104 protein-coding genes and 2 pseudogenes (2 of these 106 running past the window's edge) are annotated in these 113,480 nt (G+C 69.8%); 52 read left to right on the top strand and 54 right to left on the bottom strand.

All coding sequences use genetic code 11. The annotated features are described in order from the left end of the window. Together V1457_RS28300 and V1457_RS28295 are read right to left on the bottom strand one after the other, a co-directional pair. Positions 1–574, bottom strand: the 5' portion of a protein-coding gene (locus tag V1457_RS28300) for a GNAT family N-acetyltransferase (RefSeq protein WP_338598095.1). 146 nt of this gene lie to the left of the window's left edge; only the first 574 of its 720 coding nucleotides appear in the window; the start codon lies at positions 572–574; the stop codon falls past the left edge of the window. Positions 575–869: 295 nt separating this feature from the next. After that, entirely contained in the window at positions 870–3,059 is a 2,190-nt protein-coding gene (locus V1457_RS28295; RefSeq protein ID WP_338598093.1) for a tetratricopeptide repeat protein, read from the bottom strand. 691 nt (positions 3,060–3,750) lie between these two features. On the opposite strand from V1457_RS28295, the gene V1457_RS28290 reads away from it, so the two are divergent. Together V1457_RS28290 and V1457_RS28285 are read left to right on the top strand one after the other, a co-directional pair. After that, on the top strand, positions 3,751–5,871 hold the full coding sequence (locus V1457_RS28290; RefSeq protein WP_338598092.1) for an AAA family ATPase: 2,121 nt from the start codon (positions 3,751–3,753) through the stop codon (positions 5,869–5,871). Positions 5,872–5,884: 13 nt separating this feature from the next. After that, on the top strand, positions 5,885–7,105 hold the full coding sequence (locus V1457_RS28285; protein ID WP_338598091.1) for a 5-methylcytosine restriction system specificity protein McrC: 1,221 nt from the start codon (positions 5,885–5,887) through the stop codon (positions 7,103–7,105). A gap of 588 nt (positions 7,106–7,693) precedes the next feature. Here the strand turns inward: V1457_RS28285 and V1457_RS28280 are convergent. From V1457_RS28280 to V1457_RS28240, 9 genes are all read right to left on the bottom strand, one after another. Beyond that, positions 7,694–8,476 (bottom strand): sulfite exporter TauE/SafE family protein, encoded by a 783-nt coding sequence (locus V1457_RS28280; protein WP_338598089.1) that lies wholly within the window; start codon positions 8,474–8,476, stop codon positions 7,694–7,696. Positions 8,477–8,547: 71 nt separating this feature from the next. After that, complete coding sequence (locus V1457_RS28275; RefSeq protein ID WP_338598088.1) at positions 8,548–9,147, bottom strand: rhodanese-like domain-containing protein; 600 nt, start codon at positions 9,145–9,147, stop codon at positions 8,548–8,550. A gap of 30 nt (positions 9,148–9,177) precedes the next feature. Beyond that, positions 9,178–10,596 carry an MBL fold metallo-hydrolase gene (locus V1457_RS28270; RefSeq protein ID WP_338598086.1) on the bottom strand — a complete coding sequence of 473 codons (1,419 nt, stop codon included), beginning with the start codon at positions 10,594–10,596 and terminating at the stop codon, positions 9,178–9,180. A 129-nt stretch (positions 10,597–10,725) separates the two neighbouring features. Next, positions 10,726–11,004: a metal-sensitive transcriptional regulator gene (locus V1457_RS28265; RefSeq protein WP_407074731.1), complete on the bottom strand. Its 279-nt coding sequence runs from the start codon at positions 11,002–11,004 to the stop codon at positions 10,726–10,728. 122 nt (positions 11,005–11,126) lie between these two features. Beyond that, on the bottom strand, positions 11,127–12,011 hold the full coding sequence (locus V1457_RS28260) for a cytochrome c biogenesis CcdA family protein (RefSeq protein WP_338598085.1): 885 nt from the start codon (positions 12,009–12,011) through the stop codon (positions 11,127–11,129). Then, entirely contained in the window at positions 12,008–12,715 is a 708-nt protein-coding gene (locus V1457_RS28255) for a thioredoxin domain-containing protein (protein ID WP_338598084.1), read from the bottom strand. Before V1457_RS28255 ends, V1457_RS28260 begins: the two co-directional genes overlap by 4 nt. A 234-nt stretch (positions 12,716–12,949) precedes the next feature. Next, positions 12,950–13,888 (bottom strand): M56 family metallopeptidase, encoded by a 939-nt coding sequence (locus V1457_RS28250; protein ID WP_338598082.1) that lies wholly within the window; start codon positions 13,886–13,888, stop codon positions 12,950–12,952. Beyond that, positions 13,885–14,247, bottom strand: a complete 363-nt coding sequence (locus V1457_RS28245) for a BlaI/MecI/CopY family transcriptional regulator (protein ID WP_295139549.1) — start codon at positions 14,245–14,247, stop codon at positions 13,885–13,887. The genes V1457_RS28250 and V1457_RS28245 overlap by 4 nt, the downstream gene beginning before the upstream one ends. Before the next feature lie 211 nt (positions 14,248–14,458). Continuing rightward, positions 14,459–15,397 (bottom strand): LysR family transcriptional regulator, encoded by a 939-nt coding sequence (locus tag V1457_RS28240; protein ID WP_338598080.1) that lies wholly within the window; start codon positions 15,395–15,397, stop codon positions 14,459–14,461. A 149-nt stretch (positions 15,398–15,546) separates the two neighbouring features. Here V1457_RS28240 and V1457_RS28235 point away from each other — a divergent pair, with 149 nt between their 5' ends. Next, positions 15,547–16,290 (top strand): SDR family oxidoreductase, encoded by a 744-nt coding sequence (locus V1457_RS28235; protein WP_338598078.1) that lies wholly within the window; start codon positions 15,547–15,549, stop codon positions 16,288–16,290. A gap of 92 nt (positions 16,291–16,382) precedes the next feature. On the opposite strand, the gene V1457_RS28230 is transcribed toward V1457_RS28235, so the two are convergent. The 3 genes from V1457_RS28230 to V1457_RS28220 are packed head-to-tail and all read right to left on the bottom strand — an operon-like array spanning position 16,383 to position 19,569. Beyond that, a complete protein-coding gene (locus V1457_RS28230) occupies positions 16,383–17,531 on the bottom strand; it encodes a M20 family metallopeptidase (RefSeq protein WP_338598076.1) in 1,149 nt (382 codons plus the stop codon). Then, positions 17,528–18,427 carry a polysaccharide deacetylase gene (locus V1457_RS28225; protein WP_338598074.1) on the bottom strand — a complete coding sequence of 300 codons (900 nt, stop codon included), beginning with the start codon at positions 18,425–18,427 and terminating at the stop codon, positions 17,528–17,530. The genes V1457_RS28230 and V1457_RS28225 overlap by 4 nt, the downstream gene beginning before the upstream one ends. After that, positions 18,424–19,569 (bottom strand): CapA family protein, encoded by a 1,146-nt coding sequence (locus V1457_RS28220; RefSeq protein WP_338598073.1) that lies wholly within the window; start codon positions 19,567–19,569, stop codon positions 18,424–18,426. The genes V1457_RS28225 and V1457_RS28220 overlap by 4 nt, the downstream gene beginning before the upstream one ends. Positions 19,570–19,730: 161 nt before the next feature. Here V1457_RS28220 and V1457_RS28215 point away from each other — a divergent pair, with 161 nt between their 5' ends. Beyond that, entirely contained in the window at positions 19,731–20,480 is a 750-nt protein-coding gene (locus V1457_RS28215) for an IclR family transcriptional regulator (protein ID WP_338598071.1), read from the top strand. A gap of 8 nt (positions 20,481–20,488) precedes the next feature. On the opposite strand, the gene V1457_RS28210 is transcribed toward V1457_RS28215, so the two are convergent. After that, positions 20,489–21,244: an alpha/beta hydrolase gene (locus V1457_RS28210; protein WP_338598069.1), complete on the bottom strand. Its 756-nt coding sequence runs from the start codon at positions 21,242–21,244 to the stop codon at positions 20,489–20,491. 75 nt (positions 21,245–21,319) lie between these two features. Here V1457_RS28210 and V1457_RS28205 point away from each other — a divergent pair. Next, positions 21,320–21,505, top strand: a pseudogene (locus V1457_RS28205) (hypothetical protein); the annotation flags it as partial. Positions 21,506–22,330: 825 nt separating this feature from the next. Here V1457_RS28205 and V1457_RS28200 read toward each other — a convergent pair. From V1457_RS28200 to V1457_RS30710, 5 genes and pseudogenes are all read right to left on the bottom strand, one after another. Further along, positions 22,331–26,302 (bottom strand): HAD-IC family P-type ATPase, encoded by a 3,972-nt coding sequence (locus V1457_RS28200; protein ID WP_338598067.1) that lies wholly within the window; start codon positions 26,300–26,302, stop codon positions 22,331–22,333. After that, positions 26,293–26,682, bottom strand: coding sequence for a hypothetical protein (locus V1457_RS28195; protein ID WP_338598066.1), 390 nt, complete (start codon positions 26,680–26,682; stop codon positions 26,293–26,295). The genes V1457_RS28200 and V1457_RS28195 overlap by 10 nt, the downstream gene beginning before the upstream one ends. Before the next feature lie 193 nt (positions 26,683–26,875). Then, positions 26,876–27,073, bottom strand: coding sequence for a hypothetical protein (locus V1457_RS28190; RefSeq protein WP_338598065.1), 198 nt, complete (start codon positions 27,071–27,073; stop codon positions 26,876–26,878). A gap of 413 nt (positions 27,074–27,486) precedes the next feature. After that, positions 27,487–27,615: a hypothetical protein gene (locus tag V1457_RS30715; RefSeq protein ID WP_407074801.1), complete on the bottom strand. Its 129-nt coding sequence runs from the start codon at positions 27,613–27,615 to the stop codon at positions 27,487–27,489. Further along, positions 27,616–27,753: pseudogene (locus V1457_RS30710) on the bottom strand (hypothetical protein); the annotation flags it as partial. A 99-nt stretch (positions 27,754–27,852) separates the two neighbouring features. Between V1457_RS30710 and pqqA (V1457_RS30705) the strand changes: the two are divergent. The 6 genes from pqqA (V1457_RS30705) (at position 27,853) to V1457_RS28160 (ending at position 31,931) form a co-directional block, all read left to right on the top strand. After that, positions 27,853–27,927 carry a pyrroloquinoline quinone precursor peptide PqqA gene (gene pqqA / locus V1457_RS30705; protein ID WP_367269045.1) on the top strand — a complete coding sequence of 25 codons (75 nt, stop codon included), beginning with the start codon at positions 27,853–27,855 and terminating at the stop codon, positions 27,925–27,927. A gap of 3 nt (positions 27,928–27,930) precedes the next feature. Beyond that, a complete protein-coding gene (pqqB, locus tag V1457_RS28180) occupies positions 27,931–28,818 on the top strand; it encodes a pyrroloquinoline quinone biosynthesis protein PqqB (protein WP_295146550.1) in 888 nt (295 codons plus the stop codon). After that, the gene (gene pqqC, locus V1457_RS28175) at positions 28,815–29,510 is read left to right on the top strand and encodes a pyrroloquinoline-quinone synthase PqqC (protein WP_200071834.1); all 696 of its coding nucleotides are present in this window, start codon (positions 28,815–28,817) and stop codon (positions 29,508–29,510) included. Before pqqB ends, pqqC begins: the two co-directional genes overlap by 4 nt. Beyond that, positions 29,510–29,773, top strand: coding sequence for a pyrroloquinoline quinone biosynthesis peptide chaperone PqqD (gene pqqD, locus V1457_RS28170; RefSeq protein ID WP_200071833.1), 264 nt, complete (start codon positions 29,510–29,512; stop codon positions 29,771–29,773). The genes pqqC and pqqD overlap by 1 nt, the downstream gene beginning before the upstream one ends. Further along, positions 29,770–30,843: a pyrroloquinoline quinone biosynthesis protein PqqE gene (pqqE, locus tag V1457_RS28165; protein WP_338598062.1), complete on the top strand. Its 1,074-nt coding sequence runs from the start codon at positions 29,770–29,772 to the stop codon at positions 30,841–30,843. Before pqqD ends, pqqE begins: the two co-directional genes overlap by 4 nt. A gap of 437 nt (positions 30,844–31,280) precedes the next feature. Continuing rightward, on the top strand, positions 31,281–31,931 hold the full coding sequence (locus V1457_RS28160) for a GPR1/FUN34/YaaH family transporter (protein WP_295146540.1): 651 nt from the start codon (positions 31,281–31,283) through the stop codon (positions 31,929–31,931). 93 nt (positions 31,932–32,024) lie between these two features. Here the strand turns inward: V1457_RS28160 and V1457_RS28155 are convergent, their stop codons facing one another. The 5 genes from V1457_RS28155 to hxlA all read right to left on the bottom strand — a co-directional run bounded on the left by V1457_RS28155 (position 32,025) and on the right by hxlA (position 36,660). After that, positions 32,025–32,513 carry a ribose-5-phosphate isomerase gene (locus V1457_RS28155; RefSeq protein ID WP_200071831.1) on the bottom strand — a complete coding sequence of 163 codons (489 nt, stop codon included), beginning with the start codon at positions 32,511–32,513 and terminating at the stop codon, positions 32,025–32,027. A gap of 61 nt (positions 32,514–32,574) precedes the next feature. Further along, positions 32,575–34,692, bottom strand: a complete 2,118-nt coding sequence (tkt, locus tag V1457_RS28150; RefSeq protein ID WP_338598061.1) for a transketolase — start codon at positions 34,690–34,692, stop codon at positions 32,575–32,577. A gap of 75 nt (positions 34,693–34,767) precedes the next feature. After that, entirely contained in the window at positions 34,768–35,016 is a 249-nt protein-coding gene (locus V1457_RS28145; RefSeq protein WP_295149854.1) for a hypothetical protein, read from the bottom strand. Positions 35,017–35,081: 65 nt separating this feature from the next. Then, entirely contained in the window at positions 35,082–35,813 is a 732-nt protein-coding gene (gene rpe / locus V1457_RS28140) for a ribulose-phosphate 3-epimerase (protein WP_295149855.1), read from the bottom strand. A gap of 220 nt (positions 35,814–36,033) precedes the next feature. Then, positions 36,034–36,660 carry a 3-hexulose-6-phosphate synthase gene (hxlA, locus tag V1457_RS28135; protein WP_200071827.1) on the bottom strand — a complete coding sequence of 209 codons (627 nt, stop codon included), beginning with the start codon at positions 36,658–36,660 and terminating at the stop codon, positions 36,034–36,036. A 690-nt stretch (positions 36,661–37,350) separates the two neighbouring features. On the opposite strand from hxlA, the gene pqqA (V1457_RS28130) reads away from it, so the two are divergent. The 10 genes from pqqA (V1457_RS28130) to V1457_RS28085 all read left to right on the top strand — a co-directional run bounded on the left by pqqA (V1457_RS28130) (position 37,351) and on the right by V1457_RS28085 (position 49,780). Then, positions 37,351–37,446, top strand: a complete 96-nt coding sequence (gene pqqA / locus V1457_RS28130; RefSeq protein WP_200071826.1) for a pyrroloquinoline quinone precursor peptide PqqA — start codon at positions 37,351–37,353, stop codon at positions 37,444–37,446. Between the two features lie 395 nt (positions 37,447–37,841). After that, positions 37,842–38,375, top strand: coding sequence for a 6-phospho-3-hexuloisomerase (gene hxlB / locus V1457_RS28125; RefSeq protein ID WP_338598057.1), 534 nt, complete (start codon positions 37,842–37,844; stop codon positions 38,373–38,375). A 124-nt stretch (positions 38,376–38,499) separates the two neighbouring features. Then, entirely contained in the window at positions 38,500–39,483 is a 984-nt protein-coding gene (gene glpX, locus V1457_RS28120; protein WP_338598056.1) for a class II fructose-bisphosphatase, read from the top strand. 69 nt (positions 39,484–39,552) lie between these two features. After that, a complete protein-coding gene (locus V1457_RS28115; protein ID WP_200071823.1) occupies positions 39,553–41,028 on the top strand; it encodes an ATP-dependent 6-phosphofructokinase in 1,476 nt (491 codons plus the stop codon). After that, positions 41,025–42,134: a sodium:calcium antiporter gene (locus tag V1457_RS28110; protein WP_200071822.1), complete on the top strand. Its 1,110-nt coding sequence runs from the start codon at positions 41,025–41,027 to the stop codon at positions 42,132–42,134. The genes V1457_RS28115 and V1457_RS28110 overlap by 4 nt, the downstream gene beginning before the upstream one ends. Before the next feature lie 404 nt (positions 42,135–42,538). Continuing rightward, a complete protein-coding gene (locus tag V1457_RS28105) occupies positions 42,539–43,948 on the top strand; it encodes a LytTR family transcriptional regulator DNA-binding domain-containing protein (protein ID WP_338598055.1) in 1,410 nt (469 codons plus the stop codon). Between the two features lie 30 nt (positions 43,949–43,978). Next, positions 43,979–46,207 carry a catalase/peroxidase HPI gene (gene katG, locus V1457_RS28100; RefSeq protein ID WP_338598053.1) on the top strand — a complete coding sequence of 743 codons (2,229 nt, stop codon included), beginning with the start codon at positions 43,979–43,981 and terminating at the stop codon, positions 46,205–46,207. A 738-nt stretch (positions 46,208–46,945) separates the two neighbouring features. Beyond that, on the top strand, positions 46,946–47,407 hold the full coding sequence (locus V1457_RS28095) for an MSMEG_3727 family PQQ-associated protein (protein ID WP_295149864.1): 462 nt from the start codon (positions 46,946–46,948) through the stop codon (positions 47,405–47,407). 14 nt (positions 47,408–47,421) lie between these two features. Next, the gene (locus V1457_RS28090) at positions 47,422–49,107 is read left to right on the top strand and encodes a PQQ-dependent dehydrogenase, methanol/ethanol family (protein WP_295149866.1); all 1,686 of its coding nucleotides are present in this window, start codon (positions 47,422–47,424) and stop codon (positions 49,105–49,107) included. A gap of 331 nt (positions 49,108–49,438) precedes the next feature. Then, positions 49,439–49,780 carry a LytTR family DNA-binding domain-containing protein gene (locus tag V1457_RS28085; protein ID WP_200071817.1) on the top strand — a complete coding sequence of 114 codons (342 nt, stop codon included), beginning with the start codon at positions 49,439–49,441 and terminating at the stop codon, positions 49,778–49,780. A gap of 22 nt (positions 49,781–49,802) precedes the next feature. Here the strand turns inward: V1457_RS28085 and V1457_RS28080 are convergent, their stop codons facing one another. Beyond that, positions 49,803–50,387 (bottom strand): TetR/AcrR family transcriptional regulator, encoded by a 585-nt coding sequence (locus V1457_RS28080; protein ID WP_200071816.1) that lies wholly within the window; start codon positions 50,385–50,387, stop codon positions 49,803–49,805. Between the two features lie 517 nt (positions 50,388–50,904). Here V1457_RS28080 and V1457_RS28075 point away from each other — a divergent pair. Both V1457_RS28075 and V1457_RS28070 read left to right on the top strand, forming a co-directional pair. After that, the gene (locus V1457_RS28075) at positions 50,905–51,882 is read left to right on the top strand and encodes a class I fructose-bisphosphate aldolase (RefSeq protein WP_338598050.1); all 978 of its coding nucleotides are present in this window, start codon (positions 50,905–50,907) and stop codon (positions 51,880–51,882) included. 378 nt (positions 51,883–52,260) lie between these two features. Continuing rightward, positions 52,261–54,906: a cation-transporting P-type ATPase gene (locus tag V1457_RS28070; RefSeq protein ID WP_200071814.1), complete on the top strand. Its 2,646-nt coding sequence runs from the start codon at positions 52,261–52,263 to the stop codon at positions 54,904–54,906. A 113-nt stretch (positions 54,907–55,019) separates the two neighbouring features. Here the strand turns inward: V1457_RS28070 and V1457_RS28065 are convergent, their stop codons facing one another. After that, positions 55,020–56,411, bottom strand: coding sequence for a LytTR family transcriptional regulator DNA-binding domain-containing protein (locus V1457_RS28065; RefSeq protein ID WP_338598049.1), 1,392 nt, complete (start codon positions 56,409–56,411; stop codon positions 55,020–55,022). Positions 56,412–57,134: 723 nt separating this feature from the next. Between V1457_RS28065 and V1457_RS28060 the strand changes: the two genes are divergently transcribed. From V1457_RS28060 to V1457_RS28045, 4 genes are all read left to right on the top strand, one after another. Further along, positions 57,135–58,571, top strand: a complete 1,437-nt coding sequence (locus tag V1457_RS28060) for a DNA-binding protein (protein WP_295149013.1) — start codon at positions 57,135–57,137, stop codon at positions 58,569–58,571. Positions 58,572–59,067: 496 nt separating this feature from the next. Beyond that, the gene (locus tag V1457_RS28055) at positions 59,068–60,150 is read left to right on the top strand and encodes an S-(hydroxymethyl)mycothiol dehydrogenase (RefSeq protein ID WP_338598047.1); all 1,083 of its coding nucleotides are present in this window, start codon (positions 59,068–59,070) and stop codon (positions 60,148–60,150) included. Further along, complete coding sequence (locus V1457_RS28050; protein ID WP_338598045.1) at positions 60,150–60,779, top strand: MBL fold metallo-hydrolase; 630 nt, start codon at positions 60,150–60,152, stop codon at positions 60,777–60,779. Before V1457_RS28055 ends, V1457_RS28050 begins: the two co-directional genes overlap by 1 nt. 46 nt (positions 60,780–60,825) lie before the next feature. After that, positions 60,826–61,170, top strand: a complete 345-nt coding sequence (locus V1457_RS28045) for a non-heme iron oxygenase ferredoxin subunit (RefSeq protein WP_338598043.1) — start codon at positions 60,826–60,828, stop codon at positions 61,168–61,170. Between the two features lie 118 nt (positions 61,171–61,288). On the opposite strand, the gene V1457_RS28040 is transcribed toward V1457_RS28045, so the two are convergent. The 4 genes from V1457_RS28040 to V1457_RS28025 all read right to left on the bottom strand — a co-directional run bounded on the left by V1457_RS28040 (position 61,289) and on the right by V1457_RS28025 (position 67,020). Then, on the bottom strand, positions 61,289–62,692 hold the full coding sequence (locus V1457_RS28040; RefSeq protein ID WP_338598041.1) for an MFS transporter: 1,404 nt from the start codon (positions 62,690–62,692) through the stop codon (positions 61,289–61,291). 36 nt (positions 62,693–62,728) lie between these two features. After that, on the bottom strand, positions 62,729–63,949 hold the full coding sequence (locus V1457_RS28035) for an acyl-CoA dehydrogenase family protein (protein ID WP_338598039.1): 1,221 nt from the start codon (positions 63,947–63,949) through the stop codon (positions 62,729–62,731). 30 nt (positions 63,950–63,979) lie between these two features. Next, complete coding sequence (locus V1457_RS28030; RefSeq protein ID WP_338598037.1) at positions 63,980–65,491, bottom strand: type I 3-dehydroquinate dehydratase; 1,512 nt, start codon at positions 65,489–65,491, stop codon at positions 63,980–63,982. A 128-nt stretch (positions 65,492–65,619) separates the two neighbouring features. Beyond that, positions 65,620–67,020, bottom strand: coding sequence for a PepSY domain-containing protein (locus V1457_RS28025; protein WP_338598035.1), 1,401 nt, complete (start codon positions 67,018–67,020; stop codon positions 65,620–65,622). A 434-nt stretch (positions 67,021–67,454) separates the two neighbouring features. On the opposite strand from V1457_RS28025, the gene V1457_RS28020 reads away from it, so the two are divergent. Further along, a complete protein-coding gene (locus tag V1457_RS28020) occupies positions 67,455–68,012 on the top strand; it encodes a Chromate resistance protein ChrB (RefSeq protein ID WP_200071804.1) in 558 nt (185 codons plus the stop codon). A gap of 213 nt (positions 68,013–68,225) precedes the next feature. On the opposite strand, the gene V1457_RS28015 is transcribed toward V1457_RS28020, so the two are convergent. From V1457_RS28015 to V1457_RS28000, 4 genes are all read right to left on the bottom strand, one after another. Next, the gene (locus tag V1457_RS28015) at positions 68,226–68,636 is read right to left on the bottom strand and encodes a hypothetical protein (RefSeq protein WP_338598032.1); all 411 of its coding nucleotides are present in this window, start codon (positions 68,634–68,636) and stop codon (positions 68,226–68,228) included. 165 nt (positions 68,637–68,801) lie between these two features. Beyond that, positions 68,802–70,082, bottom strand: coding sequence for an MFS transporter (locus V1457_RS28010; RefSeq protein WP_338598030.1), 1,281 nt, complete (start codon positions 70,080–70,082; stop codon positions 68,802–68,804). Positions 70,083–70,625: 543 nt separating this feature from the next. After that, on the bottom strand, positions 70,626–70,862 hold the full coding sequence (locus tag V1457_RS28005; RefSeq protein ID WP_338598028.1) for a hypothetical protein: 237 nt from the start codon (positions 70,860–70,862) through the stop codon (positions 70,626–70,628). A 162-nt stretch (positions 70,863–71,024) separates the two neighbouring features. After that, positions 71,025–71,168, bottom strand: coding sequence for a hypothetical protein (locus V1457_RS28000; protein ID WP_233627903.1), 144 nt, complete (start codon positions 71,166–71,168; stop codon positions 71,025–71,027). Positions 71,169–71,447: 279 nt separating this feature from the next. Between V1457_RS28000 and V1457_RS27995 the strand changes: the two genes are divergently transcribed. Next, positions 71,448–72,146, top strand: a complete 699-nt coding sequence (locus tag V1457_RS27995; protein ID WP_338598026.1) for a penicillin acylase family protein — start codon at positions 71,448–71,450, stop codon at positions 72,144–72,146. Positions 72,147–72,149: 3 nt separating this feature from the next. On the opposite strand, the gene V1457_RS27990 is transcribed toward V1457_RS27995, so the two are convergent. The 3 genes from V1457_RS27990 to V1457_RS27980 form a co-directional block, all read right to left on the bottom strand. Beyond that, on the bottom strand, positions 72,150–72,890 hold the full coding sequence (locus V1457_RS27990) for a 1-acyl-sn-glycerol-3-phosphate acyltransferase (RefSeq protein ID WP_200071801.1): 741 nt from the start codon (positions 72,888–72,890) through the stop codon (positions 72,150–72,152). A 135-nt stretch (positions 72,891–73,025) separates the two neighbouring features. Further along, positions 73,026–76,193 (bottom strand): arabinosyltransferase domain-containing protein, encoded by a 3,168-nt coding sequence (locus V1457_RS27985; RefSeq protein WP_338598025.1) that lies wholly within the window; start codon positions 76,191–76,193, stop codon positions 73,026–73,028. Positions 76,194–76,415: 222 nt separating this feature from the next. Continuing rightward, on the bottom strand, positions 76,416–77,627 hold the full coding sequence (locus V1457_RS27980; RefSeq protein WP_338598024.1) for an MFS transporter: 1,212 nt from the start codon (positions 77,625–77,627) through the stop codon (positions 76,416–76,418). Positions 77,628–77,806: 179 nt separating this feature from the next. Here V1457_RS27980 and V1457_RS27975 point away from each other — a divergent pair, with 179 nt between their 5' ends. Further along, positions 77,807–78,367, top strand: a complete 561-nt coding sequence (locus tag V1457_RS27975) for a TetR family transcriptional regulator (protein WP_338598022.1) — start codon at positions 77,807–77,809, stop codon at positions 78,365–78,367. Positions 78,368–78,504: 137 nt separating this feature from the next. Next, entirely contained in the window at positions 78,505–80,583 is a 2,079-nt protein-coding gene (locus tag V1457_RS27970) for a tetratricopeptide repeat protein (RefSeq protein WP_338598020.1), read from the top strand. Positions 80,584–80,606: 23 nt separating this feature from the next. On the opposite strand, the gene V1457_RS27965 is transcribed toward V1457_RS27970, so the two are convergent. After that, positions 80,607–82,292, bottom strand: coding sequence for a hypothetical protein (locus V1457_RS27965; RefSeq protein WP_338598019.1), 1,686 nt, complete (start codon positions 82,290–82,292; stop codon positions 80,607–80,609). Between the two features lie 398 nt (positions 82,293–82,690). Between V1457_RS27965 and V1457_RS27960 the strand changes: the two genes are divergently transcribed. After that, positions 82,691–83,791, top strand: a complete 1,101-nt coding sequence (locus tag V1457_RS27960) for an alanine--glyoxylate aminotransferase family protein (protein ID WP_200071795.1) — start codon at positions 82,691–82,693, stop codon at positions 83,789–83,791. A 120-nt stretch (positions 83,792–83,911) separates the two neighbouring features. Beyond that, positions 83,912–84,700, top strand: a complete 789-nt coding sequence (locus V1457_RS27955) for an SDR family NAD(P)-dependent oxidoreductase (protein ID WP_338598018.1) — start codon at positions 83,912–83,914, stop codon at positions 84,698–84,700. A gap of 149 nt (positions 84,701–84,849) precedes the next feature. Here the strand turns inward: V1457_RS27955 and V1457_RS27950 are convergent, their stop codons facing one another. After that, positions 84,850–86,070 (bottom strand): MFS transporter, encoded by a 1,221-nt coding sequence (locus tag V1457_RS27950; RefSeq protein WP_338598017.1) that lies wholly within the window; start codon positions 86,068–86,070, stop codon positions 84,850–84,852. A gap of 311 nt (positions 86,071–86,381) precedes the next feature. Between V1457_RS27950 and V1457_RS27945 the strand changes: the two genes are divergently transcribed. Genes V1457_RS27945 through V1457_RS27935 form a run of 3 tightly spaced genes read left to right on the top strand, consistent with a single transcriptional unit; the run spans position 86,382 to position 89,693 of the window. Continuing rightward, complete coding sequence (locus tag V1457_RS27945; protein ID WP_338605138.1) at positions 86,382–87,713, top strand: potassium transporter TrkG; 1,332 nt, start codon at positions 86,382–86,384, stop codon at positions 87,711–87,713. Then, positions 87,703–88,377 carry a TrkA family potassium uptake protein gene (locus V1457_RS27940; RefSeq protein ID WP_233627900.1) on the top strand — a complete coding sequence of 225 codons (675 nt, stop codon included), beginning with the start codon at positions 87,703–87,705 and terminating at the stop codon, positions 88,375–88,377. The genes V1457_RS27945 and V1457_RS27940 overlap by 11 nt, the downstream gene beginning before the upstream one ends. 32 nt (positions 88,378–88,409) lie before the next feature. Further along, positions 88,410–89,693, top strand: a complete 1,284-nt coding sequence (locus tag V1457_RS27935) for an APC family permease (protein ID WP_338598014.1) — start codon at positions 88,410–88,412, stop codon at positions 89,691–89,693. A gap of 72 nt (positions 89,694–89,765) precedes the next feature. On the opposite strand, the gene V1457_RS27930 is transcribed toward V1457_RS27935, so the two are convergent. Both V1457_RS27930 and V1457_RS27925 read right to left on the bottom strand, forming a co-directional pair. Continuing rightward, complete coding sequence (locus tag V1457_RS27930) at positions 89,766–90,221, bottom strand: VOC family protein (RefSeq protein WP_295146707.1); 456 nt, start codon at positions 90,219–90,221, stop codon at positions 89,766–89,768. Positions 90,222–90,316: 95 nt separating this feature from the next. Beyond that, positions 90,317–90,811 (bottom strand): pyridoxamine 5'-phosphate oxidase family protein, encoded by a 495-nt coding sequence (locus tag V1457_RS27925; RefSeq protein WP_338598012.1) that lies wholly within the window; start codon positions 90,809–90,811, stop codon positions 90,317–90,319. Positions 90,812–91,125: 314 nt separating this feature from the next. Between V1457_RS27925 and V1457_RS27920 the strand changes: the two genes are divergently transcribed. Further along, on the top strand, positions 91,126–91,566 hold the full coding sequence (locus V1457_RS27920) for a hypothetical protein (RefSeq protein ID WP_338598010.1): 441 nt from the start codon (positions 91,126–91,128) through the stop codon (positions 91,564–91,566). After that, positions 91,563–91,874, top strand: a complete 312-nt coding sequence (locus V1457_RS27915; protein ID WP_338598008.1) for a transcriptional regulator — start codon at positions 91,563–91,565, stop codon at positions 91,872–91,874. The genes V1457_RS27920 and V1457_RS27915 overlap by 4 nt, the downstream gene beginning before the upstream one ends. 6 nt (positions 91,875–91,880) lie before the next feature. Here V1457_RS27915 and ureG read toward each other — a convergent pair whose 3' ends face one another. From ureG to V1457_RS27885, 6 genes are all read right to left on the bottom strand, one after another. Further along, positions 91,881–92,576 (bottom strand): urease accessory protein UreG, encoded by a 696-nt coding sequence (gene ureG / locus V1457_RS27910; protein ID WP_338598006.1) that lies wholly within the window; start codon positions 92,574–92,576, stop codon positions 91,881–91,883. 44 nt (positions 92,577–92,620) lie between these two features. Further along, positions 92,621–93,310, bottom strand: coding sequence for an urease accessory UreF family protein (locus tag V1457_RS27905; protein ID WP_338598004.1), 690 nt, complete (start codon positions 93,308–93,310; stop codon positions 92,621–92,623). 124 nt (positions 93,311–93,434) lie between these two features. Then, the gene (locus V1457_RS27900; protein WP_338598002.1) at positions 93,435–94,217 is read right to left on the bottom strand and encodes an urease accessory protein UreD; all 783 of its coding nucleotides are present in this window, start codon (positions 94,215–94,217) and stop codon (positions 93,435–93,437) included. Positions 94,218–94,297: 80 nt separating this feature from the next. After that, on the bottom strand, positions 94,298–96,007 hold the full coding sequence (locus V1457_RS27895) for an urease subunit alpha (RefSeq protein ID WP_338598000.1): 1,710 nt from the start codon (positions 96,005–96,007) through the stop codon (positions 94,298–94,300). After that, positions 96,000–96,344 carry an urease subunit beta gene (locus V1457_RS27890; protein ID WP_407074799.1) on the bottom strand — a complete coding sequence of 115 codons (345 nt, stop codon included), beginning with the start codon at positions 96,342–96,344 and terminating at the stop codon, positions 96,000–96,002. The genes V1457_RS27895 and V1457_RS27890 overlap by 8 nt, the downstream gene beginning before the upstream one ends. Before the next feature lie 74 nt (positions 96,345–96,418). Next, positions 96,419–96,721: an urease subunit gamma gene (locus V1457_RS27885; RefSeq protein ID WP_200071785.1), complete on the bottom strand. Its 303-nt coding sequence runs from the start codon at positions 96,719–96,721 to the stop codon at positions 96,419–96,421. Between the two features lie 298 nt (positions 96,722–97,019). Between V1457_RS27885 and V1457_RS27880 the strand changes: the two genes are divergently transcribed. The 9 genes from V1457_RS27880 to V1457_RS27840 all read left to right on the top strand — a co-directional run bounded on the left by V1457_RS27880 (position 97,020) and on the right by V1457_RS27840 (position 103,947). Then, entirely contained in the window at positions 97,020–98,222 is a 1,203-nt protein-coding gene (locus tag V1457_RS27880; protein WP_338597995.1) for a sialidase family protein, read from the top strand. Between the two features lie 155 nt (positions 98,223–98,377). Then, complete coding sequence (locus V1457_RS27875) at positions 98,378–98,935, top strand: snapalysin family zinc-dependent metalloprotease (RefSeq protein ID WP_338597993.1); 558 nt, start codon at positions 98,378–98,380, stop codon at positions 98,933–98,935. Positions 98,936–99,122: 187 nt separating this feature from the next. Further along, a complete protein-coding gene (locus tag V1457_RS27870; RefSeq protein ID WP_200071782.1) occupies positions 99,123–100,013 on the top strand; it encodes a class I SAM-dependent methyltransferase in 891 nt (296 codons plus the stop codon). Positions 100,014–100,143: 130 nt separating this feature from the next. Beyond that, positions 100,144–100,623: a MarR family winged helix-turn-helix transcriptional regulator gene (locus V1457_RS27865; protein ID WP_295143303.1), complete on the top strand. Its 480-nt coding sequence runs from the start codon at positions 100,144–100,146 to the stop codon at positions 100,621–100,623. A gap of 106 nt (positions 100,624–100,729) precedes the next feature. Then, positions 100,730–101,827 (top strand): LLM class flavin-dependent oxidoreductase, encoded by a 1,098-nt coding sequence (locus V1457_RS27860; protein ID WP_295143337.1) that lies wholly within the window; start codon positions 100,730–100,732, stop codon positions 101,825–101,827. Continuing rightward, entirely contained in the window at positions 101,824–102,423 is a 600-nt protein-coding gene (locus V1457_RS27855) for an FMN reductase (protein ID WP_295143305.1), read from the top strand. Before V1457_RS27860 ends, V1457_RS27855 begins: the two co-directional genes overlap by 4 nt. Before the next feature lie 10 nt (positions 102,424–102,433). Further along, positions 102,434–102,772 carry a GNAT family N-acetyltransferase gene (locus V1457_RS27850; protein WP_338597991.1) on the top strand — a complete coding sequence of 113 codons (339 nt, stop codon included), beginning with the start codon at positions 102,434–102,436 and terminating at the stop codon, positions 102,770–102,772. A 4-nt stretch (positions 102,773–102,776) separates the two neighbouring features. Further along, the gene (locus V1457_RS27845; protein WP_338597989.1) at positions 102,777–103,247 is read left to right on the top strand and encodes a carboxymuconolactone decarboxylase family protein; all 471 of its coding nucleotides are present in this window, start codon (positions 102,777–102,779) and stop codon (positions 103,245–103,247) included. Between the two features lie 73 nt (positions 103,248–103,320). Continuing rightward, positions 103,321–103,947, top strand: coding sequence for a hydrolase (locus tag V1457_RS27840; protein WP_200071777.1), 627 nt, complete (start codon positions 103,321–103,323; stop codon positions 103,945–103,947). Positions 103,948–103,977: 30 nt separating this feature from the next. On the opposite strand, the gene V1457_RS27835 is transcribed toward V1457_RS27840, so the two are convergent. Genes V1457_RS27835 through V1457_RS27825 form a run of 3 tightly spaced genes read right to left on the bottom strand, consistent with a single transcriptional unit; the run spans position 103,978 to position 107,466 of the window. Next, on the bottom strand, positions 103,978–105,522 hold the full coding sequence (locus V1457_RS27835; protein ID WP_338597986.1) for an AbgT family transporter: 1,545 nt from the start codon (positions 105,520–105,522) through the stop codon (positions 103,978–103,980). A gap of 30 nt (positions 105,523–105,552) precedes the next feature. Then, positions 105,553–106,719 carry an FAD-binding oxidoreductase gene (locus V1457_RS27830; RefSeq protein WP_338597985.1) on the bottom strand — a complete coding sequence of 389 codons (1,167 nt, stop codon included), beginning with the start codon at positions 106,717–106,719 and terminating at the stop codon, positions 105,553–105,555. A 33-nt stretch (positions 106,720–106,752) separates the two neighbouring features. Then, a complete protein-coding gene (locus V1457_RS27825; RefSeq protein ID WP_338597983.1) occupies positions 106,753–107,466 on the bottom strand; it encodes a GntR family transcriptional regulator in 714 nt (237 codons plus the stop codon). Positions 107,467–107,835: 369 nt separating this feature from the next. Between V1457_RS27825 and V1457_RS27820 the strand changes: the two genes are divergently transcribed. Together V1457_RS27820 and V1457_RS27815 are read left to right on the top strand one after the other, a co-directional pair. Further along, positions 107,836–108,222, top strand: a complete 387-nt coding sequence (locus V1457_RS27820) for a hypothetical protein (RefSeq protein ID WP_295143325.1) — start codon at positions 107,836–107,838, stop codon at positions 108,220–108,222. A gap of 145 nt (positions 108,223–108,367) precedes the next feature. Further along, positions 108,368–109,201, top strand: coding sequence for an SDR family oxidoreductase (locus V1457_RS27815; protein WP_338597980.1), 834 nt, complete (start codon positions 108,368–108,370; stop codon positions 109,199–109,201). 253 nt (positions 109,202–109,454) lie between these two features. Here V1457_RS27815 and V1457_RS27810 read toward each other — a convergent pair whose 3' ends face one another. Together V1457_RS27810 and V1457_RS27805 are read right to left on the bottom strand one after the other, a co-directional pair. Next, on the bottom strand, positions 109,455–109,775 hold the full coding sequence (locus tag V1457_RS27810; RefSeq protein WP_200071771.1) for a hypothetical protein: 321 nt from the start codon (positions 109,773–109,775) through the stop codon (positions 109,455–109,457). A 98-nt stretch (positions 109,776–109,873) separates the two neighbouring features. Next, on the bottom strand, positions 109,874–110,308 hold the full coding sequence (locus V1457_RS27805; protein ID WP_338597977.1) for a winged helix DNA-binding protein: 435 nt from the start codon (positions 110,306–110,308) through the stop codon (positions 109,874–109,876). Between the two features lie 176 nt (positions 110,309–110,484). Here V1457_RS27805 and V1457_RS27800 point away from each other — a divergent pair, with 176 nt between their 5' ends. Beyond that, entirely contained in the window at positions 110,485–111,468 is a 984-nt protein-coding gene (locus tag V1457_RS27800) for an NAD(P)/FAD-dependent oxidoreductase (RefSeq protein ID WP_338597976.1), read from the top strand. Positions 111,469–111,508: 40 nt separating this feature from the next. On the opposite strand, the gene V1457_RS27795 is transcribed toward V1457_RS27800, so the two are convergent. Next, positions 111,509–112,405 (bottom strand): alpha/beta hydrolase, encoded by an 897-nt coding sequence (locus V1457_RS27795; RefSeq protein WP_338597974.1) that lies wholly within the window; start codon positions 112,403–112,405, stop codon positions 111,509–111,511. 106 nt (positions 112,406–112,511) lie between these two features. Here V1457_RS27795 and V1457_RS27790 point away from each other — a divergent pair, with 106 nt between their 5' ends. Both V1457_RS27790 and V1457_RS27785 read left to right on the top strand, forming a co-directional pair. Then, positions 112,512–113,018: a CGNR zinc finger domain-containing protein gene (locus tag V1457_RS27790; protein WP_338597972.1), complete on the top strand. Its 507-nt coding sequence runs from the start codon at positions 112,512–112,514 to the stop codon at positions 113,016–113,018. 118 nt (positions 113,019–113,136) lie between these two features. Beyond that, on the top strand, positions 113,137–113,480 hold the beginning of the coding sequence (locus V1457_RS27785) for a TetR/AcrR family transcriptional regulator (protein ID WP_338597970.1). It continues 391 nt past the right edge of the window; the window shows 344 of its 735 coding nt (coding positions 1–344); it begins with the start codon at positions 113,137–113,139; the stop codon falls past the right edge of the window.

Raw genomic sequence — 113,480 nt, 5'->3', positions numbered from 1 at the left:
TCAAGCCCTGGCGCCGATGATCGGGATGAGTGACCACCCACTGCACCGAGGTGTCGACACCCACGTCGAGGGCTACTGCGGCGCTGATGAGTCGGCCGGAGTGGTCGCGGATGCCGTACCCATGCCCCATGCCCGCTGGAAATGCGGCCAACAACGGCCCCAGGGCCTGCTGCTGGTAGGCGAGGTCGTTGAGCACGCCGATCTCGCCGAACTCGGCTACCCCCACGCTGCCGGTTTCGTTGTGGCCGGAATCGTTCCCCAGTGCTCTCAGGTCCAGGGTCATCGCCGGCATCGCCACGTCCGGCTCCTCACGACGAGCAGGCGGCACGTCCCCGGTTGTCCAGAGACAGTGCGGAAGCTGCTCATTGGCATGCGGCGGTGTGGCGCCGACGGGCACGGCCGCCGCGTCGATCCAATGATGGTTACTTGCCCAGGGCACAACAGCCCCGACCGCGCCCGCGCGGCGGATTTCCGCGTTGCCTGGCCCGTAACGACCGAAGGCCGCGAGGGCTTCGCCTAAACCGGCCACCGACCGTTGCAGCAAGACAGTTTCCTCGGATTCTGCACTCGACACGACACCCAGGATAAGCAACCGCACCAGCGGTGATCACTGGCACGAAGCGGAACGAGCGCGGCCCGCACAGCGACGCGGTCGCGGCGTTGCTCCGGCACCTGGAGCGTCGCGAATATCCCTATTCGCCGCGGTACCCCGGCATCGACGACCAAGGGCGCGATGTGCTGACCCGGGTGCCCGGTGTCCCGGTACCGACGTTGCGAGGCGATTCCCAACTCATCGAGGTCGGACAAGCCATTGCCAGCCTCGCCGAGGCCGTCATGGTTGCCGGCGAAGGTTCAGCACGGTTGCCGGACTATTCGTTCAGCTGTTCGTCGCGTCGTTGTCGTGTTTGGTGTGCGTGCGGGCTGTTGAGCCGGTCGAGGATGCTGACGGCATGGGTCCAGGCGTCGCGCGCTTCTGCGTGTCTGCTGGCTTGGCACAATGCTGTGGCGATCTTGTCGAGTGTGCGGGCTTCGGCGTAGTGGTCGACGACGTCGCGGGAGAGGGTGAGTGCTCGTTGGTAGCCGGCGATGGCCCGTTCGACGTTGCCGTCCTGCAGGTCGGCGGTGCCTAGTTCGTGCAGCGTCCAGATGGCGGCTTTGTGGTCGCCGGACGCGTCAGCCAGCTCAAGCGCGTGTTCGCATTGTTTCCGCGCGTCGGTGTATCGCTTCGACAAGCGGGCGCTCCTGGCTAAGAAGATCGAGGACCAGGCCGCGCCGGACGGGTCGTCGGCGCTCAGAAACCCCGTGAGTGCGTTCTCGAACCGTTGGCTCGACGATTCCTCGCGGCCCGTGGCTTGTTCTGCCAGTCCGATGATCGTCTGTGCCCACGCCAGGCCGTGGTGGTCGTCGGCGGATGCGAACAGCTCGGATGCCTCCCGGCACAGCGGGTCCGCGATGTGCAGGCGTCCGGTGTCGCGGTGCGCCAACCCGAGAATCACCAGGCTCCACGCTCGTCCAGGAACATCCCCCGCATGCTGGGCCATCGCGTGCGCGCGGAGGCAGTGGCCGATCGCGTGGTCTGGTCGTCCTTGGTCCCTGGCTGCTATGCCCAGCATCACCCGGAGCCATACCGCCCAGGTCGGTTCTGTGTCGGCACGGGCGTGTGCCAATCCGAGGTGACACGGTTCGAGCCACGTGGTCCAAGGCTTCCGGAGGAAGCAGTATCGGGATAGCACTACCGGGAGCCGTTGGACGAACTCGTGTACTCCGTGAGCCGCCGCTCGGTGCATGGCCGCGATGAGGGTTTCTTCCTCGTGCTCGATCCATTCGAGCGCGCCCCGATGATCGGTGAAGGTGAGTGGTCGGCATTCCGATGGGCAGTCACCGGCGGGCACCCGGTGCATGCGGGGTGAGAGATGGCTGGCGGCGGCGTCCGCAGTGTGGAGGTACCAGTCGAGGCTTCGGCGCAAGGCGGCGTCGCGTGCGGACTCGTCATCATCGAGCACGCTGCGCTCTCGCGCGTAGAGAAGCAGCAGGTCGTGAAACCGATATCGCTCCGGACGTATCTCTTGTAGCAGGTTGCGCTCGACCAGTCTCGAGAGCGCGTGTTTGGCTTGTCGAGGGCGTACAGCGAGCAGTGCGGCCGCGGCGGGCAGGCCGAATTCGTTACTGGGGTGCTGCGCCAAGGTTCGGAAGCAGCGCGCCTCGTTGCCAGAGATGCCTCGATAGGACAGCGAGAACACTGCGCGGACGTTCAAACTCGCATCGCCGTCCATTTCAAGACCGTCCAGCGGGTCGTCCTCTTCGAGTTCCTGGAGACAGTCGCGGATCGTCGAGCCGGTGCGCGACCGTATGCGGGCTGCGACTACGCGCAGTGCCAGGGGAAGTCCGCCACATAATCGGACGAGTCGCCGAGCGGCATCGGGATGCCGTGTGACCTCCGCATACCCGAGAAGCCGGGCCAGCGTCGCCGTGCCGTCGTCGACGCTCATCGGATGCAGTGAGACGGGCAGGGCGTCCTCGCGTCCGATCAGGCCGGGAAGTCGGTTCCGCCCTGTGACCAGCGCAAGACAACTGGGAGTTCCCGGCAATAGCGGGCGAACCTGGTCTGGGGTGCTCGCGTTGTCGAGCACGATGAGCGCCTTCTTGTCGGCGAGGAGGCTGCGGTACAGACCCGCCTGCTCGTCGACGTCGTGCGGGATCCCACCCGCATCGACCCCGAGCGAGCGCAAGAACCCGCTCAAAGCGCTCCCAGCTGAGCGCGGTGCGCCGTGCAGGTCGAATCCGCGGAGGTCAACGAACAGCTGAGCGTCCGGGAACCGATCTGCGACCTCGCGCGCGAATCCGATGGCCAGCGCGGTTTTCCCGATGCCTGCGGGACCGTCGATGACGGCGAGCGGACCTTGCGCACCCGCATCGTGCGTCAGCAGCGATCGCAACGCCGCCATCTCCTCTTCCCGGCGGCAGAGCATTCCCGTGCGCGGCAGCTGCGCGGGTCGCGGTGGTTTGGTGGCAGGACCAGAGAAGAAGTTGATGTTGCCGGTCAGCGCGTCTGCCTGCACAACCGACGCAGGACCCTCGACGTAAGCGCGGTTGTGTGCTCGCGGAGTAGGTTCCGGTGTGCTGGCAGACTCGCGCGGCTGTGAGACAGGGGCTTGATCATCGCCGTCTGTGATCATAGCGCCACAGCATGTCAACTCACCCGAGGTGCCTCTACCGTGACTCGTGATGCCGCCGGGTCGCGCTGGCTGGACTCATGATGGATGGGTCGGACGGCCTTCACTTCCGTGGTCGGTCCTAATCGGCGGCCGTATTGAAGTCGTTGACGCCGGTGGGGCCTTCGATGATTTCCGTTGTGGTCGGTCATGTGCTGTGACGCACTGATCGTTGTGGCGGAGTAGGACAGGACTCGCAACGATAAGGAGACGATGACGGTGGGGTGCACGGTGGCGGAGCGGCTGAGGCGACAGTGAGGGCGGCGGTACGGTCCGCGGATGGTCGGGACCACGCGGCGAAATCCAGCGTGGGGGTTGGCGCGCGCTCGCGTTCAGCCCAGTTCGTCGGCGAGGGGACTTCCCTGCTCGAGCGCGGGTGAGAGTCATCGTGTCTCCGCAGAGCGCAGCGACCACGAGGCGCAGTGTCCTCGAAAAGCCTGCCGTACGCCGGAAACCGAACCGGATCGCCCTGAATCCTGCGGGTAGCGGTACCCATGCGTTGCTCGTGCGAGAGCATATGGGGCCATGGGGAATGCGGTTGATTTCACGGACGCTGCGGGTTTTTTTCGACCGGGGCGATTTGGCACCACTGCTCAAGGAGGCCGAAGCCGAGCGTCAGCGCGTGCGGGAGGAGTTTCCGCTGGAGGAGTGGCCGGATCTGCCGTTGGAGCGTTATGCCCTTGGCGCGGGCGGGCGGTCTCCTACGTACTGCCAACTGCTGGAACGTGAGACGGACGTCCTCGGCAGCATCAAAGGTGGGAGTGCGGCTAAGCTCATCCTTTTTCGGCACAGCAGCGGTGAGTGGCGTCTTCCCCCTCCGCTGCGGGGTATGGAACCTCAGACGGCCTGGGAACAGGTCCGCCGCGAGTTCCACGCCGCGTTGGAGGCGGTGGCACAGGAGCGTTTCGACACTCTGGACGACCTCGAAACGCTCGTCTACGGACAGGCGCTGGTGACCAAGACGCTGGCGACGTACTTCCCGCAGCAGTTTCTGCCGATCTATTCCGCAAACCATGTACGCCACTTCATTGAGCTGCTCGGCGGGGAACGGTACAGGACGTACGGCGGGGTCCGTACCTGGCGGGCCAACCGACAGCTCCGAAGGATTGTCAGCGAACGCACGGAATTCGCGGGCTGGGATCCGATGGAGGTCATGCACTTCCTCTACGAGCACTTCGACCCCCGTCAGCACGACCGCACCATCTGGAAGATCGCGCCTGACAGGCAAGCGAAACGGTGGGGCGAGTGCGTGGAGGGGTCGTTCATCTGTGTGGGCTGGGACGAGGTCGGTGACCTCACCCAGTACGAGAGCGATGCCGATCTGCGCAAGGAACTCACCGCACACTGGCCCGAGAGCGAGGGCAACCACGTGCGGCTGGCCCGGCAACTTCTCCGGTACCGGGATCTGGATGAAGGCGACCTGATCGTCGCCAACCGTGGCAAGTCGGAGGTGCTGGCGCTCGGCACCGTGTCCGGCGGCTATCGCTATGAGCCGGAACGCCCCGAATTTCGTCATCTTGTTCCGGTCGACTGGGACGAGTCCTACGCCCAAACCCTGGACGAGCCGGAGAACACCTGGCAGCCCACCTTCGCCAAAGTCCGCCCCAGTCTCCTGCAGCGTCTCACCGCCCACCGCTCCCTGGCGGCGAAGGTGCCGGCACCCGAGCCGGAACTGCCCGCCGACGTGCACCGTTTGCTGGATGCGCTGGATCTGAAAGGGCAGGTGATTCTGCACGGTCCGCCGGGTACGGGGAAGACACGTCTGGCGTTGAGCGCGGCTCTGGCTCTAGCAGGCGAACCTGGCGCCATCGAGGCCGACCCTGGGGTACGCGATGAGGCGGTGCGGCAGCTCTTGCCGCATCCGGGAACCATGGACCCCGCGTCCTGCCGGGTGCGTCTGGTGACTTTCCACCCCTCCTACGGCTATGAGGACTTTGTCGAAGGATTCAAGCCAGACCTCGCCGCGGGCGGAAACGGCTTGACGCTGCGTCTGGCCAACGGGCTGTTCTACGACCTGTGCACCAGCGCCGCCCAGCACCCCGACCAGACTTTCCTGCTCATCATCGATGAGATCAACCGAGGCGACCTGCCACGGATCTTCGGTGAACTGATCACCTTGCTGGAGCCCGACAAGCGAGGTCTACCGGTCTCATTACCGGTCAGCTCGCGCAGCTTCGCAATTCCCCCCAACATCAAGCTCATCGGCACAATGAACACGGTCGACCGCAGCGTTGGTCACCTGGACGCGGCGCTGAGTCGACGATTCGCGTTCCTGGAGGTCGCCCCGGACCCCGAGGTTGTCGATGGCTCGGTCGGTCCGCTTGATCTAGCGGACTTCCTGCAAGCTATCAACAGCCGCATCACCAAGGAGCTGGACACCGAGCACCAGATCGGCCATGCCTACCTCCTGCGCGAGCACCGCTCGTTGGTAAGCGAAGAGGAAGTCGCGGCCGCCTTCTACCACAACATCGTCCCGCTACTCACCGACTACAGCCTCGGCCGCACCGACCTGCTCCACCAACTGCTCGGAGATCTCGTCGATGAAACAACCGGCACCGCTGTCAGCATGGCACCACTGGACCTGGTAGCCGCGCTCGCTGCGGAGTTCACCGCCCCCAGCCAGCCCGATAGCGGCCCGGATGGCGGGTTCGATGCATGAACTCGCTCCTCTGGTGACCCTGCACGAGTACGGTACGACCGACTTGACCGCCAGTCAGCTCACCGAGTCCGACCTAGCGCGGCTGAAGATGTTGACAGCTCAGGGAAAGATGACAGTGACTCCGAGTGGGTCGGGCTGGCGGGTGACCGTCGGCGCCACGGTCGGAATCCTTCCCCTGGATCGGATTCGGCTGGTCATTAGACCCAAGTTCGCCATTAGCGGCACCAGGTTGATCGACTGGCTCTGCTATGCGTTGGCTGTCCCGGTCCAGCATCACACTTCACTGCGCAACTGGACCACCAGCCCTACCGGATTCACCGATCTCGTCGCCGCAGCGTTGCTGCGCGAGTGTCAGACACTTTTGCGCACAGGGCTGCGCCAAGACTACGTGCGCCGGCGCAGTATTGAGCCGATGTTGCGCGGTCGCCTGGACATCCAGCGCCAGGCGACCCACCGCTACGGGCTCGTTGACCGGCTGCACGTTGAGACCTTCGACCGAGAGAACGACATCTGGGAAAACCAGGTCTGCGGTGCCGCGCTGGCGGCTGCTGTTGCGTTAGCAGGTGACCACACACTCGCCCGTGCCCTCGCGGAGACCGCTTCTGAATTTCCGCAAGTCTCCCCACCCACGGCCGTACGCGCACTCGCCCGAGCGCAGTACACCCGCCTCAACTCCCGCTACCGCAACGCCCACACCTGGGCACGACTTCTCCTCACTAGCGGCGGTGTCGACGACCTTCTCGCCGAACAAGGAAAGCAGCGTGCGGGCACCCTTCTCCTGGACATGCCGGCTCTCTGGGAAAAAGTCGTCCGCCGTCTTTTTGAAGAGGCGGCGGCTTCGCTAGACGGTTACGTCGTCCGCTCCTCCGGCGCACGAGCCATCAGCACAACTGGAGACCTTCAAGGTCGCCGCACTTTCCGGCCGGATGTACTTCTCCGTTTTCCCAAGTCCGGTCTGATGCCGGTCGACGCCAAGTACAAGAAATATGGGTCAAAGAATATCGGCGCTGACGATGTCCATCAGCTTCTGACCTACATGACGGGATATTCCTCCTCAGTGGTTCTGGCCCATCCAAGTCCAGATGGCGCAAGTTTCCGGACGCTTCGAACTTGTGGACCATACGGTGCACTGGGCAACATCGAGGTTGTCGGGGTAGATACCACAACGACTCCGGAAAAGTCCCTCCCTCATTTGCAGAAAGTTTGCGCCAATGCAACCACAAGGCCCGGATGATAGCAGGAGCTGCAGAATAACGGAGATTCATTTGGGTTCAGCTTCGTGAAGCACGGTTCCTACCGGTCCTGCAGAAAAATATTTTGCGTATTACAACAGTGGGTTAGTGCGCTGTGCATCGGCGCGGGTCGGTTTTGACACCGGCGCGTGGGAGGGAATTGGGGGAGGAACGTGGGGGATTAAACGTTGCTGGGCCGGTGTCAACAGTAGCGAACGGTACCGCCGCACCAGCAGTTTCTCTGTCTTCGCAGGTCACGTGAGTTTACGGGCCCCACTGGGGGTCAGGGGGTCGTGGGTTCGAATCCCGCCGTCCCGACCATCGGGTTGTTATTACAACCCTGACCTGAGTTGAGGTTCTCGAGCAGGACCGCAACTCCTGTCGTGGAGGGGCCATCCGCTTTGCGGGTGGCCCTTTTGCTGTTCCGGGTGCACCAGATGGTGCTGCACGCCACGAAGCTCATCCTTTGGCGACGATGTCGGCGTCTCCGCAGCCGCGCGGCTGGTCACCCGTCGCAGCTGCGGGTGCCGGAGCGGCTGAGAAAGTTGCTCGGCCCGCTGCGGGAGTCGCTTCCGGGACGGGCTGCGGCCTCACCCCAAGGTCGAAGGGTCGACGATCGCGGCCACGGCGACGAAGGCGGCCACGGCGAGCACGACGACGGCGAACCAGCGGCGCACCGTGGACGGGTCCAGCTTCGCCGACCACCGCGCCGCCGACGCCGAGATCACCAGCGCCGAACCGGCGAACAGCAGCAGCACCCGGTAATCGACGCTGTCGGCCGCGCCCGCGTGGGCGGCGAGACCGGCCGCAGAGTTGATCAGGACCACCACCAGCGAGGTGGCGACCGCTTCCTGCGCCCCGAGGCCCAGCAGCAGCGTCAGGGCGGGGACGACGACGAAACCGCCACCGACGCCGAACAGCCCGGTGAGCACCCCCACGGCCGCACCGGCGAGCACGGATTTGGGCAGGCAGGCGCGCCAGTCGATCCCGCCCTGCCCGGTGCGGCAGGCGCCGGTGTTGTTTTCCCCGCCTCGCAGCATCCGCACCGCGATGACGACCATCAACGCGGCGAAGGCCAGCAGCAGCCAGCGTTGCGGGAACAGCTTCCCGAGCGCGGTCCCGCCGAAAGCGGCGGGGGTGCCGGCCGCGCCGAAGACCAGCGCGACCGGCCACCGCACCGCGGTGCGCCGCTCGCGGGGGAGCAGGCCGCCGAGGGAGGACAGCGCTACGACGGCCAGCGAGCTGGGGATCGCCGTTTGCAGGGGCTGCCCGACGCCGTAGACCAGAGCCGGTACGGCGAGCACCGATCCGCCCGCGCCGAGCAGACCCAGCGCCAGCCCGATCGCGGCACCGAACACCACTGCCAAGAACAACGAAACCACCTGTCCCGGCGGCGGACTCGCCGCGCGCCACCGTCATCGACGCCGTGCACCTGCTCGCGGTGTCAGCCCGCGGTCCGGCTCCCGTCTCTTCCGCCGGTGAGTGCGTCGAGAAGGGCCCGGCCATCGGTGGCGGCGGTGCGGTTGTGCGGCAGCAGCCCGAGCGCGCGGGACATGGCGCAGGTGTTGCTCAGCGCCGCGAAGGTCAGGCCCGCCCCGACGAAACCGGAGATCCACTTCAGCGGTTCGTAAGCGGTGCTGGCGACCACGCCGGTGAGCACCAGCAGGCCGGCGACCAGCCGCACTTGCCGCTCCATGGCCCAGGTGCCGCGGCCGCGGTCGAGGTCGCCGCCTTCGCCCTCCCAGCCGGTGATGCCGCCGCGGAGCACGCTGATCCGGTCCAGCCCGGCGGTTTCCAGCAGGGCGCGGGCTTGTTCGGCGCGAGCGCCCGAGGCGCACACCAGCACCACCGGATCGCCGTGCTGGGCGGTCAGCTCGGCGCGGTGTTCGCGCAGCAGGTCCAGCGGGACGTTGTACGAGCCGGGGATGTGCGTGGCGGTGAACTCGCCGGGAGTGCGCACGTCGATCAACCGGACCTGCGGGTCGGCTTCGCGGAACTCGCGGACCTGGGCGGGTTCGACGGTCGTGGGCGGGGTATGGGGCATTTCTTCGCGTTCCTCCGCGATCGTTCGGATTCAGCTCGCGTCGGCCATCGGCACACCGGCCTCGGCGGCGGCGCCGAAGTGGTCGTCGATGAGCACGACCGGGCGGTCGGCGGCCTCCAGCAGCGAGGCCGCGGCGGTGGCGCGGTAGCCGCTGCCGCAGTGCACCCACACCACACCGGCCGGGATCTCGCCGGTGCGGTCCTTGAGCTCGTACAGCGGGACGTGCACCGCGCCGCGGACGTGGGATGCGGCGAACTCGTTGTGGGTGCGCACGTCCAGCACCACCTCGGGCGCCGGCGATCCGCCGTCCATCGCCTCGGCCAGGTCCGCGAACGTGGCGGTTCGAGTGCTGCGCAGCTGACCGCGATCCGCCGCCAACTGCTCCGGGGCGCCGACCGCGGTACCGGCGAACTTGTCGATGCCGATCCGCGCCAGCTCGCGCTGCGCCTCGCCGACCTGCTCGCGGGACTCGCCCAGCAGCGTGATCGGGGCGCCCCAGTCGATCATCCAGCCGAGCCAGGTCACCATCGGACCGTCCAAGCCGAGGCCGACCGTGCCCGCCAGGTGCGAGACCACGTAGGCCTTGCGGGAGCGCAGGTCCACCACCCACTCGCCGTGCTCCAGGCGACGCCGCAACTCCTCCGGCTCCGCGCGCACCGGCTCGCGCAGGTCGAGCGGTTCCGGCCCCGTCGTGTTCTGCACGCCCATGTGCGCGTAGTACGCCGGGTACGCATCCAGCCCCGCCAGGGTCTGCTCGACGAAGTCGCGTTCGGCCAGCGTCAACGCGGGGTTGAGCCGCTTCTGCTCGCCGAGCGTCGCCGAATCGCCCGAAGCCTGCGTGGCCGAGCAGAAGCTGCCGAACCCGTGCGTCGGCCAGATCTGCGCCCCGTCCGGCAAGATCGCCGCGAGCTTCTGCGCCGAGGCGTGCTGGTGGCGCGCCAGGTCCTCGCTGTGCTGCTCGCCCAGCAGGTCGGTGCGCCCGGTGGTTCCGAACAGCAGCGACCCACCGGTGAACACGCCCACCGGGCCGTCCTGACCTTCCAGCGCGTAGGACAGGTGGTGGTAGGTGTGCCCCGGGGTGGCCAGCGCCCGCACCTGCATCCGCGGGGACAGCTCCACCGCGTCGCCGTCCGACAGCGGCCGCCGATCGAACGGCACCTCGTCCGCGGCCGCCAATCCGTACTCGGCGCCGGTCAGCCGGGCCAGCTCCAGCCCTCCGGAGACGTAGTCGTTGTGCACGTGCGTGTCGAGCACCAGCGCGATCCGCACGCCCAGCCGTCCGGCGGCAGCGATCACCCGGTCCACGTCCCGCTGCGGATCGACCACCACGGCCACTTCGCCATCGCTGGCGAGGTAGCTGCGGTCCCCGAGCGAGGACGTCTCGATCACCTCGACCACCAGGTCACCGGCCGAGCGGTCTTGCTGCTTCGCCGCATTCGTCTCCGTCACCGTTGCGCACTCCTTTCCGCCTCCGTGGCCGGTCGCGCCGGACACCGAGATCACTGCTCTAACCCCATGAACCCCCGGGGGTATTACGGTGGCCTCATCCGGCGAGGACGAGGCCGGGAAGCTCACCGCTCAGGCGAGCGCGAGGAACAGCCGCTCCAGCTCCTGCTCGGTCATCGGCGGCTCGTCGCCGTCCTCGCGAGCCTGCTGGCAGTGCTTCATGCCGCTGGCCACGATCTTGAAACCGGCGCGGTCCAGCGCACGCGAAACGGCTGCCAGCTGGGTCAGCACCTCGGCGCAGTCGTGCCCTTCCTCGATGGCTTCGATCACGCCGCTTAGCTGGCCCCGCGCCCGGCGCAGCCGCGTCAGGGCGTCCCCCACCTTCTCCGGCTTCATCTCCACAACGACCATCTCCCTTCGCCTGGATCCAACGTAACAAACCCCCGGGGGTATTCCTCCAAGATGTGCTTGTGACGTCGGCTATGTGCGCAACCGTTCGGTGTGCTTCCCGGGGGCGTCTTCCGCCGGGGCGATCAGTCCTTGCGCCGGCCTGCGGCGACGGTGGTCTCGCCGGAGGGGTCGGGGGAGTCGTCGCGTTCGGCGTGGCGGATGCGCGCGAGCTTCCACAGCACCGCGGCGAGCGCGAGCACCGCGAGCACCAGCAGCACGGCGGTGTTCGGGACTCCTGCGATGGTCTGCTGCAACCACGCCTGCACCGCGAACTGGCCGTCCACGTCGGTCAATCCGCCGAGGTTCGCGGTGCCCTCGGTGAGCACGAACAGCACACCGATGCTGATGAACACGAGGCCGGAGATGATGTTGGTGGTGTGCAGGCGCACCGGCCCGATGGTGATTTCGCGGCCGCGCAGCCAGGCCCGCTCGCCGAGCTGGAACCGTTCCCAGAGCAGCGCCAGCAGGAACAGCGGGAAGGCCATGCCGAGCGCGAACACCGCGAGCAGGATCGCGCCGTAGAGGGGGCGGCCACCGGCCGCGGAGACGGTGAGCACGCTGCCCAGCAGCGGCCCGGCGCAGAATCCGGCCAGCCCGTAGACGGCGCCGAGCGCGTACACCGAGATCCCGGAGGAGATCCGGATGCGCCCGGTCATCCGCTGCGCCGCGGCGAGTCCGAAGCCCCTGCCGGAGATCTGCAGCAGTCCCAGGGCGATCAGCACCACTCCGCTGGCCACGGTCAGCGTCGTGCGGTGCCGGGTCAGCAGCGCGCCGAAGAACCCCGCCGCCGCACCGAGCGGGACCAAGGTGGTCGCCAGCCCGAGGTAGAAGACCCCGGTCCTGGCGACCAGCTTGCCCAGCCCGTCGAAGGCGTAGGCGAAGAACGACGGCAGCAGCATCGCCGAGCACGGGCTGATCAGCGTCAGCAACCCGCCGAGGAACGCGCCGAGCAGTCCGATCTCGTTCATTCCGCGGCCGCCTTCGCCTGCTCGATGGCGCCGGCGAACTGCTCCAGCGGCTGGGCGCCGAGGATCGGATCGCCGTTGACCAGGAACGTCGGCGTGCTCGACACCCCGATCCGCGATCCTTCCGTCGCGTCGGCCTGGATCGCGGCCATCGTGGCGGGGTCGTTCATGTCGGTCTCGAACCTCGGGATGTCGGCGATTCCGACCTGCTCGGCGTAGTCGACGAGCTTGTCGTGCGGCAGCGCCGGGTGCCCTCGTTCCGGGGCGGCCCGGTAGATCGCGCCCAGGTACTCCCAGAACTTGCCCTGGGCCGCCGCGGCGCGCCCGGCCTTGGCGGCTTCGAGCGATTCCTCGCCGAAGATCGGGAAGTCGCGCCACTCGATGCGCAGGACGCCGTCCCGGACGTAGCGCTCGATCAGCTCGGGTTCGATGTCCCGCGAGAACTTCGCGCAGAACGGGCACCGGTAGTCCCCGTAGTTGAGCAGCACGACCGGTGCATCGGGCCGGCCGAGCGCCAGCGGGTCCGCGGGGCTGCGCCGCGCGAGCTTCGCCAGCGGACTCTCCTGCTGCTTCTCGGCCTGCTGCGGGGCTGCCCGGGTCGCCCCGCTAGGCGCGGCCAGCAGGTATCCCAGCAGGAACACCGCCGCGGCGGCGAGCACCACCGCAGTCAACGTCAACCACTTCTTTTGCGCACCCGTGCCGCTCACCGGTGACCACGCTCCTTCGCTCGGCTGCCGGGAGCGTAACTACTACGAACCGTAGTAGTTAAGGCGGGGCGGCAGAGGTCCGCGATCCGCGCCGAAACGCCCGGCGAGCGGCTGGTCGTTGTTGCGGTGAACCGGCGGAACCGTGGAGGCGCCTGCGCGGCGTGGACGCGGGCGCGGCCCGATCGGCGGTGGCGAGAACGCGCTCAGCCACTCGGGCGTCGCGTCTTCTTCCGGTCAGGAGCCCTGGACGCCGAAGCAGTACAGCAGCACCAGGCACGCCACGGCGCCGACAGCGACGACGGCAGGCGATGCCGAGGCGAACACGGCGGCCACGCAGCTCGCCCGATGGCGGCTGCCCGGTCTCGCGGCTTGCAGCCAGTGCAGCCGCAGCTGCACCGAATCCCGCGACATCGCCAGCGACGTCTCAGGCGCGACGTCGCCGGTCACCGTGCGCAGCGCCGCGCGAACCGATCCCGCGCCGCAGCGCCGGGCCGCGGCGGCGTCCGCGGCGAGTTCGACGAGCACGCGCACCGCAGGCGGCGCGGCCCTGAACAGCGGCACGAACGGCAGCCCCTTGGCGAGCGCGGTCGCGAGCAGGACCAGCGCGTGGTGCCGTCCGGCCAGGTGAGCCCGCTCGTGCGCGAGGACCGCATCCCGGGCTTCGGCGTCGAGATGCTGCACGCCGCTGGTCGCCACGATCGCACCGCGCCGGCCACCGAGGCTGTAAGCCACCGGCACCGCCTGATCCAGCCACAACACGGCGGAATCCGGATCTCGGCGGGAGAGCAGCCGCACCGCGGTCAGGTGGCGACGCCGCAGCGCGGCTTCCTTCCGAACGAGCCCAGCGGCCACGACCAGCAGGCGCAGCACCGCGACCGCCACGAGTGCGGCACCGCCGAGCCGGGCCACGTACTCCCAGGCCGCCGTGTGGCCGTGCACCACGTTGACGCAGCTGCGCGCCATGCCGAGCAGACCGTCGACGGAGCCGTTGTTCGGGATCAGCAGCAGCACCGCACCGGTGATCGCCGCACCGATCGCCACGAGCGGGGACGCGATCCACCCCGCCAGCGCGATGCCGGGGCGCACCCGGGGATTGAGCAGGCGGCGCAGGTACGCCTGGCCGAAGGCTGCGATCACGACCGCGCCGGCGAGCAGGCCGATGGCGATCGTCATGGCTTTCCGCGCCCGTTCTCCAGCGCTCGCCGCAGCAGTTCCGACTCGTGTTCGGAGACCGAGGCGGCGAAGTGCAGCAGGACCGACTCGGCGTCGCCGGACGAGTCGAGCACCTCGCGGAGCACGTGCGCACCCGCCTCTTCCCGCGAGCGCACGGGCCAATAGCTGTAGCCGCGCCCGATCCGGGTGCGCTGCACCCAGCCCTTGCCGTGCAGGTGATCGAGGACCGTCATGATCGTGGTGTAGGCGAACGCGCGCTCGGCGGAGAGCCGATCGAGCACATCGCGCACGCGGAGCTGTTCATCGGCCGCCCACAGGACGTCCATCACCTTGAGCTCCAGCTCACCGAGACCGAGCATCGCACCTCCAGCGCCGGCCAGTCTAAGGCGTGCCGCGGGTTCGCCGTGCACAACGGCCCGCCGGTGCTCATCGAGGACCTCCAAGCGGGGAGCGGACGGATCACGGGGTGGTTTCCTCCGGGCCGGCCGGAACTTCCTACTATGGTACATAGTAGATCGTTCCTGCGGGAAGAGGAGATGTGCGGCCCACCCGCGTCGCTGGGCTGCTGTCTCAGGAATGCGCCATCTTCTCCTGGACGAGGAACCGGGTCGCGGACTCCCGGAAGTCAGCGACGAGCGGGCTGCGGTCGTCGGCGCGGGTGGCGACGACCACCTGGCAGGGTTCGATGCCCTCGACGGGGACGGTGGCGAGGTCGTCCCGGAGGGCGCAGCGCCGGTCGTTCGCGGGTACCAGGGCGACGGCGCGCCCGTCCGCGACGACCTCGAGCTTGTCCTCGAACGTGTCGACGAGCATCGGACCGAGGGGAGCCGGGCTGCCGTCCGGGCGGGGTTCGAGCCGCCAGAAACCGGTCCAGACCGCGGCCATACCGGCGCAGGCCACGAGGGGTTCGTCGGTGAAGTCTTCCGGGCGCACCGACTCCCTCTCGGCAAGGCGATGGGATGCGGGCACGAGGAGTGACCTGGGTTCGTCGTAGAGGGTGGTCACGCGCAGGTCGTCGGTCGGGATGGGCAGCGGCGTGCGGGCGACGAGCATGTCGACTCGACCGTCGGGCAGGGCGCCCGTTTCGTTCCAGTCCAGGTGCCGGGTGCGGACGTGGGCGTCGGGACGACGGCAGCGCAGGTCCCGCACCGCGGGGGTGATGACGAGGTCCTCGACGTATCCGACGGTGACCGTGTGCGGCGGCGCTGCGGCGCGTGCGGTGTGCACCGCCCGATGGGCGGAGTGCAGGAGTTCCTGCGCTCGGGGGAGGAAGGCCGCGCCGGCGGCGGTGAGGCTGCTGCCCTGGGTGGTGCGTTCCAGCAGGCGGACTCCGAGGGCGTCCTCCAGCCGCTGGATCTGGCGGCTCAGCGAAGGTTGAGCGATGTGCAAGGCGGCTGCCGCCCGGGCGAAGTTCAGGTGCTCGGCGACGACCGTGAAGTACCGCACCAACCGCAGGTCGAGGTCCGAGCCGAGGTCGAGCGCCGGAGGTCGCGAGGCTTCGTCGGACACCCGGCCACTCTACGCGTCATTCCGATTCTGCATGACGAGGTGCGAAACAGGTCTTGGACGCCCAGCTCAGAAGGCCGTTGACTCGATGTTGTGCCGCCGGGGCCGACCCTCCGGCACGAGATCCGGAAGCCAAGAAGGAGACGTCTGATATGGGCAGGTATGCGGACAAGCACGTCGTGATCACAGGAGGCAGCAGCGGATTGGGCCTGGCCACCGCGCGGCTGCTCGTGGACGAGGGGGCGCGCGTGCTGATCACCGGGCGCAGCCAGGCCACTCTGGATGGCGCCCGTGACCAGCTCGGCGAGAACGCGATCGCGGTCCGCGGCGACGCGTCCTCGTCGCCCGACATCGATGCGCTGGCCGAGCGGGTGAAGGCCGAGTTCGGCACGGTCGACGCCCTGTTCGCCAACGCCGGGGTCAACGGTTTCGCACCGTTCGAGGCGACCAGCGAGGAGCTCTTCGACGAGGTGCTGACCATCAACGCCAAAGGCCCGTACTTCACGGTGCAGAAGCTCGCTCCGCTGCTGGCCGAGGGCAGCGGCGTGGTGCTCACCACGTCGGTGGCGAACGTGTTGGGTTTGCCGATGCTCAGCGCGTACGCGGCCAGCAAGGCGGCGGTGCGCTCGATGACCCGCAGCCTGGCCCGGGAACTGCTCCCGCAGGAGATCCGCGTCAACGCGGTCAGTCCCGGCCCGATCGACTCCGGGATCCTGGAGAAGTCGCTGCCCTTGGAGGCGGCCGAGCAAACGAAGACGCAGATGGCTGCGGACAACCCCATGCTGCGCATGGGCGCCCCCACCGAGGTCGCCAAGGCAGTCGCGTTCCTCGCGTTCGACGCCACCTACACCACCGGAGCCGAACTCGCGGTGGACGGCGGCGGCTCCCAGCTCTGACTGCCGCTGCCGAAGCCAGGCGGGAGAGCCAAGACGCGTGAACCGGCTCGACGCGCCGGGCCCGCTTCAGCGGTGGCTCAGGCACTGGGGGACTAGGTGAGCAGCCGCGTCCGGACGGAGTCGGTTTGGGCGGCATGGGCGATGGTGAGAGCCATCGCCAGGCCGGCGTCGTGCACGAACCGGTCGCCTTCGGGGCGTGCGGCGGCGATGGCGAAGGCGGCGGTGTGATTGCCGTCTTCGGGCGGGAGATCGAAGGAGAGCATGGGGTGGATCGCGGGGATGCGCAGCGAGACGTTGCCCATGTCGGTCGAGCCGAACATCGTGTCCGGGTAGTCGGGGAAGGTCCGGCCGATGGCCTTGGCGTTCTGCTCGAACAGCGGCGCCAGGTCGGGATCATGCCGGAATTCGCGGTAGATGGACGGTAATGCGCTGTACTCGACGCTGGTGCCGGTGGCGACGGCGCCGGCGTCGAAACAGCGGCGCACCCGCTCCCACACTTCGTCGACTTCGGCAATGGTGTCGCAGCGGATCATGCAGTCGGTGACCGCGCGGTCGGGGATGACGTTGACGGCCGCCCCGGCCTCCTTGACGACGTGGTGCACCCGGACGCCATCGCGCAACTGCTGGCGCAGCAGCCCGATGGCGGTCTGGGCGACGACCGTCGCGTCCCCGGCGTTCAACGCGTTCCAGGGTCGCGACGCGTGCCCGCCGCGACCCGTGTACGTCACCTGCCAGGAGCGCGAAGCGCGCAGCTGCGGCGTGACGACGTCCTTGAGCGACGGGTGCACCATCATGGCCGCGTGGGTGTCGTCGAAGACGCCGCGGTTCACCATGATCTCCTTGCCGGTCCCCTTTTCCTCGGCAGGAGTGCCGACGACCCGCACCGTCAGCCCGAGTTCGTCGGCGTAGGGGGCCAAGGCCAGGGCGGCGCCGACGGCGGACGCGGCGATGACGTTGTGGCCGCAGCCGTGGCCGATGCCGGGCAGCGCGTCCATTTCCGCGCAGAGGGCGAAGACCAGGTCACCGTGTCCGGCCGACGCCACGAACGCCGTCGGCAGGTCGGCCACGCCTTCCTCCACGGTGAACCGCCCGCCGTCTTCGAGCGCCGCGATGATCGACGCCGAGGTTTCGTGCTCTTCGAAGGCGAGTTCCGGGTTGGCGTTGATCCGGTGCGAAAGCTCCAGGACCGAGTCCAGGTTCTGCTCGAACGTGCCCTCGATGCGTTCGTTGGTACCGGTCATCGCGACAGGTCCTTTCCGCTGAGTACGTGGTTGGCGATCTGGGCGTGCGTGGCGAACCAGACGTCCTCGTGCGAGGCGATGTGCTCGAGGAGTTCGGTGAGGATCGCGATGCGGGAGCGGTGCCCGATGCAGTGGGGGTGCATCGTGAGCTGGAAGATCCCGCCCTCGGCGTAGGCGGCATCGAACTCGTCGCGCCAGAGCGACAGCACGCCCCGCGGCGGCGTGTACGGCCGTAGCGAGGTGAAGCGGTCCATCGTGAAGTACGGCATGTCGTCGCGGATCCACTCCACCGGCAGTTCGACGATGCCGGTTGGTTCTCCGTCGGCGAGGATCTCGTAGCAGTCGTCATCTGCCATCAGTGACGAGTCGTACGTCAGGCCCAGCTCGCGGATGATCCGCAGAGAGTGGGCGGAGAAATCCCACGACGGGGTTCGGATGCCGACCGGGCGTGTTCCGCCGAGGCGCTCCAGCGTGTCCGCGGCCCGGAACGTCAGGTCGCGTTCGGCCTCGGGTGGTAGCCGGGTGTTGCGTTCGTGGATCCAGCCGTGCAGCGCGACCTCGTGCCCGGCGTCCACATAGGACTTCACTTCGCCGTCGTGCAGGAGCGCGGACACCGCAGGCATGAAGAACGTCGACCGCGCCTCGAAGCGTTCGAGCAGCGTCAGGATGCGCGGCACACCGACGCGAGCACCGTACTCGCCCTGGGACAGTGTGCCCGGCAGCACATTGCCGTCACGCAGCGCGGGTGTTTCGTGGTCGGAGTCGAACGACAACGCCACAGCGACTTTCGCGCCACCGGGCCAGGAATGCGGTCGCAGCGGACGCCCGGCGCGCACACGCTCGACGTGCCCGCGCCAGGTCGGCTCGTCCCACTGCCACGGCTGCTGCTCGGTCATGCTTCCTCCACGACGTTGTGGTTCTTCGAAGTTCGCCGCACGAGCCCGTCCTCGTCGACCACAATGGACGGGTCCAGCTCCCTGGACGCTTCCGCGAACCGGGCGAGGATCGAGGCCGCCACCTCGGGCCGCGGCATGATCGGCTGGCTGTCCGTGTCGAGCTCGATGGGATCCAGGCGAAGCGTGGGCCCGTCGGCCCCGCCCAGCTGCACGCGGAACACGGCGCTCTCGTACCAGGGGCCCGTCAACAAGGCCGGTTGGTAGGGAGGGGCCGGATGAGCGTCTTCCTGCGCGGCCATCGAGTCCGGGCTCCACCCGTCGCACCAGTCGAAGACGAAGTTGCCGGTGGAGTACAGGATCAGCCCGCGTTCGTAGAACTCTGCCGGGTGCAGGCAGTGCGGGTGGTGTCCGATGACGAGGTCCGCGCCGGCGTCGATCAGGCGCCGCCCCAACGGCTGCTGATACTGCGCCAGCGGCCCCTGCGCGGTCGGCAGGTAGCAGAACGGAACGCCCCAGTGCAGCGCCACCGCGACGAAGTCGTTGCGCCGCTTGGCTTCGCCGATCAGGGCCGTTGCCGCTCGCACGTCCGGCTCGTGCGCGCTCGAATGCACGAAGGGCGGCGTTCCCGGGGTCTCGTCCAGGAAGGTGCTGTCGAACTCGAAGCTTTGGCGCACCCGGATCGCCCCGATACCGGCCCGGTCGGCCGTCGCATTGGCGCCCAGCGGGAGCGCGGAGCAGAAGCTGAAGAATGCCAAGGTCTTCTCGCCGACGGACACCACGCGGGGACGGGTCGCCTCGGAGAGCGATTCGCCGAATCCGGCGTGCAGGACTCCCGCAGCATCCAGCGCCCGCACCGTGTCCCGCATGCCCTCGGCGCCGTAGTCCATCGCGTGGTTCATGGCCAGGGACACCATGTCGAAGCCGAACGCCGCGAGTTCCGCCGCGCCTGACGTCGGCGCGCGCATCGTGACCAGTTTCTCGGCGCGCTGACCGGACTCGGTGAGCGGAACCTCCAGGTTGCCGATCGTCAGGTCACCGCCCCGGAGAAGCCCGAACGCCGAGTCGGCCGGGCCGACGGGTTCCGCGACTGTGCGCCGCGGCCACGCCGAGAGGACGACATCTCCCACCACAGTGAGGTCCATGAACCATCCGTTTCGCAGTGCGATACGACGTGCCGCACGATAGCCCGGTAACGTTGACGGAGTAAAGCGTGCCGGAATGAGGAATGGCAGTGCGCAGAGTGGTACGCTGAGCCCTCATGCGCACAGGGGAAGCGGACAAAACGGCCAGCAGCGTCCGGTCGATGGGCAGCGTCCTGAGCACGCTGCGCGTCTTCGAAGAAGTCGCCCTGCGGCAACCGATCGGCGTCTCGGAACTGTCCCGCGTGATGGAGATCCCGAAGAGCTCCGTGCAGCGGTGCCTGGTGACGCTCCAGCAGGCCGGCTGGCTGAAGGTCGTGGATCCCGAGCGCGCGCGGTGGGGCGTGACGATGAAGGCGCTGACCCTCGGCCTGCGCAGCGCCGGGGAACAGGACCTCCGCGAGGTGGCGGGGCCCGTCATCAAACGCCTCGCGGCCGAGACGGACGAGACCGTTCTCCTCGGCGTGCGCGACGGCGAGGACCTTCTCATCGTCACGCGGGAAGACACCTCGCAGGTCGTCCGTGTCTTCCTCGAGATCGGCGCACGCGCGCCGCTGCGCGCCACATCAGGTGGCGTGGCGATCATGGCGCTCCTCGAGGAGGCCGAGGTCGACGAGCTGCTCCGGCACGAGCTCAAGGAGTTCGCGCAGGCCCCCGTGCCGGTTTCCGACGAACTCCGGCAAGAGATAGCCGAGACCGCGAAGCGCGGGTATGCGCTCAACGGATCGTCGTCGTGGTACCGCCCGCACGTGGCCTCCATCGGCGCGGCCATCACGAACTCGGCCGGGCGGCCCATCGCGGCACTCACGTTGCCCGTGCCGGAGATGCGCTACGACCGCGCACGGGAGAAGGTCTTGGCGCCGCTGGTGATGGCCGCAGCGGACGAGATCAGCCTGTTGATCTCGTCCGCCTGACGCGGCCTCTATCCGGCCACCACTCCAGCCAGGAGCTCGGCCGCGCCTTCGGGCGACTCGACGTGAAAATGGTGGCTGTCCAGGTCGACGAGCACGATGCGCATGCGATCGCGGTAGCGGTCGATCGCCTCCTGCGCGACCATCTCGCGCACCGCGAACAACGTGATCGGCTGCTTCACCTCGCGCAGCGCGGCATCCATGTTCCAGTGCACCAGGCCCTCGAACGATCGCAGGCCTGCGGGTTGCCGCACTGCCACCATCCTCTCGAAGTGCGCCTCCTTCAGGGCCGGATCGGTGCCCGCCGGTGAACCCGCCTCGACCATGCCCCGCATCGCTGTGGCGAAGTCTTCGCGGAACGGGTGCAACACCGCGTCGGCCTGCTGCTCGTCCAGCGCCGCGAACAGAAAGAGGTAGTGCAGGGCGTCGAGTGCGACCACGTGCGTGACCACATCGGGAAGCAGGCGGCCGAGTTCGACGGCGACCGCTCCGCCGAGGGAATGCCCGACCACGGCGCAGGAGTCCACCGCCTCGGCCTCCAGCACCGCTGCCACGTCGCGGGCGAACTCTTCCATCGTCCAGGTGTCTCGCGTGGACCGGGACTCGCCGTGCTCGGCGAGGTCGATCGCGAGGACGCGGTAGTCGTCCGGAAGGAAGCCGGTAACCGCGTCGAAGTCGTTCCGGTTGCACGCCCAGCCGTGGATGAGGACCAAGGTCGGCCCGTGAGCCGGACCGCTGATCGTGTACCGGATCGTCGTGTCGTTCAAACGCTGGACCTCACGCGTCGCCGTTGTCCTGTGCAACGCCACCACCAGATCTCGTGTGCCGCATTGTGATACGGTATGTCATATGGCAGCATGACATTAGCCGCAGCCAGATGCCCCAGTCAACGGAAAGTGGCGCCCGACGCGCCTGGGGTGCAGGCAGCGCACGGCTACCTGATCCGCACCTTGCTGTCCGACCACCGCGTCGACCACTACGGCGGATCGTTCGAGAACCGCTCGCGGCTGCTCGTGGAAATCATCGACGGCATTCGGGCCGTCCGGTCGGCCGGCAAGGCCCTTCCGCCTCTCACCCCTGGGCGCGGAGTGGACGCTCGACGAAACGGTGGGACTGGTGCGAGGTCGGCGGGCGCGAATGGCTCGATCTTTGCGAATGCTGTCCGTCCAGCCACTGGTGCAGTGCTGCCGGGAATCGACATGGTCGAGGCATGGCAGAAAGCGGTAGGCCGGACGATCACGCCACGCATGCATCAGGCGTGGCGGGTCATCACGGTGACCGGGGGCTCGGCACCGGATCGATGGCGATGGCCTTCGCCTCGACGGTGGCGAACCGGCGGTTCGTGGCGCGGGGGAGGGGATCGGTCACCGGTTTGTTGATGGCGGCCAGTGTTGTTGGCCAGTTCGTCTTTCCGCCGATACCGGTCCTGGACATCCGGTCAGCACCAGTGAAGATCCGCGCTGGTCGCTGTGTCGCCGGTCGTGTTGTGCGTCCTGGTCGGCACGTACGACCTGGTGCGGATCGGTGCGGCAGCGCTGCGCAGTGGCGGTCTTGTTGACACACCGCAGCTCAAAGTGGCGGCCCCGCAAGTCGTCGGCCTCGGAGATCGGGCGCGGCCAGCCGCCATGAAAACTTCAAATACACCTGTGGGATGCGAGGAAAAATGAGTCCGATGTGGACGATCGTGTTGATCGCTGCGGTCGGTGCGCTGGCTGTCGGGCTGAACATCACGTTGTTGGTCGAGAAGCTAAAAGGAAGTCTCGATGAGGGCGCCGGGGAAGCAGATGAGTCAAACCACGGTGATCGCGTGGCCGACGCCAGTAGCCTGCGCCGATCCCCTTCGTTGCGCGGTGCTAAATCACGACACTGGCGAGGGTGGCCGCGGTGGCGGACGCTAGCGCGATGGCCCAGCCGTGTGGCCACAGTGGAGTGGAACCGAAGAAGGTGCTGACGCCCGGGGTCTGCACGGCGAGGGCCAAGGCTGCCATGGACGCGAGTGCCGCGGCGGCTACGAGGGGGGTTCGACCTCGTAGCGCCAAGGTTTGGCCGAGCTGTGCGCCGATCAGTGCCACCAGCGCGACTGTGGCGGCGTGCCGGGCGGTGCCGCTCGCGCGGCCAGCGAACCATGCCGCGCTCGCCGCGGCCGCGGTGATCGTCCCGCGCCGGTAGATGTCGTGGGTCAACGCGGTACCCAGTGACGATTCCGGTCCTTCGGCGAGCAGCATTTCGGCCGTGATCTCCGGTGGTGGCCGCACCGCGATGGCCATCGAGGGGAGTACGTCGGTGAGCACGTTGACCAGCAGGAGCTGCCGCGCGTTGATGCCCCCGCTGGGGCTGATCAACCCGGTGATCACGCTGTAGCCGATCTCGCCCAGGTTGCCGCCCAGCAGAATCGCCAGTGCGTCCCGGACGGAGATCCACATCGATCGGCCTTCGACGACGGCGTCGAGGATGGTCTCGATGCGGTCGTCGGTGATCACCACGTCGGCGGCTTCTCGGGCTGCCGGGGTGGCGTGCTTGCCGAGCGCGAGTCCGATGTCGGCCAGCCGGATCGCCGGCGCGTCGTTGGCGCCGTCGCCGGTCACAGCAGTGACCAGACCGTTGTCCTGATAGGCGCGCACGATCCGGGCTTTCTGCTCGGGCGTGACCCGCGCGAAAGCCGCCACGTTGCGGACGATCCCGGACAATTGCTCGTCATCGAGTTCGTCGAGATCGGGGCCGGTCAGTACTCGGTTCCCGTTGAGCACGCCCAGTTCGTCGGCGATGGCATCGGCGGTGCTGGGATGGTCGCCGGTCACCATGGCGATGTGGATTCCCGCGTGCTGCAGTTGTGCGACCGAGGCGGCTGCGGTCGGGCGCACGGTGTCGGCCAGCGCGAGCACGCCGACCAGCTGCAGGCCGCGGATCCGCTCGTCGTCGAGGTCGCTGCGGTCGGAGGCGGCGCGCTCGGCCACGGCCAGCACGCGGTAGCCCCGTTGCGCCCAGCGGTCCATTTCTTCGATGAGCGCGGTCCGGTCGTTCTCGTCGAGCTCGGTCGCGGTGTCCTCGGTGCGCCGGTGCGTGCATCGCTCGAGGACGATCTCGGGAGCGCCTTTGACGGTGACGAACTGTCCGCGGCTGCCCGCGCTGCCGAGAACGGCGTGGTAGGAGCGGGAGGGCTCGAACGGGAGCTCCTCTCGCCGGTGCCAGCCGGCTAGTCCTTCGGTGGCCTTGACGCCGATCTTCTCCGCGCCCTCGACGACCGCCTGATCGGTGGGGTGCGCCAGGTCTGCGGCGTCGGCCGTGGAGGGGCTCGCGCGCAACGCGGCGCCCACCACGCGCCGCTGCGAGTCGTCGAGTTCGTCCAGCGGTGCGCTGCTGGTGCTGTCGGAGACGCGCCGCAACGAGATGCGTCCCTCGGTGAGCGTGCCGGTCTTGTCGAAGCAGAGCACTTGGGCCCGCCCCAGCGCTTCGATGGTCGCGGAGTCGTGCACGAGCGCGCCTCGGCGCGACAGTCGTTGCGCGGCGGCCAGCTCGGCCATGGTGGCCACGAAGGGGAGGCCCTCCGGCACGGCTGCGACGGCGAGGCTGACCGCGCGTCCGACGGCGGTGCCGACCGGCTGGTTGCGCACCAGATCCACCGCCAGCAACAAACCTCCGGCGCCGATGCACAGCGGCGTCGTGCTCTTGGCCAGCGAGTTCAGCCGCGCCGCCACGCCTCCCGCACGCGGTTGCGCATCCTCGGCGCTGAGCGTCCGCTTGGCTTCGGTGTCCGGCCCGGTCGCCACGACCAGCCCCAGCGCGCGTCCGGCGGCGACCGCTGTGCCCTGGTAGATCATGCTGGTGCGGTCGGCCAGCGCGACCGCGGGTGTCGCGCGCGCGTCCTTGTCGACCAGCTGGGACTCGCCGGTGAGGCTGGATTCGTCGACTTGCAGACCATCGGCCTCGAGCACCCGGCAGTCGGCCGGTACCGAGTCGCCCGCGACGAGTTCGATGATGTCGCCGACCACGAGCTCGTCCGAGACGACCTGTTGTTGCCCGCCGTCCCGGATCGCGGTGACCGATACGGCGCTGGATTCCATCAGCCTGCTCAGCGCGCGGTCCGCCCGGACCCGTTGCACGCCGCCGAGCAGCGCGTTCATGCACAGCACCGCCCCGATCACAGCGGCGTCGGTGAGGGCTCCGATGCTCGCGGAAATGCCCGCGCCACCGGCCAGTGCCGGAGTCAGGGGGCTGTCCAGTTCGGACAGAGTTGCGCCGAGCAGGCCGACCGGTCGGCCACCGACCTGCTGCTGGTCTTCGAAGCGGCGTGAGATCTCGTCCGCGCCCAAGCCCGCTGCTGAACTTCCGAGCATTTTGAGTGCTTGGGCCGGCGACATGCTGTGCCAAGCGGTGCGCGAAGCGGCACGTGGAACCGGGCGCTGCCCGGCCTGAAAACCCCACAGCGTGCCCATGCCCAATGCCATGGCAGCAGCAACCGTGACCGGAATGCCTGCGCGCTGCTGGCTGGTTCCGGCCGGTCCGAGCATCACCAGCACGCCGCCCGCGAGCGAGGCGCCTGCGGAGATCCTGGAACAACGAAGACTGGCCTGGTGCGCCTCGTGCAACAGCCGAAGCACCACGCAGCAACCGCCCAGGCCGGGGCGGCAGAAGATGTGCGCGCCCCATGGCGCCGGTTTGTCGCGGGTGACTGCCCCGAGCCCGATGTCGGCGGCGGTCAGGCCCGCGTACCCGCGCGCCGAAACGAGGGCCACGCCGGCGCCTTGGGCCTGCAACGCGCGCACCGACCCCGCCAGCCGCGATCCGCCGGCGACAACCTGCTCGACGCCGAGCCGTGCCCCCAACCGGCGCCCGCCACCGGCGAGCACGAGCGAACCGGCCGCTCGGGCGGCAGCGAGCAGCTGATCGACCAGCGGCTCCAGCTCATCGACGATCACGACCACCGCGGCCTGCGTCGCACCGCGCCGGAGCATGCAAATCCGCGCGCCGGTATCGGCCGCTTCGCTCAAGCGATCACGCAGACCGGCCGGCCACCTGGACCGCGTGCCCCACGCTTCGATCGTCCAGTCCCGTCGCTGATCGTCGTTTTCGGCGAGCTCTCGCCGACCGCGGACGACGAGCTCGTTCGCTTGCTGCCACAGCTCAACCGCGTCCGAGTCCTCGTCCAGCGCAATCACGTCGTGCACTATTCGATGACCGGTCAGCAGTGCGTCGGCGTCGACCACCACGGTGTCGATCCGGTCGAGTCTGCGCAGCGCGCCCGGGTCGAGGGCGAAGATGTCGCGCTCAGCCAGTGCGTGGCCGAGCTGGGTGGCGAACGCTTCTCTGCCCATCCCCGCCGCGCGGGGTGTCGCGGCCACCAGGAAGCCTTCTGCCCGTGCCAGATTTCCGCTCAACCCCAACGCGCTCGCGAAACCGGCAGGTGCGGCCGCGGCCGACACGTCGCCGGTTCGTTCGACAGGGCCCGCGGGCAGCGCCACCGGCCGAGGTGGCAGCGGTTCGGCAGCGCACCGGTAGCGCTGCGGATCCTGAGCGAACTCCTCCTGCCAGCGTTCCCAACTCCGTTGCGACGACTGCGTTTCGCGCAGCGCGGACAGCCGCAGGCCCGCTTCCATGAGCAAACTCGTCGGTTCCTGCGCGAATGTGTGAGCGACGGCGCTACCAACCCCGAACAGGAGATCCGTGGCCGCCGAACCCAACCGTGACTGCACCACGTCCCAGATCTTCGGTGTCGCGCCCGCGGTGCTCAGCAGTGCGGGCACGGACTTGGGCAATGACGGCACCGGCAATGCTCGGGCTACCGCGGCGTAGCCCAGACCCGTCAGGTTTGCGCCGATCACTGCCACGTGTCCCAAGGTTCGCCCGGACTGGCCGGATGCGCAACGCTGGTTTCGGCGAAATACCCGGTCAACCCGACCAGTTCCACCGAGTCGTCCACTTCGGACACCAGCTCGGCGGCTTCGATCACGGCCTCGTCGTGGCCGACCACCAGGCAGCCCAAAGCGGCGTTGACCTCCACCCAGCGGACCCCGGCCAACGCTCGCAGGCGGTCGGCCACCTGCTCGACCAGCTCCGCCTTGTCCGGATCTGCGATGCCCTGCAATGCGACGCAGGTGCTCCCGTCCTGCGACCAACTCGTCCGGGTGGGGCTAGCCTCCGCCGCGGTGCGCAGCGTTGCCGTCGCCTGCTCGAACCACCCCTGCACAAGACCGAGCACGAGACTCACTCACCAACCCAGGTCGGCTGCATGGCGTTCGCTGGCTTCGTTTGCCACCGTTCGCAGTGCCGCGGCGGCGCTGATCGTGGTTCCGGACGTGTCCACCGTTGCTCCTTCGGCCGGCCGGAATGAAATGCCGGCATACGTCGAAAAACATCCACCGCGGTGCACAACGGGGCGACGTGCCCGTGCGGATCACGGGTCAGGCTTCTTCGAGCGCATCGCCGAAGTCTTGCAGAAGCTTGTTGTGGTGGCTGGTCGCAAGCACGTGGCCCACACCCAGCGCGAGTCCCACCGGCCACTCCATCAGTCCGACTCCGATCAGAACGGCTAAGCCGCCGATGAACGCCAATTGGTTCGGTGGCGGCAATTCGACCGCACCGACGCACGGCAGATCCACATTGAGTGAATTCTTCCCGGCCGCTGTCGTGGCCGCCGCGGAAGCATGTCCCTGCTGCTCCGCGGACCGGTCGGATCGGCGCGTGTTCGCTGCCTGTCCGGTCCGCTGCTGTGGACTGCTCATCCCAACCCCCATCAACGCCGAGCAGGCGTCCTGCCGGCACCGTCGTCGTCCTGCCCGCTGCCTGGCAGTACCCGCGAATCCCCGGAGCTAAGCGCGCCCTCCCATTCTTCTCGAACGGTGACGGCCAAGAGCTCCTAACGTATTTGGTCGGGAAGTCGGCGCCAGCAGATGAGGCTGGCGGCCAGCGTGCGGAAGTCGTAGGGCCGGGCGCGACCGAAGGGAAAGCCTGGGCAATGGTTCGTCTGCATGTTCGGCAGCGCGAGCATGCAGCCATTGCACGTGACCGCGAGTCAGGCCGCGGGTGCGGTGGTCGAAGCGCGCGGGATCAGCGCCGGTGTGGTGGTGATGGTGCGGGGTTCGGCGACGTCCGAGCTCAGCAGCAGGTCCAGCGCGCCGCGAGCGATCTGGTCGAATGGCACGCGAAGTCCCCGGCGGTGCGCGGCGGCGAGGGTGCCGATGGCGGTGTTGTCGTTGACAGCGAAGATCGCGGTGGGGCGTTCGGGGCCGTCGAGAAGTGTGGCGCCTGCACGCCCAGCCGCTCGTCCCCGCAAATGCACCTCTGATCGGGGATCGGGTTCCGCTGGTTGCCGATGTGTTGTCACCGCAACCACCGATCGCGGAGGCTCGAAGCCGTCCCGTTGTTCTAGGAGGATGGCATGACCTGGGAAAAGCCCGAATACACCGTGATCGATGTCTGCGCCGAGGCGACCGGCTACTTCCACCGGCGCTGAGCCGTGCTGCTGCGTTGTCTAGGAGTCGCCGCAGGCGGCGGTTACCCCCAGTGGAACTGCGCCTGCGGCGGCTGCCGCGCGGCCCGCGAACGGCCCGAACGGGCCACGACGCACGCAGGTCTCGCGGTCTCCGCCACGGGGAGGCGATGGTTCCTGCTCAACGCCACCCCCGACGTGCACCACCAGATCGCCGCCGACCCCAACCTGCATCCCGGACCCGGGCCGCGGGACACCCCGGTGTCCGGGGTGCTGCTCACCGACGCCGAGTTCGACCACACCATCGGCCTGCTCGTGCTGCGCGAGGGCGCGGACCTCGTCGTGCACGGCACGCCCGAGGTGCTCGGAGCGCTCGAAACGCGGTTCCCGGTGCGGGACCTGCTCAGCGATTACGCCGAGATCGACTGGCGGCCGGTGGAGCCGGGCGAGCCGATCGAGCTGGACGAGCGCCTGCGCGCCACCGCGTTCCGCACCGGTGGCAAACCGCCGCGCTACGTGGGCGCCTCGGACCGCCCGAACTGGGAGGTGGGCTACCGGCTGGAGGACACCGCGACCGGCGGCACGGCGGTGTACGCCCCGACGGTGCCCCGCTGGGACGACGCATTCGCCGCGCAGGTCGCCGACGCCGACTGCGTGTTCTGCGACGGCACCTTCCACACCGACGACGAGATGTCGCGCCAGGGCACCGGTCGGCAGCCGGGATCGTCCATGGGGCACATGCCGGTGGACGGTCCCGACGGGTCCGCGCGGAAGCTCGCCGAGCTGCCCGGCCGCAAGATCTACGTCCACGTCAACAACACCAACCCGATCCTCGACGAGGCATCCGCGCAACGCCGCAGGTTGCAGCGGCAGGGCATCGAGGTCGGGCACGCCGGTTTGGAGGTCGAGCTATGACGCCGTTGTCCGCTGCGGACTTCGAGGACGAGCTGCGGGAGGTCGGCGAGCGGCGCTACCACCACCTGCACCCGTTCAACGAGCGGATGCACGCCGGCGACCTGACCGAGCAGGAGTTCCGCGGCTGGGTGCGCAACCGCTTCTACTACCAGCTCAACCTGCCGATCAAGGATGCCTACGTCCTCACCAAGCTGCCGGGCTCGCAGCATCGCAGGCGGTGGATCAAGCGGATCACCGACCACGACGGCACATCGGGCAACGAGGGCGGCATCGAGCGCTGGGTGCGGCTCGGCGAGGCGGTCGGGCTCACCCGCGAGGAGCTGCACGACACCCGCACGGTGCTGCCCGGGGTGCGCTTCGCGGTGGACGCCTACGTGGAGTTCTGCCGCGACCGGCCGTGGCTGGAGGCGGTCGCCTCGGCGCTGACCGAGCTGTTCGCCCCGGACCTGCTCAGCCGCCGCATCACCGACGTGCGCGAGCACTACCCGTGGATCGCCCCCGCGGGCCTGGAGTACTTCCGCACCCGGTTGACCCAGCAGCCCGCCGACATCGCGCATCTGCTGGAACTGGTGCGCGACAACGCGACCACGCGCGCGCAGCAGGAGGCGTGCGTGCAGGCGCTGGAGTTCAAGTGCGACGTGCTGTGGACACTGCTGGACACGGTGCAGCTGACGTTCGGCAAGGACTCGTGATGGACCCCGGCGGCAAACCGCACCTGGTGCCGAAGGCCAGGCTGCGCTTCGACAAGGTCCGCGGCGGGGACATGCTGCTGCTGCCCGAGCGGGTGGTGCAGCTCAACACCTCCAGCGCCGCGATCCTGCGGCTGTGCGACGGCACCCGCACCGCCGCCGAGATCACCGCGAAGCTGGAAGCCGACTTCGAGACCGACGGGCTATCCGACGACGTGCTGGGCTTCCTGCGCGAAGCGCGCGAAAAGGGCTGGGTGAAAACATGATCGACGCGCCCTACGGCTTGCTGGCCGAGCTTACCCACAAGTGCCCGCTGCACTGCCTGTACTGCTCGAACCCGGTGGCGCTGCGGCCGCGCGAGGAAGAACTGGGCACCGAGGACTGGCTGCGGGTGCTCCGGGAAGCCGCCGAGCTCGGCGTGCTGCAGGTGCACTTCTCCGGCGGCGAGCCGCTGCTGCGCAACGACCTGGAGGAGCTGATCGCCGAGGCGGACCGCTGCGAGCTCTACACCAACCTGATCACCAGCGGACTCGGGCTCACCGAGCGCCGGGCGAAGGGCCTGGTCGCCGCCGGCCTCGACAGCGCGCAACTGAGCATCCAGGGCGACAACCCGGAGTCCACCGCGCTGATCGCGGACAGCAAGCGGTTCGACAAGAAGGCGGAGGCGGCGGGCATCATCCGCGACAGCGGGCTGCCGCTGAACATGAACGTCGTGCTGCACCGGCTCAACCTCGACCGCCTGGATTCGATCATCGACGTCTGCGACTCATGGGGTGCCGAGCGCCTCGAACTGGCCAACACCCAGTACTACGGCTGGGGGCTGCGCAACCGCGAGGTGCTGATGCCCAGCCGGGAGCAGCTGACCAACGGCGAGCAGGTCTACCGGCGCCGCAAGGAGGAGCTGGCCGACCGCATGGAGCTGCTGTGGATCCTGCCGGACTACTACGAGCGGTACCCGAAGCCGTGCATGGGCGGGTGGGCGCATTCCAGCTTCACCGTCGCCCCGGACGGGATGGCGTATCCGTGCCCGGTGGCCGCCGACATCGACAGCCTCGAATTCCCCTCGGTGCGAGCCGCCGCGCTGGAATGGATCTGGACGGAATCGGCCGCGTTCCAAGCGTTCCGGGGCACCGACTGGATGCCCGATCCGTGCCGCAGCTGCGCGCGCAAGGAAATCGACTTCGGGGGCTGCCGCTGCCAGGCGTTCGCGCTCACCGGGGACGCCGCGCGCACCGATCCGGTGTGCGTGCACTCGCCGGACCACCACCTGATCTCCGAGGCCGTGGAGCGCGCCAACGGCAACGCTCCGGCATCGGAACCGGTCTTCCGGAGGTAGTGCGTGCTGGTGTGAACTGCGCTTCCCGGCAGCGTTCAGGCGTGCAACCGCTGCCCCGGAAGCCGGGCCGAATTCTTCAGCTCCCGGAAGTGGTTCTGCACGGCGCGCGCGAGGACGTCTCGTCGAAACACGCGGACATCTCGTTGGAAAGGCCGGACTTCGTCGCGGACCGCGGCTAGAACCGGGAAGGTGCCCGGTGCAGCCGTTCGGCAGCTGGGTCCGGCCCTTCGTGGGGAATCGGCTTCCACTCGTTCGCAACTCGTTGTCCTCGGCACGAGCCAGTGGCATTCTCGATGTGCCGCGCCCGCTCGGAACTCTTCGGAATCCGCACCGGCGACTCCGCCCGGAAAACCGTCGTCCACTCGAAAATCCGGCATGGCGCCGGATTCGATCCGGACGGCGCGAAGCATGCGCCGAACACCGCGAAGGAGCGGATTGTGACCACATCGGAAGCTGCCACGGCAGCGCAAGCCAGCCACTCGAACGAGGAATCCGAGCCGGTTTCCGGGCCGTTGTCCGGTGACCCCGCGCTCATCGGCGTTCCCACGTTCATCGTCGGTTCGATCGCCCTCGGCATGACCCTCGTCGGATTCGTGCCCGCCGAGGCGGTCGGCGCCCCGGTGGCGATCATCCTGGCCGCCACCGGAATCGGCCAGACCGTGGCCGCGATTTGGGCGGCCGCGCTCGGCCAGAGCGCGGTCGCGTCCATTTTCGGCATCTTCAGCGGGTTCTGGTCGAGCTACGGCCTTCTCGTGCTCGGCTCGACCCACGAATGGTTCGGAGTCCCAGCTGGAGCCGCGACCGCCACCCAGGCGCTGTTCTTGACCTCGTGGGCGATCACGGTGGGGCTCCTGGCGCTGGCGTCGCTGCGCCTGCCGGCCGCGTATCCCTTGCTGTTCGGGCTGATCACCACGGCGCTCGTCGTCGTGCTGATCGCGACGGTGCAGGGGTCCGCGGGATTGCAGGCCGTCGGCGGGTACGTGGTCTTCACCTTCGCCGCGCTGGGCTGCTACCTGTTCCTCCACGGGATGTCGGTGGCGACCGGCGGGCGCGGGCTGCCGCTGGGCGGTCCGGTCCTGAACGGCTGAGCCAGGGAAGCGCGAGAAACCCGAGAAGCGCGGAGGCGGTCTCGCACCGCCTCCGCGCTCCTGCGCGTCGGTCGAACTTCCGCCGCGGATTCCTCAGTGGTCGCGGGCCGGTCGGCCGCCCGGCAGCGCAGGTGGCTCGCCGGAACGCTCGTAGTCCGCCAGCTGGTCGATCCTGCGCCGGTGGCGGCCGCCCTCGAACGCGGTGCCCAAGAACGCGTCCACGATGCGCTCGGCCTCCTCGACCGTGTGCATCCGGGCACCGATGCCCGCCAGCAGCGCGTCGTTGTGCTTGCGGGACAACTCGGCGATCTGCACGCTCCAGGTCAGCGCGGCCCGGGCCCCGGGAACCTTGTTCGCGGCGAGCTGCTCGCCGTTGCCGGAACCGCCGATGACGATGCCGAGGCTGCCCTGGTGGGCGACCACCCGCCGCGCCGCCTCGACGCAGAACGGCGGGTAGTCGTCCTCGGCGTCGAAGGCGGTCGGTCCGACGTCGGTGACCTCGTGGCCGAGTGCGGCCAATCGCTCGGCGATGTGGTTCTTGAGTTCGAACCCGGCGTGATCGGAGCCTAGGTAGACGTGCACGGAATCGATCCTCCGCTGTGTTGGACGACTGTGGTGGCCCCGCTCGTGCGGGGCCCGGGCGTCAGCTCGACCGAGTGGTGCGCAGCGCGCGCCGAGCAGCCTCGGCGACCGCCTCGGCGGTGAAGCCGAACTCGGTGAACAGCGTCTGGTGATCGGCCGAGGCGCCGAAGCGCTCCAGCGAGACGATCTCTCCCGCCGCACCGGCGAAGCGGTGCCAGCACTGCGCGATCCCGGCCTCGACGACGACCCGCGCGCGCACCGCCGGGGGCAGCACCGCGCGGCGGTAGGACTCGTCCTGCGCGTCGAACCACTCCACGCACGGCATGGACACCACGCGGGTCGCCTCGCCCTCGGATTCGAGGACTTTCTTGGCAGCCACGGCCAGCTGCACCTCCGACCCGGTCGCGATCAGCACCACCGCGGGCTCGCCGGACGAAGCTTCGGCGAGCACGTAGCCGCCGCGGGACACCCCTTCCGGGTCCGTGCCCTCGAGGGTCGGCACTCCCTGGCGGGTCAGCGCCAGCCCGGTCGGGCCGTCGGAACGCTCCAGCGCGGCCTTCCACGCCGCGGCGGTCTCGTTGGCGTCGGCAGGCCGCGCGATCGCCAGGCCCGGGATCGCACGCAGGCTGGACAGGTGCTCGACCGGCTGGTGCGTCGGGCCGTCCTCGCCGAGGCCGATCGAGTCGTGCGTCCAGACGTAGATCACCGGCTGGTGCATCAGCGCCGCCAGCCGCACCGCGGGCCGCATGTAGTCGCTGAAGATCAGGAACGTGCCGCCGTAGGGGCGGGTGCCGCCGTGCAGCGCGATGCCGTTGAGGATCGAGCCCATCGCGTGCTCGCGGATGCCGAAGTGCAGCGTCCGGCCGTAGGGGTTGGCGCTCCAGGTGCCGGTGGAGATGCTCTCCGGGCCGAACGATTCCGCGCCTTTCATCGTGGTGTTGTTGCTCTCCGCGAGGTCGGCGGAGCCGCCCCACAACTCCGGCAGCACGTCGGCGAGGTGCGCCAGGACCTCGGCCGATGCTTTGCGGGTCGCGACGCCCTTCTCGGCGGGCTCCCAGCTCGGCAGCTCCTCGGCCCATCCGGGCGGCAGCTCGCGCGCCTGCATCCGGTCCAGCAGCGCCTTGCGCCGCGGGTTGGCCTCGGCCCACGCGTCGAAGGCGACCTGCCACTTCGCGCGGGCGGCACGGCCGCGCTCGCCGACGGCTCGGGTGTGGTCCAGGACCCCGTCGTCGACCTGGAAAGACCGCTCGGGTTCGAAGCCCAGCAGCTTCTTGACCTCGGCCAGCTCCTCGGTTCCCAGCGCGGCGCCGTGCGCCTTGCCGGAGTTCATCTTGTTCGGTGCCGGGTAGCCGATGACGGTGCGCAGCACGATCATCGACGGCCGTTCGGTCTCCGCCCGGGCGGTCTGGAGCGCCTCGAGCAGGTCGGTGATGCGCTCGCCGCCGTCGACGGTGATCACGTGCCAGCCGTAGGCTTCGTAGCGCTTGGCGGTGTCCTCGGACAGGGCGATCTTGGTGTCGTCCTCGATGGAGATCTCGTTGGCGTCGTAGATCACCGTGAGGTTGCCGAGCTGCTGGGTGCCGGCGAGCGAGGAGGCCTCGGAGGTCACGCCTTCCTCGATGTCGCCGTCGGAGGCGATCACGTAGATCTGGTGGTCGAACGGGCTTTCGCCGGGGGCGGCCTCGGGGTCCAGCAGGCCCCGCTCGCGGCGGGCGGCCATCGCCATGCCCACGGCGTTGGCCAGGCCCTGGCCCAGCGGGCCGGTCGTGGTCTCGACGCCGCTGGTGTGCCCGTACTCGGGGTGCCCTGGGGTTCGCGAACCCCAGGTGCGCAGCGCCTTGATGTCGTCGATCGCCAAGCCGTACCCGGCCAGGAACAGCTGCACGTACAGGGTCAGGCTCGAGTGGCCCGCCGAGAGCACGAACCGGTCCCGGCCGAGCCAGCTCGGGTCGTTCGGGTCGTGCCGCATGACGTGCTGGAACAGCGCGTAAGCGGTCGGCGCCAGGCTCATCGCGGTGCCCGGGTGGCCGCTTCCGCACTGCTGCACCGCGTCGGCGGCCAGCACGCGGGCGGTGTCGATCGCCCGCACGTCCAGGTCGGTCCAGTCGGCGGGGACGGCGGCTGTCGTCAAGCGGGTGATGTCGTCGCGCACGCGACGGTTGGCTTCGATCGCGGTCATGGACGCGCACTCCTGACGCTCGTGGTTGCTCGCGGTGCTTCGTGCGAACTTGCGGAAGTGGGACGCGGCGGCGCGCTAGGCGGGCCACAGCCGCGAGTGTTCGGGGTGGTCGTCGTCGATCAGGCGGTGTGCCAGGGCGATCGCCTCGTTCAGGTCGGCCTGGTGCAGCGCGGGCTCGGAGCGGGCGATTCCTTCGAGGAAGTTGGACAGCCCTTCCGCCGCTGCGGGGGACACGCTGTCGTCGCGGCCGCCGCGCACGTATCGCCGCCGCAGCACCGCAGCTGCATCCAGCAGCAAGGAGGATTGCGCTTGCTGCAGTGCCATCTTGTTGCGCTCCACGGTATTTCCCCTTCCTCGCACGGAATTCCTTCGGCGGATGCCGCTCGTGATCACTGTTCGGGCGGTGGCGGCGCCATGGCGCGGTGCAACTCGGCCACCGCTTTCTGCTTCCCGCCCGGGTGGGAGAGGACGGCGGAGCCCGCGACGAGGAGTTCGGCACCCGCGCACCAGGCCGCCTTGGCGGTGGCGGTGGAGATCCCGCCGTCCACCTCGATCTGCACCGCGCGCCCGGAGCCGTCCACCAGCGCCCGCATCTCGGAGACCTTCTCCTCCATCGCGGGGATGTAGCGCTGCCCGCCGAAGCCCGGGTTGACGGTCATGATCACGATCTCGTCGAGGTGGTCGAGCACGTGGCGGACGAAGCCGAGCGGGGTGGACGGGTTGACCGCCACACCGGCCTGCGCCCCGAGCTCGCGGATCGCTGCGAGCGTCCGCAGCAGGTGCGGGCAGGTCTCGGCGTGCACGATGACGGTCTCGCAACCGGCCGCGACGAAGTCGGCCAGCATCGGGTCCGGGTCCTGCACCATGAGGTGGGCCTCGAACGGCAGGTCGCTGTACTTCCGGCAGGCCGCGACCACGTCCGGCCCGAACGTCATGTTGGGCACGAAGCGCCGGTCCATGACGTCCCACTGGATGCGGCCGACTCCCGCGTTGGTGAGGCTCGCGACCTCCTCGCCGAGCTGCGCGTAGTCGGCGCCCAGGACCGAACCCACGATCACCGGTTCGGCCGGCGACCACCTCGCCGCGGAATGCCGCGAGGTCGTTCCTGGCTGATCAACCATCGAGCGATCCTCCGATCACTTGTGCGGTCCACTCGTGTCCGCGTCCCGCGGAGATCGGTGGAGGCGAATCCACCCGGTCGCCGGAGATCGCCCGAACCGGTTTTCGGTCGTCCCTGCCGGAGCGGCGATGGCAGCGGTGATGTGGTGGCAGGGGTGATGTGGTGGCAGGGGCCCCGAAGAACGATCCGGCCCCTGCCACCCGCGAACTTGCTGCGTCCGGTCAGCGGATCCGGCTCTTGAGGGCCTTGGCGGCTGCGGCCGGGTCCGCCGCGCTGCGGATCGCACCGCCGGCCACCGCGACGGTCGCCCCGGCGTCCTGCACTGCGGCGATGGTCTCGGCGGTGACGCCACCGGCGATCGAGAACGGGACGCCGGCCTGGCGGCCGTCCGCGAGCAGCGTCTCGATCGTGTAGCCGGGTTTGGCCTGCTCGTCGAGACCCGCGTGGATCTCGACGAAGGACACGCCCAGCTTCGAGACCTCGCGGATCCGGGCGACCCGGTCCGCAACGATGGTGATCATGTCGGCGACCACGTCCTTGCCGTGCTTCTCACCGGCGGCGACGGCCCCGCGCACGGTGTCGTCGTCGGCCGCGCCCATGACGGTCACCAGGTCCGCGCCCGCGGAGAACGCGAGGTCGGCCTCCAGCTCGCCGGCGTCGGCGGTCTTCATGTCGGCGAAAACGAGCTTGTTCGGGTGCGCGGCCTTGATCGCCGTGATCGCGGACAGGCCTTCGGCCTTGATCAGCGGGGTGCCCAGCTCGAGGACGTCGACGTAGTCCTCGGCCTGGTGCGCCAGCGAAAGCGCGTCGCCGAGGGTGGCGACGTCCAGTGCTACCTGCAGCTTCACGGTGCTCTCCTCGTCAGTGGTGGCGTTGCGGTTTCGGGCGCGGGTGGTCCTGCGCCGGGATCCACCACGCGGCGCGCGATGCGGTCCGCCGCATCCGGCTTTCCCGATTCCGGGCAGAATGGTGGGTGGATCACGACGTCGTGCCGCCGTTCCTCGAATCCTTCCGGCTGCTCGTTCCGGTTCTCCGCGGATTCCGCGTCGGAGTGCGAACGGGCAACGGCCTGTGACACTGCACGGATCTGTACGTCTAGTCAACCGCGGCCGAACGAATGGCAGCCGCGGCAGCACGGACGGCGCGGACGAACCTCCAAATGGTATTTCGGGGAACGCCGCAGAATGGTGTTGCGATCCGGATGCGCGCCGACGTACGATGACTGGCGCTCCTGATCGGCCGGGTGTTCCCGGAAGGCGGGACCGGCCCTCGTGGAGCAGTCGAATATCGACCCGATCGAAACGCGATCGGCGAGTTCGGGATTTCGGCCCCGCCCAGCCGCGTGACCCGGCGGTCACCGCTGTTCGCGAAGCGGCCCATTCTTTTCGGGAACAGCCGGTCGGCATCGCGCCGGGAGGCGCAGCGGCTCTCGGCCTCGGTACCGGTGGTTCGCATCGCCGCCGGGGCACCGATCGTTCCGGAAACCCCTGGGGCTGGTCAGGGCCTTGCCCGCAGATCTTCCGAAAGGAGGTGTAGCCATGGAGCCCGTTGCCCCGCAGTGGGAAACGCCCCGGTTCGTCGAGATCGGGTGCGCGGCCGAGGTGACCATGTACGTCGCCCAGGCCGAGGACTGAGCCCGCCCGCCGGTCGACGGCCGGGCGGTAACGCGGCGACCGCGGGCACCGGATTCCCGGTGCCCGCGGTGTCGCCGCAACGGGCGCGGGATTCCTGCGGTTCCCGTTTGATCGGTCCCCGAAACCGTTCGTGCGAGTCTGCCTTCTCTTCGTGTCGGCCGCGTTGACCAGACGTACAGATCCGTGCAGTCTCTCGTAGCGGGATTCGTCCGGGTCGCGATCCGGAACCCGGCGGGGTCCAGGAAAGTGCAGCCCGGCGCCGCTGCTCGGCGCTCGCGCACTGAACCGACGAATACATCCGACCGACCAGTGGAGTGTGCTCAATGACGGGTGCGGACACCGCTCACGAGAATATCGGCGAAAAGCTGAATCCGCCGCATTTCAATTACGCGACCATGGCCATCAGCACCGAGGTGGACCAGATCCGCAGGGGCGTCCAGCCCGCGGCGTGGGCACGTGCCGGTGCACTGCTGCTCACGGCGCGCGCGGTGTTCACCGTCGGCACCGGGCGCAGCGGCCTGGCGTTGCAGATGGCCGCGATGCGCTTCATGCACCTCGGGCTGGACACCCACGTCGTGGGTGAGACCACCGCGCGGGCGATCGGCTCCGGTGACGTCCTGGTGGCCGCCTCCGGCTCGGGCTCGACGGCGCGGGTGGTGCGGGCGGCCGAGACCGCGCGCGAGCAGGGCGCGAACGTGGTGGCGCTGACGACCGATCCCGGCTCGGCGCTGGCCCAGACCGCGACCGAGACGCTGGTCATCCCGGCGGCCGACAAGAAGGACTTCGACGGGACGACCTCCGCCCAGTACGCGGGCAGCCTGTTCGAGCAGTCGGTGCTGCTGCTGACCGACGCGCTGTTCCACGCCCTGTGGCGCTCCAGCGGCACCCAGGCCCGCGAGCTGTGGCGGCTGCACGCGAATCTCGAGTGACCGGCGGATTCCGCCGGCAGCGCATTCGCTCCGCGTGGCGCGCGGGCGATGTCCGATCGCCCGGCGCGCCGGTTTTCGCCGGTCCCTCCTCCGTACCGAGGCAACGACGAGCAAGGAGTCCGCGATGCAGCGCCAGCACGAGACCGCACCGCGCACCGGCATCAGCACGCTGGAGTCGGTGGCCCTGACCGCCACCCGCAGCGCGGCGGTGGCCAGCCACGCCTGGGCCGGTCGCAACGACAAGAAGGCTGCCGACGCGGCGGCCACCGAGGCCATGCGCCAAGTGCTGGCCGATGCTCCGGGCCGGGGCGCGGTGGTCATCGGGGAAGGCGAGAAGGACGAGGCCCCGATGCTGTTCAACGGCGAGACCGTGGGCAGCGGTGCGGGTCCGGACTTCGACATCGCCGTGGACCCGCTCGAGGGCACGTCGTTCTGCGCGAAGAACCTGCCTGGCTCGATGGCCACCATCGCGTTCGCCGAATCCGGGACCATGTTCTCGCCGGGGCCCGGCTTCTACATGGACAAGATCGTGGTGCCGCCGCAGGCCAACGGCGTCGTCGATCTCGCCGACACCCCGGAGCGCACCCTGCGCAAGGTCGCCGGGGCGCTCGGCAAGCACGTCGGCGAGCTGCGCGTGGTCATCATGGACAAGCCCCGCCACCAGGAGCTGATCAAGCGGGTGCTGGAGGCGGGCGCTGCCGTGCACGCCCCGGCGGAAGGCGACGTCGGCGGCAGCCTCGAGGTGCTGCTCCCGTCCGGCTCCGCCGACCTGCTCCTCGGCGTCGGGGGCACGCCGGAGGGCGTGATGACCGCGGCGGCGGTGCGCGCCCTGGGCGGCGACATGCTCGGCCGCCTGGCCCCGCAGCGCGAAGCGGAGGCCGATGCCCTCCGCGCGGCGGGCATGGACCTCGCCCGCATCTACACCCGCGACGAGCTCGTCGGCGGCGAAGCGCTGTTCGCGGCCACCGGCGTAACCGGAGGAGCGCTGCTGAACGAGCCACGGGAATCCGGGGGCACGGTGCTCGCGGATTCCCTGCTCATCTCCAGCGGCGAGGTGCGCCGCGTCGTGCACACCACCTTCGGCGCCATGCCCCGGCCGACGTCTTGACGGCACGTGCCCGCCCCAGTGATCGATCTGCCGGCCTCGTCGTACGGCCGTCGTCGGTTAGGAGATTCGGTGAAAATGCACTTGGACAACCTGCGCGTTCGCCACCTTGGTGAGTGCCGCTACGACTCACCGTTCTGCGAAATGCTCGCGGCCAAGCGGACTTCGCCGCACTACGTGGCGGAGGGCGACCGGGTGCTGCTCGAGGACACCGTTTCGATGCTCGCCGAGCACGACCTCCCGCCGGAGGAGCTGCCGAGCTTCGAGGCGGCCGGACCCCGCCGGAAGATCTACTTCGACTCCTCCCGCGTCACGGCGGGCGTGGTGACCTGCGGCGGGCTGTGCCCGGGGCTCAACGACGTCATCCGGGGCATCGTCCAGGAACTCACCGTGCACTACGGCGTGCGGCGGATCCTCGGCTTCCGCAACGGGCTCCGCGGGCTGACGGCCGCGAACCGCGACGACACCGAGGAGCTGACACCGGATCGGGTCCGCGAGATACACAACTCCGGCGGCACCATCCTGGGCAGCTCGCGCGGCGGGCAGGAGCCCGAGGAAATGGTCGACAGCCTGGTCCTGCGCGGGGTGGACGCGCTGTTCGTCATCGGTGGCGACGGGGGGATGCGCGCCGCGACGAACCTGGCCGCGGCGATCCGCCGGCGCGGTCTGGACATCGCGGTCATCGGGGTCCCCAAGACGATCGACAACGATCTGCCCTACACCGACCAGTCCTTCGGCTTCCAGAGCGCGTTCGCGCAGGCGGCCAACTTCATCGACTCGGTCGCCATCGAGGCCGCGGCGAGTCCCGACGGCATCGGCATCGTGAAGCTGATGGGCAGGCATTCCGGTTTCATCGCCTGCTACGCCTCGCTGGCCCGCAACGCCGCCGACGTCGTGCTCATCCCCGAAGTGCCGTTCGCGCTCGAAGGGCCGGACGGCCTGTTGGCCCGGGTCGAGCGGCACGTGCGCGAGAAGGGCTTCGTGGTCGTCGTAGTGGCCGAGGGAGCGGGCCAGGAGCTGCTGCAGGAGCGCGGTCTGCTCGCCGACACCACCGATCCCTCCGGCAACGCCAGGCTGGGCGACATCGGTGCGCTGCTGCGGGAGACCATCACGGCGCACCTGATCGGGGCGGGCCTGTCGCCCACGGTGCGCTACATCGACCCGAGCTACGCCGTGCGAAGCGTGACCGCCAACGCCTACGACAGCGTCTACTGCCTGCGCCTGGCCCACGCCGCGGTGCACGCGGCCATGGCCGGGCGCACCGAGACCGCCGTGGTGCGCTGGCGGCGCCGCTTCGTGCACGTGCCGATGCCGCTGATCATCAGCCATCGCAACGAGGTCGATCCCGATGGAGATCTGTGGATGTCGGTGCTTGAGGCGACCGGTCACCTGGTTCCGAGGCACGGCTCGCACGGCCGTCCGGACGCGGAGGCGGGCCCGCAGGACTACCGGCGCAGCTGCCGGTCGTCCCGCGACCGGGACGGCGGCGCCGGCGAGCCGCGCGATGCCGAACTCCCCGGCGCCGGCCCGGTGCGGAGCTTCCGATGATGGCCGCGCTGGAGTTCGCGCTGGGGATCGCGCTGCTCGTGTACTGCGCGGAGAAGCTGATCGGCAACCTGGTCGGCGTGTCCAGCAGGTGGGTCGTCTCGCTGTTCCTGGTCGCCGTGCTGTTCACCGGGATCGAGTTCGACGACCTCGCCTACGGCATCGTGCTCAATGTCGAGGAACTGCAGCACGCGGCGCTCGGCACCGTCATCGGCACCACGATCGCGATCATGGGAATCGTGCTCGCACTGGCGGCGCTCATCGCCCCGTGCCCGGTGGACGTCCCCAAGGACTACCTCGTGCTGTTCGCGGCCGGTCCTGCGGCGATGTCGCTGTTCGCCTCGACCGGCGCGTTGACGCAGTCCATGGGCGTCGTGCTGGTGGTGCTGTTCGCGGTGTTCGTGGGCTGGATCGGCTACCGCGAGTACGCAGCGCGGCGGCCGGTGTTCCGCAACGCCGAGTTCTACGAGCAGGTCGAGAAGGCCGGTGCGGTCAGCGTCGCGACCACCTCGGAATCCGGCGCGGCCGGTGAGCGGTCGCCAGCTCGCCCGCCCGCGACGGAGCCGGGCGGCGGTGGCTTCGAGCTGCCCGGCGACCTGCGGATCGACCAGGGCTTCTTGGCAGCGAGGCAGCGGTCCCTGCCGATCAGCCTGCTGTTCGCGGTGCTGGCGCTGGCCGGCTTGATCGGAGGCGCCGCGCTCGCCGGACAGGGCACCGAAGGACTGCTGGAGACCTTGGACATCGACGGCACCGTCTTCGGCGTCACGATCGCGACGCTGGCGCTGTCGCTCGAGGACGTCTTCCTCACCGTGGAGCCCGCCCGCAGGGGCGCGCCGGAGATCGGGGTCGCCAACGTCATCGGCAGCGTCGTGTTCTCGCTGACCGGCAAGCTCGGGATCGTCCTGCTGCTCGGCGGGGACATAACGATCGGCGAGAACGTGCTGTCCTGGCACCTGCCGGTCCTGCTCGGCATGACGGTCCTGTCGGCGATCTTCCTGGCCACCGGGCGGCTGCGCCGCTGGCACGGAGGGGTGCTGCTAGCGCTCTACGCCGCCTACTTCGTCATCAGCCTGACGGCTTTCGGCGGGGTTCCACTCGACACCGACTAGGCCGTTCCGGCGAATGATCCGGTGCGGGCGAGCCGGACGGAGATCGCGGGGAAGGAGGGGCATGACCACCGCTGGTTGTCGCGAGGCCGCCGCTCGTGCGCCGTTGGTCAGCGGTCGTCGCGCTCGCCTTGTCGGCCGAATCTCCCACCACGTAATTTTCCGTTCCACGTCGGGAAGCCGGAGCGCGGGAAAAGCCGCACGGCTGCGTCCGGTTCATCGCCCGATGCGCGGTCATGAGTCGTGCGAGCACTCGGGCCGCATCGACCGGGTCCCGGAGTTCTCGGCGTTTCCGACAGGCGTGCGAAATCGGAGTAGTGACGCGGACCGGCTCGGAACGCGACGTGATGTGCGGTCGCACCGGCCTCGCGCGTTCCGGGGCGGTGACGGACCAAAGGCGGTCTCGGATGGCAGATGTGCACCGGCTCCGCGCCAAGACGGGCGGCGGGGGCGAGTCGACGGTTTACGGGGCGTGGGAGCGCTTCGTGCGGGGTGCGGACGACGTCCGCGGTGTGCGGCCGGAGGTGGCGCTGTCCTGGCAGCGGTGCCGCGACCAGTACCGCGTCAATCCGTATCTGGCCGAAGCTCCGGTGGCCATCACGGACGTGGACCACACGCTCGAGCACGATGTGGTCTTCGCCGAGCTCGGGTTCCGCGCGGCCTCGGTCGTCAACGAGGTGAGCGATCTCGGCGGGGTCGTGACCGTCACCGACGCCACCGGCCGGGTACTGGCCGAGTGGGGCAACAAGGACACCCGCAACTACGCCGCCGAGGCGAACCTGGCGCCGTGGTTCTCCTGGGCGGAGGGTTCCACCGGTACCAATGGCATGGGCACCGCGCTGGAGTCGCATGCGCCGGTGGTGGTCCGGGGCGCGGAGCACTGGTGCCAGGCCTTCCACGACTGGAACTGCGCGGGCGTGGCGGTGCGCGACGTGGTGACCAGCGAGCCGGTCGCGGCGGTGAACATCTCCTGCTGGCGCAGCGAGCTTCCGGAGTCCGTGGGCGCCTGGCTGAGCAACGCCGCCAGCAGGACGCAGTTCATGCTGCGGCGGCGCGCCCGGGACGCCGGTGCCGAGCTGATCGCGGCGTACGACCACGCGCGCAACCACGTTCGTGCGCGGGCGGGTGTGTCGTTGGCGGCGTTGGACCCGGCCGGGCAGGTGGTGATCGCCGACGATCGCGCGAGCGTCCTGTTAGGCGTGCCGGGTTCGACCCCCGCGACCGACCCGGCGGCGCGCTGGAACCCGGGTCTGCCCGAGCTGGTCCGGGTGGCCCGCTACGCGGCCGAACAAGCCGCGCACACGCGGGACTGGGTCGGTTCCACCCAGATCTTCACCCACCTCGCCGACGAACCCACGCCGATCAGCATCCGGCCGGTGTTCCTGTCCGGACACCTCGTCGGCACCCTCGTCGAACTCGGGGTGTCCGACGCCGAGCAGCTCCCGCGGGCGGAAGGCGGCGCCGCCGCCTCCGACCAGGCGCAGGGGCACCGGATCGTGGCGATGCGGGACAGCCGGTTGGTGCTGCTGCGCCACCCGGAGATCTCCTTCGCCGAATCCGAGGGCAACGACGTGTGGCTGACCACCGACCAAGGCCGACTGCGAGCCGCTTCACCGGCCCTGGACAAGCTCGAGACCGAGCTGGGCGGGTCCGCTCTCCGGGTGCACCGGCAGTACGTGGTCAACATCGGCCGCATCCGCGAGGTCGAACGCGGCTTCAAAGGCGAACTTGCCCTGGTGATGGACGACGAGGCGCGGACGATGGTGCCGGTCTCCCGGCGGAACGCCCCAGCGGTGCGCCGGGCGCTGGGCATCTGAGGGCGTCACGCGCCGCTGAGAGGAGCTTCCATGCCGGAAAATCCCGATGCCGTGGCGATCAGCCGCAACTACGACCAGAGCGTTCGCCGGACCGCCGAGCGCGTGCGCAACCACCCGGCCGCCGGCGGGGACAACTGCGACTGGTGGCCGGACCGCCTCAACCTCCGAATCCTCGCCAAGCACCACCCGTCGCGGAATCCACTGGGAAGGGATTTCGACTACGCGGCGGAATTCGCCGAGCTGGACCTCGACGCGCTGGCCCGCGACATCGACGAGGTGCTGACGACCTCGCAGGAATGGTGGCCTGCCGACTTCGGGCACTACGGGCCGCTGGTGCTGCGGATGGCTTGGCATTGCGCCGGTACCTACCGCATCGGCGACGGACGCGGTGGGGCCTCGTCGGGCATGCAGCGCTTCGCCCCGACCAACAGCTGGCCGGACAACCGCAACCTGGACAAGGCCCGCCGGCTGCTGTGGCCGGTCAAGCAGAAGTACGGCCGCAGCATCTCCTGGGCGGACCTGATGGTCTTCGCGGGCAACCGAGCGCTGGAGACCATGGGCTTGCGCACGCTCGGCTTCGCAGGCGGACGCCGGGACACCTGGGAATCCGACGCCGACGTCTACTGGGGGCCCGAGCGGACCTGGCTGGGCGATGAGCGGCACACCGGCGTGCGCGACCTGGAAGAACCGCTGGCCGCCGACGAGATGGGCCTGATCTACGTCGACCCGCAGGGCCCCGCGACGCTGCCCGACCCCGTCGCCTCGGCGCGCGACATCCGCACCACGTTCGCGCGGATGGGGATGGACGACGAGGAGACCGTCGCGCTGATCGCAGGCGGGCACACCTTCGGCAAGACCCACGGTGCCGCCGACATCATGAGCAGCCTCGGCGACGAGCCCGAGGCCGCGCCGTTGGAGGACATGGGCCTGGGCTGGCGCAACCGCCACGGCACGGGCAAGGGGTCGGACGCGATCTCCAGCGGCTTGGAGGGCATCTGGACCCCCACACCGACCCGGTGGGACAACTCGTTCCTGGAGACCCTGTTCGCGTACAAGTGGGACGTGGAGCTCAGCCCCGCCGGGCTGTGGCAGTGGATTCCCCGGGACGACGCGGGCGAGGGCACCGTTCCCGACCCGCACGACCCGGACACCCGCCGCGGCCCGACTATGCTCACCACCGATCTCGCGCTGCAGGACGACCCGGTCTACGCGCCCATCGCGCGGCGCTTCGCGGAGCACCCGGAGCAGCTCGCGGACGCCTTCGGGCGCGCATGGTTCAAGCTCACCCACATCGACATGGGCCCGATCCAGCGCTACCTCGGCCCGCTGGTTCCCGAGCAGCGGATGCTCTGGCAGGACCCGGTCCCCGCCGTCGAGCACCAGCTGGTCACGGCCGAGAGCCTCGCCGAGCTGAAAAACCGCGTGCTGGCCTCGGGCCTTTCGGTCCGGGAGCTGGTGTTCGTCGCGTGGGCCTCGGCATCGACCTATCGGGACAGCGACAAGCGCGGCGGCGCGAACGGCGCCCGCATCCGGTTGGCGCCGCAACGGGATTGGGCGGCCAACGACCCGGAAGTGCTGGCGAAGGTGCTGACCACCCTCGAGCGGATCCGCGACCTGTTCAACGCCGAGCACGACGAGCAGATCTCGCTGGCCGACCTGATCGTGCTCGCCGGTTGTGCCGCGGTGGAGGACGCCGCCGCATTGGCGGGCCACGACGTCCAGGTGCCGTTCGCCCCGGGACGCACCGACGCGGGCCAGGAGTGGACCGACGCGGCGGCCTTCGCCGCGCTCGAACCGAGCGCCGACGGCTTCCGCAACTACTACGGCGAGGCGAATCGGCTCCCGCAGGAGTACCAGCTCGTCGACCGGGCCAACCTGCTCACCCTCTCCGCCCCGGAGATGACCGCGCTCGTCGGCGGGCTGCGCGTGCTGGACACCAACCACCGGCATTCCCGGCTCGGCGTGCTCACCGACCGGCCGGGCCTGCTCACCAACGACTTCTTCACCAACCTCCTCGACATGGACACCGAATGGGTGCCGGACATGCCGAAACGAGGTCTGCCCGGAACCTTTCAGGGCCGCGATCGGTCCACCGGCGCGCCGCGGTGGACCGCCAGCCGAGTGGACCTGGTCTTCGGCTCGCACTCCGAACTGCGCGCGATCGCCGAGGTCTACGCCGCCGAGCAGGAGAAGTTCCTGCAGGACTTCGCGGCCGCGTGGCACAAGGTGATGAGCCTCGACCGCTTCGACCTGACCTGACGATTCGCCCGAGCACGTGCTGCGGTGAAACGCGCGGCGATTCCCACCGAGCCCGCGCGGACCACGCCGGTCCGCGCGGGCTTTCGCACGCCGGGTGAACGGAGCCCCGGAAAAGCGGCGCTTCGCCCAGCTGCCGGGAGCGCCGCAGCGGTGCTCGCGGGCCTCCGCGGCCTGCTCGGTCCGGGTTCTGACACCGATGTCGCAGCTGGAACGTTCAGGCAGCGCAAGGGATTCCGGTGGCGGCGGCCTCGCCGCGGCACCCGGCAGGCGGGTCCACTCGGTGGGAGCCGGGATCACGAGCCCGGTTGGGCGGTAGCTCATTCCGTGCGAGCGGTGCGGTGGACCGGGTCAGCGGTCGGCCCTTCCGGTGTGGTGCCCGCCACCGTAAAATTGTCGAGTACCACAGGTTAAAAGAGCGGAACTCGGTACCGGAGCCCACTCCGCGAACTCCGCTCGGCACGTCCGCGTGTTCCCGGTGGGAGGGAACGTAATTTCAGCACGCACTTCATCCGGCGGTTTCCGATGATTTCGTCCCGTGCTGTGCGACGACCCGGGAGATGCTGTTGATTCGGTGTGCGCGCACGCCGAGTGGACCTTTCCCGGTCGAACGGAATCGTCTGCGGAGGCATCGATCAAAGGGGAACGATGGGCCTGCACGTGAGGCGCACCCAGTTGCGAGCGACCCCAGGCGGGTATGAGCGGTCCGGACATGGATTCGAAATGAGGAGGTGAAGTCCAATGACGACGACGCAGGAACGCGACGACCTGCTGAACGAGCTCGGCTTGGACGCACAGAACAGCGCAGCGATCGGTCGTGTGCTGGGAACCGGCGGGATCGAGCGGGCCACCGAGCGCGCGGACGGCACGATGGAGGCCACCGTCCGGATCCGGGAGGACCAGATCGCCTGGGACCCGGCGATCCTGGTTCTGCCGCACGGTGGTGACGTCGAGCTGACCGTCATCAACGACGACCGGAACACGCACGCCTGCCTGCTGCCGAGCAACGGTGACAAGAAGTTCCTCTGGCTGCTGAACCACTCCAAGGGCAAGGCCAGGCTCAACCTCGATGGCCCCGGCTACTACTGGTACAGCTCGCCCGGCGGGAACGACGAGGGCCGCGGTTTGACCGCCGCCATCGTCGTGCTCGGCGAAGTGCCGCCGGAAGCCCGTCTCGACCGCCCCGACCAGCCGCGCCGGTAGAAAGGGACGAACTCATGACAGTCGAATACGTTGACGCCGGTGAGGCGATCGACCACGGGGCGCTGAGCGCCATTTCCGGAACCGCCCCCGCGGTGACCGACAACATCGATTACGAGCGCATCAAGAACGCGCGTTCGGAATCGCACAACTGGATCACCTACTACGGTGATTACGACGGCAAGCGGTACAGCCTGCTGGACCAGATCAACACCGAGAACGTGAAGCGCATCGGTCCGGCCTGGATCTTCCAAGCGGGCACCTCCGGGCAGATCGCGGGTGCGTCGACCTACGCCTTCGAGACCTCCCCGATGGTCGTGGACGGCGTCATGTACGTCACCGGCTGGGACGGCTGGTTCTGGGCGCTGGACGCCAAGACCGGCGAGCAGCTCTGGCGCTACAAGCACGCGGTCCCCTTCGACGTGTCGCTGTGCTGCGGCAACGTCAACCGCGGCTGCGCGATCGCCAACGGCAAGGTCTACTTCGTGACCCCGAACGCCCACCTGCTGGCGCTGGACGCCACCAACGGCAACAAGGTCTGGGAGAAGACGATCGGCGACGTGCGCGCCGGCGAGAGCGCTTCGCTCGCCCCGCTGGTCGTCAAGGACACGGTGATCACCGGTAGCGCGGGCGGCGAGTTCGGCGTGCGCGGCCACATCGACTGCTGGGACCTGGAGACCGGTCAGCAGCGCTGGCGCTGCTACACCATCCCGAAGCCGGGCGAGAAGGGCTCCGAGACCTGGCCGGACGACGGCGAGGCGTGGACCCGCGGCGGTGCGAACCACTGGGTCACCGGTACCTACGACCCGGAGACCAACCTGTACTACGCGGGCACCGGCAACCCGGCTCCCGACTTCGACGGTGCGGTCCGCGAGGGCGACAACCTCTACAGCGACAGCGTCGTCGCGGTCGACGTCGACACCGGCGAGATCAAGTGGCACTACCAGTTCACCCCGCACGACCTCTGGGACTACGACTCCACCATGGAGATGACCCTGTTCGAGCGGGACGGGAAGAAGCTGCTGGGCCACTTCGACAAGAACGGCTACTTCTTCGTGCTGGACCGCACCAACGGCGAGCTGCAGCACGTCACCCCGTACGTCGACCGGATCGACTGGGGCACCATCACCCGCGACGGCAAGGTGACCCCGCGGAAGTACCCGGACAAGGAGGGCGAACCCGTCCACTTCTACCCGGGGCCCGCCGGTGCCAAGGAGTGGACGCACGCCGCGTTCAGCCCGCGTACCGAGATGTTCTACGTGCCGGTCGCCGACGTGGGCGCCACCGCGACCCGCCGCCGTCGTGAGTTCAAGGAAGGCATGCCCTACTGGGGCGCCGCGGTCCAGGTGGACATCGACAACATGGCCGGTTCGGTCAGCGCCTTCGACTCCTACGGCGTCGAGCAGTGGCGTTGGCGCAACTCCCACCCGATGGCGGCCTCGGTGCTGGCCACCGCGGGCGACCTGGTCTTCGCGGGCACCCCGACGGGCGAGTTCCTCGCGTTGGACGCTCGCACCGGCGAGGAGCTGTGGAAGTTCCAGTGCGGCAGCGGCCACCACGGCAGCGCGACGACCTACATGGTCGACGGCAAGCAGTACGTCGCCGTGCCGGTCGGTTGGGGTGGCTGGCTCGAGGGCATCATTCCGGGAATGCTCGGCGCGGGCCACGGCAGCGCGCTGATCGTGTTCGCCCTGCCGGACTGATCGCCCCAGCAGCGGCCTCCACGACCGTCGGCGACGGCGCGACGTGCAGCAAGGGGAACCTCCGGGCGGGGGTGCGGGCGTACGGCGCCCGCACCGCCCGCCCGGACGTCCTGGTCATGACTCCTACCTCGCGGGCCCGCGGACGGCGCCGGAATCCGGGGCCGCGCACTCGGCGGAGCCGGCGACGGAGCAGGCGGCAGCGCGGTGGAGACCGGCCGACCGCCGGAACCTGGCGGGCAGCGCGGGAAAGCCGCTGCCGGACAGACCAGTACTACCTGGACGGAGCCAGGCGAGGCGAAACGGCTTCCGAGACGGTGCTATGGGAGGACCCATGGGGTCGACGCGACGTGTTGTCGGGATCAAAGGGGAGCGGCAGGTCCTGTTCGACATCGCCGAGGTGATCGTGGCCGAGGCCATCGGCAGGGCCGTCTGGCTCCGGACCGATCTCGGACGCTTCCGGTGCGCGATCGACGGGATCGACAACATCGATGACAAGTACGCGGAATGCGGCTTCGTGCGAGTGCACCGGAGCTACCTGGTGAACCTCAGCCGGGTGCGCGAAGTGGAGCGCAAGGACGGCGGGGAGCTCGAGCTCACCGTCGAGAACTACAGCGGGGTCGTCCCGGTTTCCCGTCGTCGGGCGAAGTTCGTCACCGAAGCGCTGGGGCTCTGAACGCTGGTGCGTCGGGATGCTCTCACAGCGAACGGGCGGACTTCGCCTCCTTGGCCTTGTCCAGCACCTGCAGGGCCGTGGCCTGCGCGATGTCGGCCGCCGCGGGATCCCGCTCGAGCAGTGCCGTCGTGGTCGCCCCCTCCATGAGCTGGGCGAGCTGGCTCGCGACGAACTGCTTGTCCGGCAGCCCGCACTCCTCGACGAGTTTGACCACCCACGCGCGCATCGCGTTCTTGTGCTCGCGCACCGCGTTGCGCACCTGCGGAGCGGTGTCGGCGAGCTCGACGGTCGCGTTGACGAAGGCGCACCCGCGGAACGACGGCGTGGCGAACCAGACGCGGAGGGCGTCGAAGACCGACAGCAGTCGCTGCCTGGGCGACGAGGTCCAGTCGATGTCCCCGCTCAGCCGCGCCCGGTGGCAGTCGTCCATGTGCTCCAAGCACGCGACGATGAGGTCCGTCTTGGTCGGGAAGTGCTTGTAGAGCGTCATCTTCGCGACGCCGATCTCGCTGACGAGCGTATCCACCCCCACTCCGGTGCCACGCTCGTACATCATCCGGGAGGCTTCCTCGATGATGAGTTCCCGCTTGGTTTCGGTGCGCTCCATCGGTGACACAGATGCACCCCTGATCGGATTCAAAAGCCGGTAACTTTTGGTCGAGCCGATTCAGAATACCCGTACCGCTGGGGCCGTGCAATGGGTTCCGGAGCCGTTCCGAGGTGTCGGTCGGCGAATTCCGGGGACGACGTCGCTGCGGGTTCGCGCGAGTGCTCCGCGAATCCACTTGGCGCGTTTTCCGGACCGTTCGTGGCGCCGGAGCACCGCTTCGTGCGGAATGCGTTGACCGGACGTACAGATCCGTGCAGCCTGGCTACTCGGTATGCGTCCTTCCTGCGGTGAAACCGCAGGAAGAGGAAGGGATGCATGGCGGGAAGCGGTCGCCTCGGGTCCGTCGGCGCCCGGCCCGGTCCGCGCCCGGACTGCGGGCGACCGTCCGAATCTCGCGGTCCTGACCGGGAGCACCCGGCACCGGCAACGGCGGCCGTCGCCCGATCGTTTATGGTGCGATATTCCGAACCGGTCAGCCGGTTGAAACACGGCGCGCTAGGAGGCGTAACGACAAATGTCCAGCTTGGCCGAAGTAGCGAACACCCTGGTTTCCAATCGGCGCGGAGTGCTCGCCGCCGACGAGAGCATCGGAACCATGTCCGCCCGGCTGAAAAGCGTCGGGGTGGAGGCCGCGGACGAGAAACGGCGGGTCTACCGCGAATTGATCGTCACCACTCCCGATCTGGTCGATTCGATCAGCGGGGTCATCCTCGCCGACGACACGCTGCGCCAGCGGCTGTCCGACGAGCGCACTTTCCCCGAGGCGCTGACGGCCATGGGGATCCACCCGGGCATCAAGGTCGACACCGGCGCCAAGCCGTTGGCGGGGGCCGCGGGGGAGAAGGTCACCGAAGGACTCGACGGGCTGCGCGAACGGGTCGCGGAGTACGTGGGCCTCGGGGCGACCTTCGCCAAGTGGCGCGCGGTGTTCGACATCGGGGACGGCCTCCCTTCGGAACGCGCGGTTCGCGCCAACGTGCACGCGCTGGCGCGGTACGCGGGGCTCTGCCAGGAAGGCGGCCTGGTGCCGATCGTGGAACCCGAGGTGCTGATGGACGGCTCCCACTCGCTGGCCCGGTGCCAGCAGGTGACCCGGGTGGTGCTGCGGTCGCTGTTCGACGAGCTCGCCCTCATGCAGGTCGACTTCGACGGCATGGTCCTCAAGCCGAACATGGTGGTCGCCGGCAAGGACTGCCCGGAGCAGCCCGGCGTGGACGAGGCCGCGCGGACCACGGTGGAGACCCTGCGCGAGACGGTGCCTCCGACGGTGCCCGGCATCGCCTTCCTGTCCGGCGGGCAGACCCCGGAGACCGCGACCAGGCACCTCGGGGCCATGCAGAACTGCGGCTCGTTGCCCTGGGAACTCACCTACTCGTTCGGCCGGGCGCTGGTCGGCCCCGCGCTCGAGTCCTGGCGCGGCGATCCAGCCAATTGGGAGGCCGCCCAGCGGGCGCTGTCGGTGCGCGCGGTCGCGAACGCCGCGGCTCGCTGAGCGCGGAAGCAGGACGAGCACCGACCGCACCGGCGAGGCCCCGTGCGGTCGGTGCCGCGGTCGGCCGAGCGTCCCGGAGGGCACCATGGAGATCTCGCGGAACGAGCACCGGCGACGCGGCGTTGAGCCGCGCTCGCACCCCGCGGTGTCCGGTCGAGGACGATCGCGACGACCTGCCGCGGAAACCGCGAGCCTGCTGCGCGTCGGCGAGCGCATGGCCATGCCGTTGCCGGGGGAGCCGGTGCGAGCGCCCACCGCGACCGAGATCCGGCTGACGCCGTGCGCCGCTCGGCGGAGAAGGCGCATCCGTCCGGTGCGGACCGGGCGGCGCGGCGATGCAACACTTTCCCGCATGTCCCAGCTGGACGGAACGCGCCGGTGAGCGCGCCGTCACCCGTGGTCGAGCACGGGCACGCGGCTACGTCCGAAGAGGTCCTCGAACGGCTCGGGGTCGAGCCTGCAAACGGCCTCGGCGAGCAGGAGGCCGCGAGCAGACTGGCGCGCTTCGGACCGAACCGGCGGGTCAAGCCGCGGCAGGTGACGTTCTGGCGGGTGCTGCGCGAAGAGAGCACCGAGCCGATGATCCTGCTGCTGCTCGCGGTCGCCGTGCTCTACGGCCTGTGGGGAGAGCCCGCGGACACCGCGGCGATCGTGCTGGTGATCGCCGCGGTCGTGCTTGTGGAGGTGTTCACCGAGTACCGGGCCAAGGCCGCCATCGCATCGCTGAGCAAGCTGTCCGCACCCACCGCGCCCGCGCTGCGCGAGGGCGCGGTCCGCTACGTGCCTACCGAGGACCTGGTGCCCGGCGACGTGCTCGTGCTGCGCGCGGGAGAACGGCTGGCCGCCGACGCCCGGCTGATCGAATCCGCCGGGCTGCGGGTCGACGAATCCGCGCTCACCGGGGAGCCGGTGCCCGCGGACAAGGACGCCGGTGCGGTGCTCGCCTTCGACGCGCCGCTCGCGCAGCGATCCAACCTGGTCTTCGCTGGGACGACCGTGGTCGCCGGTCGCGCCCGCGCGGTCGTGCTGAGCACCGCCATGGACACCGAGCTCGGGCGGATCACCGGGCTGGTCATCGAGGCGAAGCCGCCGCGCACGGCGTTGCAGCAGGCCATGCGCGAGCTGGCCCGCTGGCTGGCCTGGCTGGCTCTGGGGTTCAGCGTGCTGGTGCCGGTGGTCGGGCTGCTCGGCGGGCAACCCTGGCGGGAGATGATCCTGACCGGTCTCACCCTCGCCTTCGCCACCATCCCCGAAGAACTCCCGATCGTCATCAGCATGGTGCTCGGGCTGGGCGCCTACCGGCTGTCCCGCCGCAACGTGGTGGTCAAGCAACTGCGGGCGGCCGAAGCCCTCGGCACCATCACCGTCGTAGCCACCGACAAGACCGGCACCGTCACCGAGAACCGGATGATCCTGGCGCACCTGGCCACCGGCGAGGTCGACGGTCAGGTCGGCGAAGAGGACGGCGATCCCGACGACGCGCAGCGGTGGCTGCTCGCGCTCGCCGCGGGCTGCACCGACGCGACCGTGGTGCACCGGGACGACACCGCGCACGTCCTCGGCGACCCGACCGACGTCGCGCTGCTGGAAGCCGCCCACCGGTACGGTCTGCTGCCCGGCCAGCCCGGTGGCGTCTCCGGCGAGCTGCTGGCCGAGCACCCCTTCGACGCCGGACGGAAGATCATGTCCGCGGTGCACCGCTGTGACGACGGGCCGCTGCTGATCGCCAAGGGCGCGCCCGAGGCCGTGCTCGGCCGGTGCTCGAGCCGGCTGGTCGCGGGACGCGCCGAGCCGCTCACCGAGGACGACCGGAACCGCCTGCGCGCTCAGGTCGACCGGATGGCCGCGAAGGGGATCCGGGTGATCGCGGTGGCCACGCGCGAGGTGCCCGGCGGCGCTATCGACCGCGACGAAGCCGAGACCGGGCTGGTGCTGACCGGGTTCGCCGGGCTGACCGACCCGGCACGGCCCGGGGTCGCCGACGCGGTGCGCGATCTGCGCCGGGCGGGCATCCGGGTCGTGATGATCACCGGCGACCACCCGGGCACCGCGCGGGCCATCGCCGCGGAGATCGGGATCGACGGCACCGGATCGCTGCTCACCGGACCGCGAATCGACCAGCTCGATGACGACGAGCTCGCCGCGGCGGCCTCGGCGACCTCGCTGTTCGCGCGCACCATCCCGGAGCACAAGCTGCGGCTGGTGCGCGCGCTGCACGCGCGCCGGGAGATCGTCGCGGTCACCGGCGACGGCGTCAACGACACACCGGCCCTCGCCCAGGCCGACGTGGGCATCGCGATGGGCGCCGGCGGCACGGACGTCGCCCGCGAGGTGGCCGACCTGGTGCTGGCCGACGACGACTTCGCCACCACCACCCGCGCGGTGCGCGAGGGCAGGCAGCTGTTCGACAACCTGCGCAAGGGCGTGCGCTACTACCTGGCCTGCAAGGTCGGGCTCATCGCCACCGCGGCCGGCGGCGTCGCGCTGGGGCTGCCGGTGCCGTTCACCCCGATCCAGATCGTGGTGCTGGAGATGTTCATGGACATCGCGGGCAGCGCCACCTTCGCCGCCGAACCCGCCGAGAACGACACCATGCGACGGGCGCCGCGCGACCCCCGGCGCCCGTTCCTGGACCGGCCGCTGATCACCGCGATCTTCACCTGCGGTGCCACGTTGTTCCTCGCCGTCATCTCGATCTACCTCGGGGCGGTCTGGAGCGGCGCGCCGATCGCCACCGCGCAGACGCTCGCGTTCACCGGCTGGATGGTCGGTTACCTGGCACTGGCCTGGGTGATGCGCTCGGAGCGGACCCCGCTGGTGCGCTCGGGGCTGCGCTCCAACGGCTTCCTGCCGCTCTGGACGCTGGGCACCGCCGCGTGGCTGGCGTTGATCACGGTCGTGCCCGCGGTGCGCGACGCGCTGAACCTGACCGCGTTGACCGCCGGTCAATGGCTCGCGGCGGTGCTGGTACCGATCCTCGCGGTGGCGTGGATCGACCTGGCGAAGCTGCGCCACCGGCGCTGAGCCCCGATCGCTGCCGGACGGGCGCGCAGGAAGCGCGTCTTCCGCTGCGCTGCGCCCGGTCGAGCGCCGCGCTGATCCCGGCGGCTAGCCCGTCGGCGAGCTCATGCTTGCGATCAGAGGTCCAGTTCCCGGCGCACCGCTGGGGCGTTCCGCCGGGATACCGGCACCATCGTGTTCTGCTCGTCGTCCATCACCAGCAGCATCTCGCCCTTGAAGCGGCGTTCGACCTCGCGGACGCGGCCGATGTTGACCACGTAGCGGCGGTGCACGCGCAGGAACCCGGCTCCGCCCTGTTCGCTCTCGAGCTTGTCCAAGCTGCCCGAGGCGGCTCGCAGTCGGCCTTGGTCGGTGGTCAGCCACACGTCGTTGCCCTCGGATTCGGCGAAGGAGATCTCCGGGTGGCGCAGCAGCACCAAGCGGCTGTCCCGCATCGCCACGATCCGGGGTGGTGATCCCTGGTTGCCGCCGCCTTCCGCGCGCGGGAGCTGTTCGGCGTCGGACACCCCGAGTTCGACGAGGGTGCCGACGAGGTGTCCGGCGAGGAAGACGGGCCGGATGTTGATCGGTGTGGGTTCGTCGGCGAGGTGGGTGAAGATCTGGGTGGAGCCGACCCAGTCGGGGTTGTGCGCGGCTTGTCCGGCGGCGTAGCGGGCGACCCGGACCAGTTCGGGTAATCCGGGGTTCCAGCGCGCGGCCGGGTCGGTCGCGGGGGTCGAACCCGGCACGCCTAACAGGACGCTCGCGCGATCGTCGGCGATCACCACCTGCCCGGCCGGGTCCAACGCCGCCAACGACACACCCGCCCGGGCACGCGCATGGTTGTAAGCGGCGATCAGCTCGGCGCAGCCGTCCTGGGCGCGCTTGCGCAGGGTGGACCGGGTCCGGGTGGCGGCGTTGGACAACCAAGCGCCCGCCGCGTCGGGAAGTTCGTTGCGCCAGCAGGAGATGTTGAGCGCGGCGATGGGTTCGCTGGTCACCACGTCGCGCACGGCCACGCCCGCGCAGTTCCAGTCGTGGAAGGCCTGGCACCAGTGCTCCGCGCCCCGGACCACCACCGGCGCATGCGACTCCAGCGCGGTGCCCATGCCATTGGTGCCGGTGGAACCCTCCGCCCAGGAGAACCACGGCGCGAGGTTCGCCTGCGCGGCGCGATCGCGGGTGCGCTGATCGCCCCACTCGGCCAATATCCGGCCGGTGGCGTCGGTGACGGTCACGACCCCGCCCGCATTGCTCACTTCGTGGGCCACGGTGGCCGCGCGGAACCCGAGTTCGGCGAAGACCACGTCGTGCTCGAGCGGGTGGTCGACCTCGGCGACCGCGACCGGCGCCTCGGTGATGTTCGGATCGACCCGGTATCGGTCCCGGCAGCGGAGCCAGGAGACGAGCACCTCCGGCCGCACGCCGCGGACGTCGTCCGCACCCCGCACGAAGCGCTCCCACGCCCCGTAGACCGTCGACTTCCCCGGAGTCCGGGAGATCGGTGCGAGCCGGTGCACTTCCGCCATACAAGACCGCCTTTGGTCGCACCGAGCCGACCGGTGGCCCGGATCCCGCGCCGGAGGATGACCACCGCGAGATCGCAAGCTAAGACGCCGAGCGAGGCGAGTGCCAGCAGGCTGGGACAACCGCGCCCGAACCTCGCACGAGCGGTGGCCGAGCGGTGATGAACGGTCCGGGATCGCGCATCAGCGGCGGTGAAGGTCGCGTCGAACGCGACCCCGATCGCACTGCCCGCCCGCTGCTGGCGCGCGTTGGGCGAGCACCACGCGCGGAAACTCGTAAAAGCGTCCGGGCGGCAGGTTCGTTCCGGGAGTCCGGGCTCGGCGGGAAAACCATTGAAATGCGCGGCGAGCCGGGCGGCAATTGGTTGCGCCCGGGATTTCCGGCGGTTTTGGCGGCGACTCCCGTCGTTGCGGGCGCGGCACCGCCGGCGAAGCATCGGACCGCTCATCAGCCGGCGGCGACCGTTCGTCCGTGATCGCCCGCCGTTCGTCGTCGATCCGTTGGCACGGCGGAAAACGCACGGCATCCTGTCGTCCGGCATCGGGGGCGAGAACACGCCTTTTTCAACGATAAAGAGGAGATCGCCGGAGTTCCGGCCGGTGCGATGGATCGGTCGCGCAAAGCTCGCATGTCTTGAATCAGTGGCATTCCGAATGCTACATTGTGACCGCTATCACTGATAGATTCTGCGCGGGTACCGCCCTTCGAGCGACGAGGAGGTCGCGATGACCGGGAGAGTGCCACCTCTGGAGATCGTTCCGAGCTGTTCCGGCAGCAACGGGGCCGATTCCCTGGTGGCCACCTCGAGCCGGGTCGCGCGGGCGTGGGAGAGCTTCGCGACGGGCGAGGACGTCGAGCAGGGCGTGCGCCCGGAGATCCTCGCCTCCTGGTACCGCTGCCGGGACCGGTACGAAGTCGACCCCACGCTGCACGTCGCGCCCGACGCCCCCGGCTACAACGACCACCGGCTGGACAACGACGTGATCTTCGCGAAGCTCGGTGGCCTTGGCGCGCTGGCCGGCCGCGAGGTCGAGTTCGACGGCGGTGTCGTGGCGGTGACCGACGGAGCAGGCCGGATCCTGGGCTCCTGGGGCGACCCGAGCACCCGCAAGCGGGCCGAATCGGCCAACATGGCCCCCTGGTCGTCCTGGTCGGAGCAGTGCACCGGCACCAACGGGATGGGCACCTCCTTCGAGGTCTCGGGGCCGGTGACCGTCACCGGGCCGGAGCACTGGTGCGAGGGCTTCCACCAGTGGGCCTGCGCGGGCATCTCGATTCGCGACGTGGTCACCGGCTCGCCGGTCGCCGCGATCAACATCTCCCGGTGGAACGCGCCGATGTCCGAGCGCGTCCCGGAATGGCTGACGCAGGCGGCCGCGAGCGTGGAGCAGGAGATCTACCGGCGCGCGCTGTCCGAGTCCAAGAGCGTGCTCGCCGAGTTCAACGCCGAGGCCGCGCAGGACAGCGGCGCGGTCATGGCCATCGATCGCGGCGGCAACGTCGTCGCGGCCAACCACGCGGCGGCCTCGTTGCTGCGGCTGACCACCGGTAGCCCGGTGATCAGCGGCGTGGTCGAGCCTGCCGACCGCTGGCAGCCGGACATCCCGGAGTTCGCCGAGGTCGTGCGCTGGGCGACCAGCCGGGCGGTGGAGCGGCCGCAGTGGAGCGGTTACGCCTGGTTGTCGGTGTGCCCGGGCGAGAATCCGATCCCGGTCACGTTGCGCCCCGTCGTGGACGCCAACCACGTGGTGGGCATGTTCTGCGCGTTCGGGATGCAGGAGGGCGAGCCGTACGAGAACACCGCCCAGTCGGCGGCTGTTTCGCTGCCGCGGCGGGTGATCGGCATCCGCAACGACCGGCTGGTGCTGCTGGCTCCCGCGGAGATCCGCTACGCCGAGGCCGATCGCAACATCGTGTGGCTGGGCACCGACCGGGGGCGCATCCAGGCGGCCACTCGCGGCCTGGACAACGTCGAGGAACTGCTGACCCCGCACGGCTTCCGGCGGGTGCACCGGCGCTTCGTGGCCAACCTGCGCCGGGTCGCCGAGCTGGAGCGCGGTGTGAAGGGCGAACTCGTGCTGATCACCGAGCCCCGCTCGCACGAGCTGGTGCCCGTTTCGCGGCGGCACGCACCGGAGATCCGGCGGCTGCTCGGCCTCTGATCCGCTCGTCGCGGTGCCGCCGCCGTTCGTTCACGATCTCTCTCCGGTGGTTGGAGATCGGTTGTCCCACCTCCTTGCGTCGCACAGGCTTTTCCTCGGAAACACCGCATTTGCGCCGACCGCGCAGCGAATTCGGTCCGGACCGTTCCCGTTGAACGACCCGCCGTGCGCGTGGGCGGCCGAGCGGGCCGATGCCGCGGGAACGATTCGCGCGCGGCGTCGGCCGGGAGGTGAGCAACGAGGTGGCCCGGGATGACCGCGCGGACGCGGACGACCTGACGCAGGGCCGGGCGGCGCGCGACAGCGCTTTCCGATGTCCGCTACGCGGTCGATTTCGCCGCGGCCATCGGCGCGGGACGGCCCCCGAACTCCCGCAGTGCGGTTCAGCGCCGTGGGCGAGGTCTTCGCGGGCTTCGCCGGAAGGGTCGCGCGTGCAACGGCGAAGAGCCGGGGATCGCCGCGCAGGACGGTGGAGTTCTTCTCGAAGGGACTGCGGATGATCAAGTCGCGTGCCGTGGTGGCACCTGGTCGTGGAAAGCCGGTCGAGGTGGTGCCGATCGACGTGCCCGAGCCAGGGCCGGGTGAGGTCCTGGTCCGGGTGCAGGCGTGCGGGGTCTGCCACACCGATCTGCACTACCGCGAGGGCGGGATCAACGACGACTTCCCGTTCCTGCTCGGCCACGAGGCCGCCGGGATCGTCGAGGCCACCGGCCCGGACGTCACCGAGGTCGCCGAGGGCGAATTCGTGGTGCTCAACTGGCGCGCGGTCTGCGGCGAGTGCCGCGCCTGCGCGCGCGGGCGCCCGCAGTACTGCTTCGACACCGGTAACGCCGAGCAGTCCATGACCCTCGAGGACGGCACGCCGCTCTCGCCCGCGCTGGGCATCGGGGCGTTCACCGAGCGCACGCTGGTGCACGCGGGGCAGTGCACGAAGGTCGACCCGGCGGCCCGGCCCGCCGTGGTCTCGCTGCTCGGCTGCGGCGTGATGGCCGGAATCGGCGCGGCGGTCAACACCGGCGGCGTCTCCCGCGGCGACTCGGTGGCCGTGATCGGCTGCGGCGGTGTCGGGGACGGCTCGATCGCGGGCGCCCGGCTGGCCGGGGCGGCTCGGATCATCGCCGTGGACACCGATCCGACGAAGCTCGAGTGGGCCGCGGAATTCGGCGCGACAAACGTCGTGAACGCCGCCGAGGACGACACGGTCTCCGAGATCAAGTCGCTGACCGGTGGCAACGGCGCGGACGTGGTCATCGACGCGGTCGGCCGCCCGGAGACCTACCAGCAGGCGTTCTACGCCCGCGACCTCGCCGGGACCGTCGTGCTCGTCGGGGTTCCCACACCGGACATGGAGCTCAAGCTCCCGTTGCTGGACGTCTTCGGTCGCGGCGGGGCGCTGAAGTCCTCCTGGTACGGCGACTGCCTGCCGAGCCGGGACTTCCCGATGCTCGCCGACCTGTACCAGCAGGGCAGGTTGCCGCTGGAGAAGTTCGTGACCGAGGAGATCGCGCTCGGCGAAGTCGAGGACGCGTTCGCGAAGATGGCGCGCGGCGAGGTGCTGCGCTCGGTGGTGGTGTTCTGATGGCGGCCCGCGTCGACCACACGATCACCTCCGGCACCTTCTCGCTGGACGGGCAGACCTTCGAGGTGGACAACAACGTCTGGGTCATCGGTGACGACGAGGAGTGCGTCGTCGTCGACGCCCCGCACGACGTCGCCGCGATCCGCGAGGTGATCGGCGACCGCCGCGTGCTGGCCGTGCTGGCCACCCACGCGCACGACGACCACGTGCGGGTGGCTCCGCAGCTGACCGGCGCCACCGGCTCGCCGCTGCTGCTGCACCCCGACGACCTGGTGCTGTGGCGGCAGATCCACCGCAGCCGGGACCCCGACGGATACCTGGCCGGCGGCCAGGAGATCCACGTCGCCGGAGTCGCGCTGCACGTGCTGCACACCCCCGGGCACGCGCCCGGCGCGGTGTGCTTCGACGTTCCGCAGCTGGACGCGGTGCTCACCGGCGACACGCTGTTCGCCGGCGGCCCGGGCGCGACCGGCCGGTCCTATTCGGACTTCGGTGTCATCGTCGAGTCCATCCGGGACAGGTTGTTCACGCTGCCGGATTCGCGCGTGGTGTATCCCGGTCACGGGGACACCACGACCATCGGCGCTGAGCGCCCGCACCTCGACGAGTGGATCAGCAGGGGGTACTAGCCGGTCGCGCTCGCGATCGCGAGCGCCCGTGGGAGGGACGTGGTCGATGGGATGGACCACTCACCGCGTGCGGGCCTGCAGCCTGCAGGAGCTCCCGCCGGGCACGGCACGCAAGCTGCGCATCGCCTTCCCCGCGATCGCGATCTTCAACGTCGACGGCACCGTGTACGCCTTGGAGGACCTGTGCACGCACGCCTTCGCCGTGCTCAGCGCGGGCCGCTTCGAAAGCATGTCGGTGGAGTGCCCGCTGCACCGCTCGCAGTTCGACGTGCGCACCGGTGACCCGCTCTGCGGCCCCGCGGCGAAACGGCTGCGCACCTACGAAGTGGAGGTGATCGCGGGGGAGATCATCGTGCACATCGAGACCTGGTTCTCCGGCACGTTGGCGTGACCGCGAGGGCGGACGAATTCGCGTGACTTCCGCGCCGCCTTCGCGGGGTGCGGCTAACGCGAGCTGGGCAGCGCCCCATCGCCGTGCTGCTGAGCCGCCGGCTTCCGGACCGACTTCATCAAGGGTTTTCCGTTTCGCCGGAACGCAATCCAGCCGGCCGCCCGCGGCGACGCGCTGATCCGCGAACCTGTGCTGCGGGCGACGTCGCCCACGGCACACGATGTCGCCGTGGGCGCCGCGGCGGTTTTGCGCCGCACGCCGCCGCGACGACCAGTGCGGGCAGTGCGCACAGGACGGCCAGTGCGCCTCGATAGGAGCCGAACCACTCGCTGCCCAGGGCCAGAACGAGGGGACCGAGCGCGGAAGCGCCGATGACGACCGAATGCACCGCGCCGCGCAGAGCTCCGAGATGCCCCGGGCCGAAGTGATCGGTGAAGACCACGGCCTTCAGCGTGCGCACGCCGCCAGTGCAGGCGCCGAGCGCCAATCCGTACCCGACGGCCGTCCAACCCGGACGGACCCACCCGGCGCCGATCGTGGCGAGTGCGAGGACCGCCATGATGGCGATGACGAGCGCTCGGTCGTTGACGTGATCGGCCAGCCAGCCGACCAGGAAGCTCGCCAGCAGTCCCGCGAGCAGCTGCGGAACGAAGTTCGCGGCCGCCTCGGAGCCGCCCAGACCTCGTTCGCCCAGCAAGGAGACCTGGTGGAAGGTCAACGCGGTGGTCACCAGGCTGCATACGCCCGAACCGCCGATGACGACCCAGAACACCGCGGTCCGGCTCGCTTGCCGAAGCGTCCGGTCGGCGGAGGTCTCCCGGGAGGGCGAAGCGGAGGCGACGCAGTGCGCCGATCCGGCTTGGGCCGTGCTCGACGCGGCCGCGTCGTCCGTGCGCACGCGCCTTGGCATGACGAACAGCGCTGCGGGCACGGTGAGCGCGAGGACGGCGCATCCCTCCAGTTGCCACACGGTGCGCCAGCCGAACTCGCCGATCAGCCGCTCGAGCACCAGGGGCGCCAGCGAGATCGCAGAGCTGCCGACCGCCGAGACCACACCGGTCGCGAAGCCCTTGTGCTGGTGCACGTAGACGGCCACCGCGGTGGTCGCCACGAGGCTCAGCGCTGCCTGCCCGCCGACGCGAATGCCGACGAAAGTCGCGGTCAGTCCGGCGACTTCGGTCACCGCACCGGTCGCCAGCAGGACCGCACCGAAGCAGAACCCGACGGTGGCCATGGCGCGGCGTGGCCCGAAGCGGTCGAGCAACCGCCCCAGCAGCGGCATCAGCAGCGCACCCACCAGCGAGCCGAGCGAATAGGCCGTGGCCACCGCCGATCGCGACACGTGCAGCGACGTGCTCAGCGGGTCGACGAACACCGAGATGGCCGCGGTCTGCGCCGGCGCGGTCATGGCCAACGCCACCGAAGCCGAGGCGATCACCCGCCTGCGGTAGCGCTTGGCGGATTTCCCGGGTTCTGCCCCCTCCTTCCCCGCTGACTTGGACCGGTCGACGGCGATCGGCACGAGAGCTCCTGCACAGGTACGCGCGAACGGGCGCGATCAGGGTTTGAAGAACGAGGAATCGTGGGTCTGCCCGAGCGCCGCTCGTCCGATCGTGGCGAGGACGTGATCGTCGTTGTCATGGCGCGCGTAGAAGGTGAGGTCGCGCAGGATCCGTTCGACCGGGCTCGGACGAACCAGGCTGCGCGCCCCGCAGGCGCGGATGCAGTGGTCGACCGTCTGCAGCGCGAGGTGCTCGACCAAGTGGCGGGCGCGGTTGCCTGCGCGTTGCGCTCCGGTGCGCTGGCCGTCGTCCCAGAGCCGGGCGACGTGGGCCAGCCAGAGGTGAGCGGTTTCGACGTTGACGGCCATGGAGCCGACGCGCTGTTGAATGTAGGGATCGGCGGTTTTGTCCTGCCGGATGAGGTATTCGCGCGCATAGGCGAAGGCGCCTTCGGCGGCGCCGAGGAAGCTCGCCGCGTAGTGCGGGGTGAAGGCACTCTGCCAGCCCTGGTGCAGATAGGCGCCCGGCGCACCGATGAGGTTCTGCGCGGGCAGGAAAGTCCGGTCGAACTCGACCAGATGGCTCGCGGTGGCACGCATGCCGATCGGGTCCCACCACGAGTCGTCGATGGTCACGGTGGGGTCGGAGAGGTCGCACGCCAGCAGGAGCAGCCCGTCGGCCGGCGCGTCCGCGTGCCGGGCGCCTCCGGGACCTGCGGTGTTGACCAGCAGGATGGCCCAGTCCGCGCCGGTCGCGCTCGTCGCGAACGCCTTGGTGCCGTCCAGGACCCATCCGTCCTCGACGGTGGTGATGCTCGTGCCGAACCGGGTGCTTTCACCGGGCTTTCGGGCTTGCGGCTCCCCGCTCCAGGCGACCCACTTCTCGCCGCGGCGCACGATTCCGTCGAACCAGCGCTGTTGTTGCTGTTCGGTGGCCAGCGCGTGAATGAGCACGAGCGCGTTGGTGTGCCCTTCCCAGCATCGGCCGAGGGAGAGGTCGGCTCTGGCCAGCTCCTTGGTCATCAGCCACAGCGCGAGCGTGTCACCGTTGAGCGGGCCGAGTCCCAGTCCACCGTGCTCGCGGGGAACGGTGGCTGCGTTCAGGCCGGCGGTGGCCAGATCGTCGAAGTCCCGGCCGGGGAACGTCGCCGCCCGGTCGTGCTCGTCGGCACGCTTGGCGCACTCCTCGGCGACTTCGCCCGCACGTCCGAGCAGGTCGCGGCTTCCAGGGCTGAGTTCGTGCAGCCACGTTGCTTCCAAGGTCCCGTTGAGGTCCACGTGTGGTCCTTCCTGTCGGAGTTCGGCTGGTCAGCGGTTCGGGGAGCGGTCGCGCCGGGCCGTCCGCGCCGCTTGCAGCAGCGCGCGGGTCTGCTCGGTGGGGATTCGCTGTCCGGTCATGAAGTGGAACTGGCAACCGGCGTCGGCGAGCAGCACGTCCCACCCGTCGATGACGGCGAGACCCCGATCGCGGGCGGCCGCGCTGACCGCGGTCTCCTCCGGGGCGTAGACCATGTCCACGACGACCGCGTCGCCGGGCAGTTCGGCCGGTCGGAACGGCACCTGGCCGGTCACCGGTGTCGCGTGCACGAGAAGCGAATATCCGTCCGCGCGGAACTCGTCCAAGGGCGTGAACTCGAAGCCGAGCAGTTCGGCGACGGCACGGCCGCGACGGGGATCGCGGTTGACCAGCACGGTGTCCGCGCCGCAGCCGGCGAGGGCGAGGGCGGCGGCGCGTCCGGCGCCGCCGCAACCGATCACGGCGGCTTTGCGGCCGGAGACGGGTATGTCGAAGCGGGTCAGGGCAAGGCTGATCGCGGGGTTGTTGGACGTGTCGGCGCGCCAGGAATCCCCGTGCAACACCAGTGAGTTCGCCGAACCCGAACTGCGCGCCGCCGGACTGGCGGTGCCTGCCGTGGCGAGCGCCGCCTCCTTGTGCGGTGACACGACGGTGGCCCCGCGCAACGGGAGGCCGAGTTCGCTCAGGCCGGACTCGGCGGCCGCGCCCCAGAAGGGCTCGAATTCCTCCACCTGGAACGGCAAGTACAACGCGGGGATGCCGAGCGCACGGTAGCCGGCGTTGTGCAGCCGCGGCGAGACCGATGCCAGCACCGAGCGGCCGACGATGCCGCAGACGGTGTTCAGCGGGGGCAACCGGGGAAAACCGTAGTCCGCGACCAGCTGCTCGACGGTGGGGACTTCGGCGTCGTCGCCGTCCAACCTGCCGAACACGACGGGAGCACCGAGCCAGGGCGCCAGCAGGCGGCTCCAGAACCCGGCGGTTCCGGTCGCGAACGCGGTGACATCCGAACGGCCGAGGTCGGCGAGGAACCGCAGCGGTACCAGCGCCTGCTCGGGCTGCGATGCGGACGTCGTGAGCAGGTAGAGCTCCGCACCGATGGCCGCCATCCGGTCGAAGCGCTCGTGCAGCACGTCGCGCTCCGCGGCGGTTCCATGCCACGAGATGCGGCGCCGTCGCACCGGAATCCGGTCCAGCAGCTCGGGGACCAGGTCGTGCTCGGCTTCCAAGTCGACCACGTCGTAATGCTCGGCCGCCGACAGCAGCCGGGCGTGGCGTTGCTCCGGCGCGACGTCGAGCCCGCCACCTCGGCCGGGGCTGCGGAGGCAGTAAAGCAGACGGGCACCGAAGCGCTCGCGCAATTGGACCGGGTCGGGGTCACCGGCGAGATCTGCACGGACCTCGACCAGGCCCACCTCCTGCCGCGCCGCGTGCGATGCGATGTCCGTGGCAGACGCGGGATCGGTCAGCACTGCGTTGATCAAGGCGTCGTTGGCCTCGAATTTCGAGTCATCGGGTCTCAAATTCGCCTCCCGGTGCGGATGCGGCGGAGTCGGTTTCCGGCGCGTTGCGGCGCACCGCGAGCCGCTCCAACGCGGCTGAACGGTCGTCGGTGCTGGGCGGTGTCGGCTCGCGCGGTGCAACGCTCGCTTCAGGTTCTTGGTCGCCGCCGACGCTTCACGGCGTTGATGACCATGTCGGTGACGAGGAATCCGATCAGGGTGGTGCCGACGACGGGCAGCACCCAGACGAGGATCGCGGCAGCGGTCACCAGTGCCAGCAGCGCAGTTTTCGGGTGAGCGCGCCAGATCGGTGGTGGGGCGGGCGGCCACGACGCGCCGCGCGGGCGACGGCTCCACCACATCCGGTAGGCCAGGACGATCAGCACCAGGGTGCCGAGGGCGACCAGGGACACGACGATCTGGTTGGGGATGCCGAACAACGTTCCGTCGTGCGCCCGAACGCCGAGGACGTTGAGCTTGGCCAGCAGCGGGTAGTCGTCGAACGCGAGGCGTTCGGTGACCTGCCCGGTGTAGGGGTGTACCGCGATGCTGTCGCTCTGGACGGGCCAGCCCTCGCCGGTCTCCTCGACGGTGAACACCTCGCCGGGTTCCGAGGGCGCTGTGATGGTCAGTTCTCCGCGCAGGCCGTCGGCACCGGCGGTTTCCAGCACGCGGTCGATGTCGATCCGCGCTGCGCCCGGTGGCGCGGCGACCTTCTCGGATTCGAGGCTCGGTTCGCCGGAATCGAGTGTCGTGAGCAGCTGGTCCACCCGGTCGCCCACGAAATTGGATTGGGAGAACCCGGTAACGGCCAGCGCCGACAGGCCGAGGCTGAGACACAAGCCCAGCCAGCCGTGCAAGCCCCGCAGTCGCGCGTGCTCGCTGGTGGAGCGCCGCGACGAAGTCAGCAATCCGCGAGAGCGTCGTCGGCCGAGCCGCAGCACGAGGCCGCCGAGAACGATCAGCGGGACCCAACTGGTCGCGAATTCGGAGTAGAGCCTGCCCGGTGGGCCGAGGTGCAGGTTGCCGTGGGCGTTGCGCAACCACACCTGGGCGGGCGGGCGATCTTTGACCGTTGTGAGTTCACCTTGGACGTGGTCGGTGTACGGGTTGACGTATACGGTTAGGTCTTCTTCGGAGAATTCGTCGATGTCCGGTAGGCCGGGCACCGACAGGACGACGCGGGTGGTGCGGTCCGGCTCAGGAGGCGGGATGACCGCTTTCACGATTCCTTCCGGATGCGCCGCTGCTGCTGCGGCGACTTGGTCCGATGCGGGTCGCGGCGAGCCGGTTCCGGTATCGGCGAACAATTCCTGCCCGTGCACGGTGTTGACGATTTGCGGGGTGAACGCGTTCGCCAGGCCGGTGAGGCACATGATGACCAGAAACGGCGCCACCGCGAGACCTGCCAAGAAGTGCACCCGGCGGGCGAGTGCCGCCGTCCCGGAACGCGGCTTGGCCGCGCCCGTGCGTTCCACGGCATCAACCGAGCCGGTGTGCTGCGATTTCTCCTCTGGAGGGGGTGGCTGGCCGGTGGTGGACGTTGCCATGCGACTCCCAAGGTGTTCGAGATCAGGGGCGCGGAAACGAAGTGGTTTCGGGATTCGCAGAATTCAACGCGTAGTTCGGGAACTTTTCCGCACCCGTTGACCTATTGCTTCGAACAGTCTGAACCGGCGGTTCCGCGAGCATCAACGACCCGCGGACGAAAGGTGTTCGTAGCGTGACCGGCGGACGATGCCATCGAACGGGCGGAGTTGCCGCGCATCGGCGCGAATGTGCGGGAGAATGGCCGGAAGGACGTCGGCGGTGCCGCACCGGTCAGCTTCGAATACTAACCGCGGTTAGCTTTCGGCGGCAACGCCGAGTCGTTTTCGTTTTCCCATCGGCCGCGAGGACCGCTGCAGGCCCAGTCGGGGCGGGGAGTGCCGAGCCGTCCTGAGATCCATGACGGGGCCGGTCGCGCGATGGCAGGCTGGTGGCCGTGACCGACGCCGCTGATCGTGAGCAGGCTGCACCGGGGTGGCTGATGCTCGTCTACCGGGTCCCGCGCGAACCGACCCGGTTGCGCGCGAGCGTGTGGCGGAGGCTGAAGAGCATCGGCGCGGTCTACCTGCAGAACTCGGCCGCCGTGCTGCCCGAGTCGAGCTCCCACGAACGCTCGCTGCGGTCCTTGCGCAAGGACATCGGGGAAATGGGCGGTACCGCCCAGCTGATGCGCTGCGACGTCCTCGCCGGGGCGGCCGAGGTCACCGCGATCTACAACGCCGCGCGCGACGAGGAGTACGAGGAGATCATCGACCGGTGCCGCGGATTCCGGGCCGAGATCGACAAGGAGACCAGCGCGGAGAAGTTCACCTACGCGGAGCTGGAGGAGAACGACGAGGACCTCGCCAAACTCCGGGGCTGGTTCGACAAGGTCCGCCTCCGCGACTCGCTCGGAGCCGACCGCCGGGCCGCGGCCGAGCAGGCACTGCAGGGCTGCGCCGCGGTGCTCGACGTCTTCGCCGATCAGGTCTACCTCGCCGAAGACGGTCGATGACCCTGGGCAACGTCGGCCGACTTGTTCTACGTGACCGCGCTGATCAGCGTCGCGTTCGGTGGCTCCGGGGCCAGCCCGCACGCGCCCGGCGCCGTGTCCGACCGGACCGGCCGATTCCTGCCGGTCGCGGACAAGGGCACCGATCACGTGCACACCTGCTTCCTCGAGCAGGGCCGCGAACCGGTGTCGAGCCATCGGTTTCCGCCGGAACGATCAGATCCCGGTAGAGGTCGGCGTTGTTGTTCCCGGTGCCGTCGGCAGCCCGGGGTGAGCCATGCGTTCACGAAGTTCCGCGACCCATGCGCTGATCGCAGGAGCGCGCAGCAGCGCGGTTCCGACCAGCAGTGCCCGGTATCCCCGGGCCAGCAGTCCGGCGGCGTCGGCGGGGGAGTCGACCCCGCCTGCGCTCACCGGGAGCGGGGTGCCGGTACGGCGCAGGTCCGGGAGCAGCGCGAGGCTGCGACCGAGGTCGGGCGACCCGCGTTCGCGAGCCTTGATCTCCTTGTTGTTGACCGCGATCACGCACTCCGCCGGGTTGCGGACCGCGTCGATCTCCCCGCGGGTCCGCACCTCCACGAACGGAGTCAGGTTCCGGGCCAGCGCGCCGTCGACGAGCCGGTTCATGGTCGAGGCTCTTGGGGTTTCGAACCGAAGCTCGTGCTGGAGGACTACGCCTGTCCGCAACGCCACGCCTGCGTCCGCTCGCACTGCGCCGACGCCGGTTTGGTCGATCTTGCCCGGCGCGCCCGTGGCGGTTTCGCGACCCTGTGGCTTTGCCCTGGTTCATGACTACTGGGAGAGGAGGTCGCTGTGCTTTTGCGGATCGGGCGCGGGAATGTCGCGCAGGCGTCGAACCCGCGAGCAGGCCATGAGCAGTGGTGCGAGTATCCACCCGGCCATGATCACGACCAAGGCGTTGCGGGGACCGAGCGCGCCACCGAGTGCGCCGCCGACGAGGCCTCCGCAGAACAACATGCTCCGGGTGGCGAACCGGGTGCAGGCGACCACTCTGGACAGCAGCGCTGGGGGAGTGGCGCTCTGCACCACCGTGGCCTGGCCGACGGTGAACGTGGCGAAGCCGGCGCAGAATACGAGCGTGCCCACGACGAACAGCAACGTCCCCCAGCCGGGCCGGGTTGCCGGGAGGAGGAGCCCGAACGGTGCGACCGCGAGGGCGGGCAGCCACACCGAGCGAGCCGAGCCGAGCCGCTTCGCGAGCCTGCCCGCGAGCGCGGCGCCCAACAAGCTGCCCAGTCCGGCCACCCCCATCAGCGGACCCAGCTGACTTGGCGGCAGGGTCACCTCCTGGGCGAGGAAGACGACCACGAGTGCCTCGTAGCCTGCGAAGCAGCAGTTGCCGATCGCGGAGGCGAGGGTGCTGGTGCGCAGCAGCGGCTCGGCGATGACGAACCGCATGCCGTCCGCGAGCTGCCGCACCAGCCCACCGGTCGGCCTTTCCGAGGACACCTTCCCGCGGATGCGCAGCGCCGCGGTGCAGCATCCGGAGATCAAGAAGCCTACTGTGTTGGCCACGGGGGTGAGCGGGGCGCCGAGCAGTGTCACCAGCAGCCCGCCGAGTGCCGGACCGAGTGTGAACGATACCGCACGACCCGCCTGCAGCCGAGCATTTCCCCTGGTCAATTCATTGCGCGGCAACAGCATCGGCGGAATCGTCTGGTACGCGATCTCGTAAGCCACGGTGCACATGCCGACAGCTGTGACGACCAGGTAGATGTGCCAAAGCGCGAGGATCCCGATCCCGTAGAGGATCGGGATCAGGCTGATCGACATCGCGCGCCCGATGTCGGCGGCCAGCAGCACCGCACGAGGGGGCAATCTGCCGATGTAGACCCCGAACGGCAGGGTGCACAACAGCCACGGGAGGTAGTTGAGTGCGGTGATCAGGCCGATCTGCGTTACCGATGCCCCCAGCAGGTCGGCCGCGATCAGTGGGAAAGCGACCGGACTGGTCATCGCGAGGATCTGGTTGACGGTGCTGCCCAGCCACAGAAGCTGGAAGTCTCGCTGGCGCAGCGGCGAAGGTCCACTGTCCCGGTCGTGAGCGGACACTGCTCTCCTTCCGTACGCACGCGCCGCGTAGCGACGGCCATTTTGCGCGGCGATAACCGGAATGGACGTATCGATCCATTAGTGCTCGGCGGTACCCCGTTTTTCACCGTGCGCGACAGGTTCCCCTGTCCTGTCTCGTGGCGCGTACTGGAACCACGTCAGATCCTACCTTTCCCGATTGGACTGCTTTAGATGCGTCCCGGTCGGTCTTGCTGATCGAGGCGGGCACGGACGCCCCGCCCACTTCGCAACTGCGCTCCCTGGACTTCTTCGCGGCAGCGCGGAACCCGTCCCGCTCCTGGCCGGACCTGCACGCCCGCCGGAGCCGGTCGCAGCCGCCCCGGAAACTGCTGCAGGGCAGCGGAGTCGGTGGAACATCGGCGATCAACGGGCAGCTCGGCAAGCATTGTCGTCCGAACTTCGCGGCGACTTGCCAAAGTCTTGCGGTGCGGCTCGGCAGGACGAATCAGTTGTGCTCGACCTCGGCGAGCAGCGGAAAGATGAAGACGATGAATGGTGGTGGGTTGCCGAAGTCCGCGAGTTCTAGTTGCCATGCGGCGTGCGCTCGCGACGCGTACTGCACGTGCGCGGGCCTGTCAGTCCTCGGCAGGAACGGCTTGCGCGCTGGCGCTTCTCACGACCGATCGCGAGCGCGCCATCGCCATGTTCAGCCAGATGGTCGGCGCGCTCGTGATCTCCCGCGCCGTCGACGACGCCGCGCCTGCGCTGTCCGACGAGATCCTGACGGTCAATCGCAGTTTCGGGATCGCTGGCGTTCACCGGGACAGCCTTGCGGCGTGGCCACATGTGCGGCAGCAGCACGTGCCGGCTCTGCAGCAGGGAAATGCTTTTCGCTGGTGCTTGTTGAGCAACTACCGGCAAAAGTCCCCGGTGCGTTGGGCACCGGGGACTTTGCGCATTCAGTTGTCGTCAGGCTCGTTGTCACCAGCGGCGGTGCCAGTGGCAGAACCACCGGCCGCGGCCGTGGTCCCGGCCCCAGCCGCCCCAGCGGACGTAGTGGCAGTCCCAGTAGTAGCGGTGGCGGGGCGGCCAGCGGTGGTCCCACCTGTGGTTCGCGACGGCCATGATTCGCCCCAGTTCTCTCGATCGGTCGGCAAACCCTGCATTTGCCCAAGCCCCAGGTTGCCGCGTTCGCCGTGATCTCGACCAGAGACTAAATACCAGGTTCTCGTTCTCGGCGACGCGACCATTGCGTTCCTTGCTTCACTGCGGGTGCGGGAGACGAGGCTGGAGGCGATGTCATGGCAGCACAGCTGCAGGAGCGGGAGCGGACGGCGTTCGCGGTGCCCGGGCTGGAGAGTCCGGTCGAGATCGTGGTCGACCGCTGGGGCGTCCCGCACATCTATGCGACCGACACCTACGACACCCGACTCGGCGGCGGCCGCGCTGTTCGAGGTCTGGTACCGGCGTCACCTGCGGCCGGCGCTGCTGGCTCGAGCGCTGCGGCCGTACGTCGGCGCCGACGACGCCGCGGACGCGGCGACCCGGGTCTCGCCTGCCCAGGACGTGCTCGCCGACGCGCGCGTCGACCTGGAGCTCTTCGAGGCACCGGGTGACCGCCTCGGCCCGGATCCGGAGAAGCGCCTGGCCGAGATCGTCACGTCGACCCTGCCCGCCGCGGTCGCCGACCTCGCCGGGCTGCTCGGCCCGGACCGGGCGAAGTGGAGCTGGGGAAGGCTGCACGTCGCCCGCGCCCGCCATCCGCTGGCCGCGTTGCTGACCGGCGTGCCCGAGGACCTCCTCGCCGCGGGCCCGGCCCCGCGAGGCGGCAGCGGCGACACCGTCTGCGACACCGCCTACGGCCCGGACTTCGTGCAGAGCGCCGGGGCGACTTTCCGCGTCGTCGTCGACGTCGGCCGATGGGACTCGTCGCTGGCGATGAACGCGCCCGGCCAGTCCGGACGCCTGGGCGAGCCGCACACGACCGACCTGTTCGCGCCGTGGAGCCGAGGTGAGGCGTTTCCGCTGCTCTACAGCCGCGAGCGGGTCGAGGAGGCAGCGGAGCAGGTCATCGAGCTGCGCCCGTCGCCCGAAGCGCCCTGATCCTCAGTTGGCCGTGGGCCGCGCGTCGAGAGCGGCCGCCTCGTCGGGAGTGGGGGCGGTGCCGCCGAGGTGGGTGGGCAGCCACCAGCGGTCGTCCTCGCCGGTGGGCTGGTCGGGGTAGTCGGCTTGCAGGTCGTCGAGGATGGTCTGCATCCGCTCGCGGAGGTCCCGCGTGAGAGCGTCGGGATCGTCCTGCGGACCGGGCCGGAACGGCTCGCCGGCGTGGATGTGGATCGGCACGTGCCGCTTGGTGAGCGTGCGCGGTCGGCCCTTCGTCCACAGCCGGTGGGTGCCCCACAGCGACATCGGCACGACCGGCACCCCCGCGTCGGCGGCCATCCGCACCGCACCGGACTTGATCGGTTTGACGGTGAACGACCTGCTGATGGTCGCTTCCGGGAACACCCCGACGACCTCGCCCGCGCGCAGCCGCCGGACCGCCTCGTCGTACGAAGCCTTGCCCACGGCCCGGTCCACCGGGATGTGGTGCATGCCGCGCATGAGCGGCCCGGCGATCCGGTTGTCGAAGATCTCCTTCTTGGCCATGAACCGCACCAGCCGCTCGGCGGGCTGCGCGCCCAGGCCGCAGAAGATGAAGTCCAGGTAGCTCACGTGATTGCAGGCGATCACCGCGCCGCCGCTGCGCGGGATGTGTTCGGTGCCCGACACGCGCAGCCGGTTGTCCAGGACGCGGAACATGGTCTTTGCCGCGAGCACGACCGGTGGATAGACGATCTCAGCCACGGCGTCAGGTTACGCAACCGTAGGTTCCCGCGCGTCCACCTGCGGCCGCGGTCACATGCCCCGGTCGCGCGGATCCGGGATCACCAGCTGCCGCGGCGGTTTCGAGCCTGCGGTCGAAGGCTGCCGGGACGGTGCTCATCGCGGCCCCGGCTGGAGGTCCGGCCGGTTGTTGGAGTCCGGGACGTCGCCGGGCAGGGTGATCGGGTTCGGCGTCGGACCCGGCGTCCACCAGCCCCAGTGGTCCTCCTGGTGCGTGCGGGCGGCGGCGGAGGCGGGCAGCGCGTCCGGCTCGTAGGGGTGCACCTCGTAGAGCGAGCCCCAGTCGTTGCCGAGGTCCCCGCGCAGGTAGGTCGGCAGCTCCGCCATGCTCGTGGCGACGTTGAGGTAGCCGAACTGCCCGCCCGCGTCCGGTGACGACCAGCCCTGCCCGGTGTCGCGCACGTCCCCGCCGCCCGCGACGCGGTAGCGCGGCAGCTCGGCGATGCCGTGGTGATTCGCGGTGACGTTCAGGCAGGGGTGCACCATCGCCGCGGTCCACTCCACGTACGCGGGGGAGTTGCCGACCACGTCGCTCATCCGGGTCAGGCGCGGCGCCCGCGGTGCGCTGAAGGCCATCCAGCCCTGCTCGCCGAGCGCCTTGTCCTGGCCGACGATCCGCATCCGCGTCGCCCCTTCCGGAGCGGGGACGCGGTGGTCGCGCCAGTGCTTCGCGCCGTCCTGGCCGAGCGGCGCGCGGGAGAGGATCTCGAAGCCCTGCGGGGTGTCCCGGCCGAACTCGGCGGTCAGCGAGTTCGGGCCGGAGGTCGTCCCGGCCGAGCTGACCACTACCGGCACGTCCCCGCTGCGCGCGCGGTCCGGCAGCTCGTACCAGGGCGTGCGCAGTTCGCCGGTGTTGGCGGGGGAGCCGTAGCTGCCCCACACCGGCGCCCGGTCGGAGCCGAAGCGGTGCGGCGGAGTCCAGTTCGACTCCCCGGTTTCGATGTTCTTGGTATCCGGAATGCCGTCGCGGCGGAACCCGGTCTCGGTGCCGCGCAGGTACTGCTCGGGCGATTCGTCCTCTTCGGGAGGTGCGCCCGGTGCTGCGGTCGCAGGCTGCCGCGCGGCGGGATCGAGCATCCCGGCGATCGGGTCGTTCTCGACGTAGACGTAGTCCGAGAGCCCGCAGCTGGACCCGGCCAGCTGCCGCACGTTGTCCTTGGCGAGGTTGTAGGTGTCCCAGCGCTCGGGGATGGCCTTCGCCAGCGAAGCGAGCTCCGCCAGCATCAGCAGCGCGCACACGATCGACAGCGGTGCGGTGCCCAGCCGCAGCGCCCGCGTGCGGTCCTCCTCCACCGCGACCGGAGGATTGCGCTCGTCCAGCTTCAGGTGCTCGACCAGCGCCACGACCAGCGCGATCGCGGCGATGACGAGGAACCCGGTGCTGAGCTCGTAGCCCTTGATCGACGGCGGCTTGTCGAACCACGGCACGCCCCAGCCCGAGACGTACCACCAGGCGTTGGTGCCGGTGAAGGTCAGCGCGAGCACCACCATGAGCCCGGCGAAGAACACCGCCCGGTTGCGCCGCGAGCGCAGCACGGTGCTGCTGGCGGCCAGCGCGGTCAATGCCGCGACCGCGCCCCCGACCGCGGCGAAGACCCCGAAGTGGTGGGTGTGCTTGGTCGGCGTCAGCGCCAGCGCCACGAAGTACAGCCCGGCCACGGTCAGCAGCCGGCGGCTCGGCCCGAGCGCGGCCCCGCGGATGGTGCCGCGCCGCAGCAGCACGACCGCGCAGAACGCCAGGCACAGCAACATGAGCAGCACCGGGAACCGGCGGGTGAGCGAGCCGTCGGGGGATTGGCCGAACAGCAGCGTGTAGCGGCCCAGCTCCTCGTACCAGGACTGCGACGGGCCGATGTCGGTACGAACCTGGGTCGCGTCGAGCACGGTGCGCCAGGTCTGGTCGGAGAACGCCGCCACCAGCACGACCAGCCCGGCGGCGGCGATCGGGGCCAGCACCGGTGTCCAGCCGAACCGCTGCGCGCGGCTTCGCACCATGAGCAGCAGCGGTTTCGCCGCCGCCAGGAACGGCAGCACCGCGACCATCCCGTGCGGGTTCACCGCCACCGAGAACGCGGCGATGATCAGCCCGAACGCCGCGGGAGCGAGCTGCCGGGCCGCCACCGCGTACTCCACCGTGCACATCGCCAGCAGCGCGAGCACCACCACGATCGGTTCGGGGCGCAGGCCGTTGTCGTAGGGCAGCCAGCAGGCCAGGAACACCGCGGCCGCCGCCCATCCGGCCGCGCGGCTGCGCCGCACCCGCTGGCCGAGCCGGGGCAGCACGAACCGGCTGATCAGCACCCAGCTCAGCAGTCCCATGCCCAGCGCGGGCAGCCGGATCCACGGCGTGGCGGTGGAGATCTCCACCCAGCGCGCCTGCAACTCGACGAACCAGCCCATCGGCGCGATCGGCCCGGAGAACCAGCGGTAGAAGTCGTTGACGTAGCCCAGCTCGTCGCGGACCCGCGCCATCGTGAGGAAGTAGCCGTCGTCGGAGGTCATCGCCCCGATGAGCCACCACGCCAGCAGCGCAGCCGCCACCGCGGCGTCCCGCCCGGTCAGCCGCCACCGCCCGCGCGATCGGCGGACCGGCTTGCGGCCCGCCAGCGCGTCGATGCGGTGCAGCGCGAACACCGCTCCCGCGGTCCCGAGCACCGCGACCGCCATCGCCGCGATCTTGAGCGGGGTCGGGTGGCTGTCGTAGCGGTCGTCCACCTCGGCGGAGAACGACATCCCGGCGGTGTCGTCGAGCTGACCGTCCACATCGGAGAAGATGCCGGTCAGCTGCGGACGCGCGTCACCGCCGACGTGGGCGAACCGCGCACCTCCGGCCTCGGCGTCGGTCGAGTGCCCGTCCGAATGCACCCCGATCGCGCAGTCGCCCGCGGGCAGCTCGGTGGTGCCGAGCTGCCTGCCCTGCGAGATCAGGCGCAGCTGCCCGTCCTGGACTTCCAGCCGCAGCCCGGTCAGGGTGCCGTACTCGGCTTCGGGCGGGTTCGTGCTCAGCAGCACCGCCGGGCCGGGCGTGCGCGCGTCCAGCCCCTGAGCCGTCGAGCACGGCATGTCCAGGTCCAGCCGGATCGGCTGGTAGGCCGACAGCGGCGCGGAAACCGCCTGCGTGCCCTGCGCGGTCGGCCACTGCAACGTGGTGATCTCGTAGCGCACGGGCAGGAACGGCAACAACACCGCCGCGAGGGCGCCCAGCACCCCGCAAGCCACCGCGAACCACCGCAGGGACCGCGCATTCCGGAACAGTTCGCTCATCGATCGCATCATCGCCGGGGTTCGGGGTCGGGGACCGCGGAGGCCGCGGGAAGATCGGACGCGAGCCTACCCGTGTTGCGTACGGTCGTACGCAACTGCCGGTGCGTAGCGGGCGGCATGTCACGGGAAATCCGTTCCGGCGGGAATCGCCCGGATTCGACGTGCCGGTTTTGCGCCGAGCGCGCGATTGTCGACCGCACGGCCGCAGTCCTCCAGCGGTGTTCAGCGTTCGGGGCGCACGGCCGCGGCGGTCGCGGCGGCGCAGCCGATGAGGGCGAGTACGACGAGCATGGCGTAGCGCAGTCCGAAGTGGTCGCCGAGCAAGCCCAGCAGCGGCGGGCCGACGAGGAACGCGAGGTAGCCCGCGGTGGCCACCGCGCCGACCCGGGCCGTGGTGTCCCCGTCGCCGTCACCCGCCGCGGACAGCGCCAGCGGGAAACCGAGCGAGGTCCCGAGCCCCCAGAACACGACTCCGACCACCGCCAGCGACGGGAACGGCGTGCCGATCACCACCGCGAGACCGGTCCCGGCGCACACCGCGCTGCTGCGCACGACCACGGCACGGCTGAACCGGCGCAGCAACCGCCCGCCCGCGAATCGCCCGGCGGTCATGGCCGCGGCGAACGCGGCGAACAGCAGCGAGCCGCCCGCCGGGTCGAAACCGTGCGCGTCGACCATCAGCAGCGGAAGCCAGTCGTTCGCGGCGCCCTCGGCCAGCGCCATGCCCAGCACCACGCAGCCGAGCAGCGCGATGCGGCGCTGCTTCCACAGCCTGAGCTGGTCGCGCACGGCGCTGCCGCCCCCGTGCTCGATGGGGCGCCGGGACACGGCGAACCCGGCGGGAATCGACGGGGCGGAGACGGCCACGATCCCCGCACCCACCACGGCCGCGGCGAGCAAGTGCCACAACACATCGACGCCTGCGCGGGTGAACACCAGCCCGAGCACCGAGCCTGCGACGGTTCCGGCGCTGAAAGTGCCGTGCAGCTGCGGCATCAGCGGTCTGCCGGCGATCCGTTCGATCTCGGCGCCCTCGATGTTGGTGGCGATCTCGAACGAACCCATGCCGAGCCCGAACAGCAGCAGCCCGCCGAACGCGCCGGAGGGCAGCTGCAGCGCCGTGCTGCCGCCGAGCACGGCGAGCCCGGTGACGACCAACGCGGCGCCACCGGTGATCACCGCCTTGGTGCCGAACCGCCGCACCAGCGCTCCGGCCGAGAGGATGCCGGTCATCGAACCCGCCGACAGCCCGAACAGCACCAGCCCCATTTGCGCGGTCGAGGCGTGCAACGACTCCCGGATCGCCGGGGTGCGGGTGACCCAGGACGCCAGCGATATCCCGACGAAGCAGAACACCGCCTGCAACGCGCGGCGGCGGGCTCCAGTGGACGAGCCGCAGGCGAGCTGCCCGGCGGGAGCGAAGTGGTCCGGCATGATTCCGTTCCGTGAGAACTGCGATTTCGCTGGCGAGGTCGGCCGATGTGTACGACCGTACGCTAGATGCGTACGATCGTACCTATAGGCTGTCGAGGTGATGTTCCCGTCCGCGGCGTCGCGTGCGACCGTGTTCGGCCACGGTGTGCGGCGAATCGGCGACGGAGGTGACCGAACCCATGGGCAGAGCCCGGCGCTTCGATCCGGATCGGCGCACGCGGATCATCGATGCGGCGCTGGCGACCATCGCCGAGGACGGCGTGGCGGGCACCTCGCACCGCAAGGTCGCCGCCCGCGCGGACGTCCCGCTGGGTTCGATGACCTACCACTTCGCCGACCGGGAGGAGTTGCTGCGGGCGGCCTTCTCCCGGTTCTGCGCCACGATCAGCGGCCGGTTCGAGGACCGGCTCACCGCCGCGCGCGGACCGGAGGAGGCGCGCGAGGCCGTCGTCGGCATCATCCACGAAGACGTCTTCGCCACCCGTGACGACCTGGTGCTCACCCACGAGCTCTACGCGTTGGCCGCGCGCGAACCCGCCTACCGCGATCTGGTCGCGGACTGGATGAGCCACAGTCACAAAGCGCTGCGCAGGCACTTCGGCGCGCACGTCGCCAGGGAGATCGATGCGCTCATCGAAGGGCTCACGATCCACCGGTCCTTCGGGACCCGCGCCTACGATCGCGGACTCACCCGCGACGCCCTCCGCAGGATCACCTCGTCCCCGGAGGCTGCGGGCTGACGCCGGTTGTGACGCCTCGGCCCGGCGAAGCGCGCCGCGCGGGCTCTGCCGATCTCGTGGTCGTGATCTTCGCGGCGAGTTAGTCTGATGTCTTCGATCTTCGTAACGGCGATCTTCGGACGGCAGGGGGCTCGGCGGTGACCCGGAACGACTTCGAAGGCTCAGCGGACGCGGTGGTGCAGGCCGGGCACGTCGAGGGCGGGATCCACTTCTCGCTGCCGTCGCGGCCCGCGCCGCATCCGCCCAGGCAGATTCGCCCGCCGACGCGCAACTACACGAACAACGAGCGCCAGCTCCGCGAGATCACCGAGGCCGCGCGGTTCACCGGCGAGCCGGGCGGCGAAGCGCCGCGCTTGATCGTGCTCCGCGGTGCGGCCGGTGGCGGCAAGAGCGAGACCGCGTTCCAGTGGGCCGGCGAGCACCACGAGGATTTCCCGGACGGCCATTTCTACGCGCGGTTGTCCGGGGCGGCGGGGGAGTCCGGTTCGGAAAGCGAGTGCCTGCGCGATTTCCTCATCGCGGTCGGCTACGCGGTGACCGAGATCCCGGAGACCTTGCAGGGCCGCGCGAACTACTTCCGGTCCTGGAGCACGGGCAAGCGCGTAGCGGTCGTCGTCGACGACGCCGTCACCGCCGCGCAGGTCCGCTGGTTGCTGCCGGGACTGGGGCGCTCGGTCGTGCTGGTCACCGAGGCAGGCCCGCTGGCGGCGCTGCGCGCGCGGGAGAAGCCCGCGTTCGTCGAACTCGATCCGATGAGCCCGGAGTCGGCGCGGCTGCTGCTGCGGCGGATCCTGGACGAGGACGATCCGCGGCCGCAACGGGAACCCGAGCAGCTCGACGTGCTCGTGCAGCGGTGCGAGGGATCGACCCTGGCGTTGTGCGTGGCGGGAGCGCTGCTGGCGCAGCGCCCGGAGCGCCCGATCGACTGGCTCGTGCGAGAACTGTCCGATCAGGACCGTCGATTGACCGTGCTGTCCCGCGACGAGTCCCTGTCGATGACCGCGGTGTTGAACACGGCGGCCGACCGCCTCGACGAGCGAACGCGCCGGCTTTACACGGCGTTCGGCGACCATCCCGGTTCCGGTGACGTCAGCGTGGCCGCGCTCGTTGCGGTGCTGGAGGAAGGCGAGGACGACGTCCGGGAGGGTTTGGACCGGCTGTTGGACGCGAGGCTGGTGCAGCAGAGCGCGCCGGATCGGTTCTTCGTGGACGGATTGGTGCGCGCTCACGCGCGCCGGTACCAACCCGATTCGGGGTTCTCCTCGCGGTTCGTCCAGTTCTATGTGGACGGTGCGATCCCGGCGGGAAACGCCGTCATGCCGGAGCGCGGATGGCTGCAGCGGATTTGGCCGGACCTTCGGTTGGGCAGCACGCCGGATGCGGAGGCGTGGCTGGCGGCGGAACGCGTCAACATCCGCGCAGTGGCCGAACTGTTGCGCGACGGCGGCGATGAGCGGGTGGGCCCGCTGGCGGTCGCGGTGTGGCCGTTCCACGAGCGGGCCAAGCACCTCGATGACATGGATGCGGTCAACGACTGCGCGGTCGCCGTCGAGGAAAGCCGGGATCACGACGCGAATCGGCTCGTGGCCGGACTCGCGCTGGTGCAACGCGGATTCGCCTTCCGCCACCGCGGTGAGCGCGACAAGGCCGCCGAAATGTTCGCCCGTGCCAACGAGATGGCGTCCGAACACGGCGAGCGCGACCTGGCGGCCACGGCCGTCGAATCGCTCGGGCTGGTCCGGCGGGAGCAAGGCGACCGCGCTGCGGCGCACGAGCTGCTGCTGCGGAACCTCGCCATGGCCCGGGAAATCGACGACGCGCGCCGGACGGCCCTGGCGAAGATGCATCTCGGGTCGGTGGAGTCGCCGGAAGCCGCCGTGGGGTTGCTGGACGACGCGATCGAAGCGTTCCGGTCGCTGCCGCGCCCTGACCTGCACAACGAGCACAAATCGTTGCTGTGGCGAGGGATTCGGCGCGTGGAGTTGCAGCGTCCGGACGAAGCGCGCACCGATCTCACCGCAGCGTTGCGGCACATGACCGAGGAGAACCGGCACTTCGAGATCGCGCAGGCGCACGCCGCGCTCGCCCGGTGCGCCATCGCCGCGGGTGCGATGGAGGAGGCGCGCGAGCACTTCACGCGCTCGGCGTCGATCTACCGCACGTGGGGTTTCTTGGACCAGGCCGAACAGGTGCAGGCGGAGCTGGACCGGAGCTGACCGCCCTTCCCGACCGGCGGGGGTCAGCTCGCGTCGACAGCTGCGGTCACGTTCCGGCCGCCGAGCCCGAAGGTCACCGTCGCGGGCATGTCGTGGACGCACTCGTCCGCCGCGACCCACGCGTGCACGAACGCGGCGTAGGCAGGCGCCAGCTCGTCCGGGCCGGTGAAGCGCACGGCCGCGACGTCGAGACCGCCGACGACCCAGCGGCCCGCGGGGTCCCTGGTCGCCGCCAGCACCGCCGTGGGAAGCCGGGCGAGCGTGCTGCGGATCCATTGCCCCGGATCGGCGCAGCGGCCGTCGTCGAGCAGGATTTCGGCCCACTCCAGCCAACGCCGGGACGTTTCGGACGTGGTCGCCACGAGCACCGCCTCGGACGGCAGCCGGGTCGCGTCCCGGAGCGATTCGGCCGGAAACCGCGTCACGACAGCGTGATCCCGGCTGTCGCCGAATCCGAGGTGCACGATTTGGCTAATCGGCTCCGAATTCGCAACATCGGGTAGTGGTGCGGTGGTGGTCTCGGCCGGGAACGCAGGTTCGTCGAGTCCGAGGTGGCCGTACACGCTGGAGCGCAACAGCCGCGCCGATTCCCCGGGAACCGACGTGGTGTGCGCGGTGATGGACGAATAGCGCTCCGGATCGTGCGCGGTGATCGTCGATTCGAGCTGAGCAGGCAGCTCGCCGTCCGGGTCTAGTCGCGGTGCGGTCCGCAGCAGCCGGGCGATCGGGGAGGCCGGGTCGACCGCTTCCACCGGAGCGGATGCCAGCAACACCGGAACGCCCAGCGCTGCTGCGTAGAAGGTGACCGAACCGTGGTCGCCGATGGTGAGGTCCGCGGCGACGAGCGCGGCGCGCCAGCCTTCTTCCGGAGGCAGCACGGTGACACCGGCGCGCGTCCATTCGTCGGTCCAGTTCCGGACCTGCCACGGGGTGTGCGCGCACCAGATGTTCGGGTGCAGGGCGACGACGATGCGGTACTCGTCCAGCGGAAGCCGCCGCGCCAGCTGCGAGACCAGCGACGGAAAGCAGCCGTAGAGGGATCGCTCGCCCCAGGTCGAGGAGATCACGAGCACCCGCTGGTCCGGGTGCGCACCGAGGTGCCGCCGGTACGTCTCCCGCAGCGGACGGCTCGCCAGCATCCGGTCGAAGCACGGATCACCGGCGATCAGCGCGATGTCGACGGCCTGCTGGCAGTACTCGCGGAGCCGTTCTCGCTGCTCGGAGTGCGACAGGACCGCCACCGAGGGGATGAGCCTGCCGTCGTGCAGCAACGACGACTCGGAAAGACCGAAGACCGGCTCCGGGATCCGGGAACCGGGAACCGGGAACCGGGAACCGGGTTGCAATTTATTATATCCCATGCCGTGCGGCAGAATGAGCAATGGGGCTTGCACATCGTGCAACGGCCCCCCGTAGCTCGCGGCGACCGCGAGGTCGAATTCGCGTTCCACCGCCGCCTGCCAGGTGATCGGCTCAATTCCCCGATCCCGCAGGAATTCCTCGGTCCCTTGGCTGAAGGCGCTGGTCCCGGTGCAGGTGAAGACGGTCTGCACCCGGGAATCGCGCGCCCACAGGCCGAGCACGTCGAACAGCCGGGTCGCCGCGGTCACCGTGTGCACCACCACGAGAACCGTGCGCACCTGCGGAACCGTTCGCCACGAACGCCCTTTCTCGCCCACCAGTACTTCGGCCCACGGCAGCGACCACATGCCCGGCATCCTAACCGTCGCCGTTCACCGACTTCCCCGGTCGACGTGCGAGCCGCGCCGCACCGGGCAGCGAAAATGCAGCGAGAGCCGGGGTGTTCCCCGGCCGCCGACGGGCATGGTGACGACGCCGCCAAGCGTCCGGACATCGTGCTGTGGCCGCGGAACGAACTGACGGCCTTGTTGAACCGTCGTCCGTGGATCGCACGCGAATGCAAGCTCGCCCGCTGACCCGAACCGGTTGGGCGATGACCGTCAGCCGTAGTCGCTGCGCACATCGGTGAAAGGGCCGGTAGTGCGGCCGAGGTTCGCCGGCGGTCGCGGTGCCGACTCGCGCGGCGGCGTGCCGAGCGCCGACCACGCCTTGAGGTGCGGTGCAACGATTCACCTAGGGTGGCCGTATGGCACTCGTCGAACGTTCATTGCTCGGACCTGGACCCACGAACGCCTACCCGGAGGCGACTGCGGGCCTGGCGAGCCCGATGCTGGGGCACCTGGACCCCGAGTTCCTCGCGATGCTGGATGAGACGGGCAGCCGCCTGCGCGCGGTGTGGGGCACCGAGAACGCCCGGACGCTCCCGCTTTCCGGCACCGGCTCGATCGGCATGGAAGCCGCCTTCGTCAACTTCGTGCACCCGGGTGATGTCGTCGTGGTCGCGGTCAACGGCCTGTTCGGCGAGCGGATGTGCGACGTCGCCGCCCGCTACGGCGCCGAGGTCGTGCGCGTGGAGCACACCTGGGGCCAGCCGGTCGACATCGAGCGCGTGCTGGCCGCGCACCCCGGCCCGTCGATCGTCGCCGCCGTGCACGCCGAGACCTCCACGGGTGTGCGCAGCGACATCCGGGCGCTCGGGGCGGCACTGCGGGAGCGCGACGAGCGGACCCTGCTGCTGGCCGACTGCGTGACCTCCATCGGCGGCGAGCAGATCGAACTCGACGCGTGGAACGTGGACATCGCCTACGCGGGCACCCAGAAGTGCCTCGGCGTGCCGCCCGGGCTCGCCCCCTTCACGGTCTCCGAACGGGCCTGGCAGCGGCGGGTCGAGCGGCCGACGACCTGGTACCTGGACCTCGGCCTCATCGGCAACTACGTCACCGGCGGAGCGTCCGGCGGCCGCGCTTACCACCACACCGCGCCCACCGCGATGGTCGCGTCGCTGCACGCCGCGCTCGGGCGCGTCCTGGAGGAGGGGATGCCGGCGGTGGCCGAACGCCACCGCGAAGCCGGTGCGGCGCTGCAGAGCGGCCTGCAGGAGATGGGCCTGGAGCTGTTCGCGGCCGAAGGGCACCGGCTGCACCAGCTCACCAGCGTGGTCGTGCCGGAGCAGGTGGACTCCGCCGATGTGCGCAAGCAGCTGCTCAACGATTACGGCATCGAGATCGGCGGCGGTGCGGGCGAGTACGCCAACACGGTGTGGCGCATCGGTCTGATGGGCCCGAACGCGGGCCCGGACCGCGTCGAGGTGCTGCTCGGGACGCTGCGCAAAGTCCTCGGTCGCTGATCCGCGACCGGCCCGCGGTCCGGCCGCCGGAGGCCGGGCCGCGGGCCATGCATCGTTGCGGGCGGAATGGCCGACCCCGGTGGGAGAGCGTTTCCGCCCGCGATGAAACAGGAGCGACCCATGCGCAACGGAAGGCCGCTGGCCCTGGTCACCGGCGCGTCCAACGGAATCGGCTACGAGCTCGCCGCACTGTTCGCCCGGCGCGGGTTCGACCTGGTCGCCACCGGGCGCAGCGCCGGCATCGATGCGGCCGCCGATGAGTTCCGCCGCATCGGCGCCGAGGTCGAGGCGGTGCAGGCGGACCTGAGCGACCGGGCGGAAGTCGAGAAGGTCTGGCGAGCCGTCGTGGCGACCGACCGGCCGCTGGAGGCGGCCGCGATCAACGCGGGGGTCAGCATCGGCGGCGCCTTCCTCGACAACGACCTCGATCAGGAGCTGAACCTGATCGAGCTGAACGTCAGCTCGGTGGTGCAGCTGGCGAAGCGGGTCGCGACGGCCATGGCCGGGCAGCGCCGAGGCCGGATCTTGATCACGTCGTCGGTGTCGGCCACGCTGCCGACCCCGTACGAAACCGTCTACGGACCTTCGCGCGCGTTCACCCGCATGTTCGCCCTCGGGCTCCGGGAAGAACTGCGCGGCACCGGCGTCAGTGTCACCACCATGCTGCCCGGCGCGACGAACAGCGATTTCCACGCCCGCGCCGGGATGAACAACACCGCATTCGGCCCGAACGCAGGCAAGAACGACAAAGCCGAGGTCGCCCGCCAAGGCTTCGACGCGCTGCTGGCGGGCAAGGCCGAGATAGTCGCGGGGGATGGCGCGACCAAGCGCGAAGCGCTGCTGAACCGCTTCCTGCCCGAACCCCTCAAAGCCGCGCGCCACGCGCGCAAGGCCAAGCCTCGCGACTGAGCCGGCCCGCCGGTCGGCGGCAGCGATGCGGCCCCGTCGGCGGATCGTCGTCCGCCCGAGCGCGCGAATAGAGTTCTGGGCGCCACTGCGCCTCCCTCGGAGGCGAGTGGGCCTCCCTCGACGGCGAGTGGCGAAGGCTCGCGCAGGGCTCAGGTTTCCGCGCGGCCGCGGGTGTCCGGCGCGGTCAGCCACGCGCCCAGTGCGAGCAACGCGGTCAACCCGGTGACCGCGAACGCCGCCTGGTACGACACCGCGTCGGCGAGGACCCCGGTGATCAGCGGCCCGAGGATCGCCCCGACGTCGGCGGCCATCTGGAACGCGGCCAGTACCGGTCCGCCCTTGTTCTTCGTGCCGATCAAGTCGGCCACGGCGGCGTTCTGCGCCGGGTTGAGCAGGCCCGCACCCACCCCGGCGACCAGCGAGGACGCCAAGAACATCGGTATCGAGGTGCTGAAACCCAGTGCCGCGGTGCCGACCGCGGTGACGGCGAGCCCGGTCAGCACCAGCGGTTTGCGCCCGCGGGTGTCGGACAGCCGTCCGGAAATCATGATCACCGCTGCGTTGCCCGCGGCGAACACCGACAGCGCCACGCCCGCCATGGACTGCGTGGAGTGCAGCACTTGGACCACGAACAGCGGGATCAGCGCGATCCGCACGCCGAGCACGGCCCACCCGGTGCTGAAGTTCGACAGCAGCGCGGCCCGGTAGCTGGGCATCCGCAGCGCATCGCCGACGGTCATCGCCGCAGCGTCGCCGGTGACCGGCGCGGCCAGCGTCGAGTTCCGCAGCAGCAGCCAGCCGACGAACGCGGCCAGGAACAGCGCGGCACCGTAGGTCAGGAACGGCAGGCGCAGCGAGAAGCCGACCATGACGCCGCCGACGATCGGCCCGGAGATGTTGCCCAGCAGGAAGCTCGTCGCCCACAGCCCGGAGGCCCGCCCGCGAAGGTGCGGCGGCGCCAGGCGGACCAGCAGCGCTACGGCCGAGACGGTGAACATCGTCGAGCCGATACCGCCGAGCGCGCGGAACAGCAGCAGCTGCCAGTACGACCCGGCGAACGCGCAGGCCGCGCTGCTCACTCCGACGATCGAGATGCCCAGGACGTAGATCCGCCGTTCCCCGAACCACGCCACCAGCCGCCCGCTGACCGGCGCGAACGCCAGCCGCATGAGCGCGAAGGCGCTGACGATGAACGAGGCCGCGGTCACGCCGACGTCGAAGGAGGTGGCGAAGGCGGGCAGCGCGGGGGACACGATGCCCATGCCCACCGCGACGATGAAGCTGCCGCACAGCAGCACCCAGATCTCGGCGGGCAACCGGGTTCCGGTGCCGGGGGCGCCGGACGTCCGCGTCGACGAAGCGCCGGACACCGTTCCTCCGATCGTTAGACGAGCAAACCGGTAGGAAAACTTGCCGCACGACGGACAAACAAGTCAACCGCGTTGCACGTGGATACAACGGCCCGGCGCCGGACCTACGAGATCGTCCGTCGTGGGCTCGGTCGGCTGCGCACGACTTCGTCACGTCGTGTTGGTGGTGGCCGCCGGGCCCGGTAGGTTCTCCCGCCTGTGGCTGGGAATGTGTGTGCTGGTGAGAGCCGGGGGCGGCGGTGCCGGTAGGAGCAACGGCGGTCTCCGGGCGGTCCGCGTGGTCGGCGCTGCGGCGCTCGGTCCGTTCGCGGCTGCCGGGCACCCGGCATCCGGCGCGCGTGGTCGCGATGGGTTTCGGTCTGGTGGTGCTGGTCGGCACGGTACTGCTGATGCTGCCTGCGGCCACCGAAACGGGCGAAGCCACGAGCTGGAGCACGGCGCTGTTCACCGCGACATCGGCGGTGTGCGTGACCGGGTTGTACGTGGTCGACACACCGGCGCACTGGTCGACCTTCGGTGAAGTCGTGCTCCTGGGGCTGATCCAGATCGGCGGCTTCGGCATCATGACCTTGGCCTCGTTGCTGGGGCTGCTGGTCACCCGCCGCCTCGGGCTGCGACTGCAACGCAGCGCGCAGACCGAGACCAAGAGCTTCGGGCTCGGTGAAGTGCGCCGCGTGATTTCCGGCGTGGTCGTGCTCAGCCTCGCCGTCGAAGCGCTGACCGCGCTGGTGCTGTTCGCCAGGTTCGCAGGCCACTACGGCGAATCGCTCGGGAACGCGGCTTATCTGGGCGTGTTCCACGCCGTTTCGGCGTTCAACAACGCCGGGTTCGCGTTGTTCTCGGACAGCCTGGTCCGGTATGCGACCGATGCGTGGGTGTGCCTGCCGATCGTGGCGGCGCTGGTGCTCGGCGGACTGGGTTTTCCCGTGCTGTTCGAGATCGTGCGCCACCTGCGGGGCCGGCAGCGCCGCTGGTCGTTGCACACCCGCATCACCTTGGGCGCGTACGCCGTGCTCGCGGTGCTGGGCACGGTCGCGGTCACCGCCATCGAGTGGGACAACCCGGACACGCTGGGGCAGTTCGGGGTGGGCGGCAAGATGCTCACGGGCTTCTTCCAGGGCATGAGTCCGCGCACCGCGGGATTCAACAGCGTGGACACGGGCGAACTGCAACCGGCCACGCTGCTGATCACCGACGTGCTGATGTTCATCGGCGGCGGCAGCGCCGGTACGGCGGGCGGGATCAAGGTGACCACGTTCGCGCTGCTGGCGTTCGTGATGCTCGCCGAAGTCCGCGGCGAGCCGAACGTGCACGTTCTCGGCCGCAAGCTGCCGCGCGAGGTGCACCGGCAAGCCCTGACGGTGGTCCTGGTCGGCGTCGGCCTGGTCTTCGCCGCCTGCCTGGCGCTGCTGGTGCTCACTCCGTTCTCGCTCGACGCGGTGCTGTTCGAGTCGGTCTCCGCGTTCAGCACCGTGGGGTTGTCGACCGGCATCACCGGCCAGCTGCCGACCGCCGGGCAGCTCATCCTGGTGGTGCTGATGTTCACCGGCCGCGTCGGGCCGATCACCTTGGCTTCCGCTCTCGCGCTGCGGGAACGCACCCGTCGCTACGACCTACCGGAGGAACGTCCCATTGTCGGCTAACAACTCCCGCAGCAATCCCTCGCGCGTGGTCGTGATCGGGCTGGGCCGGTTCGGCGGTTCGCTGTCGGTCGAACTCATCGAACGGGGCACCGAGGTGCTCGCCCTGGACACCCGGCCGCACGTCGTGCAGCAGTTCTCCGATTCGGTCACGCACGCCGCCGTCGCGGACAGCACCGACCCGGAGGCGCTGCGGCAGCTCGCTGTGCCCGACTTCGACCGCGCGGTCGTGGCCATCGGAGACGATCTGGAGGCCAGCATCCTGACGACCTCGCTGCTGGCCGACTTCGAGATCGGGCACATCTGGGCCAAGGCCGTGAGCCGCCAGCACGGGCGCATCCTCGAACGGGTCGGCGCGCACCACGTCGTGCTTCCCGAGCACGACATGGGTGAGCGGGTGGCGCACCTGGTGACCGGCCGGATGCTGGACTACATCGAGTTCGAAGACGACTACGCCATGGTCAAGACCCGCGCCCCCGCCATGGCCGCCGGGCACGCGCTGGGCGAGAGCAAGGTCCGCAGCAAGTACGGAGTCACCGTCGTCGCCATCAAGCGGCCCGGCGCGGACTTCACCTACGCCACCCAGGACACGAGGCTGTACGAGGGCGACATCCTCATCGTTTCCGGGCGGTCGCGCGACGTCGAACGCTTCGCCGACCTCACCTGATGACGAAACCCTGATGGCGAAACGGAGCGCCGATGAGTTCCACACCGTCCGAAGCTGTCCTGCAGCGGCGATTGGGTGCGGTGGACGCGACGCTGATCGGGCTCGGCTCGATGCTCGGTGCCGGAGTGTTCGGCGCCTTCGCGCCCGCGGCCGCCGCGGCGGGTACCGGGCTGCTGCTTGCGTTGGGGATCGCCGGGCTGATCGCCTACTGCAACGCGGTCGCCTCCGCACAGCTCGCGGCGGTCTACCCGATGGCCGGGGGCACCTACGTCTACGGGCGTGAGCGGTTGGGGCACTGGTGGGGATTCCTCGCCGGCTGGGGATTCGTGATCGGTAAGACCGCGAGTTGCGCGGCGATGGCGCTGACGTTCGCCGCCTACGTCGCGCCCGGTCACGAGCACGCTGCCGCCGCGGCCGCGGTCGTGCTGCTGGCGGCGGTGAACTACGCCGGGATCACCCGCACCGCGGCGCTGACCCGCGCGCTGCTGGCGGTGGTCGTGATCGTGCTGGTCGTGGTGCTCGCGCTGTCGGCTCCGGCCGGTGAGCCGTCCCGGTTGGCGGACGGATGGTCCCCGCACGGGGCGCTCGGCGTGTTGCAGGCCGCGGGCCTGCTGTTCTTCGCCTTCGCCGGGTACGCGCGCATCGCCACCCTCGGTGAGGAGGTCCGCGAGCCCGCGCGCACGATTCCGCGCGCCGTGCTTTCCGCGCTGGCACTGGCCCTGCTCGTGTACGCCGCGGTCGGCGTGGTCCTGCTGCTCGTGCTCGGCCCGCAGCAGCTGGCCGCAGCGTCCGCTCCGCTGGCCCAGGCCTTGACCGCCGCCGGGCACGGACCGCTGGCGGTGCTGGCGCGTCTCGGCGCGGCCGCCGCCAGCCTCGGCGCACTGCTTGCGCTGATCGCCGGTCTCGGCCGCACCACCATGGCGATGGCCAGGGGCAACGACCTGCCCGGGTTCCTCGCCGCGGTCCATCCGCGGCGCCGGGTTCCGCACCACGCCGAAGTCGTCGTCGCCGCGATCGTCGTCGTGCTGGTGCTGACCACGGATCTGCGGGGCGCGATCGGGTTCTCCAGCTTCGGAGTCCTGGTCTACTACGCGATCGCGAACGCCGCGGCGTTCACCCAGCCTGCGCAGCAGCGCCGCTGGCCCCGCGCGATCAACGTCCTCGGCCTGTCCGGCTGCCTGACACTGGCCGCGACCCTGCCGGTGGCTTCCGTGCTGGCCGGGCTGGTGGTGTTCGCCGCCGGTCTGCTGGGCCGGGCGATCATCCGGCGACTCCGCTCCCGCGCCCGGTCGGGCGACACCGAACGCGCGGACTGACGGTTGCGCGACGCCTGATCGACAGCGCCGGTCGGGGTGTCGCGCGGCCAGCCGGAGTGATCAGCGGTCTGCTCATCCGTCATCGCCGCTCGCCGGTGGGTCGGCGTAGATGCCGCGCAAGATGCCGGTGGCCTGGCCGATCTCGATGAGGTAGCCGTCCGGATCGCGCAGGTAGCAGCGGATCTCGGCGTTGCGATCGAGGGGCTCGGTGAGGAACTCGGCGCCCCGGGCTCGGGCGCCCGCGTAAAAGGCGGCGATGTCGGCGACGCGCACGTTGAGGAAGGCCGAGACGGTGTTGGACTGCTCGGGGGTGCGCAGGGTGATGCCGGGCTTGTCGGGTGTTGGGCCGCCGCCCGGGTTCATGATGATCCAGCTGTTGGCGACCTGCACCACGCACGGGTTTTCGCGCTGGACGATCCGCCCGCCGAAGATGTCCGCGTAGAAGGCCCGCGAGCGGGCGACGTCGGACACGGTGAGGAAGTGGGTGACCAGCAGGCCCTCGCTGGGAGCAGGGAACTCGGCGCTCATGGTGCTACCTCCGCTCGGTTCGCAAGTGATGTGGTGGGCTGGCAGTGGCAGCGGAGGATGCATCCGAGGTGCCCGCACTCGGCCGCCCCGCCCCGTCAAGTCTGGTGCCGCTCGGCCAGGTCCTGCAGGAATCGGGGCATCCGGCCGGCGCCGAAGTCGTAGTAGCGCACCCAGTCCGGCGTGATCGCGATTCGTGCCATCTGGCTGTACATCTCGCGGCAGTTCCGCTCGAACTCGGCCGCTGCTTCGGCGTCCATGGTCTTCCTGGCGGCGGCGAGGTACTCCTGGACCACGCCGCCGACGATCTCGACGCTCGCCCGCCCTCGGATCGAAAGGGATCGCGCCTGCTCGGGCGTGTTGCCCGCGTCGATGGCCAGCGCCACTTCGGGGCGAGTCGACAGCGCCGCGACCTTCGGGGCGGTGGTGGCGGTGGAGACCACGAACTGGTCGCCGGTCCAGAAGAATCCGACCGGGACCACTCGCGGTGTTCCGTCCTGCCCGGTGTAGGCGAGGTGGGCGGCCGAAGTGGAGCTGAGCAGCTCCTGCGCGCCGGTCAGGGACAATTCGTTCTCGATGTCTTGTGCCTCCATGCGGGGCATCCTTCCGGTCGCATGGACAACCGCGGTCGCAGTCGCACCCGGGACGTTGCTGATCAGCGGACACGCGGCGTCGGACGCGGCGGAGTTCTGGGCCCACTTCCTCTTACCAGCTCGACCGAAGTCGAGCCACGGAGATGAGGACGGTGCCCGTCCGCCCGATTCCGGGGTGCTCGTTGCGGAGGCGGGCACGGCCACTGCGTGGTTCGCCGCGTCCACGTGACCGCCGATGCCCCCCCCGGGCAGCTTGGCGCTGAACGAACCGCAACTACTTGACGACCCGTTGAGTGATTGCAATGCTTTGAGTCATGAACGAGTCGAGAACTTCCGGCGATGAATCGCCGTTGACGCCGTCCGCCGCGCTGGGCAACGCCACCGAGGTCGACGCGAAGGCGCGCCGGGTCGCGCGGTGGCCCGCATGGGTGTGGCTGGCCATGGCCGTGACGATGGCGGTGCACCTGATCGGATCGCCGCTGGTGCCCGACGGCTGGCCGCGCGTGGTCGTCGGCCTTCTTCCGCTGGTCTTCGCCGTGTCCGGGATCATCTACAGCGCCCGGCAGCAAGTGACGAGCAAGCTGCTGAGCCGACTGGTGTGGCCGGTGACCGGAGCATTCGTGGTGCTGGTGTTCGCCGCCGTGCTGCTGCAGAACTTCGTGTTCCCGCAGGGAGCGATTCCCGGAATCGTCCTCAGTGGACTTCTGCCCGCGATTCCCTGCGTCTACGGCGCCTGGCGGGTGCTCGCGGAATGACCGCACAGCAGCACCCGAGGCACGGGCTGGACGAGACCATCCACTCGCCGACCCGGCTGTCGATCATGGCCGCGCTGGTCCCGATGGAACGCATGGACTTCCCGCTGCTGCGCGACACGATCGAGGCCAGCGACTCGCTGCTTTCCAAGCACATGACGATCCTGGAGACCGCAGGGTACGTCGAGGTCACCAAGGGGCACGTCGGCAAACGCCCGAGGACCTGGCTCGCGCTCACCGAGCAGGGGCGCGCGGCGTACGCCGCCTACCTCGACGCGCTCCGAGCCCTCGTCGACAGCGGCGAAACCTGAGCGGTTTCAACCGGACGCTCGTCTGGTGAGCCGAGCGCGCACCCACGCGGACACGTCGGGCGCGTTCGGCGTGGCGGTGAGGGACTGCTCGATTACGGGCAGTTCGCCGCGCACGCGCTGCGCGTCGGTGCGCATCACGGCCATGTCAGCGCCGACCTGCGCGGCCAGGTCCACCTTGTTGATCACCAGCAGGTCCGCGGTGGTCACGCCCGGCCCGCCCTTGCGCGGCACCTTGTCACCGCCCGCGACGTCCACGACGAAGATCTGCGCGTCCGCAAGGCCGCGGCTGAACACGGCGGTGAGGTTGTCCCCGCCGCTTTCCACGATCACCAGCGCCAGGCCCGGATGCCGCTGCTCGAGCGATTCGACGGCGTCGAGGTTGGCGGTGATGTCGTCGCGGATGGCGGTGTGCGGGCAGGCTCCGGTCCGCACCGCCTCGATCCGGTCGGCCGCGAGCACACCGGTCGAGCGCAGGAAGTCGGCGTCCTCGGTGGTGTAGATGTCGTTGGTGACCACGGCCAGCGGGATCTCCCCGCCCAGCGCGCGGCACAGCGCCGCGGTCAGCGCTGTCTTGCCGCTGCCCACCGGACCGCCGATGCCCAGCCGGAACGGCCGGCCCGCGCCGGATGCGGCGTCGTGCGGGTCGGGCCCGGCGAAGCCGGGGTCGAGCGAGTGGGCGTGTCCGTGGCCGGTGGTGCTCATTCGGGACCTCCTCGCGGTTTTCGCCCGTACGGGGTGTCTGGCGATCAGGACGCGAACAGCCGTACTTCGTCCTGATGGCGGCGTTCGTGGGCTTCGGCGAACAGGTCGAGCGCGGGCGCGCTCGACGCGGGCAGTTCGGCCGGGTCGGCGCCCGCGAACGCCGCCGCCCGGTCGGCGAGCTCGTCGAGTTCGGCGGCCAGCCCGGCGAGGACGCCGTTGACCACCAGCGGGTCCAGCCCGAGCAGTCGCACGGCAGCCGATGAAGGTCCACTGATTGCCAGGTAGCCGGCCGCCAGCGCTGCGTCCCGGGGCGCGGTTCCGCCGCCTGCGGCCAGCGCGCCGAGCACCAAGGGGTGATGCGGGCGCGGACTCACTGCCAGCAGGCGGTCCAGCGCCGCCGAAGGCCACGCGATTCGTCCGGAGCGGGCGGTTCCGCGGCCCTGAGCGCGGGAGGCCGCGCGTTGCGCGGGCGACGGGGTGCGCGCGTCGAACTCCGCGTCGAGGTCCCGCCAGTGCTCGTGCGGGGCCGATCGCAGCGCGGCGTGTGCCGCCGCGGCGGCGAAGGCCCCTTGTACCGAGCCGGCGCTGCGCAATCGCCCGGACAAGAACTCCCGCAGGTTCGACACGTCCGTCACCAGCCCCTGCCTTGCGGCTTCCTCGACGCCCCCCGAGTGCACGTGCCCGCCGCCGGGAAACCGCGCGTCCGCGAGCGCGAGCACGGCAAGCCCGGCCATTTCGCGCCACCTCCCATCGACGCCGCACTCCGCGGCCGGAACGGTTGGGCGGCACGGAACCGCGCGCTCGCCGCATCACCACGATGGGGCGGGCGCACCACCAGCGCACTCCGGACCGGTGCGGTCACGACCGAGCTAGGATCCGCGTGAGCGCGGCGGCCAGTTTCCGGGTCAACGTGGCGGTGTCCGGGGCGAGAGCGGTCGCTGCGACACCGGGACCGCGCAGCGGCATGATCGCGAAGTTCTGGTCCCCGCCTGCCGAGTGCTGCGCGTCGGCGTCGACCAGCAGCAGCGAGCCCACGCTGCGCTGCCCGCCGGTGATGGCAGGTCCGCAGCCGTCGGAGAGGCCGGGACCGACCGCGAGTTCCTGGTCGAACAGCGGTCTGCCGCCGAGCCGCACCCGGACCCGCTGGCGCAGCGCGCCGGATCGCTCGCCGCAACGTCCGAACAAGGACTGTTCCCGCAGGAGCAACCGGGATCCGGGCTCGAGCGCGATGCGCACGTCGGCGCGATGCAGACAACCGCGTGCGGCGATGACCAGCTGCGGCAGCCAGGCCAGCGTCGCGCCGGGGCCGACCGCGATGTCGACCTCGGTATGCGACTGCTCGCCGCGCGGGCCCGGTAGCAGCAGCGTGGGGGAGACCTCCCCGAGCACGAGTGCGCTGCCCGCTCCCACGTCGATCCGGAGATGTTGCCGATCCCCGCCTATCGGCCCCGCCGCCGCGGCGGCTTGGTGCACCTGCGCCGGAACGGCGTCGCGGGAGGACCAGCGGGCGATCGTCCCGTCGTCCAGCGGCAGCGTGGGGCGCAGCATCAGCGGCCAGTCGGAACGCAAGCCGCAGATGCGGGTGTGCGGCCGCCCGCCGCGGACGAGCTCGGTGCCCAGGCGGGCATGGACCCGCTTCACCGGACTGTCCGTGCGGGCGCGGTGCGGACGAGCCCGCGCGCGGGGTCTCCGGTGCACATCGCCTGCAACCTCCCCGCAGGTCAGAACAGGAAGTAGCGCTGAGCCATCGGCAGGTCGGCCGCCGGTTCGTGGTCCACTTCGGCACCGTCGATGCGGACCGCGAACGTGTCCGGGTCGACCTGGATCTCCGGGACCGCCTCGTTCTCCGGCAGCGCGGCCTTGGTCCTGCCCCGCATGTTCTCGACCGGCACCAGCTTGCGCTCGACGTTGAGCCGGTCCGCGAGTCGATCTTCGATCGCGGCCGGGGCCACGAACGCCACGCTGGTCGCCGCTGCCGCGCGGGTGTGCGCGTTGTAGCCGAGCCGGGGCAGGACCGGTTGCGGCGTCGGCACGGCGGCGTTCGGGTCGCCGAGTATCGCCGAGGCGATCATCCCACCTTTGAACACCGCGGTGGGCCGCACGCCGAACAGCGCCGGTTCCCAGAGCACCAGGTCGGCGAGCTTGCCCGGCTCGACCGAACCGACCTCCCGCTCGAGCCCGTGGATCACCGAGGGCACGATCGTGTACTTGGCGACGTAGCGGCGGGCGCGGTGGTTGTCGGCGCGATCGTCCCCGGGCAGCGAGCCGCGCAGCTGCTTCATCGCGTGCGCGGTCTGCCAGGTGCGCCGCACGACCTCGCCGAGCCGCCCCATCGCCTGGGCATCGGAGGACATCGCCGAGATCGCGCCGATGTCCTGCAGGACGTCCTCGGCGGCCATCGTGGACGCCCGCACCCGGCTTTCGGCGAAGGCCAGTTCCGCGGGCACGCGCGGATTCAGGTGGTGCGCGATCAGGCAGATGTCGAGCTGCTCGTCCGCGGTGTTGACGGTGAACGGCCGGGTCGGTGTCGTCGACGACGGCAGCACGTGGGGCTCACCGGCGATGCGGATGATGTCCGGGGCGTGCCCGCCGCCCGCTCCCTCGGTGTGGAAGGCGTGGAAGTTGCGGCCGCCCACGGTGCGCAGCAGGTCTTCGACGAATCCGGCCTCGTTGAGGGTGTCGCTGTGGATCGCCACCTGCACTCCGGCCGCGGCCGCGACGGTGAGCGCGGTGTTGATCGCCGCGGGCGTGGCGCCCCAGTCCTCGTGGCACTTGAACCCGCCGACCCCGGAACGCAACTGCTCCCAGAGCGCCTCCTCGGACACGGTGCTGCCCCGGCCGAGGAACAGGACGTTGAGCGGCCACGGGTCGAAGCCTTCGAGCATCCGCCGCATCCACCACCCGGCCGGAGTGGCCAGCGCGGCCTTCGAACCGTCGGTCGGGCCGGTTCCGCCACCGGCGACCGTCGTGGTGCCCGCTTCGAGCGCGACCACCGACATCTCCGGGGACACGAAGTGCACGTGCGTGTCGACGGTGCCCGCGGTCATGATCAGCCCGCTGCCGTTGACCATCTCGGTGGCCGGGCCCACGACCAGGTCCGGGTGCACGCCGTCCATCACGTCGGGGTTGCCGCACTTGCCGAGCGCGACGATGCGGCCGTCGCGGATGCCGACGTCGGTCTTGACCACGCCCCAGTGGTCGAGCACGACCACTCCGCCGATCACCAGGTCCGGGGTTCCTTCGGCGCGGGTGGCGTGCGACTGGCCTTGGGACTCGCGGCCGCTCTTGCCGCCGCCGAAGACCGTTTCGTCCCCGCCGGCGCACCGGTCCTGCTCCACTTCGACGAACAGGTCGGTGTCGGCCAGCCGGAGCCGGTCGCCGGTCGTCGGTCCCAGCGAGGCCACGTACTGCTGGCGGTCGATCTCAGCCATCGAGCGCACCACCCGCCAGGCCGCGCAGTCCGCGCACGATCCGCCGACCGGCCAACGGCACCAGTTCGACCTCCACCGTGGTGCCCGGATCGAAGCGCACCATGCCCCCGGCGAGGATGTTCATCCGGTGACCCCAAGCCGCCTCCCGGTCGAACTCGAGAGCGGCGTTGGTCTCCGCGAAGTGGTAGTGCGAACCCACGCTGATCGGCCGATCGGCCGTGTTGACCACGGAAACCGTGCGCACCGGCCGTCCCGCGTTGATCTCGACGGGCTGCTCGCCGTAGATGATCTGCCCCGGTGCTCCGCCGGATTCGCTGGATTCGGCACCCGGCTGCACCAGACCCGTCGCGCGGCCCTTTCCCGAACCGGGCGCGATCTCCTTGCCGGTTCCCGGCCGCTGCTGCCTCCCGGTCACCGGATCGGCTCCTGCACCGAGATCAGCTTGGTGCCGTCCGGGAACGTCGCCTCGATCTGCACCTGGGTGAGCATTTCCGGCACCCCGTCGAGCACATCGGCACGGCCCAGCACGTCCCGGCCCGCCTCCTGCAGATCCGCCTTCGTTCGCCCGTCCCGGGCGCCTTCGAGCAAGAACCAGGTCAGCACCGCGGTGGCTTCGGGCAGGTTCAACAGCAATCCGCGTTCTTTGCGTTCCAATGCGAGCTTGGCGGCCGTGTAGATGGTCAACCGTTCCCGCTCTTGCAAGCTCAGCAGCACCGCGACCTCCCGATCGGGCCTGATGTCGGAAGCCGGCTCCGCCGTTGAAACTTCCGCGTGCACAGGCTCGCAGCCGTATCCGGCACCCCCGGCTGCGCAACTCGGACCGGCCTGAGACTGGCAGCACGGCCGAAGCCGCGCCAGCCGAGCGCTTCGGGGTCGTCCAAGCCATGAACCGGGCGGGGGCCACGGATCCCTCGATCTTGTGGATCATGGCGCAACCTGTGCCGGTGCGGGACGTCCTTCTCGGCAGAAGGATGACCACACGCGCCTGTGCGCTTACCTGCAAGGAATCTCGATGAGGCGAACACTGCTCCTGGCGGCGGCCGGAGCGATGGTATTGGTGGCGGCTCTTTTCGGTGCGTACGCAGTGGGTTCCGGCGGATCGTCCGGCTTCCGAGCTGTCGATGGCGCCTCCGCGAACGCGAGCGGCGCGAAGCCGGCCGGCACGGCGCTGGGAGATCAGCAGGCGCAATACCCGTGGGCGATTCGCCTGCAGCATTCCGGCGAGGCCAACGGCAGAATTCTCGCCACGCACACGAGTTTCGTGAACGGCCGCGCCGAAGACCCCGTCTTCGAGAGCACCGACGACGGCAAGACCTTCTCCCGCATCGGCACCATGGCCCCGGGCATGTCGTCGGAGAACCTGTGCTGCACCAGCCTTTTCGAGCTGCCGAAGCAGGTCGGCGAGCTGCCCGCGGGAACCCTGTTGTGGTCGGGTTCGGCCAACGACAAGGACCGCCCCATGTCGCTGCCGGTCTGGCGCAGCGACGACCACGGTCGCACTTGGTCGCAGCTGTCGACCTGCGCGACGTCGCCGAACAACGAGGGTGGCGTCTGGGAACCGACGTTCTCCGTCGACGATTCCGGGAAGCTCAACTGCTACTTCTCCGACGAGTCGGACTCCGCGCACAGTCAGCAGGTGATGCGTTCGTCCTCTTCGGACGGTGTCAACTGGGGACCGCCGGAAGAGGTGGTGTCCCTGCCGGATCGCAACGCTCGTCCCGGGATGCCGGTGGTCGATCAACTTCCCGACGGCCGCTACTTCATGACCTACGAGATCTGCACCACTTCCGGCCCGGACTGCCAGGTGAAGTCGCGGACCTCGCCGGACGGTCGCAACTGGGGCGACCCGGCCGAGCCCGGTACCGCGATCGTCGGGCCTGATGGCCGGAAACCGGGGCACACGCCGAAGTTCGCGGTCACTTCGGACGGGCGCATCGTGCTGTCCGGCATGACCTTGCACAACGCTGACGGTTCCCTCGCCGCGGACAACGGCAAGGTCCTGCTGGTCAACAGCTCCGGCGGTGAAGGCCGTTGGGAAGAGGTCCCGGCCCCGGTCGCGGCCGTGGAGCCCGACCGCGACATCGGAGCGTGCAACAACTACAGCCCTGCGCTGATCCCGGTAGGCGACGACGGGAACTCCGTCCTGGAGATCACCACCCGCGAGAAGTCCGGAACCTGCCGGGCCTTCTACGGCTCAGCTGAAGCGACTCCGTGAAAGCAGGCCGCTGCCACCGCCGGTGTGCGGGCCGAACCCGATGGACCCGGTGTTGGCGGTTACCCGCCACTGCCGATGCCGGGATGCGCCTTCGGCCTAGCCTCCGGGCGTATTCACCTTGGTCATCCGGAAATGGCCGATGCGGAGGAGCCGATATGCCCAGGTTTTCGACAACGACCGCACTCGCCGGTGCAGCGGCCGCGTTTCTACTGGCGGCGGGCGCCCCGGTGGCAGGCGCGGTTTCCGGCGAAGCCGCCGAACCACACGTCGTCACCTACGACGCGAGTCAGGCCGAGGAGTTCCAGGGCGCCGTCGACGAGGCCGCGCAGGTGTGGAACGGCCAGCTGTCCAACGTGAAGTTGGAGAAGGCCAGCGATGGCCAGGCCGACCTGACCGTGCTCGCCGATGACAACTGGCCGCGCGCCCAGACCGATTCGCTCGGCGTCGGCACGGTGTGGATCGGGCGCGCGGCGGTCGAGGAAGGGCACCACATCCCGCGCATCACCACCCACGAGATCGGGCACATCCTCGGGCTGCCGGACGATCGGACCGGCGTCTGCGCCGACCTCATGTCCGGTGCCAGCGCCGGGACCGGCTGCAAGAACAACCTCCCCAACCCGGACGAGAAGGCCGAGGTCGACGAGAACTTCGCGCAGGGCGCGGTGATCCAGCCGCGGCTGTTCACCGAGGAGCCGGTTCTCGCGGCCGGCTGACACCACCGCCGGGCGCTCCTGCCGCGACTCGGCGGGGTGGGATTCGCCCGGCGGTTTCCTCTCGCTTCGCGGAACACCGGCCTTCCGGTCGGAACCGGCGAAGCACGCGGTTTGCTGTGCTGCGAGTCACCTTCAGCGGAGCGCGCTACGACGCGAATGCCACGATCGTTAGCGAAGCTTAGGAAGAGTGGAGGTTGCGATCGTGGTCAACGCGAACCAGCAGTGGGACATCGTCACCAGCGTCGGCCTCACCGCGCTCGGCGTGGCCGCGGCGCGGGCCGTGGAGACCGGCCGGGACGGCGCGCTGGTCCGGGACCGCTTCGCCGAACCGTTCGTGCGCGCGGCCAACCCGCCCCATCCGATGCCGACGAGCCCGCAAGACCCTGCCTCGGCCGATGGTCATTGGGCGTGGATGGCCGACTTCCTCGCGGTGCGCTCCCGCTACTTCGACGAGTACTTCGCCGAGGCCGGTCGCTCCGGCGTTCGCCAGCTGGTGCTGCTGGCCGCCGGGCTCGATTCGCGGTCGTTCCGCCTCGACTGGCCCGCAGGCAGCCGGGTCTTCGAGGTCGACCAGCCCAAGGTGCTGGAGTTCAAGGACCGGGTGCTCGCCGAGCAGGGCGCGCAGCCTGCCTCCGAGCGCCGCATCGTCGACACCGACCTGCGGGAGGACTGGACGAGTGCGCTCACCGCGGCCGGGTTCGACCCCTCGGTCCCGACCGCATGGCTGGTCGAGGGGCTGACGCCGTACCTGCCCGCCGCGGCCGAGCAGCAGTTGTTCGCCGAGATCGATCGGCTGTCCGCGCCGGGCAGCCGTGTCGGCGTGGAGTGGGTGCACGACGTCGCCGCCATGCTGGAAGAACCGGCGTTCCGGCCCTCCGCCGAGCTGCTCGGGGTGGACCTGGCCGAGCTCTGGAGCACCGAGCCCCGTGTCCCGGCCGATGAGCGGCTGCGCGGCCTGGGCTGGGCGATGCGATCCGAAACGCTCGCGGAGGCCGGTGCGCGTTACGGGCGCGCCTTCGACTCCGCGGAGGGCCGCCTGATCGGCGAGCACGGCAGGCTCGGCATCGCCGAGCGCTGATTCGCGGTTCGGGCTCGGCGGCGGTGCGGCCGCCGAGCCCGATTTGGTGCCGCTGTTGCGGGCAAGTGCGCAGCGACGTTGTTGAACCGGCAGTATTTCACCGGTTGAAATAGTTGCTAAGCTCGCCGGCATGGTGACTTGGCAGGGTTCGCCGCAGCAGCGCGCCTGGCGGCCGTACATCGAGGCGAGCCTGCTGCTGGAGACCCGGCTCGACGAAGACCTGCGGGCCGCTGCCGGGATGAGCCTGATGGACTACCACGTGTTGCTGGTGCTCTCGGAGAGTCCGGCGCACCGGTTGCGGATGGGGGAGCTGGCAGCGCGGCTGGTGTTCTCGCCGAGCCGACTGACGTACCAGGTGAAGGTGCTGGAGCGGCGCGGCTGGGTGCTGCGGCAACCGGCGCCGGAGGACGGGCGGGTCAACAACGCGGTGCTGACCGCGACCGGACTCGAAGCGTTGCGCGCGGCGGATCGCCATCACGTTGCGACGGTGCAGGCGCTGTTCACCGATGATCTCGGCGAGGGCGAGCTGGACGTGCTCGCCGGTGTGTTCAGCCGCCTGCGGTCCCGCCTGCACGGCTCGGGCGGGCAGGCGGACGGCCCGCACTCCTGACCTCCCGCACGACCCGGCTTCGGCGTGGCGTGCGTCTCCCCGGGAATAGTGCCTGCCCGGGCACCGTTCTCCCGATTACTTAAAATCTGAAGGAGACGTGATCGAGATGCAGTTCGGGGTTTTCACGGTCGGCGACGTCACGCCCGACCCGACGACCGGACGCACCCCATCGGAGGCCGAGCGGATCCAGGCGATGGTGACCATCGCGCGCAAGGCCGAAGAGGCCGGGCTGGACGTGTTCGCCACCGGCGAGCACCACAACCCGCCGTTCGTGCCGTCGTCGCCGACGACGCTGCTCGGCTACGTCGCCGGCGCGACCGAGCGGATCACCCTGTCCACCGCCACGACGCTGATCACCACCAACGACCCGGTGAAGATCGCCGAGGACTTCGCGATGCTGCAGCACCTGGCGGGCGGGCGCGTCGACCTGATGCTCGGCCGGGGCAACCAGGGGCCGGTGTATCCGTGGTTCGGCCAGGACATCCGCCAGGGCATTCCGCTGGCGATCGAGAACTACCACCTGTTGCACCGGCTTTGGCACGAGGACGTGGTCGACTGGCAGGGCAAGTTCCGCACCCCGCTGCAGGGCTTCACCGCCACTCCGCGGCCGCTCGACGGGATCGCGCCGTTCGTGTGGCACGGTTCGATCCGCAGCCCGGAGATCGCCGAGCAGGCCGCCTACTACGGTGACGGCTTCTTCCACAACCACATCTTCTGGCCGAAGGAGCACACCCAGCGCATGGTCGAGCTCTATCGGCAGCGCTACGAGCACTACGGCCACGGGCGGGCCGACCAGGCGATCGTCGGGCTCGGCGGGCACGTGTTCATGCGGAAAAACTCGCAGGACGCCATCGAGGAATTCCGGCCCTACTTCAACGATGCGCCGGTCTACGGCGGTGGCCCGTCGCTGGAGCGGTTCATGGACGAAACGCCGCTCACGGTCGGCTCGCCGCAGCAGGTCATCGATCGCACGCTGTCCTTCCGCGACTACGTCGGCGACTACCAGCGCCAGCTGTTCCTGCTCGACCACGCCGGGCTGCCGCTGAAGACCGTGCTGGAACAGCTCGACCTGCTCGGCGAAGAAGTCGTTCCGGTGCTGCGCAAGGAATTCGCCGCCCGCAAACCCGACCACGTGCCCGAGGCACCCACCCACGAGAACCGACTGCAAGCACAACACCAGGATCCGGAAGGGAGTGCGGCATGAGCAACATCCTCGCGATCTCCGCGGGCCTGTCGCAGCCGTCGAGCACCCGGCTGCTGACCGACCGGCTCGCCGCGGCCGCCCGCGGCGAGCTGGGTGCCGAGACGACGGTCGAGGTGGTCGAACTGCGCGAGCACGCGCACGACATCACCGACAACCTGCTCACCGGCTTCCCGAACCAGCGGCTGCGGCCGGTGCTGGAACAGCTCGAAGCCGCCGACGGGCTGATCCTGGTCAGCCCGACGTTCAGCGCCTCCTACAGCGGCCTGTTCAAATCCTTCATGGACCTGGTGGAACCCGAATCGGTGCACGACAAGCCGGTCTTGCTCGGTGCGACCGGCGGCACCGAGCGGCATTCACTGGTGCTCGAACACGCGCTGCGCCCGCTGCTGGCGTACCTGCGCGCACAGGTCGTGCCCACCGCCGTCTACGCCGCGAGCTCGGACTGGGGCAACGACAGCGACCTCAACCAGCGGATCACCCGCGCCGCGGGCGAGCTCGCTTCAGCCGTGCAACGGCAACCGGCACAGCGCAAGGACGACCCGTTCGCGAATCCGGTGCCGTTCGAACAGCTCCTCCAAGAGACGGCGACGAACTGAAGGAGAACCGATGTCCGAGGAATCCGCTGAAGCCACGGTCGCCCGGTCGACCGATCGGGATCGCTACGAGATCACCAGCGGCGACCGGCCGGCGGGGTTCACCGCCTATGTCGATCGCGGTGGGCAGCGCATCTTCTTCCACACCGAGATCGGCGAGGACTTCGGCGGCCGCGGGCTCGGCAGCGTCCTGATCGGGCGCGCCCTGGCCGACACCCGCGAAGCCGGGCTGCGCATCGTGCCGGTGTGCCCGTTCGTGCAGAAGTACCTCGAACGCCACCACGAGGTCGACGACGTCGTCGACAAGGTCACCCCGGACGCACTCGCCGCGGTGCGCGAACGGAACGGATGAGCCGATGGCCGACCGGATCTTCCTGGACAAGCAGACACCGACGGTGTTCAAGGCGTTGAGCGCGACCGCGGCCGAGGTCCGCGACCGGGCACGTGAACTCGGGCTGGAGCGCATCCTGCTGGAACTGGTCAACATCCGGGCCTCGCAGCTCAACGCCTGCACGTTCTGCCTGGATCGGCACACCCGGCTCGCGCTCGAGGCCGGCGAAACGACCCAGCGTCTGGCCGTGCTCCCGGGTTGGCGCGAGACCGAGTTGTTCACCCCGCGCGAGCGAGCGGCCTTGGAGCTGGCCGAAGCGGTGACCCTGGTGGCCGCGCAGCACCTCGACGATGCCGACTACGAACGAGCACGCACGTTGCTCTCCGACGACGAGGTCTCACTGGTGACCTGGGCGGCCATCACCATCAACGCCTTCAACCGCGTGTCCGTCTTCTCCCGCCACCCGGTCCGGGCCCGGAACGCACCTGAGCCCTGAGGTGGAGCCGGGAGCGCACCCGGGCACCCGGTTGGCAACGAGGCACCCAGCAGCAGTCTTCGAAGAGGTCGACATGGCCGGTGAAACGCCCGTCCGCAGCAATGACCACTTGCTCACTCCGGACAACGCCGCACTCGTGGTGATCGACTACCAGCCCGAGCAGGTCGGCACCGTCGGGTCGCTAGGTCATGACGAACTGATGCTCAACATGACCGCCGTGGCCCGCGCGGCCGATGCCTACCAGCTGCCGGTCGTGCTCAGCACCGTCGGTGTCGAGCTGGGTGCCAACAGCGGCACCATCCCCGAACTGCGCGACGCGCTGCCCGCCACCGAGGAGATCGACCGGACCACGCTCAACTCCTGGGAGGATCCGGATTTCCGTTCCGCGGTGCAAGCGACCGGCCGCAGGAAGATCGTCATGACCGGGTTGTGGACCGAGGTCTGCGTGGCTTTCCCGACGCTGGACATGCTGGGCGAAGGCTACGAGATCTACCCGGTCGCCGATGCCATCGGCGGCGTCAGCCGGGACGCCCACGACAACGCGATGCAGCGGATGTTGCAGGCGGGTGCGCAACCGGTCACGGCGATCTCGCTGGCCGCCGAACTGCAGCGCGATTGGGGCAGGGCGAACGCGGACCACCTGCGCGCCATCCTGCGCTGGTATTTCCCGCAGTTGCAGGAGATCCGCGCCAAGGCGTAGCGCCGTCGAGCAGCCTCGGCCGCACCGGGCTCACCGCACGGGAATCCCAGGACCCAGCGGGATGCCGAGCCAGTACCAGACGGCGAACAGTGCGCTCCAGGCGATGAGGAACGCGGTGGCGATCGGCACGGTGAACGACATCAGCGTGCCGATTCCCGCGTTCTTGCGGTATTGCTGGACGAATCCCAGTGCGAGCACGAAGTAGGGGCTCATCGGCGTCACGGCGTTGGTGACCGAGTCGCCGATCATGAAGGTGGCCATCGCGGATTCGGGCCGCACCCCGAGGTACATCATCATCGGCACCAGGATCGGGGCGAGGATCGCCCACATCGCCGAGCCGCTGGTGACCAGCATGTTGATCAGGGCTACCGCCACGGCGATGGCCAGCAGGATCACCAGGTGCGGCGCGTTCATCGAGTGCAGCAGGTCAGCGCCGTTGACCGCCAGCACGGAGCCGATGCCGGTCCAGGTGAAGTAGGCCAGCAGCTGCGAAGCGGCGAAGAACAGCACGAGCACGGGAGCGATCTTGCTGACGCCCTCGGTCATGATCGGGGGCACCGCGGACATCCGCGGGATGGTGCCCGTCGTGCGGCCGTGGACGAGGCCGAGCAGCGCGAACAGCAGGGCGATGAACACGCTGATGTCGGATATGACAACGGATCGCGTGATGCTGCCGTCCTCGCCGAGCAGCGGTGATCCGGGGATCGCCAGCAGCGCCACGATCGCGGCGACGTAGCCGGTGAACACGACCGCGGTCAGCTTCAGCGCGCGGCGCTCGGCCGGTGCGAGGTGGATGCGCGCGGGGTCGTGCTCGCCTGCCGGCTCATCGGCCGGAGCGGAGAATTCCGCTCGTTTCGCCAGCACGAGCTCGACCACCAGCGTGATGATCGCGGCGAGGAACACCGCGGAGAACGCGGAGAAGAAGTACGCCGCGACGGGCGTGACGTCGTAGCCGGGATCGACCGTCCGCGCGGCCGCAGCGGTGAGGGCGGCTCGGACGGCATCGGAGGGGTTGACCAGCGGGCTGGCGTTGAACCCGGCCGAGACCGCGACGTAGGCGACCAGCACGCCGAGCACCGGGCTGCGTCCCGCCGCGCGGAAGGCGAGCGCGCCGAGCGGGATCATCACGAGGTACGCCGAGTCGCTCATGATGTGCGCGATCATCCCGGTGAACGCGACCGCGAAGGTCACCCAGCGCCCGGGCAGCCGCACGACGGTGCTCCGCAGCAGCGCTTCGAGCAGGCCACTGCGCTCGGCGACGCTGACGCCGAGGATCATCACCAGCACGATCGCCAGCGGCGGGAATTCCGCGAAGTTGTCCATGACGGACTTCGCGGCGAACTCGATCCCGTCCAGCGAGAGCAAGTTCCGCACCGCGACGACCTTGCCGCTCTGCGGGAGGACGACGGAGACGTCGGCCAGCGACAGCACGAGGCTGACCACGGCCAGCACTGCGGCCAGGATCCAGAACAACCAGAACGGGTGCGGCAGCTTGTTGCCCGCTCGTTCGATCGCGCCGATCGCGCGGAAAAGTCCGTTCGTGCCGGTCTTGGGGGCAGTGTTGCGACGTTGCATAGCTGTCCTTGGCGTGACGGCGACCGCGGGTTATTGCTCGCCGAGGCGGGTCGCGTGCTGGTCCACTGTGTACTCCGAGCGTTGCCGCCCGGCGAAGCGGGTGGGGCGGAAGGTGCTGAGCAGGTCCTGGTGCCCGCCGGTGACGATCTCGGTGGCGGCGAGGCGCCCGAGCGCGGGCGCGAGCGTGATGCCGCTGTGCGAGACGAGGAAGTAGATCCGCGACTGCGGCGAGGTGCAGCCGGCGATCGTGAATCCGTCCGCGGGCAGGGACCGGAACCCGACCCGCAGGTCGATGTCCGGCGTGCCGCCGCGTTCGGGCAGCAAGTCGGCGAGCCGCTGCGTGATCGTGGCCGCGATCGGCCCGGTGCGGGTCGGCGGGTCGGCCGGATCGACGTCGGCGTTGAGATCGAGCGCCTGCACGACGGCGCCCCCATCGGCCGCCGGGCGCAGGTTGAGCCCCGGTGAGTGGATCACGCAGCGCAGGTCGATCTCGGGGGCGCGGACGTGTCCGAGCAGCCCGACCGCGGGTGATCCGCGGTCGGCGGCAGTCAGCATGGGCAGCTCGATCCCGGCGCCTGCCGCGAGTCGTTCGGTCCAGCGGCCGGTTGCCAGGACGACGCGGTCACCGGTGAGGGTCCGCCCGTCGGCCGTGCTGACCGACGCTGCCCGGGCGTTGTCCTCGATCGCCACGACCTCGCCGATGAACAGCTCGGCGCCGTGCCGCTCGGCGTCGGCCAGCAGGTTCGCCACCAGCCGCTCCGGCAGCACGTAGCCCTCGCCGGGGAAGTGCGCGAACGAGGTGGCGGCCGCCGGAATCCGGAGTTCGCCAGCGATCCGGGCCGCTTCGGCTCGCTGAATCCAGCGGGCCGGGTAGTCGAGCGACCGCAGCCGCTCCACGTTGCTCGCGAGCCATGCTTCGCTCGCGGCGTCGGCCCATTGCAGCGCACCGCTGGGGAAGTAGGACTGCGGACCGGGCAGCTGCGCGTCCAGGGCCGCGTGTTCTTCCATGCCGGCGACGTTGAGCCGGTGGTAGGCGGGATCGTGCTTGCGGTTGGCGTTGGTCCAGGCGAACGTGGTCGCGGTGGTTCCGGTGCCCGCTGCCCGCTGGTCCAGCAGCTCGACGTCCGCACCGGCGACGGCCAGGGCCCTGGCGACGCCGGCGCCCAGCACGCCCGCGCCGACCACGATCACCTTCATGCGCGCTTCCTTTCCACATTGGACGGACACGGCTCAGACGGCCGATCCGGGCAGCTCCACGAAGAATTCCGCGGTTCCCGGGCGAACGAGGGTCGTTACCACCTCGATCACGGTCCCGTCCGGAACGCGCAATTCCCTGCGCCGCAGCAGAGTCGGTGTTCCCGGCGTGCTGTCGAGCAGCCGCGCGTCGCGCTCGTCGAGGACGACCGGATCGAGGTAGAGCCGGACCGTGTCCACCTCGACTCCGCGAGCACGCAGGTGCCCCAGCGTGACGAGTTCTTCGAGCTCCTGGTCCAGCAGGTCGGGTGCGGCCGCGAACTGCACGACGTGCTTCTCGACGGACTGCACGTGTTCCAGCAGATCCAGCTTGCGGCGCACCAGCTCGATCACGGCCGCGTCGGGCTCGGCGCCGGGCAGTGGATGGACCGCGTCGGCAGCCCTGACCACTCGCGCGGACACCACCTCGTGCCTGCCCGGAACGCCTTTCCCGGCGGTCTCGGGCACGACGAAGTTGAGCAGGTTGAACCGGCGCACCGAATCGGCGACGAACGACCCGTGCCGCCGGTGGCGCACCGCCAGGCCCGCTTTGGCCAGGTCGTTGAGCGCTCGCTGGGCGGTGGGGCGACTGACGCCGTATTGCTCGCACAGCTCCTTCTCCGTCGGCAGCCGCGCGCCGGGAGTCAGGTCTCCGGCGTGGATCCGCCCTTCGAGCGCACGCCTGAGCTGCTCGTGCAGCGACTCCGCCATGGTTTGAACTTACGATCGGCGAAATGACATGTCAAATGACCCGGTGGATGCGCCGCACGCCACCCGCGACCGGTCTCAAGCGCTGCGTCGGCCGGAACGGGCGCGGATCCGCGCACCACTCCTGTCAATCGGAAATGCGCGGAAAACTCCGGAAACACCGGCAACTCCCGATTTCCCGGCTGCGGGCGCTCGTTGCACGGAGGTCTACGGTCGTCCCCGGGAGTTGCCGCCTGCGCTGCGCCGAATCCCGGCAGCGGCGGGGCGGCCGCCTTCTACGAGCAACGATTCGAATGGGGTTCGTTGGTGCATTGCGTCACTTGTGGCGATCAATTGCCGGCCGATCGCGTCGAGTGGGGATACGAGTACTGCGTGAATCCCGGGTGCGTCGAGGAGAACTTCAAGGGTGTGCGCCTCGTCGAGGTGGCGGTCAACAAGAGCGCCCCGCAAGTCGTGGCCGCCGGTGAGGTCGACGACGCGCTGCGGAAGATGCGCGACGGCGAGTACGCCAAGAAGGACACCTCGCTCGGTGCGGCCGGCCACGGCCAGGCGGGGGACCGAGCCCGCAGCGGGAACCGGAGCGTGCGGCGCCGACCGGCGCCCACCAGGACGGCGAAACGCTGGACTCCGCAGCAGGAGAGGATGGTGCAGGTCTTCAACGAAATGGGCCTGCGCCCGCGGGAGATGATCGAGCGGGCTCCGCATCTGCGGCTCACCGAGAAGCTGATCACGGAGATCGTCTGCGCCATCAAGCACTAGCGCGGGCCACATCGCGGGGGCTCATGCCGCTGATGTGATGCGCCCGCGTGACTCGTGGTGCGGATCCCGTCCCCAACGGGACGACCGGCAGCGGCGTTTCCACGTCCGCGCGCCGGGAAATGCCGGACGGGACGGGAGGCGCGAGATGGCAGGTCAGCAGCAGACGCCGCCGGGACGAGAGGCGCCGATGCGCCCGCGACCCGACCACGGCGAGCACAGCTACACCGGTTCCGGCCGGTTGACGGATCGGGTCGCATTGATCACCGGCGGGGACAGCGGGATCGGCAAGGCGGTGGCCATAGCCTTCGCGCGGGAAGGCGCCGACGTGCTGCTGTCCTACTTCTCCGAGCACGACGACGCTCGCGCCACCGCTGACCTGGTCGAACAGGCCGGTCGGCGGGCCGTGCCGGTTCCCGGCGACCTCGCCGAACCGGCGCACTGCCGCGAGCTGGTGGACCGCGCGCTGCGCGAGTTCGGCGAGCTGCACGTGCTGGTCAACAACGCCGCCCACCAGATGACCCGGCACCGCTTGGAGGACATCCCGGACGAGGAGTGGGACCGCACCGTCGCGGTGAACCTGGACGCGATGTTCCACCTGTGCAAGGCGGCCGTGCCGCACTTGCGCCCGGGTGCGTCGATCATCAACTCGACGTCGATCAACTCGGACATGCCGCCCTCGACGCTGCTGCCCTACGACGCGACCAAGGCGGCGATCGCGAACTTCAGCGCCGGCCTGGCGCGGATGTACGGGGACCGCGGCATCCGGGTGAACAGCGTCGCGCCGGGTCCGATCTGGACACCGCTGATTCCGGCGACGATGCCGCCGGAACAGGTGGAGAACTTCGGGCGGGACGTGCCGCTGGGGCGGGCGGGGCAGCCTGCGGAGTTGGCGCCGGTGTACGTCCTGCTCGCCTCCGACGAATCTAGCTACGTGTCCGGAGCGCGCATCGCGGTCACCGGCGGCAGCCCGATCCTGTGAGGCGGCAGTGCACCCGCTGCTGCTCAGCGCTCCGGTCGGTCAGCCGCGAGCGGTGTTGCGCGTGCAAGCCTACCCGTCGGTGCTGCGGCACTTGCCGGTGCGGCCCGGGGCGAGACCATTCTCGTGCCGGGCGGCGCGATCCACAGCTTCGGCTCGCGCACACTCGAAAACCAGGACAACGCCGTGTCAACCGAATGACCGGCTCGAGCGATCGGCTTCGTCCGTCCCACGTTGCAAAGGGCGCGGAACCGGCTCAGCCGGAGTCGGCCGGGTCCGGGTCGAGCAGCGAGCGCACTCGATGGCTGAGCAGGACCTCGTGCGGCGCGCGTTCGAGTTCGGCGGCTTCGACCGGAACGCCTTGACGCCGGGCGATCTCGCGCAGGTAGGCCCAGTGAGCTGCTTCCTCCTGCTCGTGCGAGAAACCATCACGTGGCTCGTCGGGTCCGACCACTGCGCGTGCCGTCCTGCGCACCTCGGTTGCCGAAGTCGTGTCCCAGCCGCCGGACGACGCCCATCCCCGGTCGTCCAGGAGCACCACCCGTCGTCCGTCCACGAGTTCTGCCTCGTGCAGCAACGAAACGGCGAATCCTCCGGGCCTTTCTGCCGCGTCCACCTCAACGGACGTCACTAGACGCGCCACAGTGGACATTTGCGCTCCGTGCTCATCCGATGTCATCGCGAGTGTCCCGCGTTGAGGCGTGACTCCATCGCACCCGCGAAGCGGGTCATGGCCGCGAGGACTTCGTCGCGTTCTGACCCGAGCTCGGCGAGCACTTCCGCATGGGCTTCGAGTTCCCGGGGGAACAGGGCGTCGATGGTGTCCGCGGCTTCCGCGGTGATGCTCACGAGCGTGGCCCGCCTGTCGGCGGGTTTGGCGGAGCGCGTGATGAGGCCGCGTTTGTCGAGTTTGGCCAGGGTTTTGCTGACGCCAGCTCGGGACATGCCGAGTTGCGCGGCGAGATGGGCCGCGGTCACGGGCTGGTCGAGGTGGCGCAGCGGAACGAGCAGCCGGACCTCGGCCGGTGTGACGGTCGCGCCGTCGTAGACGTGCTCGACGGCGCGGTCGAGCGCGGCGTTGATGCGGTTGACCAGGGCTACGACTTCCATCGGAGACGTGTCCAGGCCGGGATTGCGCTCGGCCCAGAGTTCCTGGGTGCGCGCTTGGAGAGGAAGCACGGCATGACTTTCGTTAACCGGTGAACTACTTGTTACGGTAGTTCAGGGTACTGATCCTGCGAGGTGGGCGTCGCGCCCGGTGGGTGGCGATGCGACGTGGTGGCCGCGTGCGCGCGGACGAGCTGTGGAGCAAAAGCTTGCTGGACAACGATGTTGTGGTGGTCGGCGGCGGTGCCGCGGGGCTGTCCGCTGCGGTGCTGCTCGGTCGGTCGCGTCGGCGGGTTGTGGTCGTCGATGCCGGCGAGCCGCGCAACGCCCCTGCCGGGCACATGCACGGATTCCTGTCCCGGGACGGGATGCAACCGGCGGAGCTGCTGAAGATCGGCCGGGACGAGGTCGTGCGCTACGGCGGCGAGATCCGCGCCGGTCGGGTGGACGGTCTCGAACGGATCGATGAACGCGGGTTCGCGGTGCGGCTCACCGACGGGGGAGAGCTGACCGCGCGGGCGCTGCTGGTGGCCACCGGCCTGCGCGACGAACTCCCCGCGATTCCCGGACTTCGCGAGCAGTGGGCCAGGACGGTGCTGCATTGCCCGTACTGCCACGGATTCGAGGTGCGCGACGCCCCGCTGGCGGTCGTCGGTGGTGACAACCGGGCGTTCACCCTGCACCAGGCGCAGCTGATCCGGCAGTGGTCGGACGATGTCGTGTTCTTCCCGCACCGGATCGTCCTGGACGACGACGAGCGCGAGCGGCTCACGGCGCGCGGTGTCCGCATCGTCGACGGCGATGTGGCGCGGATCGTGGCCGACGGCAGTGGTGTGTCCGATGTGGAACTCGCCGATGGTTCGGTGGTGCCGCGCACCGCGGTGTTCGTCGGGCCTTCTTTCCGTCCGTGCGACGAGTTGTTGACCGCGCTGGGATGCGAGGTCGGTGACAACGGTTGGGTCCGCGTCGATTCTTCCGGCCGCACCAGCGTTTCCGGTGTGTGGGCGGCGGGCAACGTCGTCGACAGCCCGGCTCAGGTGATCAACGCTGCCGGCGCGGGAGCACAAGCCGCCGTCGCGCTCAACCACCATCTGCTGGCCGCCGACGTCGATCACGCCGTCGCGCGGCATCGTGCTTCCGGTGGGCGAGCGGAATCGTCCTAAAAGGACGTAACGATGCTTCGCGGTGGGAGCGTCCTCGCGGTCATCCGGTGATCGCGGCGCTGGATCCGGCCGCAGTGGTCACTCGCCCGAGGAAGCCGCGGATGTATCCGGCGACGGTGTCGAGGTCGCTCTCGAGCGCGAAGTGGCCGGCATCGAGCAGGTGGATCTCGGCGTCGGGCAGGTCGGCGGCGAACGCGCGTGCGCCTTCGGGGCCGAAGATCTCGTCGTTGGCGCCCCACACCGCGAGCAGCGGCACCTGGCTCGTCCGGAAGTATTCCTGCACGCGCGGGTAGAGCTCGACGTTGGTGGTGTAGTCGCGGAACAGGCGCAGTTGGATCGCGTCGTTGCCCGGGCGCTGGAGCAGGGCGTGGTCGTGCAGCCACGTGTCCGGGCTGATCAGGCCGGGATCCGGCACGCCGTGCAGGTACTGCCAGCGGATGGCGTCGAGCTCGAGGGCGCTGCGCAGGGCCGTCTCGTTCGCTGGGCCGGGATCGGCTGCGTAGGCCCAGATCGGTGCCCAGAAGGACGGCACGAAGCCGGCTTCGTAGGCGTTGCCGCTCTGGCTGATGATCGCGGTGATCCGGTTCGGGTGGCGCAGTGCGAGCCGCCAGCCGATGGGAGCGCCGTAGTCCTGCACGTAGATCGCGAAGTCCCGCACGCCCAGCTCGTCGAGCAAACCGTCGGTGATGGTGCTCAGCGCCTCGAAGCTGTAGTCGAACTCGTCGGCCGGCGGCGCGTCCGACCGGCCGAACCCCAGGTGGTCCGGGGCGATGACGTGGTAGCGGTCGGCCAGCTCCGGGATCAGCAGGCGGAACATGTGCGAGCTGGTCGGATAGCCGTGCAGCAGGAGCACGGTCGGTGCTTCGGGCGGGCCGGCTTCGCGGTAGAAGATCCGGTGGTCGTCGACGGACGCGGTCCGGTGGTGCACTGCGATCATGGCTAACCTCTATCAGTGATTTATTTGGTTAGGCTCGGCTGCCGGAGACGCTAGGGGCCGCGTGCTAACCTGTCAACTCGTCATGAATTGGTTAGGTCGGAGTCGAATGGTCGATGACCCGGAACTGCTGCTGGCGCTGCTCAACAGCCGGCCGGTGCTTGACGGTGCCGAACGGGACGAGCTGGGTGATGAGCGCAGCGGTCGTGCGTGGGCCACCGCCCACGGCGGTGTCGGGACCGCCGGTGAGCTGCGCCGGCTGCGGGCGGTCCGAGAAGAGCTCACCGAGGTGGTGCTCGGGAAGCGGGCTCCGTCGGTGCTGGCCCACGCGCTCGAAGGCGTGCACCAGCGGCCGGTGCTCGACGACGGCGGACTGAGCTGGGAACTGGTCGCCGGCACCGACGCGTTGCTGCCCGCGCGCGCCGTGTTGGCGTGGGCGTGGGTCGCAGAGCAGCTACCGGGCCGCTTGCGCCCCTGCGGCAACGAAGAATGCCGGCTGTTCCTGCTCGACCGCAGCAAGGCGAACAAGGCCCGCTGGTGCTCGATGGCCACCTGCGGCAACCGGATGAAAGCCAGGCGGCATTACGAACGCAATCGGCCGCGGGCCCAGCAGTAGCCCGCGGCCGGGAGGGCGCATGAAGATCGTGCCGCTGACCATCGGCTCGCACGGCGATGTGGCCCGTTCGTCGGCCTGGGCGAGCCTTCGGGCGGCCGGTCGGTCGTGGTGAACCCGGTTGCAGAGCCTCGTCCATCGGTATCGTCCGGAATCGCGCGGGCGGGGAATCCGGTTTTCGGGCGCTGAGCTTCAGCTCCATTCGGGGGAATTCCGCAAAACTAGGTGTACGACGTATACCGCCTTGGTATACGTTGTAGACATGTCGGAGAGGACGACTCGGGAGTCGAACGCGGGACGGATCGTGGAAGTCGCGTTGTCCATCCTGTCCGAGGAGGGTGCCGATGCGGTGACGATGCGGCGGGTCGCCGCCGACGTCGGCGTGACGCCGATGGCGATCTACAAACATCATGCGAACCGCGAGGCTTTGTTGAAAGCCGTGGCGGATGCGGGTTTTCGCCGGAT

The organism is Saccharopolyspora sp. SCSIO 74807 (assembly GCF_037023755.1).
GTDB lineage: Bacteria > Actinomycetota > Actinomycetes > Mycobacteriales > Pseudonocardiaceae > Saccharopolyspora_C > Saccharopolyspora_C galaxeae.
Note: the sequence above shows the minus strand (reverse complement) of the source record. Positions and strands in the feature narration are given on the sequence as shown.

Excerpts from the sequence above, each read along its gene's own strand:
- V1457_RS28260 (WP_338598085.1), bottom strand. The coding sequence starts at position 12,011 with ATGAACGAGATCGGACTGCTCGGCGCGTTCCTCGGCGGGTTGCTGACG.
- V1457_RS27980 (WP_338598024.1), bottom strand. The coding sequence starts at position 77,627 with ATGCCGGACCACTTCGCTCCCGCCGGGCAGCTCGCCTGCGGCTCGTCC.
- V1457_RS27905 (WP_338598004.1), bottom strand. The coding sequence starts at position 93,310 with ATGGCCGGGCTTGCCGTGCTCGCGCTCGCGGACGCGCGGTTTCCCGGC.
- V1457_RS27935 (WP_338598014.1), top strand. The coding sequence starts at position 88,410 with ATGAGTTCCACACCGTCCGAAGCTGTCCTGCAGCGGCGATTGGGTGCG.
- V1457_RS28220 (WP_338598073.1), bottom strand. The coding sequence starts at position 19,569 with ATGGACCTCACTGTGGTGGGAGATGTCGTCCTCTCGGCGTGGCCGCGG.
- hxlB (WP_338598057.1), top strand. The coding sequence starts at position 37,842 with ATGGCCATCAGCACCGAGGTGGACCAGATCCGCAGGGGCGTCCAGCCC.
- V1457_RS28000 (WP_233627903.1), bottom strand. The coding sequence starts at position 71,168 with ATGGCCGTCGCGAACCACAGGTGGGACCACCGCTGGCCGCCCCGCCAC.
- V1457_RS28245 (WP_295139549.1), bottom strand. The coding sequence starts at position 14,247 with ATGCTCGGTCTCGGTGAGCTGGAGCTCAAGGTGATGGACGTCCTGTGG.
- V1457_RS28080 (WP_200071816.1), bottom strand. The coding sequence starts at position 50,387 with ATGGAGCGCACCGAAACCAAGCGGGAACTCATCATCGAGGAAGCCTCC.
- pqqA (WP_200071826.1), top strand. The coding sequence starts at position 37,351 with ATGGAGCCCGTTGCCCCGCAGTGGGAAACGCCCCGGTTCGTCGAGATC.
- V1457_RS28235 (WP_338598078.1), top strand. The coding sequence starts at position 15,547 with ATGGGCAGGTATGCGGACAAGCACGTCGTGATCACAGGAGGCAGCAGC.
- V1457_RS28250 (WP_338598082.1), bottom strand. The coding sequence starts at position 13,888 with ATGACGATCGCCATCGGCCTGCTCGCCGGCGCGGTCGTGATCGCAGCC.
- pqqE (WP_338598062.1), top strand. The coding sequence starts at position 29,770 with ATGATCGACGCGCCCTACGGCTTGCTGGCCGAGCTTACCCACAAGTGC.
- V1457_RS28045 (WP_338598043.1), top strand. The coding sequence starts at position 60,826 with ATGGGATGGACCACTCACCGCGTGCGGGCCTGCAGCCTGCAGGAGCTC.
- V1457_RS27960 (WP_200071795.1), top strand. The coding sequence starts at position 82,691 with ATGGCACTCGTCGAACGTTCATTGCTCGGACCTGGACCCACGAACGCC.
- ureG (WP_338598006.1), bottom strand. The coding sequence starts at position 92,576 with ATGAGCACCACCGGCCACGGACACGCCCACTCGCTCGACCCCGGCTTC.
- V1457_RS27925 (WP_338598012.1), bottom strand. The coding sequence starts at position 90,811 with ATGGAGGCACAAGACATCGAGAACGAATTGTCCCTGACCGGCGCGCAG.
- glpX (WP_338598056.1), top strand. The coding sequence starts at position 38,500 with ATGCAGCGCCAGCACGAGACCGCACCGCGCACCGGCATCAGCACGCTG.
- V1457_RS28090 (WP_295149866.1), top strand. The coding sequence starts at position 47,422 with ATGACAGTCGAATACGTTGACGCCGGTGAGGCGATCGACCACGGGGCG.
- V1457_RS27995 (WP_338598026.1), top strand. The coding sequence starts at position 71,448 with ATGCGACCGACACCTACGACACCCGACTCGGCGGCGGCCGCGCTGTTC.
- V1457_RS27920 (WP_338598010.1), top strand. The coding sequence starts at position 91,126 with ATGAACGAGTCGAGAACTTCCGGCGATGAATCGCCGTTGACGCCGTCC.
- V1457_RS27805 (WP_338597977.1), bottom strand. The coding sequence starts at position 110,308 with ATGGAAGTCGTAGCCCTGGTCAACCGCATCAACGCCGCGCTCGACCGC.
- V1457_RS28050 (WP_338598045.1), top strand. The coding sequence starts at position 60,150 with ATGGCGGCCCGCGTCGACCACACGATCACCTCCGGCACCTTCTCGCTG.
- V1457_RS28075 (WP_338598050.1), top strand. The coding sequence starts at position 50,905 with ATGTCCAGCTTGGCCGAAGTAGCGAACACCCTGGTTTCCAATCGGCGC.
- V1457_RS27790 (WP_338597972.1), top strand. The coding sequence starts at position 112,512 with ATGGTCGATGACCCGGAACTGCTGCTGGCGCTGCTCAACAGCCGGCCG.
- V1457_RS28055 (WP_338598047.1), top strand. The coding sequence starts at position 59,068 with ATGATCAAGTCGCGTGCCGTGGTGGCACCTGGTCGTGGAAAGCCGGTC.
- V1457_RS27835 (WP_338597986.1), bottom strand. The coding sequence starts at position 105,522 with ATGCAACGTCGCAACACTGCCCCCAAGACCGGCACGAACGGACTTTTC.
- V1457_RS28215 (WP_338598071.1), top strand. The coding sequence starts at position 19,731 with ATGGGCAGCGTCCTGAGCACGCTGCGCGTCTTCGAAGAAGTCGCCCTG.
- V1457_RS27845 (WP_338597989.1), top strand. The coding sequence starts at position 102,777 with ATGGCCGACCGGATCTTCCTGGACAAGCAGACACCGACGGTGTTCAAG.
- V1457_RS28085 (WP_200071817.1), top strand. The coding sequence starts at position 49,439 with ATGGGGTCGACGCGACGTGTTGTCGGGATCAAAGGGGAGCGGCAGGTC.
- tkt (WP_338598061.1), bottom strand. The coding sequence starts at position 34,692 with ATGACCGCGATCGAAGCCAACCGTCGCGTGCGCGACGACATCACCCGC.
- V1457_RS27965 (WP_338598019.1), bottom strand. The coding sequence starts at position 82,292 with ATGTGGTCGCTGCCGTGGGCCGAAGTACTGGTGGGCGAGAAAGGGCGT.
- V1457_RS28065 (WP_338598049.1), bottom strand. The coding sequence starts at position 56,411 with ATGGCGGAAGTGCACCGGCTCGCACCGATCTCCCGGACTCCGGGGAAG.
- V1457_RS27915 (WP_338598008.1), top strand. The coding sequence starts at position 91,563 with ATGACCGCACAGCAGCACCCGAGGCACGGGCTGGACGAGACCATCCAC.
- V1457_RS27880 (WP_338597995.1), top strand. The coding sequence starts at position 97,020 with ATGAGGCGAACACTGCTCCTGGCGGCGGCCGGAGCGATGGTATTGGTG.
- V1457_RS27860 (WP_295143337.1), top strand. The coding sequence starts at position 100,730 with ATGCAGTTCGGGGTTTTCACGGTCGGCGACGTCACGCCCGACCCGACG.
- V1457_RS28060 (WP_295149013.1), top strand. The coding sequence starts at position 57,135 with ATGACCGGGAGAGTGCCACCTCTGGAGATCGTTCCGAGCTGTTCCGGC.
- V1457_RS27930 (WP_295146707.1), bottom strand. The coding sequence starts at position 90,221 with ATGAGCGCCGAGTTCCCTGCTCCCAGCGAGGGCCTGCTGGTCACCCAC.
- pqqD (WP_200071833.1), top strand. The coding sequence starts at position 29,510 with ATGGACCCCGGCGGCAAACCGCACCTGGTGCCGAAGGCCAGGCTGCGC.
- V1457_RS27855 (WP_295143305.1), top strand. The coding sequence starts at position 101,824 with ATGAGCAACATCCTCGCGATCTCCGCGGGCCTGTCGCAGCCGTCGAGC.
- katG (WP_338598053.1), top strand. The coding sequence starts at position 43,979 with ATGCCGGAAAATCCCGATGCCGTGGCGATCAGCCGCAACTACGACCAG.
- V1457_RS28265 (WP_407074731.1), bottom strand. The coding sequence starts at position 11,004 with ATGGTCGTTGTGGAGATGAAGCCGGAGAAGGTGGGGGACGCCCTGACG.
- V1457_RS27840 (WP_200071777.1), top strand. The coding sequence starts at position 103,321 with ATGGCCGGTGAAACGCCCGTCCGCAGCAATGACCACTTGCTCACTCCG.
- V1457_RS27955 (WP_338598018.1), top strand. The coding sequence starts at position 83,912 with ATGCGCAACGGAAGGCCGCTGGCCCTGGTCACCGGCGCGTCCAACGGA.
- V1457_RS28015 (WP_338598032.1), bottom strand. The coding sequence starts at position 68,636 with ATGAACCGGCTCGTCGACGGCGCGCTGGCCCGGAACCTGACTCCGTTC.
- V1457_RS28025 (WP_338598035.1), bottom strand. The coding sequence starts at position 67,020 with ATGGCAACGTCCACCACCGGCCAGCCACCCCCTCCAGAGGAGAAATCG.
- V1457_RS27850 (WP_338597991.1), top strand. The coding sequence starts at position 102,434 with ATGTCCGAGGAATCCGCTGAAGCCACGGTCGCCCGGTCGACCGATCGG.
- pqqC (WP_200071834.1), top strand. The coding sequence starts at position 28,815 with ATGACGCCGTTGTCCGCTGCGGACTTCGAGGACGAGCTGCGGGAGGTC.
- V1457_RS27975 (WP_338598022.1), top strand. The coding sequence starts at position 77,807 with ATGGGCAGAGCCCGGCGCTTCGATCCGGATCGGCGCACGCGGATCATC.
- V1457_RS27815 (WP_338597980.1), top strand. The coding sequence starts at position 108,368 with ATGGCAGGTCAGCAGCAGACGCCGCCGGGACGAGAGGCGCCGATGCGC.
- V1457_RS28230 (WP_338598076.1), bottom strand. The coding sequence starts at position 17,531 with ATGACCGGTACCAACGAACGCATCGAGGGCACGTTCGAGCAGAACCTG.
- V1457_RS28095 (WP_295149864.1), top strand. The coding sequence starts at position 46,946 with ATGACGACGACGCAGGAACGCGACGACCTGCTGAACGAGCTCGGCTTG.
- V1457_RS27875 (WP_338597993.1), top strand. The coding sequence starts at position 98,378 with ATGCCCAGGTTTTCGACAACGACCGCACTCGCCGGTGCAGCGGCCGCG.
- V1457_RS28110 (WP_200071822.1), top strand. The coding sequence starts at position 41,025 with ATGATGGCCGCGCTGGAGTTCGCGCTGGGGATCGCGCTGCTCGTGTAC.
- rpe (WP_295149855.1), bottom strand. The coding sequence starts at position 35,813 with ATGGTTGATCAGCCAGGAACGACCTCGCGGCATTCCGCGGCGAGGTGG.
- V1457_RS27795 (WP_338597974.1), bottom strand. The coding sequence starts at position 112,405 with ATGATCGCAGTGCACCACCGGACCGCGTCCGTCGACGACCACCGGATC.
- V1457_RS27865 (WP_295143303.1), top strand. The coding sequence starts at position 100,144 with ATGGTGACTTGGCAGGGTTCGCCGCAGCAGCGCGCCTGGCGGCCGTAC.
- V1457_RS27985 (WP_338598025.1), bottom strand. The coding sequence starts at position 76,193 with ATGAGCGAACTGTTCCGGAATGCGCGGTCCCTGCGGTGGTTCGCGGTG.
- V1457_RS28105 (WP_338598055.1), top strand. The coding sequence starts at position 42,539 with ATGGCAGATGTGCACCGGCTCCGCGCCAAGACGGGCGGCGGGGGCGAG.
- V1457_RS27895 (WP_338598000.1), bottom strand. The coding sequence starts at position 96,007 with ATGGCTGAGATCGACCGCCAGCAGTACGTGGCCTCGCTGGGACCGACG.
- V1457_RS28275 (WP_338598088.1), bottom strand. The coding sequence starts at position 9,147 with ATGCCCCATACCCCGCCCACGACCGTCGAACCCGCCCAGGTCCGCGAG.
- V1457_RS28145 (WP_295149854.1), bottom strand. The coding sequence starts at position 35,016 with ATGGCACTGCAGCAAGCGCAATCCTCCTTGCTGCTGGATGCAGCTGCG.
- V1457_RS27830 (WP_338597985.1), bottom strand. The coding sequence starts at position 106,719 with ATGAAGGTGATCGTGGTCGGCGCGGGCGTGCTGGGCGCCGGCGTCGCC.
- V1457_RS28225 (WP_338598074.1), bottom strand. The coding sequence starts at position 18,427 with ATGACCGAGCAGCAGCCGTGGCAGTGGGACGAGCCGACCTGGCGCGGG.
- V1457_RS27825 (WP_338597983.1), bottom strand. The coding sequence starts at position 107,466 with ATGGCGGAGTCGCTGCACGAGCAGCTCAGGCGTGCGCTCGAAGGGCGG.